This window comes from Lachnospiraceae bacterium JLR.KK008 (assembly GCA_037015955.1).
In the GTDB taxonomy this organism is placed as follows: Bacteria; Bacillota; Clostridia; order Lachnospirales; family Lachnospiraceae; genus VSOB01.
The window spans coordinates 117,501-232,843 of sequence record CP143548.1; the positions used below are offsets into that span (position 1 = coordinate 117,501).

98 protein-coding genes, 3 tRNA genes and 1 rRNA gene (2 of these 102 cut by a window edge) are annotated in these 115,343 nt (G+C 47.8%); 86 read left to right on the forward strand and 16 right to left on the reverse strand.

What is annotated here, in order from left to right; all coding sequences use genetic code 11:
- The 11 genes from V1224_00605 to rpsR all read left to right on the forward strand — a co-directional run.
- A 23S ribosomal RNA gene (locus V1224_00605) occupies nt 1-2,526 on the forward strand (it extends 357 nt beyond the left edge of the window).
- Between the two features lie 128 nt (nt 2,527-2,654).
- Nucleotides 2,655-2,726 (forward strand) — tRNA-Asn (locus V1224_00610).
- Nucleotides 2,727-2,783: 57 nt separating this feature from the next.
- Nucleotides 2,784-2,855: transfer RNA gene (locus V1224_00615), tRNA-Glu, on the forward strand.
- Between the two features lie 12 nt (nt 2,856-2,867).
- Nucleotides 2,868-2,938 (forward strand) — tRNA-Cys (locus tag V1224_00620).
- Nucleotides 2,939-3,134: 196 nt separating this feature from the next.
- Nucleotides 3,135-4,457 carry a PD-(D/E)XK nuclease family transposase gene (locus V1224_00625; protein ID WWR15992.1) on the forward strand — a complete coding sequence of 441 codons (1,323 nt, stop codon included), beginning with the start codon at nt 3,135-3,137 and terminating at the stop codon, nt 4,455-4,457.
- Between the two features lie 28 nt (nt 4,458-4,485).
- A complete protein-coding gene (locus V1224_00630; GenBank protein WWR15993.1) occupies nt 4,486-5,358 on the forward strand; it encodes an aldo/keto reductase in 873 nt (290 codons plus the stop codon).
- 58 nt (nt 5,359-5,416) lie between these two features.
- Nucleotides 5,417-6,139, forward strand: coding sequence for an NAD-dependent protein deacylase (locus V1224_00635; protein WWR15994.1), 723 nt, complete (start codon nt 5,417-5,419; stop codon nt 6,137-6,139).
- 20 nt (nt 6,140-6,159) lie between these two features.
- Nucleotides 6,160-6,342, forward strand: a complete 183-nt coding sequence (locus V1224_00640; GenBank protein ID WWR15995.1) for a DUF951 domain-containing protein — start codon at nt 6,160-6,162, stop codon at nt 6,340-6,342.
- 97 nt (nt 6,343-6,439) lie between these two features.
- A complete protein-coding gene (gene rpsF / locus V1224_00645; protein ID WWR15996.1) occupies nt 6,440-6,730 on the forward strand; it encodes a 30S ribosomal protein S6 in 291 nt (96 codons plus the stop codon).
- Nucleotides 6,731-6,747: 17 nt separating this feature from the next.
- Nucleotides 6,748-7,197, forward strand: coding sequence for a single-stranded DNA-binding protein (locus tag V1224_00650; protein ID WWR15997.1), 450 nt, complete (start codon nt 6,748-6,750; stop codon nt 7,195-7,197).
- Between the two features lie 29 nt (nt 7,198-7,226).
- Nucleotides 7,227-7,490, forward strand: a complete 264-nt coding sequence (gene rpsR, locus V1224_00655; protein WWR15998.1) for a 30S ribosomal protein S18 — start codon at nt 7,227-7,229, stop codon at nt 7,488-7,490.
- Nucleotides 7,491-7,525: 35 nt separating this feature from the next.
- On the opposite strand, the gene V1224_00660 is transcribed toward rpsR, so the two are convergent.
- From V1224_00660 to murC, 4 genes are all read right to left on the reverse strand, one after another.
- Nucleotides 7,526-8,710, reverse strand: a complete 1,185-nt coding sequence (locus V1224_00660) for a ribose-phosphate pyrophosphokinase (GenBank protein WWR15999.1) — start codon at nt 8,708-8,710, stop codon at nt 7,526-7,528.
- An 8-nt stretch (nt 8,711-8,718) separates the two neighbouring features.
- Entirely contained in the window at nt 8,719-9,690 is a 972-nt protein-coding gene (locus V1224_00665) for an ATP-binding protein (protein ID WWR16000.1), read from the reverse strand.
- A 22-nt stretch (nt 9,691-9,712) separates the two neighbouring features.
- Nucleotides 9,713-10,768 (reverse strand): DnaD domain protein, encoded by a 1,056-nt coding sequence (locus V1224_00670; GenBank protein ID WWR16001.1) that lies wholly within the window; start codon nt 10,766-10,768, stop codon nt 9,713-9,715.
- 285 nt (nt 10,769-11,053) lie between these two features.
- Entirely contained in the window at nt 11,054-12,433 is a 1,380-nt protein-coding gene (murC, locus tag V1224_00675) for a UDP-N-acetylmuramate--L-alanine ligase (protein WWR16002.1), read from the reverse strand.
- Nucleotides 12,434-12,792: 359 nt separating this feature from the next.
- Here murC and V1224_00680 point away from each other — a divergent pair, with 359 nt between their 5' ends.
- The 8 genes from V1224_00680 to spoVT all read left to right on the forward strand — a co-directional run bounded on the left by V1224_00680 (nt 12,793) and on the right by spoVT (nt 23,585).
- Entirely contained in the window at nt 12,793-14,067 is a 1,275-nt protein-coding gene (locus tag V1224_00680) for a glucose-1-phosphate adenylyltransferase (GenBank protein ID WWR16003.1), read from the forward strand.
- Nucleotides 14,064-15,182 carry a glucose-1-phosphate adenylyltransferase subunit GlgD gene (gene glgD / locus V1224_00685; protein ID WWR16004.1) on the forward strand — a complete coding sequence of 373 codons (1,119 nt, stop codon included), beginning with the start codon at nt 14,064-14,066 and terminating at the stop codon, nt 15,180-15,182. The genes V1224_00680 and glgD overlap by 4 nt, the downstream gene beginning before the upstream one ends.
- Before the next feature lie 24 nt (nt 15,183-15,206).
- On the forward strand, nt 15,207-15,482 hold the full coding sequence (spoVG, locus tag V1224_00690) for a septation regulator SpoVG (protein ID WWR16005.1): 276 nt from the start codon (nt 15,207-15,209) through the stop codon (nt 15,480-15,482).
- 145 nt (nt 15,483-15,627) lie between these two features.
- A complete protein-coding gene (pth, locus tag V1224_00695; GenBank protein WWR16006.1) occupies nt 15,628-16,203 on the forward strand; it encodes an aminoacyl-tRNA hydrolase in 576 nt (191 codons plus the stop codon).
- Nucleotides 16,200-19,757 (forward strand): transcription-repair coupling factor, encoded by a 3,558-nt coding sequence (gene mfd / locus V1224_00700; GenBank protein WWR16007.1) that lies wholly within the window; start codon nt 16,200-16,202, stop codon nt 19,755-19,757. The genes pth and mfd overlap by 4 nt, the downstream gene beginning before the upstream one ends.
- A 121-nt stretch (nt 19,758-19,878) precedes the next feature.
- Nucleotides 19,879-21,972: an EAL domain-containing protein gene (locus V1224_00705; protein ID WWR16008.1), complete on the forward strand. Its 2,094-nt coding sequence runs from the start codon at nt 19,879-19,881 to the stop codon at nt 21,970-21,972.
- A 223-nt stretch (nt 21,973-22,195) separates the two neighbouring features.
- On the forward strand, nt 22,196-22,858 hold the full coding sequence (locus V1224_00710; GenBank protein WWR16009.1) for a ribulose-phosphate 3-epimerase: 663 nt from the start codon (nt 22,196-22,198) through the stop codon (nt 22,856-22,858).
- Nucleotides 22,859-23,039: 181 nt separating this feature from the next.
- Entirely contained in the window at nt 23,040-23,585 is a 546-nt protein-coding gene (gene spoVT, locus V1224_00715) for a stage V sporulation protein T (protein ID WWR16010.1), read from the forward strand.
- Between the two features lie 108 nt (nt 23,586-23,693).
- On the opposite strand, the gene V1224_00720 is transcribed toward spoVT, so the two are convergent.
- On the reverse strand, nt 23,694-25,145 hold the full coding sequence (locus V1224_00720; GenBank protein ID WWR16011.1) for a nicotinate phosphoribosyltransferase: 1,452 nt from the start codon (nt 25,143-25,145) through the stop codon (nt 23,694-23,696).
- Between the two features lie 108 nt (nt 25,146-25,253).
- The gene (locus V1224_00725; GenBank protein WWR16012.1) at nt 25,254-26,270 is read right to left on the reverse strand and encodes a LacI family DNA-binding transcriptional regulator; all 1,017 of its coding nucleotides are present in this window, start codon (nt 26,268-26,270) and stop codon (nt 25,254-25,256) included.
- A 298-nt stretch (nt 26,271-26,568) separates the two neighbouring features.
- Between V1224_00725 and V1224_00730 the strand changes: the two genes are divergently transcribed.
- From V1224_00730 to rbsD, 6 genes are all read left to right on the forward strand, one after another.
- Nucleotides 26,569-27,663 carry a BMP family ABC transporter substrate-binding protein gene (locus tag V1224_00730; protein ID WWR16013.1) on the forward strand — a complete coding sequence of 365 codons (1,095 nt, stop codon included), beginning with the start codon at nt 26,569-26,571 and terminating at the stop codon, nt 27,661-27,663.
- Nucleotides 27,664-27,758: 95 nt separating this feature from the next.
- Nucleotides 27,759-29,318 (forward strand): ABC transporter ATP-binding protein, encoded by a 1,560-nt coding sequence (locus V1224_00735; GenBank protein ID WWR16014.1) that lies wholly within the window; start codon nt 27,759-27,761, stop codon nt 29,316-29,318.
- On the forward strand, nt 29,302-30,417 hold the full coding sequence (locus V1224_00740) for an ABC transporter permease (GenBank protein ID WWR16015.1): 1,116 nt from the start codon (nt 29,302-29,304) through the stop codon (nt 30,415-30,417). The genes V1224_00735 and V1224_00740 overlap by 17 nt, the downstream gene beginning before the upstream one ends.
- Nucleotides 30,418-30,433: 16 nt before the next feature.
- Entirely contained in the window at nt 30,434-31,363 is a 930-nt protein-coding gene (locus V1224_00745) for an ABC transporter permease (GenBank protein ID WWR16016.1), read from the forward strand.
- A 99-nt stretch (nt 31,364-31,462) separates the two neighbouring features.
- On the forward strand, nt 31,463-34,114 hold the full coding sequence (locus V1224_00750) for a glycoside hydrolase family 3 C-terminal domain-containing protein (GenBank protein ID WWR16017.1): 2,652 nt from the start codon (nt 31,463-31,465) through the stop codon (nt 34,112-34,114).
- 5 nt (nt 34,115-34,119) lie between these two features.
- Nucleotides 34,120-34,518 (forward strand): D-ribose pyranase, encoded by a 399-nt coding sequence (gene rbsD, locus V1224_00755; GenBank protein ID WWR16018.1) that lies wholly within the window; start codon nt 34,120-34,122, stop codon nt 34,516-34,518.
- Between the two features lie 82 nt (nt 34,519-34,600).
- Here rbsD and V1224_00760 read toward each other — a convergent pair whose 3' ends face one another.
- Entirely contained in the window at nt 34,601-34,924 is a 324-nt protein-coding gene (locus tag V1224_00760; protein WWR16019.1) for a helix-turn-helix transcriptional regulator, read from the reverse strand.
- 189 nt (nt 34,925-35,113) lie between these two features.
- On the opposite strand from V1224_00760, the gene V1224_00765 reads away from it, so the two are divergent.
- From V1224_00765 to V1224_00905, 29 genes are all read left to right on the forward strand, one after another.
- The gene (locus V1224_00765; GenBank protein ID WWR16020.1) at nt 35,114-36,145 is read left to right on the forward strand and encodes a glycosyltransferase family 2 protein; all 1,032 of its coding nucleotides are present in this window, start codon (nt 35,114-35,116) and stop codon (nt 36,143-36,145) included.
- Entirely contained in the window at nt 36,142-37,068 is a 927-nt protein-coding gene (locus tag V1224_00770; protein WWR16021.1) for a glycosyltransferase, read from the forward strand. Before V1224_00765 ends, V1224_00770 begins: the two co-directional genes overlap by 4 nt.
- A gap of 7 nt (nt 37,069-37,075) precedes the next feature.
- A complete protein-coding gene (locus tag V1224_00775) occupies nt 37,076-38,137 on the forward strand; it encodes a glycosyltransferase (GenBank protein WWR16022.1) in 1,062 nt (353 codons plus the stop codon).
- Complete coding sequence (gene wecB, locus V1224_00780) at nt 38,134-39,267, forward strand: UDP-N-acetylglucosamine 2-epimerase (non-hydrolyzing) (GenBank protein ID WWR16023.1); 1,134 nt, start codon at nt 38,134-38,136, stop codon at nt 39,265-39,267. The genes V1224_00775 and wecB overlap by 4 nt, the downstream gene beginning before the upstream one ends.
- Entirely contained in the window at nt 39,257-40,588 is a 1,332-nt protein-coding gene (locus V1224_00785) for an ABC transporter permease (protein WWR16024.1), read from the forward strand. The genes wecB and V1224_00785 overlap by 11 nt, the downstream gene beginning before the upstream one ends.
- A 1-nt stretch (nt 40,589) precedes the next feature.
- A complete protein-coding gene (locus tag V1224_00790) occupies nt 40,590-41,336 on the forward strand; it encodes an ABC transporter ATP-binding protein (GenBank protein WWR16025.1) in 747 nt (248 codons plus the stop codon).
- Between the two features lie 15 nt (nt 41,337-41,351).
- Entirely contained in the window at nt 41,352-41,999 is a 648-nt protein-coding gene (locus tag V1224_00795; protein ID WWR16026.1) for an SIS domain-containing protein, read from the forward strand.
- 32 nt (nt 42,000-42,031) lie between these two features.
- A complete protein-coding gene (locus V1224_00800) occupies nt 42,032-42,976 on the forward strand; it encodes an NAD(P)-dependent oxidoreductase (GenBank protein ID WWR16027.1) in 945 nt (314 codons plus the stop codon).
- A 17-nt stretch (nt 42,977-42,993) separates the two neighbouring features.
- Complete coding sequence (locus V1224_00805) at nt 42,994-45,084, forward strand: hypothetical protein (GenBank protein WWR16028.1); 2,091 nt, start codon at nt 42,994-42,996, stop codon at nt 45,082-45,084.
- The gene (locus tag V1224_00810) at nt 45,081-46,175 is read left to right on the forward strand and encodes a glycosyltransferase (protein WWR16029.1); all 1,095 of its coding nucleotides are present in this window, start codon (nt 45,081-45,083) and stop codon (nt 46,173-46,175) included. The genes V1224_00805 and V1224_00810 overlap by 4 nt, the downstream gene beginning before the upstream one ends.
- A 10-nt stretch (nt 46,176-46,185) precedes the next feature.
- A complete protein-coding gene (locus V1224_00815; GenBank protein WWR16030.1) occupies nt 46,186-47,808 on the forward strand; it encodes a polysaccharide pyruvyl transferase family protein in 1,623 nt (540 codons plus the stop codon).
- Nucleotides 47,805-48,749: an NAD-dependent epimerase/dehydratase family protein gene (locus V1224_00820; GenBank protein WWR16031.1), complete on the forward strand. Its 945-nt coding sequence runs from the start codon at nt 47,805-47,807 to the stop codon at nt 48,747-48,749. The genes V1224_00815 and V1224_00820 overlap by 4 nt, the downstream gene beginning before the upstream one ends.
- 19 nt (nt 48,750-48,768) lie before the next feature.
- Complete coding sequence (locus tag V1224_00825; GenBank protein ID WWR16032.1) at nt 48,769-49,545, forward strand: NAD(P)-dependent oxidoreductase; 777 nt, start codon at nt 48,769-48,771, stop codon at nt 49,543-49,545.
- Nucleotides 49,546-49,566: 21 nt separating this feature from the next.
- The gene (locus tag V1224_00830; GenBank protein ID WWR16033.1) at nt 49,567-50,577 is read left to right on the forward strand and encodes a kinase; all 1,011 of its coding nucleotides are present in this window, start codon (nt 49,567-49,569) and stop codon (nt 50,575-50,577) included.
- Nucleotides 50,578-50,625: 48 nt separating this feature from the next.
- The gene (locus V1224_00835) at nt 50,626-51,900 is read left to right on the forward strand and encodes an HAD-IIIA family hydrolase (GenBank protein ID WWR16034.1); all 1,275 of its coding nucleotides are present in this window, start codon (nt 50,626-50,628) and stop codon (nt 51,898-51,900) included.
- Nucleotides 51,897-52,217, forward strand: coding sequence for a hypothetical protein (locus tag V1224_00840; protein WWR16035.1), 321 nt, complete (start codon nt 51,897-51,899; stop codon nt 52,215-52,217). Before V1224_00835 ends, V1224_00840 begins: the two co-directional genes overlap by 4 nt.
- A complete protein-coding gene (locus tag V1224_00845) occupies nt 52,163-53,083 on the forward strand; it encodes an FkbM family methyltransferase (GenBank protein ID WWR16036.1) in 921 nt (306 codons plus the stop codon). The genes V1224_00840 and V1224_00845 overlap by 55 nt, the downstream gene beginning before the upstream one ends.
- Nucleotides 53,084-53,113: 30 nt before the next feature.
- Nucleotides 53,114-53,326: a hypothetical protein gene (locus V1224_00850; protein WWR16037.1), complete on the forward strand. Its 213-nt coding sequence runs from the start codon at nt 53,114-53,116 to the stop codon at nt 53,324-53,326.
- Between the two features lie 14 nt (nt 53,327-53,340).
- Nucleotides 53,341-54,585 carry an SPASM domain-containing protein gene (locus V1224_00855; GenBank protein ID WWR16038.1) on the forward strand — a complete coding sequence of 415 codons (1,245 nt, stop codon included), beginning with the start codon at nt 53,341-53,343 and terminating at the stop codon, nt 54,583-54,585.
- Nucleotides 54,575-55,978 carry a radical SAM protein gene (locus tag V1224_00860; protein WWR16039.1) on the forward strand — a complete coding sequence of 468 codons (1,404 nt, stop codon included), beginning with the start codon at nt 54,575-54,577 and terminating at the stop codon, nt 55,976-55,978. The genes V1224_00855 and V1224_00860 overlap by 11 nt, the downstream gene beginning before the upstream one ends.
- 50 nt (nt 55,979-56,028) lie before the next feature.
- Nucleotides 56,029-57,420, forward strand: coding sequence for a radical SAM/SPASM domain-containing protein (locus V1224_00865; protein WWR16040.1), 1,392 nt, complete (start codon nt 56,029-56,031; stop codon nt 57,418-57,420).
- Entirely contained in the window at nt 57,408-58,304 is an 897-nt protein-coding gene (locus V1224_00870; GenBank protein WWR16041.1) for a UbiA prenyltransferase family protein, read from the forward strand. The genes V1224_00865 and V1224_00870 overlap by 13 nt, the downstream gene beginning before the upstream one ends.
- 52 nt (nt 58,305-58,356) lie before the next feature.
- Nucleotides 58,357-59,433, forward strand: a complete 1,077-nt coding sequence (locus V1224_00875; protein ID WWR16042.1) for an acyltransferase — start codon at nt 58,357-58,359, stop codon at nt 59,431-59,433.
- A gap of 145 nt (nt 59,434-59,578) precedes the next feature.
- The gene (locus V1224_00880) at nt 59,579-61,120 is read left to right on the forward strand and encodes a hypothetical protein (protein WWR16043.1); all 1,542 of its coding nucleotides are present in this window, start codon (nt 59,579-59,581) and stop codon (nt 61,118-61,120) included.
- A 17-nt stretch (nt 61,121-61,137) separates the two neighbouring features.
- The gene (locus V1224_00885) at nt 61,138-61,728 is read left to right on the forward strand and encodes a methyltransferase domain-containing protein (protein WWR16044.1); all 591 of its coding nucleotides are present in this window, start codon (nt 61,138-61,140) and stop codon (nt 61,726-61,728) included.
- A 37-nt stretch (nt 61,729-61,765) separates the two neighbouring features.
- Nucleotides 61,766-63,226, forward strand: a complete 1,461-nt coding sequence (locus V1224_00890; GenBank protein WWR16045.1) for an NAD(P)/FAD-dependent oxidoreductase — start codon at nt 61,766-61,768, stop codon at nt 63,224-63,226.
- Entirely contained in the window at nt 63,223-64,611 is a 1,389-nt protein-coding gene (locus V1224_00895; GenBank protein ID WWR16046.1) for an FAD-dependent oxidoreductase, read from the forward strand. Before V1224_00890 ends, V1224_00895 begins: the two co-directional genes overlap by 4 nt.
- Nucleotides 64,608-65,969: a Helicase associated domain protein gene (locus V1224_00900; GenBank protein ID WWR16047.1), complete on the forward strand. Its 1,362-nt coding sequence runs from the start codon at nt 64,608-64,610 to the stop codon at nt 65,967-65,969. Before V1224_00895 ends, V1224_00900 begins: the two co-directional genes overlap by 4 nt.
- A gap of 18 nt (nt 65,970-65,987) precedes the next feature.
- On the forward strand, nt 65,988-66,353 hold the full coding sequence (locus V1224_00905) for a helix-turn-helix transcriptional regulator (protein WWR16048.1): 366 nt from the start codon (nt 65,988-65,990) through the stop codon (nt 66,351-66,353).
- 70 nt (nt 66,354-66,423) lie between these two features.
- Here the strand turns inward: V1224_00905 and V1224_00910 are convergent, their stop codons facing one another.
- A complete protein-coding gene (locus V1224_00910) occupies nt 66,424-67,377 on the reverse strand; it encodes a hypothetical protein (protein ID WWR16049.1) in 954 nt (317 codons plus the stop codon).
- An 861-nt stretch (nt 67,378-68,238) separates the two neighbouring features.
- Here V1224_00910 and ileS point away from each other — a divergent pair.
- The 12 genes from ileS to murF all read left to right on the forward strand — a co-directional run bounded on the left by ileS (nt 68,239) and on the right by murF (nt 86,032).
- The gene (gene ileS / locus V1224_00915; GenBank protein WWR16050.1) at nt 68,239-71,397 is read left to right on the forward strand and encodes an isoleucine--tRNA ligase; all 3,159 of its coding nucleotides are present in this window, start codon (nt 68,239-68,241) and stop codon (nt 71,395-71,397) included.
- A gap of 34 nt (nt 71,398-71,431) precedes the next feature.
- Complete coding sequence (locus tag V1224_00920) at nt 71,432-72,376, forward strand: bile acid:sodium symporter family protein (protein ID WWR16051.1); 945 nt, start codon at nt 71,432-71,434, stop codon at nt 72,374-72,376.
- A 52-nt stretch (nt 72,377-72,428) separates the two neighbouring features.
- Nucleotides 72,429-74,897, forward strand: a complete 2,469-nt coding sequence (locus V1224_00925; protein ID WWR16052.1) for a glycogen/starch/alpha-glucan phosphorylase — start codon at nt 72,429-72,431, stop codon at nt 74,895-74,897.
- 20 nt (nt 74,898-74,917) lie between these two features.
- Entirely contained in the window at nt 74,918-77,221 is a 2,304-nt protein-coding gene (locus V1224_00930) for a hydratase (protein ID WWR16053.1), read from the forward strand.
- Nucleotides 77,222-77,471: 250 nt separating this feature from the next.
- A complete protein-coding gene (locus V1224_00935; protein ID WWR16054.1) occupies nt 77,472-78,482 on the forward strand; it encodes a hypothetical protein in 1,011 nt (336 codons plus the stop codon).
- Between the two features lie 110 nt (nt 78,483-78,592).
- Complete coding sequence (locus V1224_00940) at nt 78,593-79,552, forward strand: SpoIID/LytB domain-containing protein (protein WWR16055.1); 960 nt, start codon at nt 78,593-78,595, stop codon at nt 79,550-79,552.
- A 65-nt stretch (nt 79,553-79,617) separates the two neighbouring features.
- Entirely contained in the window at nt 79,618-80,469 is an 852-nt protein-coding gene (locus tag V1224_00945; protein ID WWR16056.1) for a peptidoglycan DD-metalloendopeptidase family protein, read from the forward strand.
- 59 nt (nt 80,470-80,528) lie between these two features.
- A complete protein-coding gene (locus V1224_00950; protein ID WWR17395.1) occupies nt 80,529-80,801 on the forward strand; it encodes a GIY-YIG nuclease family protein in 273 nt (90 codons plus the stop codon).
- Nucleotides 80,802-80,883: 82 nt separating this feature from the next.
- Nucleotides 80,884-82,056: an amidohydrolase gene (locus V1224_00955; protein WWR17396.1), complete on the forward strand. Its 1,173-nt coding sequence runs from the start codon at nt 80,884-80,886 to the stop codon at nt 82,054-82,056.
- A gap of 58 nt (nt 82,057-82,114) precedes the next feature.
- Nucleotides 82,115-83,509, forward strand: coding sequence for a glycoside hydrolase family 9 protein (locus V1224_00960; protein ID WWR16057.1), 1,395 nt, complete (start codon nt 82,115-82,117; stop codon nt 83,507-83,509).
- Nucleotides 83,510-83,561: 52 nt separating this feature from the next.
- The gene (locus V1224_00965; GenBank protein WWR16058.1) at nt 83,562-84,590 is read left to right on the forward strand and encodes a D-alanine--D-alanine ligase; all 1,029 of its coding nucleotides are present in this window, start codon (nt 83,562-83,564) and stop codon (nt 84,588-84,590) included.
- Nucleotides 84,591-84,637: 47 nt separating this feature from the next.
- Nucleotides 84,638-86,032, forward strand: a complete 1,395-nt coding sequence (murF, locus tag V1224_00970; protein WWR16059.1) for a UDP-N-acetylmuramoyl-tripeptide--D-alanyl-D-alanine ligase — start codon at nt 84,638-84,640, stop codon at nt 86,030-86,032.
- A gap of 3 nt (nt 86,033-86,035) precedes the next feature.
- On the opposite strand, the gene V1224_00975 is transcribed toward murF, so the two are convergent.
- Nucleotides 86,036-86,770, reverse strand: a complete 735-nt coding sequence (locus V1224_00975) for a 1-acylglycerol-3-phosphate O-acyltransferase (GenBank protein WWR16060.1) — start codon at nt 86,768-86,770, stop codon at nt 86,036-86,038.
- 222 nt (nt 86,771-86,992) lie between these two features.
- On the opposite strand from V1224_00975, the gene V1224_00980 reads away from it, so the two are divergent.
- From V1224_00980 to V1224_01000, 5 genes are all read left to right on the forward strand, one after another.
- Nucleotides 86,993-87,391, forward strand: coding sequence for a protease complex subunit PrcB family protein (locus V1224_00980; protein WWR16061.1), 399 nt, complete (start codon nt 86,993-86,995; stop codon nt 87,389-87,391).
- 46 nt (nt 87,392-87,437) lie between these two features.
- Nucleotides 87,438-88,736, forward strand: coding sequence for a dihydroorotase (locus tag V1224_00985; GenBank protein WWR16062.1), 1,299 nt, complete (start codon nt 87,438-87,440; stop codon nt 88,734-88,736).
- A gap of 44 nt (nt 88,737-88,780) precedes the next feature.
- A complete protein-coding gene (locus V1224_00990; GenBank protein WWR17397.1) occupies nt 88,781-89,554 on the forward strand; it encodes a dihydroorotate dehydrogenase electron transfer subunit in 774 nt (257 codons plus the stop codon).
- A gap of 1 nt (nt 89,555) precedes the next feature.
- On the forward strand, nt 89,556-90,458 hold the full coding sequence (locus tag V1224_00995; GenBank protein ID WWR16063.1) for a dihydroorotate dehydrogenase: 903 nt from the start codon (nt 89,556-89,558) through the stop codon (nt 90,456-90,458).
- 100 nt (nt 90,459-90,558) lie between these two features.
- Nucleotides 90,559-92,100, forward strand: a complete 1,542-nt coding sequence (locus V1224_01000) for an SPOCS domain-containing protein (protein ID WWR16064.1) — start codon at nt 90,559-90,561, stop codon at nt 92,098-92,100.
- Between the two features lie 73 nt (nt 92,101-92,173).
- Here V1224_01000 and V1224_01005 read toward each other — a convergent pair whose 3' ends face one another.
- Complete coding sequence (locus V1224_01005) at nt 92,174-92,824, reverse strand: hypothetical protein (GenBank protein ID WWR16065.1); 651 nt, start codon at nt 92,822-92,824, stop codon at nt 92,174-92,176.
- A 276-nt stretch (nt 92,825-93,100) separates the two neighbouring features.
- Between V1224_01005 and ispE the strand changes: the two genes are divergently transcribed.
- The 5 genes from ispE to V1224_01030 are packed head-to-tail and all read left to right on the forward strand — an operon-like array spanning nt 93,101 to nt 96,422.
- Nucleotides 93,101-94,030: a 4-(cytidine 5'-diphospho)-2-C-methyl-D-erythritol kinase gene (ispE, locus tag V1224_01010; protein WWR16066.1), complete on the forward strand. Its 930-nt coding sequence runs from the start codon at nt 93,101-93,103 to the stop codon at nt 94,028-94,030.
- On the forward strand, nt 94,027-94,740 hold the full coding sequence (locus tag V1224_01015; protein ID WWR16067.1) for a GntR family transcriptional regulator: 714 nt from the start codon (nt 94,027-94,029) through the stop codon (nt 94,738-94,740). Before ispE ends, V1224_01015 begins: the two co-directional genes overlap by 4 nt.
- 60 nt (nt 94,741-94,800) lie before the next feature.
- Entirely contained in the window at nt 94,801-95,100 is a 300-nt protein-coding gene (locus V1224_01020; protein WWR16068.1) for a hypothetical protein, read from the forward strand.
- A gap of 28 nt (nt 95,101-95,128) precedes the next feature.
- Complete coding sequence (murI, locus tag V1224_01025) at nt 95,129-95,947, forward strand: glutamate racemase (GenBank protein WWR16069.1); 819 nt, start codon at nt 95,129-95,131, stop codon at nt 95,945-95,947.
- 10 nt (nt 95,948-95,957) lie between these two features.
- A complete protein-coding gene (locus V1224_01030) occupies nt 95,958-96,422 on the forward strand; it encodes a DUF1934 domain-containing protein (protein WWR16070.1) in 465 nt (154 codons plus the stop codon).
- Nucleotides 96,423-96,527: 105 nt separating this feature from the next.
- Here the strand turns inward: V1224_01030 and V1224_01035 are convergent, their stop codons facing one another.
- Nucleotides 96,528-97,004 carry a hypothetical protein gene (locus V1224_01035; protein ID WWR16071.1) on the reverse strand — a complete coding sequence of 159 codons (477 nt, stop codon included), beginning with the start codon at nt 97,002-97,004 and terminating at the stop codon, nt 96,528-96,530.
- Nucleotides 97,005-97,141: 137 nt separating this feature from the next.
- Between V1224_01035 and cls the strand changes: the two genes are divergently transcribed.
- From cls to V1224_01065, 6 genes are all read left to right on the forward strand, one after another.
- The gene (gene cls, locus V1224_01040; GenBank protein WWR16072.1) at nt 97,142-98,620 is read left to right on the forward strand and encodes a cardiolipin synthase; all 1,479 of its coding nucleotides are present in this window, start codon (nt 97,142-97,144) and stop codon (nt 98,618-98,620) included.
- Between the two features lie 59 nt (nt 98,621-98,679).
- Nucleotides 98,680-99,699, forward strand: a complete 1,020-nt coding sequence (gene tig, locus V1224_01045; protein WWR16073.1) for a trigger factor — start codon at nt 98,680-98,682, stop codon at nt 99,697-99,699.
- A gap of 24 nt (nt 99,700-99,723) precedes the next feature.
- Complete coding sequence (gene asnS / locus V1224_01050) at nt 99,724-101,115, forward strand: asparagine--tRNA ligase (protein WWR16074.1); 1,392 nt, start codon at nt 99,724-99,726, stop codon at nt 101,113-101,115.
- A gap of 52 nt (nt 101,116-101,167) precedes the next feature.
- The gene (locus V1224_01055) at nt 101,168-102,397 is read left to right on the forward strand and encodes an NlpC/P60 family protein (GenBank protein WWR16075.1); all 1,230 of its coding nucleotides are present in this window, start codon (nt 101,168-101,170) and stop codon (nt 102,395-102,397) included.
- A gap of 95 nt (nt 102,398-102,492) precedes the next feature.
- The gene (locus V1224_01060) at nt 102,493-103,785 is read left to right on the forward strand and encodes a diguanylate cyclase (protein WWR16076.1); all 1,293 of its coding nucleotides are present in this window, start codon (nt 102,493-102,495) and stop codon (nt 103,783-103,785) included.
- Complete coding sequence (locus V1224_01065) at nt 103,760-105,181, forward strand: deoxyguanosinetriphosphate triphosphohydrolase (protein WWR16077.1); 1,422 nt, start codon at nt 103,760-103,762, stop codon at nt 105,179-105,181. The genes V1224_01060 and V1224_01065 overlap by 26 nt, the downstream gene beginning before the upstream one ends.
- 92 nt (nt 105,182-105,273) lie before the next feature.
- Here V1224_01065 and V1224_01070 read toward each other — a convergent pair whose 3' ends face one another.
- The 3 genes from V1224_01070 to V1224_01080 form a co-directional block, all read right to left on the reverse strand.
- Complete coding sequence (locus V1224_01070; GenBank protein WWR16078.1) at nt 105,274-106,743, reverse strand: TrkH family potassium uptake protein; 1,470 nt, start codon at nt 106,741-106,743, stop codon at nt 105,274-105,276.
- Nucleotides 106,744-106,754: 11 nt separating this feature from the next.
- Nucleotides 106,755-108,146 (reverse strand): Trk system potassium transporter TrkA, encoded by a 1,392-nt coding sequence (gene trkA / locus V1224_01075; protein WWR16079.1) that lies wholly within the window; start codon nt 108,144-108,146, stop codon nt 106,755-106,757.
- Nucleotides 108,147-108,518: 372 nt separating this feature from the next.
- Complete coding sequence (locus V1224_01080) at nt 108,519-109,838, reverse strand: IS30 family transposase (protein WWR16080.1); 1,320 nt, start codon at nt 109,836-109,838, stop codon at nt 108,519-108,521.
- 290 nt (nt 109,839-110,128) lie between these two features.
- Here V1224_01080 and V1224_01085 point away from each other — a divergent pair, with 290 nt between their 5' ends.
- From V1224_01085 to guaA, 3 genes are all read left to right on the forward strand, one after another.
- Complete coding sequence (locus tag V1224_01085) at nt 110,129-110,767, forward strand: hypothetical protein (protein WWR16081.1); 639 nt, start codon at nt 110,129-110,131, stop codon at nt 110,765-110,767.
- Between the two features lie 92 nt (nt 110,768-110,859).
- Entirely contained in the window at nt 110,860-111,114 is a 255-nt protein-coding gene (gene spoIIID, locus V1224_01090; protein ID WWR16082.1) for a sporulation transcriptional regulator SpoIIID, read from the forward strand.
- A 243-nt stretch (nt 111,115-111,357) separates the two neighbouring features.
- Complete coding sequence (gene guaA / locus V1224_01095; GenBank protein ID WWR16083.1) at nt 111,358-112,902, forward strand: glutamine-hydrolyzing GMP synthase; 1,545 nt, start codon at nt 111,358-111,360, stop codon at nt 112,900-112,902.
- 385 nt (nt 112,903-113,287) lie between these two features.
- Here guaA and V1224_01100 read toward each other — a convergent pair whose 3' ends face one another.
- Nucleotides 113,288-114,607, reverse strand: coding sequence for an IS30 family transposase (locus V1224_01100; GenBank protein WWR16084.1), 1,320 nt, complete (start codon nt 114,605-114,607; stop codon nt 113,288-113,290).
- Between the two features lie 231 nt (nt 114,608-114,838).
- Here V1224_01100 and V1224_01105 point away from each other — a divergent pair, with 231 nt between their 5' ends.
- Nucleotides 114,839-115,003 (forward strand): putative holin-like toxin, encoded by a 165-nt coding sequence (locus V1224_01105; protein WWR16085.1) that lies wholly within the window; start codon nt 114,839-114,841, stop codon nt 115,001-115,003.
- A gap of 167 nt (nt 115,004-115,170) precedes the next feature.
- Here the strand turns inward: V1224_01105 and V1224_01110 are convergent, their stop codons facing one another.
- Nucleotides 115,171-115,343, reverse strand: the 3' end of a protein-coding gene (locus V1224_01110) for a hypothetical protein (GenBank protein WWR16086.1). The gene runs 295 nt beyond the window's last position; 173 of the gene's 468 nt are visible here — the last part of the coding sequence; the start codon falls outside the window, past its right edge — the gene reads right to left on this strand; it ends in the stop codon at nt 115,171-115,173.

Below are 115,343 nucleotides of genomic sequence, written 5' to 3' on the forward strand. Positions count from 1 at the left end.
GGTGAGAGCCCCGTAGGCGAAATACAAGTCAGGAAAGCAGGATCCAGAGTACTGCGAGACACGAGAAACCTTGCAGGAAGAAGCGGGGACCACCCCGTAAGGCTAAATACTCCTTAGTGACCGATAGAGGATAGTACTGTGAAGGAAAGGTGAAAAGGACCCCGGGAGGGGAGTGAAAGAGAACCTGAAAGCCTGTGTTTACAAGCTGTGGAACTACTATGAGAGAAGTAGGACCGCGTACTTTTTGTAGAACGGTCCGGCGAGTTGCGGCATCTGGCAAGGTTAAGCGCGAAAAGCGCGGAGCCGAAGGGAAACCAAGTCTTAAAAGGGCGGTAAAGTCAGATGATGCAGACCCGAAACCGGGTGATCTATCCATGTCCAGGCTGAAGGTGCCGTAAGAGGTAGTGGAGGGCCGAACCCACATCCGTTGAAAAGGGTGGGGATGAGGTGTGGATAGGGGAGAAATTCCAATCGAACCCGGAGATAGCTGGTTCTCCTCGAAATAGCTTTAGGGCTAGCCTCGTCTTAGTCTGCCGGAGGTAGAGCACTGAATTTCCTAGGGGGCGTCAAAGCTTACCGAAGAATATCAAACTGCGAATGCCGGAGAGATGATGGACGGGAGTCAGACTGCACGAGATAAGTTGGGTAGTCAAAAGGGAAAGAGCCCAGACCACCGGCTAAGGTCCCAAAGTGCGTGTTAAGTGGAAAAGGATGTGGGATTTCAAAGACAGCTAGGATGTTGGCTCAGAAGCAGCCATACATTGAAAGAGTGCGTAATAGCTCACTAGCCGAGAGGTCCTGCGCCGAAAATGTCCGGGGCTGAAACACGCCACCGAAGCTGTGGAACCGCAAGGTTGGTAGAGGAGCATTCCTGAAGGCGGCGAAGCTGTACCGAAAGGAGCAGTGGAGTGACAGGAAGAGAGAATGCCGGAATGAGTAGCGAGATGGAGGTGGGAATCCTCCAGGCCGAATATCTAAGGTTTCCAGGGTAAAGCTGATCTGCCCTGGGTAAGTCGGGACCTAAGGAGAGGTCGAGAGACGTATCCGATGGACAACAGGTAGAGATTCCTGTACTGCTGTGAGACAGAACATGTGGGGACGCATGTGGAAAGTAGAAGCCGGGAATGGGAAGCCCGGTGCAAGCGCAGGAGGCGCATGGGAGGCAAAACCCCCATGCAAGCTAGAGGCGTTAAGCGGAGCGAAAGAAAGTAGCGAAGGATATGAGCCATGTGCCAAGAAAAGCTGCTATGGCTCTCACAGTACCCGTACCGTAAACCGACACAGGTGGATGAGGAGAGAATCCTAAGGCCGGCGGGAGAAGCATTGTTAAGGAACTCGGCAAAATGACCCCGTAACTTCGGGAGAAGGGGTGCCACAGTGATGTGGCCGCAGAGAATAGGCTCAAGCAACTGTTTAGCAAAAACACAGGTCTATGCGAAACCGAAAGGTGAGGTATATGGGCTGACGCCTGCCCGGTGCTGGAAGGTTAAGAGGAGAAGTCAGGCAACGAAGCTTTGAATTTAAGCCCCAGTAAACGGCGGCCGTAACTATAACGGTCCTAAGGTAGCGAAATTCCTTGTCGGGTAAGTTCCGACCCGCACGAAAGGCGTAATGATTTGAGCGCTGTCTCAACAATGCACCCGGTGAAATTGAAGTGCCAGTGAAGATGCTGGCTACCTGCGCCAGGACGGAAAGACCCCATGGAGCTTTACTCCAGCTTGATACTGGGATTCGATGCTGTATGTACAGGATAGGTGGGAGGCTAAGAAGTGATGACGCCAGTTGTCACGGAGCCGATGTTGGGATACCACCCTTGCAGCATTGGGTTTCTAACCTGCGCCAGTGAGCCTGGCGGGGGACAATGTCTGGCGGGGAGTTTGACTGGGGCGGTCGCCTCCGAAAGGGTATCGGAGGCGCTCAAAGGTTCCCTCAGAATGGTCGGAAACCATTCGCAGAGTGCAAAGGCAGAAGGGAGCTTGACTGTGACACCGACGGGTGGAGCAGGTACGAAAGTAGGACTTAGTGATCCGGTGGTATAAAGTGGGATTGCCATCGCTCAACGGATAAAAGCTACCCTGGGGATAACAGGCTTATCACTCCCAAGAGTTCACATCGACGGAGTGGTTTGGCACCTCGATGTCGGCTCATCGCATCCTGGGGCTGTAGCAGGTCCCAAGGGTTGGGCTGTTCGCCCATTAAAGCGGTACGCGAGCTGGGTTCAGAACGTCGTGAGACAGTTCGGTCCCTATCCGGCGCAGGCGTAGGATATTTGAGAGGAGCTGTCCTTAGTACGAGAGGACCGGGATGGACGGACCGCTGGTGTACCTGTTGGGGACCAACCCCATGGCAGGGTAGCCAAGTCCGGCAGGGATAAACGCTGAAGGCATCTAAGCGTGAAGCCCCCCTCAAGATGAGATATCCCACGAAAGGTAAGACCCCTTAGAGAGAATGAGGTAGATAGGACGCAGGTGGGAGTGCAGCAATGCATGAAGCAGAGCGTTACTAATCGGTCGAGGGCTTAACCAAGGGAAGAAAGAAAAGGGATAGGAAGATGTTGTAAGTGATGATTTCAATGTTCGGTTTTCAGGGCATGGCCGTAAGGCGTTAAGAGGGAAGAAGTATAAGAAAGAGAATGCCTTGAAAGAGGAAGATAATCCTCGATAGCTCAATGGTAGAGCACTCGGCTGTTAACCGAGTTGTTGTAGGTTCGAGCCCTACTCGGGGAGTTGAGGAAATGGTATAGTTCCTGAATAGAATAGCACGGGAAGAGACATCCCAAAGATGGCTCCGTGGTCAAGCGGTTAAGACATCGCCCTTTCACGGCGGTAACACGGGTTCGATTCCCGTCGGAGTCATTTTACTTTTGTGGCGCCATAGCCAAGTGGTAAGGCAAAGGTCTGCAACACCTCTATCACCAGTTCAAATCTGGTTGGCGCCTTAGAAACCCTGAGTTTTTTCAGGGTTTTTTTATTTTTCTCTTGTATCTGTTATACGAGTATGCTATTCTTAATATAGTAAGATCTCTGTCTTACAATATATACCATTTAGGTAGTCTATTAGCCGTAAGGCTTCTTATCCCATTTCGGGAAAGATTCACACATCGGACAAAATCATATCTAAGGAGGTCATTATCTATGACAAATAATTTACAGCAGTATTTTCCCATGATTCGTACAAAAGAAGACATTCTTTCAGAGGTCAATAGTAACAGAAAGTTAATGAATCGTTTTTACAGTTGGACAAGAGAACAAAGAAAGGAATTTCTTGATTTTTGTACAGGAGCAAAAGGAGTAAAGGTTTTATATGATTCCTTTAGTAAAGAAGTATTGAATCCTGAAAATACGCCGGAAAGATTAGAAGATTTTTTATCTCTTTTAATAAAGCGATCTGTCAAAATTTTGTATACACTTCCAAACGACTCTACACGCATTGCTGATGAAAGTTCTCTTATAATTACGGATATTGTAGTAGAGTTGGAGGATGGCAGTATTGCCAACGTTGAGGTGCAGAAAATAGGTTATAAGTTTCCGGGAGAGAGAAGTGCGTGTTATTCTGCAGACATGCTGCTGAGACAATATAAACGGGTACGGGATACGAGAAAAAGAAATTTTAGCTATGAAGACATCAAGTCTATCTATACAATCGTAATATTTGAACGGTGTGATGCATCATTTCGAGAATATCCGAATACTTACATTCACTATTTTGAACAGTGTTCTGACAGTGGACTGAAATTAGAACTACTACAAAAATACATTTTTATTCCTCTTGACATCTTTAAAAAGAATCGGCACAATAAACCTATAGAAAACAGGTTGGAGGCATGGTTGGCATTTTTTAGCGAGGACGATCCCAAACGTATTGCAGAATTAATTGCTGCATTTCCGGAATTTAAGTTCATGTATGAAGATATTTATCGAATATGCCAGAATATGGAGGAAGTTATGGGGATTTTTTCAGAGGAACTTCGAATACTGGACAGAAATACAGTCCAGCTTATGATAGATGAAATGCAGGATGAGCTTGATTCAAAAAGGTTGGAATATGCTTTGCAAAAAGATGAAATACAGTCTTTAAATGCAAAACTTCAGCATCAGGAAAATGAAAAGATGGAGTTGAGTGCAGAAATAAACAGCCGAAGGGAAGAAGTCAATGTATTGAATATGGAGCTGTCGGAGCGCAGAGGCGAAGTAGAAGCATTGAACGGGGAGCTGTCGGAGCGCAGAGGCGAAGTAGAAGCGTTGAACGAGGAATTGTCAGAGCGTAGGGAAAAGGTGGAGACTTTGAGTACGGAGCTGGCGGTGGGTAAGGAAAAAATCAACGCTTTGAATACAGAGCTGGAGCGAATTAATATTTTGAACAGAAAACTTGTGGAGGAAAATCGCATCGATGATATAGTGAAAGCATCCACTAATGAAGCATTTCGCATGCAATTACTAAAAGAATTTGGAATTTAGTATGTTAAAATCAGGAAAGGAAATTATAATGAAATCAATTAGCGATTGCTATACACTCTCTAACGGATTACAGATACCCTGTATGGGGTTTGGTACATATAATGAAAAAGATGGAGATAATTTGGAAATTAACCGTATTGCCATTCAAACAGGGTACCGGTATTTTGATACGGCATCTTTATACGAGACGGAAAGAGTACTTGGGCAGGCAGTGAAAGAAAGTGGGATTCCCAGAGAACAATTTTTTATCGTATCTAAGCTGTGGATCGATGAGAGAGGGTATCAGGAAGCGAAAAGTGCTTTAGAACGGACGTTAAGCAGGCTTCAGATGGATTATCTGGACTTGTATCTGATCCACTGGCCAAGAGGGGCAGAGGGGGATACGGACTGGAAGGAAAAGGATTTGGAGACATGGCGTGCACTGGAAGAGCTATATGAGGAGGGAAAAATAAAGGGATTGGGGCTTAGCAATTTTCTACCTCATCATCTGTCAAATATATTGGATCACTGTAAAATAAAGCCTTTGGTCGATCAGCTGGAGATTCATCCTGGATATACGCAGGAAGCTGCCGTCAGATATTGTCAGGAAAATGATATATTAGTGCAGGCGTGGAGTCCATTGGGAAGAAGCGCAATGTTGGAAAATCCGGTCTTAAAGTTGTTTGCAGATAAGTATCAAAAGTCAGTGGCACAGATTTGTCTGCGTTTTCTGTTGCAAAAGGGGATTGTTCCACTTGTAAAATCTTCGACTGCGGAGCGGATGAGACAGAATCAGGATATTTTCACTTTTGAGATCACAGAGGAAGACATGTCAGTTATAAATAATATGCCGCAGAATGCCTGGCTGGGAGAACATCCAGATTTTGCAATCCCGAAAAGGAAAAGCAATTTCTTGCAGTAAAGGACGGAGGCGCTGAGACAGGAAAAGTATCTCGCTGTTAGTTTGAGGAGGGCAGAGCATGTCAGAAAATGTTTTGGAAAAGTTCAAAAAAATCATCGCTGATACGGACAATATTGTATTTTTCGGGGGAGCCGGCGTTTCAACGGAAAGCGGTATTCCGGATTTCAGAAGTGTAGACGGTCTATACAATCAAAAATATGATTATCCGCCGGAAACGATTTTAAGCCATACATTTTACAGAAATCATACGGAAGAGTTTTACCGCTTTTACCGGGATAAAATGCTGTGTTTGTCTGCGAAACCGAATGCGGCGCATTTAAGACTGGCTCAATGGGAAAAAGAAGGAAAACTGAAGGCGGTTGTGACCCAAAACATTGACGGTCTGCATCAGGCGGCCGGGAGTAAAAAAGTATTGGAACTTCATGGCAGTGTACATCGAAACTACTGTGAAACATGTCATAGTTTTTATGATGCCGAATATATGTTACATTCTGAAGGGGTGCCGAAATGCAAGTGCGGCGGTAGAATAAAGCCTGATGTTGTATTATATGAAGAAGGCCTGGACAATGAGACAATCTCAGAGTCAGTATCGTGTATAAGCAAAGCTGATGTACTGATCATAGGAGGAACGTCGCTTGCAGTGTATCCGGCGGCAGGGTTGATTGATTATTATCGGGGAGATAAACTTGTCCTGATTAACAAGACGGCAACGCCAAAAGATGGGATGGCAGATCTGGTCATTCAGGGAAGTATAGGAGAGATTTTTTCTCAGGTTCAATAATCAAAGGGAAAGCAGTGTCTATGAATTATCAGGTAGGAGATATTGTAACATTAAAGAAGCAGCATCCTTGTGGTTCGAGGGAATGGGAAGTGTTGAGAGTTGGGGCTGATTTCAGACTGAAATGCAAGGGTTGTGGACATCAGATCATGATTGCCAGAAAACTGGTAGAAAAAAATACGAAGGAAATCAGTAGGAAGGCTTGAAAATACTGGCTTTATATGGTATTATTTTAAATTGTGATACATTTATTCCTTGCTCCTTCTATCAGAAGGGGCCAGAGACCAGAAGGAGGTAACAAGCATGAACAAGTATGAATTAGCCGTTGTTGTCAGCGCGAAGGTCGAAGACGATGAGAGAGCAGCCGTAGTGGACAAGTGTAAAGGGCTTATCGAGAGATTCGGTGGGACGATTACAAATGTAGACGAGTGGGGCAAGAAGAGATTGGCTTACGAGATTCAGAAAATGAAAGAAGCATTCTACTATTTCATTCAATTTGACGCTGAATCGACTGTTCCGGCAGAGATCGAATCCCGTGTCCGCATTATGGACAATGTGATCAGATATTTATGCGTTAGACAAGACGAGGCATAATAGAAAGTAGGGACTATATGAACAGAGTAATTCTTATGGGTAGACTGACAAGAGATCCTGAGATCAGATATTCTCAAGGCGAAAACGCCACTGCAGTTGCCAGATATACCTTGGCTGTAGATCGTCGTTTTAACAGAAACGGGGATGAGAACAATGCGGATTTTATCGGCTGTGTTGCATTTGGCAGGCAGGCGGAGTTTGCGGAACGATATTTGCGCAAAGGGATTAAAATGCTTGTATCCGGAAGGATTCAGACAGGCAGTTATACCAATAAGGACGGCGTGAAAGTATATACGACTGACGTAGTAATAGAAGATCAGGAATTTGCCGAGAGTAAAAATGCAAGTTCCGGGAATGAAGGCGGTTACAGCGTTCCAAATAGCAGACCGGAGCAGCCGGCTTCTGTGGTGGGAGATGGTTTTATGAATATTCCTGACGGAATAGATGAAGAGCTGCCTTTTAACTGAAAATTATAGTTTAACAGGAGGTATGCACGATGGCTTTTAATAAAGCGGATAAAGCGGATGGACCGATGAAACGAAGAGGCGGAATGCGCAGGAGAAAAAAAGTATGTGTATTCTGTGGGAAAGACAATGTGATCGATTACAAAGATACAAATAAATTGAAGAGATATGTATCTGAAAGAGGAAAGATTCTTCCGCGTCGTATCACTGGCAACTGTGCAAAACATCAGAGAGCTCTTACTGTAGCGATTAAGAGAGCAAGACATATCGCGCTGATGCCTTATGTTGCAGAATAACTAAAAAATTATGATGTACAAAGTAAAACCGGCGATTAAAGTTCGCCGGTTTTATATTTTGAAACAACACGCTGAATACGTTCATTGGGATTCAAAAGATCGCTGATAGAAGTATCGTGATTTAAGGTATCAATGAGGTAAGCAATATATTTACTCATATCACAGTTAATGTACCATTCACGCTCAAGAAGTTCCGGAGCCTGATAGATTAGATTGGTTGTCAGTACCCGGTCAATCAACCCATCTTTATATGCCTGATCAAATCTGCCTGCTCCTCCTGTAAACAGACCAAAAGAAGCACAAATAAAAATTTTCCGCGCTTTTCTTTCTTTTAGAGCAGCAGCCACTTCCAACACACTCTCTCCGGAAGAGATCATATCGTCTATAATGATCATATCTTTTCCCTCTACGCTGGTACCAAGAAATTCATGTGCGACGATGGGATTGCGTCCGTTGATGATCTTTGTATAATCTCTTCTTTTGTAAAACATACCCATATCGAGACCAAGTACATTGGCAATATAGATGGCACGGCTCATTCCGCCCTCATCAGGGCTGATAACCATCATATGACTTGCGTCGATATGCAGCCCTTTCTCGTTGCGGAGGAGGCCTTTGATAAACTGATACGCAGGCTGTACGGTTTCAAAACCATGCAGCGGAATTGCGTTCTGCACACGGGCATCATGAGCGTCAAACGTAATAATATTGTCTACCCCCATGGCGACAAGTTCCTGTAGAGCGATCGCGCAGTCGAGAGATTCCCGGGCTTTTTTGCGGTGCTGCCTGCTCTCATATAGAAAGGGCATAATTACGGTAATCCTTCTTGCTTTACCTCCCACAGCAGAGATAATACGTTTGAGATCCTGATAATGATCATCGGGAGACATGTGGTTTTCATGCCCACAGAGAGAGTAAGTCAGACTGTAGTTGCATACATCGACGAGAATATAAAGATCTGTACCACGTACAGATTCCAGGATAACCCCTTTTGCCTCGCCGGAACCAAAACGGGGAACTTTGGCATTCAGCAGATAAGAGTCACGTTGATAACCGGCAAAAGCCAAGCTGTCTTTGTGTTCACTTTCCCGTTCTGTTCTCCATTTTACAAGATAGTAGTCGATTTTCTGTCCGAGGTTTCGACATCCTTCCAGTGGGATCACACCGAGGGAACCTACCGGAATGGTTTCCAGGTTTCTTTTTTCTTCGCGAGCTTGCATGTAAAACCTCACTTTCTGTTCATCATCGTTTTGCGGTACATTCGGATATCAGGACCGGTGACTTTATACATATCATAGTTGCTTGTTATCCGGGAAAAAATGCGTTCCGAATATTTATTTCTTAAATCTTCCAGAGAAAGATTTGTGGAGATCAATGTAGATTTTCTGCGCAGATGCCTCTCGTTAAGACAGGAAAATAACTGGGAAACGACATAAGCATTTGTATATTCGGTCCCGAGATCATCAATTATGAGTAAGTCACAATGGTAGAGATCCTGACTGATATGATAGAGGCTCTCCCGGGCCCTGCCGGCAAAAGAGTTACCAGACAGCGTATCGATCAGCCCGCTGGCACTGAAATAGAGAACAAGATAGCCTGCCTCAATCAATTCTTTTGCAATACAGTTACTAAGAAAGGATTTTCCGGCGCCTACGGAACCATAGAAAAACAAATTGCGGTAGGCAGAGGAAAAATTACAAATAAATTTGTTGCTGGCAGAGACTGTCTGCCGGAAACGTTCCAGATCTTCTTTCTCATAATAATCATAAGACAGCACAGAGAAATTTTCTTTTTCGAGAGTTTCTTTAATATTTGACTGCTCGTACAAAAGGGATACGATTTTTTGCTTCAGACAGTTGCATTTCTGCCCCTCGATATATCCGGTATCTTTGCAGAGAGTACATTCGTATTCGGGATCAAGATAGGTTTCCGGATAACCGGCATTGCGCAGCAACATATGCTTTTTTTGGGAAAGCGTTTGTAGCTTATGCTTCAGATCAGCCAAGGCGTGATCGTCACCGTCAAGGAGTTTCTTTGCCTGAGCAACAGAAACAGAGGAAATAGAATGCTCTACTTCCTCGTATTCAGGAATATTTTCATAAATCTCCGTCAGTTTTTGAAGTCTTTTACGCTGAGAACGATTCTGCTTTTCCTCAAACTCGCGGAAAATAGAATCATACTGCTGATTTGTCAGAGGCACGTAATATCTCCTTCGCGTAGCATCAGTTGCTTAGAAGTTCCCTTTCAAGCGCGTCAAAGTCATATTCGCGCTGAGGAAACTGATTAAACTGGTTATTTGCAGTAGTGGTACGGATCTGCGCCGGTTTACTCTTTTGGTAAGCAGCATCTGCGGCATGAATGTCTTCCAAATTATGTACATGAGAACGGCTCCAGCTCGTAAGAATGCTGTCGGCATACTCGAAGCGGTGCTTGTCCGTGGCCATGACAGTTCTTTCACAGGCAACCTCAATCACCGAGAGCGTGAACCCCAGCTCTTTTGTCCAATGTGTAATATAAGACACTTCTTTTGGTGTGGGGGTACCTGTCTTGCCCAGGGCTTTCATAACGGTATACACGGTCTTATCATATTTTCTGGCAAGCGATTTGGCCTGTTTGGGAGTTGTAATATGATCTTGCGACCAACTCAGAGCGACTTTCTCAATATAACGGAAATCCCGTTTGTCTCTTCCCACGCAATACTGAATGAGGTAGTCGATCAGGTCAGAGGAAAATCCAAGTTTGTCATAGATAAAGAGGATTGTCTTCATTTCTGTGGGAGTCAAGGGTTTGCCAATATATTGTTCTACAATAAAAAGTAACTGCTCGGTTTCTTCATTGCTGCGGAATGCCTTCAAATCGTCCAGAGAATAGGATGGCTTTTCCGGAACAACCTCCTGTGGAATTTGCTTTGCCGAGGGGAGAGGTACAATGTCTGCGGACTGCGTCGGTCTGACGGTCACGGCAGGCTGTTCCTGGCGGTGCTCCTGTAAGGCAAGAATACGAATCGAAGTAAGACTTTTTGCCGCATCGTATTCGAGCGCGATCAGCCCCTTTTTTTCCCAGTATTTCAGAGCACGCAAAATATCTTTCTCCGTATGGTTGAAGCGATCAGCCATATCAGATATATCGGTCATCTCATTGGACTGGAAGGTGCGAAGCAAATACAGGTACACTTTAAGCTGCGCGTCGTTAGCTTCCGCCATATATTGGTCAATAAAACAGTTAGAAACCGCCGTAAACATGGCAGCATTTTCCTGGCAAATTGTTAATTTCCCCATATTATCCCCTGACTTGTATGTATTATTCAAAGCAAGGAAATTATACCACAGCAGCTTTAAAAATGAAACAGTAAATTTTCCGGGAAGCCTTGTAAACACAGGGTTTTTAGGGATTGTGGACAATGTGGATAATGTGGATTTCTGTCACGCATAAACAGGCGGAACAGCTGCATATAATTGGAAAAGCCAGTAAAAACCGGGCCAGATAAAAGATGGAGTAAAATAAAAATATCCACATCTGGCAGACCTATCAATGGCCGCCTGAAATGTGGATATTGTGGACAACTAGTCTCCCAATAAATTTTCGCCGACTTTTACGATGTCTCCGGCTCCCATAGTTATCAACAGATCACCGTTGATACATTTTTCCAATAAAAAGTTTTCAATCTCATCAAAGGAAGGGAAATAAAAGCAATCTTTCCCGGATTTTTGGATTTCTTCCTGGAGAGTGCGGGAACTGATTCCGAGGGTATCTGTCTCTCTTGCAGCGTAAATATCTGCCAGAACAATCTTATCTGCCAGAGAAAGTGCTTGGGCAAATTCGGGCAGGAATGCCTTGGTGCGAGTATATGTGTGAGGCTGGAATACGCACCACAATGTCTTATGCGGATAGTTTGCAGCAGCACGAAGAGTTGCCGAGATCTCCGTCGGATGATGTGCATAATCATCAATAATGGTTACGCCGCCGATCTCTCCTTTATATTCAAAACGCCTGTCGGTGCCGTGGAATTGAGCCAGAGCAGCCAGAGCAGTCTGACGTGGCAAAGAAAGGGCATCTGACAGAGCGATCGCAGCCAGGGCGTTAAGCACGTTATGTTCCCCGGGAACATTCAGGCTGACAGTTTCAGGCTGCCCTGACTTATGATGAAGCGTAAAGGAAGGCAGACCGGTCTCTCCGAAAGTGAGATCACGGTAGAAATAATCGTTTGCCGGATCGCTGCCGTATGTAACGATACGGCATTTGAGATCCTTTGTGATCGAGTCTAATGCCTCAATCTCTCCGTTGACGATCAGGAGACCATCCTCGGGGATCAGAGAGGCAAATTTATGAAAGGATTCCCGAATCTCATGAATATCCTTAAAGAAATCCATGTGGTCTTCTTCAACATTCAGAATAATGCCGATCTTAGGGTAAAAACTTAAAAAGCTATTGGTGTATTCGCAGGCTTCCGTAACAAAGTAACCGGATTTCCCAACACGAATATTGCCGCCTAAAGACTGCAGAATGCCGCCGACAGACAAGGTCGGATCTGCCTCGGCTTTTAAAAGTATTTCTGCGATCATCGAAGTCGTTGTCGTTTTGCCATGGGTCCCACTGACGGCAACAGGCGTTTCGTAATTACGCATAATCTGTCCGAGAAGCTGGGCTCTTGTGAGAGAGGGCAGTCCTTTCTGAGCGATCGCCAGAAACTCTGGATTGCCCGTGTGAATAGCGGCGGTGTATACGACAAGATCAATATCATCGGTCAGGTTAGAAGCACTCTGTGTGTAAAAGACAGAGACTCCTCTGCTCTCCAGCATTTCGGTAAGTGGGGAGCGGCGTACATCTGAACCGGAAATGATAAACCCCGCTTCCAGCAGAATTTCTGCCAGGCCGCTCATGCTGATGCCGCCGATGCCAATGAAATGTATGTGAATAGGATTCGCAAAATCAATCTGATACATAATGTTTCCTCGTCTTGTTCATTTTTTTGATGGCTGATCTACATATATTATTATACGCACATGGGGGAAAAAAACAAATGCTAAATTATGATTTTTTGTGATTCTCCTGATAGATATATATAAAAATCACATAAAAATAAATTTGTGGAAATTGATTGCACAGGGAAGAAAAACTGAGGATAAAATGAGAAAAAGTATATAAATATTAAACAGAAACAAGAAAAGATTGTAAGATTTACACATAAATAAGGGCTGAAAATAGAAATAAATTGTAAAAACAATTCACTTTTTCATAAATCTATGTTATATTATTAATAAACCTAAGAAACGAAAACGAAGGAGTTATAAGGAGTGACAACATGTATAGGAAAGAAATGATTGCTATGCTTCTGGCAGGTGGTCAGGGCAGCAGACTGGGCGTACTTACAGCTAAAGTGGCAAAACCGGCAGTGGCATTTGGAGGTAAGTATAGGATTATTGACTTTCCTCTCAGCAACTGTATCAATTCTGGTGTGGATACGGTAGGCGTATTGACCCAGTACCAGCCACTTCGCCTGAACTCTCATATTGGAATCGGTATCCCATGGGATTTGGATCGAAATATTGGAGGCGTTACCATTCTTCCTCCCTATGAAAAAAGCAAAAACAGTGAATGGTATACTGGTACGGCAAATGCGATCTATCAGAACATTGAATATATGGAAAGCTATCATCCGGACTATGTGCTCATTCTCTCTGGGGATCATATCTATAAAATGGATTATGAAGTCATGCTGGATTTCCATAAAGCAAATGGTGCAGAAGTTACGATCGCTGCCATGCCTGTTCCGATTGAAGAGGCAAAACGGTTCGGAATTGTGATCACGGATGAGAACAGAAAAATCCAGGACTTTGAGGAAAAGCCGGAACATCCGAGAAGTAATCTGGCTTCGATGGGTATCTATATTTTTAACTGGAGTACTTTGAAAGAAGCTCTGATTACAATGGCTGAACAGCCGGCACTTGACTTTGGCAAGCATGTGATTCCCTATTGCCATAAAAAAGGTGCGCCACTTTATGCCTATGAATTTAATGGCTATTGGAAGGATGTAGGGACTCTCCATTCTTACTGGGAAGCCAACATGGGTTTGATCGATATTATTCCGGAGTTCAATCTTTATGAGGAGTATTGGAAGATTTACACGAGCAGTGAGATCTTGCCACCTCAGTACATAGCTTCCGACAGTGTAGTCGAAAGGAGTATCATCGGGGAAGGAACAACCATTTTAGGTAAAGTCTATAATTCGGTGGTTGGCTGCGGCGTTATGATCGGGGAAGGAACGGTGGTCAGAGACTCGATCATTATGAATCGCACGGAAATCGGGAATGGCTGCGAACTGAACAAAGCGATCATTGCGGAAGATGTTGTCATTGGCAGTAATGTAAAACTTGGCGTTGGTGAAGAAACTGAGAATGAATCAGATCCTCATATTTACAATCATGGGATTGTGACGATCGGTGAAAAGAGCCTGATACCGGATCATGTTTCGGTTGGAAAGAATTCTGTGATCTTTGGCAAGACCAGTCGGGAAGATTTTCCGGATGATTATCTGGCAAGTGGAAAAACATTGATTAAGGCAGGTGATGAGGCATGAGAGCAATAGGAATTGTGTTGGCGGGTGGCAATAACCACCGAATGAAAGAATTGTCGCAGAAAAGAGCAGTTGCAGCAATGCCTATTGCAGGAAGTTACAGAAGCATTGATTTTGCATTGAGCAATATGTCCCATTCACACATCCAGAAAGTTGCGGTGTTGACTCAATATAATGCAAGGAGCTTAAACGATCATCTCAGCTCTTCCAAATGGTGGGATTTTGGGAGAAAGCAGGGAGGGGTATTTGTATTCACCCCAGTAGTGACAGCAGATCACAGCTCCTGGTATAGAGGGACCGCAGATGCGATGTACCAGAACATGGATTATCTTAAGAGCAGTCATGAACCGTATGTGATTATAGCAAGCGGCGATTGTATTTATAAGATGGATTACAATAAAGTTCTGGAATACCATATCAAAAAGAAAGCCGACATCACGGTTGTCTGCAAGGACATGGAAGAAGGGACGGAGCTGGAGCGTTACGGAACAATTCGTATGAACGAGGAGAGCCGGATCGAGGAATTTGATGAAAAACCGATTGTGGCAAGGTCCAAAACAGTTTCCTGCGGTATTTATATTATCAGAAGACGCCAGTTAATCGAGCTGCTTGAAAAGTGCGCGGAAGAGGACAGATATGATTTCGTCAGAGATATTCTTGTCCGTTATAAAAATATGAAGCGAATCTATGGCTACAAAATAAAGACTTACTGGAAAAATATTGCTTCCGTGGCAGATTACTTTAACGCAAATATGGATTTTTTAAAGCCGGATGTGCGTAACCATTTTTTCAGGGAATATCCTGATGTATATTCAAAAGTTGATGATTTACCACCAGCTAAGTACAATGTTGGTTCCAATGTGAGAAACAGCCTGATTTCGAGCGGTTGTATCATAAACGGAACGATTGAGAATTCGGTTGTATTTAAGAGTGCATTCATCGGAAATAATTGCACGATCAAAAATTCTATTGTATTAAATGACGTTTATATTGGAGATAACACTTATATTGAAAACTGCATCGTAGAGAGCCGTGATACGATTCCGGCCAACTCCTGCTATAAAGGCGAAGATGGAATAAAGATCGTAATCGAAAAAAATATGAGGTACAAGTTCTAGTATCGTGTTAGGGGGTCGAGATGCATGAAGATAACAGACGTACGAGTTCGTAAAATAACGAAAGAAGGTAAAATGAAAGCAGTCGTATCTATTACGATCGACAATGAATTCGTAGTTCATGACATCAAGGTGATTGAAGGTGAGAAAGGGCTTTTCATTGCAATGCCAAGCAAGAAAGCCACGGATGGGGAATATCGGGATATTGCACATCCTATCAATTCAGAGACTAGAGAAGGCATACAAAGGATTATTTTAGAGAGTTACGAGAAAGCGTTGTTGGAACCTGACAGCATGGAATAAGTAGACGGAAAACGCAAGGGAAAGGAGTTGTCAAATGACAGCTCCTTTGTTATGATAAAGAAAATTCCTGTTTCACAGACTACGCGCGGCGAATCCTGCGGACAGGATTCTTTTTTATGTGATAAAGGTGGAAAAGGAGAGCACAATGGTTATCATTGCGGGCCTGGGGAATCCGGGACAGAAATACAAGGACACGAGACATAATACGGGATTTTCGGTCATAGATGTAATAGCAGAAAAACATGGAATTGCTGTTTTGGAAAAGAAACACAAGGCGATGATAGGAAAAGGCTATATAGACGGACAAAAGGTCATACTGGCGAAGCCACAGACTTACATGAACTTGAGCGGAGAAAGTCTGCGGGAGCTTGTAGACTATTATAAAGTAAACGAGACAGAGCAAATGATCGTCATCTATGATGACATCAGTATGGATGTGGGCCAGCTTCGGATCAGAAAGAAGGGAAGCGCCGGCGGACACAATGGGATCAAAAATATTATTTCTCATATGGGGCATGATACATTTCTGCGGATCAAGGTAGGCGTCGGTGAGAAACCGAAGGAATATGATCTGGTAGATTATGTGCTCGGACATTTTTCGGAGGAAGAGAAAAGGAAAATAGCAGCCAGTGCACAGTTGGCTGATGAAGCGGTGCGCCTTATGGTGCGGGGTGATACAGAGGGCGCTATGAACAGATATAATAAAAAACAAGAGGTATGAGCGTGAGGACACTGAAAAAACCCTTTGAGGAAATGGGGGAATTTCCGGAAATACAGAAATTATTACAGAAAGCAGGAAAGACGATCAGCGTCAATGGCTGCGTGGATTCTCAGAAGATCCATATGGCCTATGGACTCGGTGAGGGGTTTCGAAATAAACTGGTTGTCACCTACAGTGACTTGAGAGCCAGAGAAATTTACGAGGATTATACCTTTTATGACAGAAATGCAGTTGTCTATCCGGCGAAAGATCTGATTTTCTATCAGGCCGATGTGCATGGAAACAGGCTGACAATGGAGCGGATGAAAGTGCTGCGCAGGATTTTGGAAGGAGCTCCTGTCACAGTGATCACGACATTTGACAGTCTGATGGCTTATCAGGTGCCGATCGAAACTTTGAAAACAGGGATTGTGCGTATCCAGAAAGGACGGGAGCTGCCTGAAAAAGAGCTGTCAGCATTGCTTGTGGCTGCCGGTTATGAAAAGGTTTATCAGGTGGAGGCACAGGGACAGTTTGCGATCCGAGGCGGAATTATCGATATTTTTGATCTGACAGAGGAAAACCCGTATCGAATTGAACTGTGGGGAGATGAAGTGGATTCTGTGCGCAGTTTCGATATTCGCAGTCAGCGGTCAATAGAAAATCTGGAGAGTGTGTCCGTCTATCCGGCGACAGAGATCGTACTGTCTGATGACAGTATAGAGCGGGGAGTTGCTGCGATTGAGAAGGAAGGGGCAGAAACTGAGGCAAGACTTCGGAGACAGATGCAGACGGAAGAGGCACACCGCATCAAAGGGCAGGTCGCAGAATTAAGAGAACAGATGCTCGAATCTCGTTCGCTGGTAAATCTGGAGAGTTATATTCGGTATTTTTATGAGCAACCCGTTTCATTTCTTGACTTTTTTCAGGAAGACAATACGCTGCTCATTCTGGATGAGCCTGCCAGACTGAAAGAACATGGAGATGCAGTAGAACTGGAATTTCGGGAGAGTATGATGCACCGTGCGCAAAAAGGCTACGTATTGCCGGGGCAGATGGATCTGCTGCTCTCCGTAGAACAGACAACTGCCAGACTGAAAAAATATCATGTGGCAATGCTCTCGTCTATTCATCAGAAAGATACACTGCTTCCCTGCGACAGCAGATTTGCGGTGACGGCGAAGTCAATCGCTTCTTACAATAATAGTTTTGAGATGCTGGTCAGTGACCTGCGGCGTTACAAAAAAAACGGTTACCGGGTACTTTTATTGTCCGGTTCCCGGACACGGGCAAGGCGGCTTGCAAGCGACCTGGCGGATCATGACCTGGCGGCATTTTACAGTGAAGACCCGGAAAGAGAGTTGGCGGAAGGGGAGATCATGACTTGCTTTGGGCATGTGCTCAGAGGGTTTGAGTACCCTCTGTTAAAGTATGTCATTTTATCTGAGAGTGATATTTTCGGGGGAGAGAAAAAGAAAAAAAAGAAAAAGCAGCGTAAGTATGAAGGACAGAAGATTCATGATTTTACAGAACTGAAAGTCGGCGATTACGTTGTTCATGAGAGCCATGGTCTCGGCATCTATCGGGGAATTGAAAAGGTTGAAATAGAAAAAGTCGTCAAAGATTATATGAAAATCGAATATCGGGACGGAGGGAATCTTTATATTTTAGCCACTGGCTTTGATGTCATACAAAAGTATGCCAGCGCAGATGCCAAAAAGCCGAAACTGAACAAGCTGGGCACGCAGGAATGGAGCCGCACGAGAAGTAAAGTAAAAAGTGCGGTGGGGGAAGTCGCCAAAGATCTTGTCGATCTGTATGCAGCCAGACAGCAAAAGAGTGGATTCTGTTTTGACAGGGATACTGTGTGGCAGAGAGAATTTGAGGAATCCTTTCCCTTCGAAGAAACGGAAGACCAGCTCACAGCCATTGAAGCGACGAAGGCGGATATGGAGAGCAACAAGATCATGGACCGTCTTGTCTGCGGCGATGTCGGATACGGCAAGACGGAGATTGCAATCCGGGCGGCGTTTAAGGCGGTGCAAAGCGGGAAGCAGACGGTATTTCTTGTGCCAACGACGATCCTGGCGCAGCAGCATTACAATACGTTTATGCAGAGAATGAAAGATTTTCCTGTGAGGGTCGATCTGATGTCGAGATTTCGCACACCGGCGCAGCAGAAACAGACGATCGAAGACCTGAAAAAGGGGCTTGTAGATATTGTGATCGGAACCCACAGAGTGCTGTCCGCCGATGTTGGATTTAAGGACCTGGGACTGCTCATCATCGATGAGGAGCAGCGCTTTGGCGTGACACATAAAGAAAAAATCAAGACAATGAAGGAAAATGTCGATGTACTGACACTGACAGCAACACCGATACCACGAACGCTTCATATGAGCCTGGCGGGAATCCGGGACATGAGCGTACTGGAGGAGGCTCCGGGGGAGCGGGTGCCGATCCAGACTTATGTGATGGAATATAATGATGAGATGGTGAGGGAAGCCATTGTCAGAGAGCTTTCAAGGGGTGGACAAGTATATTACGTATATAACAGAGTCAATACGATAGCAGATACCGCAGCTGCCATCAGCCGTCTTGTGCCGGAGGCGACGGTGGGATTTGCGCACGGCCAGATGAAGGAACGGGAGCTGGAACGGATCATGTATGATTTCATAGACGGAGAAATCGATGTCCTTGTCTCCACAACGATTATCGAGACCGGGCTTGACATTTCCAATGTGAACACGATGATTATACATGACTCAGATAACATGGGCTTGTCGCAGCTGTATCAGCTTCGGGGAAGAGTAGGCCGCTCTAACAGAACTGCCTATGCGTTTTTGATGTACAAAAAGGATAAATTGCTGAAGGAAGTGGCGGAAAAGAGACTTCAGGCAATCCGGGAGTTTACGGATCTGGGGAGCGGTTTTAAAATTGCCATGCGCGATCTGGAAATACGGGGCGCCGGCAATCTTCTCGGCAGGCGTCAGCATGGGCATATGGAGGCGGTCGGCTATGACTTATATTGCAAAATGCTCAACGAGGCAGTGAAACATTTAAAGGGAGAAGAGGAAAAGGTTGATTTTTCCACGACGGTCGATCTGGATGTGGACGCTTATATTCCGCCCTCCTATATTATGAATGAAGTACAGAAACTGGATATTTATAAAAGAATTGCAAGTATCGAGGATCAGGCGGAATGTGAGGACATGAGGGAGGAACTGGTAGACAGATTCGGGGAAAGTCCGAAATCAGTGGAAAATCTGCTGCGTATTGCGCTGATTCGCAAGCAGGCTCATACTCTGTATCTGTCTGACGTACAGGGAAAAAATGAACTGTTAACGTTTAAATTTATTCAGAACGCACCTGTGAGGATTGAAAACCTGCCTCAAATATTGGAGCATTATCAAGGAAAAATGACGTTTTGCCCCAAAGGAGATCCATATTTGCAGTATCGTTATAAAAAATGTGGTTTGGTAGAGAAGGATGGGGAAATGCTTTTGAAACTGACTGAAGACTTGCTGGAGCAGATGCGAGGCTTTCTGCTGGCAGGGAAGGAAGACGAAAAATAGGACATGACCGGAAAAGGATGGACAAATATTACAAAATCGGTTGAAAGGAAGTCCATATTGTACTAAAATAGATACATAGTAACGAATCATTTAAGAGGGCGGTTGTATTGAAAAGGTGCGTATGGATAAACTAAGGGCAATTTTGGTCGTTTCGTCTGATCCGGAGGACGGCAACGTAGTCAGAGAAATTTGGAAAAAAGAAAAAGAATGTGAAATTTTAGAAGTGTCGAATGGTGCGCAGGCGCAGCAGATATTGGATGAGAGGAAAAACATTGAAGTCATTTATCTCAATATCATACCGACAGAAACTACCGGATTGGATTTCTTGAACCATGTGAAGAGAGATGGGAAGTATGCCCATATACCGGTTGTAGTCGGCACGCAGTCTGGCAATGACGGGGTCACAGAGCAGGCTTTGCAACTCGGCGTGGAAGATTTTGTTTTGAAGCCGTACAACAGAGAGGTTCTGTATCACAGGATCAGCAGTGTCATTGAGCGGAGTCTGTATGATAAGGACCCTCTGACAAAGTTGTATTCGGCAGTTACCTTTAACAATCAGACGAAACACATTCTGCTGCAAAACAGTGATATTCCGTATGTGATATTGTACTTTAACATTAAAGGATTTACACTTGTCAATGACTTTTACGGAAGTGAGAAGGGAGAGGCGATTCTCCTGGAATTCTCCCGCATTTTACAAGAAGGCGTGAAGCAAAAAGGCATCTGCGGAAGAGTGATTGCCGATCAGTTTGTCTGCTGTATTCCCAGTGTCAGAGGCACTGAGGAAATTCATTTTTATGAGTACGTACAGGACAGAACGGAAAAGCTTCGTAAAAAATATCATTTCAGTCTGGAATGTGGGATTTATAAAGTCGATAATACGGATATTCCTGTATCCATCATGTGTGACCGTGCGAGATTTTCGCTGACAGATATTAAAGAAAATCTCGGCCAGAATTATGCCTATTACAGCGCGGCAACTGCCAAACGCTGCCGGGATGAACAGCGTATCATTGCGGATATGGAACAGGCGCTGCATGAAAGGCAGTTTTTTGTCATGCTTCAGCCCATTTATGATGCGGCTACGGAACAGCCGATCAGTGCAGAAGCACTTGTGCGCTGGAAGCATCCGGAGCTGGGGATTATCCGCCCGGACGTTTTTATTCCGCTGTTTGAGAAAAACGGATTTATCCGCCAGCTCGATCTGTATGTGTGGGAAGAAGTGTGCAGTATGCTGGCGAGAATGCAGAAGAAAGTGGAACATGTATGCCCGGTGTCTGTCAATGTGTCCCGGATTGATCTGTATGATCCTGGCGTAGGCAAGGCCATTGAGCAGCTTCTGGATAAATATGAACTGCCGAAGGATAAGCTGCGACTGGAAATCACCGAGAGTGCCTATACGGAAAAACCACAGGAGATCATCACCCTTGTCACAGGGCTCAGGCAGCGGGGCTTTGAGCTTTTAATGGATGACTTTGGCAGCGGCTATTCTTCGCTTAATATGTTGAAAGAGATGCCGATTGATACATTGAAAATTGATATGCAGTTTATGGAGGAGTTATCTTCTTCTCCAAGGGCAGGCAATATTCTGATCAGTATCGTTCGTATGGCCAAGCTACTGAATATCAGTACAGTGGCGGAAGGCGTCGAGACGAGAGAACAGCTTGAGTTTTTAAAGAATGTCGGATGCGACAGAATACAGGGCTATTATTTTGCAAAACCGCTGACCATGGAAGAATACGAAGAGCTGATGCTGAAGGAGCTTCCTCCGGTCAGTGAGACGAATAAATACAAAAAGGGTGTCTTGTTGGTAGATGACGTGAAAATGTTCCGAAGATCTTTACAGGATGCGCTGGGAAATTCTTATCGGTATTTTGAAGCGGCCAACGGGAAAGAAGCTCTGAAAATTCTGTATGAATCCGTGAGTAAGATCAGTATGGTCATCACTGACATTTTCATGCCGGAGATGGACGGTTTTGAGCTGATACAGGAGTTGCAGAGTAATTCCATCTTTTCACATATTCCGATCATTGTTGTCACGTCGAGTGAAGAACGGAAAAATGAAATCAGAGCATTGGAGTATGGCGCCGTAGATGTGGTCACGAAGCCGTATGATCCTGTCATCGTAAGCCAGCGTGTCAAAAATGTGATGAAACTGTCAGAGACAGAATGGCTGCAGATGGAGATCAGACTGATGAACGGAAGTAAGATATAAGGATTGTGGTCAACCAAAATCTTTTTTAAAACACGCTCCCCCCTTCTGTCAGATAAAACATCTGATGAAAGGGGGATTCTTTCGTGTGTATATCCTGGACTGCGGAAATTTGTCTTAACAGATGTGACAACTTTGTGTATAATAGAACAATACCAGCGGTGGACAAAGGGACACTGAGGGCAGATAAACAGGATTGAGGAAAGATAAGAGGAGATAGTGACATATGCAGTTTGATCTGATGGCATCCATGATGAGTGCCGATATTGGAAATCTGGAAAAAGAAGTAAAGGCGTTAGAGGAAGGCGGAATCGATTCCTTTCATATTGATATTATGGACGGACGCTATGTTCCTAATTTTGCCATGTCGCTCAATGACATGACCTATATAGCCAAAGCGGCAAAAAGCCCGATTGATGTTCACCTGATGATCGAGCATCCGAATAATCATATTGGTCTGTTTTTGAGAAATCTGAGACCGGGCGACACGGTCTATATCCACCCGGAAGCGGAATATCATCCTTCGACAACGCTTCAATATATCATCAACGCTGGCATGATACCGGGCATAGCGGTCAATCCGGGCACGAGCGTGGAGACGGTAATGGAAATGCTGCGCATTGTGAAAAAGGTGTTGGTGATGTCCGTCAATCCGGGAAACGCCGGACAGATGTATCTGCCCTATGTGGGTAAGAAGATCACGAGACTGCTTTCCATAAAGGAAGACATGGATTTTGAAATTTACTGGGATGGCGCATGCAGCGCGGAGATGATAAAAAAATACGCACCAAAAGGCGTCAAAGGTTTTGTGCTTGGCACGACACTGCTCTTTGGGAAAGATAAGCCTTATGGAGAGACATTGGAGGCAATCCGGGAGCTGCGGTTCTGAAAATGCTTTTTACAGCCATTGTTTTAAGGAAACGATCTGATAGAGGGATCTTTTTCAAAATCTCCTGGTCTTTTCGAGGAACTTTTCCAAAAACACGACAGGTATAAAAAACCTCCATTTACAAATAATAGTATCACGAAATCATGTGAAAGAAAGAGACAGACAATGGAGGAAAAGGAATATGAAAGCAACGGGAATTGTTCGTAGAATAGATGATCTGGGCCGCATTGTAATACCGAAAGAAATCAGAAGGACGCTTCGCATCAGGGAGAGCGATCCCCTGGAAATATTTACCGACAGAGAAGGAGAGATCATTCTCAAAAAGTATTCCCCGATCGGTGAAATGAATACATTCGCAAAACAATACGCGGAAAGCCTGGCACAGGTATCAGGACATACGGCGATCATTGCCGACAGAGATCAGTTCATTGCAGCCTCGGGCGGATATAAAAATGCAATCGGAAAATCAATCAGCAAGGAGCTGGAAGAAAAGCTGGACAAGCGGGAATCGGTATTGTCTTCAAGAGGTGAGCGCAGCTTTGTGCAGATTTTTGATGAAAACGACGGAGAATATGTGCATGAGGCGATCGGCGTTATTATCTGCGAGGGCGATGTGATTGGGGCGGTAATCCTGATCGATGATGACAACAAGAGCAAAATGGGTGAAGTGGAGAAGAAACTGATTCTGTCTGCGGCGGCGTTTCTCGGCAGACAGATGCAGGCGTAGAAAAACAAAAATTGACATACTTAAATCCGGCCGGAGAATCCAGCCGGATTTTTGTTGTGATCTGTCGCAGACAAAAGATTCCACGGACATCTCTCTGTTTCTTCCCTGTTACTGGCTCATTTTAGCCAGCAGTTCGATCTTCATATCATACAGATTCCGGGAGAGATCCACGTATACTTTATGCGGATTGACAAGCCGTCTTGTCTCATCCCAGAGCGTATTCAGTTCCTGCTGACAATACTCACGGATTTTCATTGTCTTAGGGGTATCGTAGACGCAGGTTCCTTTGAGGAATACAGGGGTCATAATCTCGCGCAGTGTATAAGTCCCGGGCGCCAGCTTTGTCTTTTTCCATGGTTCATGAGGGTCAAAGAGGAGCAGAGAATCTTCTTCGGAATAAGTCTCGTCCACAAGGCAGATGAGATCAGCCTTGATCTTGCCGCTGTCTTTCTCATAGACACGGTAAACGGTCTTATTGCCGGGATTGGTTACTTTTTCCGTATTTTCAGACAATTTTATCTTAGGAATAAAGGTGCCATCCTCCTTCATCACTGCCGCCAGCTTGTACACACCGCCGAAAGAAGGGCAGTCTTTGGAAGTGATAAGATTGGTGCCGACTCCCCAGGAAGTGATGGCGGCTCCCTGTACTTTCAGGCTGTCAATAAGAAATTCATCCAGATCGTTGGAGGCGGAGATTACAGCGTCAGGGAAACCTGCTTCGTCGAGCATTTTTCTCGCTTTTTTAGAGAGATAAGCAAGATCTCCGCTGTCGAGACGAATTCCATAATAGGAGAGGGTGATACCGCGATCGCGCATTTCCTGAAAAACACGGATCGCGTTGGGCACCCCGGATTTTAATGTGTCGTACGTATCGACGAGGAGGATGCAGGCGGAAGGGTACATCTCCGCATACGTTTTGAACGCGGTATATTCATCGGGAAAACTCATGATCCAGCTATGGGCATGCGTGCCTTTGACCGGAATATCAAACAACTGTCCGGCGAGGACATTGCTTGTCCCGGTACAGCCGCCGATAACAGCCGCTCTTGCGCCATAGATACCGGCGTCGGGACCCTGTGCCCGCCGGAGTCCGAACTCCATAATACCGTCGCCTCTGGCCGCATAGCAGACACGGGACGCTTTAGTGGCGATCAGACATTGATGGTTCAATATGGTAAGGATTGCTGTTTCTACAAGCTGAGCCTCCATAATGGGCGCGATGACTTTGATCAGTGGTTCCCTGGGAAAGATAACAGTGCCTTCCGCGATGGCATACACATCACCGCTGAAGTGAAAGGTTTCCAGATATTCCAGAAAGTCTCTGTCGAATATGCCGAGACTGGAGAGATAATCAATATCCTGTTTGGAAAAATGCAGGTTCTTGATGTAGTTTATGACCTGTTCCAGGCCTGCGCAGACAGCGTATCCGCTGTCCAACGGGTTGGTACGGTAAAATACGTCAAAAATCACGGTCTCATTTTGATCTTTGTGCCGAAAATATCCCTGCATCATCGTCAATTCATAGAGATCGGTCATCAGGGTCAGGTTTTGTCTGTCCATTATATGCCTCCTCAATCTTGGTCCGTTGTCTAAGTGCCAAACTTTGGATAAATTATAGAAGAAGATGGAAGAGAAGTCAATAATTCAGGCAGAGTCTTCCTGTGTCTGTTATGTCAGAGGCGCCGTGCTGGCCCGCACTCTCAACATTGGCTGGAGAGTCACGCATTCTTTTGATTCCTGTGGGCCTTTGATAGAGCTGAGCATTCCTTTTACGGCGTGTTCCGCAATCAGGGCTACCGGCTGGGCGACAGTCGTCAGCGGCGGCTGGATGATGTCAGACATGGAGATGTCATCCACGCCGATGACGGAAAGATCCTGCGGGATACGGAGATTGTAATTGCGGCATTCTTTATAAATACCGTAGGCGACCATATCATTAAAGGCAAAAATGGCGGTGACGTTCTGCCCAAGCAGACATGGGAGCGCTTTGGTGCCGCATTCGATTGACAGAGAATCACAGTAGAGAAGGCTTTCTTCCACAGGGATTTGATATTCCGCCAGTGCTTCCTTGTAACCTTCGTATCGGGCGGCGTTGATATTAAGGCTGATAGAACCGGCGGCACAGCCGATCCTCGTATGTCCGAGTTCCAGAAGGTGCCTGCAGGCAATGTAGCCAATCTGTTTCTGATCTACTTCTACGGAAAAATGATGGGGCTTTCTGGTAATACGGTCTGCATAGACGACAGGGATGTCAATATTCTCCAGAAGACGCTGACACATAGCGGTCTGCTCTTTATCCTCAAAGTCCATCTGTGTGAGAATGATTCCGTCGACTCGTCTGTCACAGAAAATATGAATGTATTGCCGGGTAATCTCAGGGTTACCGTTTGTATTTCCGATGATGACATTGACGCCTTCCTGCCGGAGTCTTGTCTCAATATGATTGGCCAGCGTGGCAAAGAAAGGGTTGGAGGAGTCTGGGAGAATAAGACCGACCATATTGGTGGTGCGGGTGACAAGGCTGACCGCCAGCTGGTTGGGATAATAGTTTAATTCTTTTACTGCGCGGAGCACTTTTTCTTTTGTTCCCTGTGAGATCGGAAATGGTTTGTTATTTAAGATAAATGAGACAGTTGACGGAGATACACCGGCTGCCTTTGCTACATCTTTGATTGTTGTACGCATAAAAGATCCTTTCCAAAATTAAAACGATATAATAAATTGTACAATAATTTGGAAACATCGTCAATTCATATGTTGATTGATATGTTAAAAGTGACTAGGAAAGAAAAAAATAATTGACATCAATAGTGCAATATGATAGTATGGTTACAAGAAATGACTGTAAATAACAATAAATTGCAAGTCATTTTTAATTTTACCGGACATTAAAACGTTTTAATAGATGTAAACACAAAATGGCCGGCAAAGCATTACACAAAGGAACGGGCAGGGTTGCCGACAGAAAGGAGAGGTTTTGGTTATGAAAAAGAAGTGGTACAGGCTGATCAGTGTGATGATACTGGGGGTAATGCTTTTCACTACGGCGTGCGGCAGTGAAACGGGTGGAGAAGAGCAGCAGGCAGCAGCGGAAGGGGAAAAGACGAAGATTGTTCTGCTGTTAAACGGATATTTGGGAGATCTTGCATGGTATGACTGCTCGGCAGCAGGTATCAATGCCATTCAGGAAAAGTATCCGGATGAGGTGGAGACAAAGATTATAGAGATGACGACAGATCAGGCTAAATATGATGCGATCATCGCGGACACATTGAGCGAGGACTGGGATATTATTGTAGCAGGTTCCTGGACAATGATGGAGTACATTGAGCAGGCGGCGGAGGATTATCCGGAGAAAGAGTTCTGGTTCTTTGATGAGCCGATTGAGGGAATTGATAATGTATACAGCATTTCATACAATGCGAACGAAGGCGCTTTCCTGGCAGGTATGGCAGCCGCTTATGTATCGGAAAATGGTGTGATCGGTTTTATCGGCGGTGAGGATTCGACAGTTGTAAACGACACCCTGGTAGGCTATCTGGAAGGTGCAGCCTATGTAAATCCCGATATTAAGGCGATCGTTTCTTATACGGGCAACTGGGACGACTCTGCAAAGGGAAAAGAGCTGGCACTGGTACAGTACAATGCAGGCGCGGATGTTGTATGTCATCTGGCATCCAATGCGGGCGTAGGTATCTTTGAGGCAGCCAAGGAAGCAGGCAAGATTGCCATCGGTTCCGACACGGATCAGTCTTTGCTCTTTGCGGAAAGTGATCCGGAAAAAGCGCAGACCATTATGACAAGTTCTCTGAAACGTGTGGATATTTCTCTTGTTCATGCTTATGAACTTTATAAAGAAGGAAACGTACCTTATGGTACTTGTGAGCGTGTTGGTCTGGACAAAGATTGTGTTGGCATTATTGACAATGATATTTACAAAAGTTATGTGAGCGACGAGGCCGCAAAGGCAATCGAGCAGGCAAAACAGGACATTATTGACGGAAAGATCACAGTATCTTCCGCTTACGGAATGAGCACGGATGAGCTCAATGCATTCAAGGAACAGTTTGTTGACTGATAGTATACGGAGGCTGTGAATGATAATGGGGCTGCCACTCTGACAGATAAAGGTCTGTACAGACGGCAGCCTTATGAGAAAGGCATGGAAAACAGATGAGTGAAATACTGAGAGTAGAGCATGTGGTAAAGGTATATGGCAATGGAGTCATGGCGAATAAGGATATTAACTTTACTGCGGAAAAAGGAGAAATTCACGCCATCTGCGGCGAGAACGGCGCAGGAAAATCCACGTTGATGAAAATGCTTTATGGGATGGAACAACCCAGCGAAGGAAGCATTTATGTCAAAGGGGAAAAAGTGGAGCTGACATCTTCGTCAAAAGCCATCGAAAAAGGAATCGGTATGGTGCATCAGCACTTCATGCTTGTTCCGTCCCTAACCGTAGCGGAAAATGTGGTGCTTGGCGTAGAACCGAAAAAGGGACTGAGATTCCATAAGGAAGAAGCCATTCGTGTGACGGAGGAGATTGCCAAGAAATATAATCTGCCTGTTCCGGCACAGGAGAAGGTGGAAAACATTTCGGTCGGGCTGAAACAGCGGGTAGAGATCATAAAGGCGCTGCTTAAGGGAGCGGAAATTCTCATATTGGATGAGCCGACTACCGTGTTGACGCCGCAGGAGACAGAGGAGCTTTTCCGGCAACTGAAAAATCTGAAAAAGGAAGGCCATACGATTCTGTTTATTTCTCATAAATTATATGAAGTGAAAGCGCTTTGCGATAAGGTAACGATCATGCGCAGCGGCAGGATGATCGGGACAAGCAACGTGTCGGAGGTGACGGAAGCGGACATTTCCCGGATGATGGTAGGCCGGGACGTAGTGGAAGTGATCGAGAAAGAAAAAGCACATCCGGGAGAAACGGTTCTCTCCGTAAAGGGTCTCGTGAGCAAAAATGCCATCGGAAAGAAGACGCTCGACGGTGTGAGCCTGAATGTGAGAAGGGGAGAGATTCTCGGACTGGCAGGCGTAGAGGGGAACGGTCAGCATGACCTGCTGGAGGCCATTGCCGGGATGGCGGAAATACTGGACGGAAAAATTGAGATGGACGGAAAAGACATCACCGGACAGTCTATCAGAGAAATTAGAAATGCGGGTATTTCCCATATTCCGGAAGACCGTATGATTACCGGGACGGCGAAGAATATGAGCATTCGGGAAAATATACTGGCCGGAAGACACCGGGATGAGGACTATACGGGGAAACTGTTATTTAAGCAGGATAAGATCACGGCGAATGCAGACGGACTTATATCGGAATATCTTGTAAAGTGCAGCAATCAGCGACAGGAAATCGGTATGCTGTCCGGTGGAAATATACAGAAGGTAGTTGTGGCAAGGGAATTTTCCTGTGATCCGCAGCTCATACTGGTGGATCAGCCCACACGGGGCATTGACATTGGTGCGGCGGAATTTATCAGAAAAAGACTGATACAGCTAAGGGATGAGGGGAAGGCAGTACTGATCAACTCTGCCGATCTGAATGAGGTACTGGGGCTTTCCGACAGTCTGGCAGTCTTTTGTAATGGTAAAATAGCCGGTTATTTCGAAGATGCCGGCGAACTGACGGAAGAAGAACTCGGCCTGTATATGCTGGGTGTCAAAAAACAGGATTCGGAAGAGATAGAAAGGAAATTTAATGGGCACGGAAAATAAAAAGGAGAAAACAAAAGGCAGCGGGCACATGACGCAGGAGGCGCTGAATAAGAGGTTTTCCGTTCTGAGGACCACATTGGCGATCGGCGTAGGTATTCTGCTTTCTATTATCATTATTGTATTTGTCAGCGACGATCCTCTGCTTTCCATAAAATATCTGACAATAGGACCGCTGCTGAATCTGAATAATTTTTACAGTCTGGTCACAATGTGGATACCGCTTGTGATTACAGGACTGGCAGTCTGTATTATGTTTAATGCGAATCAGTTTAACCTGTTTGCGGAGGGCGCCTTCTTCTTCGGGGGCGTGATAGCCACGGCAACAGCATTGTCGCTGAATCTGCCTCCGGTCATTCATCCCATCGTCTGTATACTCGTAGCGGCGGTGGTCAGCGGACTGATCGGCATGATTCCTGCACTGATGAGATATAAGCTGGGTGCATCGGAAATGGTGGCCTCTCTTTTGCTGAATTATGCCTGTCTGCAGCTGGGTATGTTCATTATCAGCTACTTTTACAGAGATCCCGATGCGGGCAGCGTTGTATCGGAGAAGCTGCCAGACAGCGCGAAACTGGGAGAACTCATTCGAAGGAGTAACATCCATGCAGGACTTTTTGTCGCTGTATTTTTGACGATAGTGGTCTATTATTTTCTCTTCCATACCCGCTGGGGGTTTGAAATCAGACTGACGGGACAGAACGGAAACTTCGCAAGGTATGCGGGTGTGAATATCGGATTTGTCATCGTATTCTCTCAGATACTGGGCGGCGCTCTGGCGGGCGGTGCGGGAGCAATGGAGGTGCTGGGTACTTATAACAGATTCTCCTGGACATCGCTTACAAACCATGGCTGGGATGGGGTAACGCTGACGATACTGGCAGGTAAAAATCCGAAATACATTCCTCTGGCAGCGCTATTTCTGGCATATCTGCGCAAAGGCGCCGATCTGATGTCCATGAAGACGGATATGCAGACGGACTTCGTATCTGTCATTCAGGCCGTGATTCTGATCTTCCTGCTGGCAGAACAGTTCCTTGCAGGATACAGACAGAAGAAGACATATGAGCTCAGCAAAAAGCTGGAAGAATGCGAAGCATGAAAGGGAGGGTGTAACGTTGGATAATATATTGGATTTAATCTTTAGTGTTTCCTTTGTTTTTTCGGTCCTGCGGCTGACGACTCCTATCTTGTTTGCGGCTTTGAGCTCTGTCATTTCAGAGCGGGCAGGCATCGGAAACATTACAATGGAAGGGACGATGCTGATCTCCGGATTTACGGGCGTGGTAGTCTCCGCCTGGACGGGGAGCGCCTGGATCGGATTCCTGGCGGCTGTGGCAGCAGGGGCTCTGATAGGATGGCTGTTGTCCTATATCATCTTTAAGCTGGTAGTGAATGATATATTGGCAGGAACTGCCATCAATCTGATTGGAAGCGGCGGAACGGTGTTCTTCCTGTTTGCGCTGACCGGGGTGCGGGGCATTTCCACATCTCTGAGCAGTAAGGTCATGCCGACGATAGAGATTCCGGTCATTGGAAATATTCCTGTTCTGGGCGAGATTCTGTCGGGCCATAATCTGCTTACCTATCTGTCCTTTGTGGCGGTATTTGTCATATGGTATCTGCTCTTTAAGACGACGACGGGACTTCGGATCAGAGCCGTTGGCGAGAATCCGGGCGCCGCGCAGTCCGTCGGCATCAATGTATATAAGACAAAGACGATTGCTCTCGTTATCGCAGGCGTTCTGTCGGGGATGGGCGGCGCTTATATGTCTATGGGTTATGTGTCCTGGTTTGTCAAAGATATTACGGCAGGGCGCGGATGGATTGGCATTGCGGCGGCAGCTATGAGCGGACAGCATCCAGTGCTTGCCATGGGGGCATCCATATTATTCGGGATTGCGGACGCAGTGGCAAATACATTGCAGACGATCAATCTGCCTTCGCAGCTTGTTCTGATGATCCCTTATGTGGTGACACTTGTGGCAATGAGCCTGTATGCTTATTTTGATCTGAAGCGGAAGAAGGCAAGTCGGGGAGCGGCTTAAACGGTAACCGGAAATAAATTGTGGATACTGTTTGGAAAGGAACGATGATAACATATGGATAGATGGAACAACAAAAGGGTGCTGGAGATAATAGCCAAAATGGACATAGAGGAAAAGCTGCTCTGTGTCCATGGACAGCTCTGGGATCCATACCGGGCAAATCAGGCCGGGTTTGTGAGAGGGAATGAGCGACTGGGCATTCCCGATGTCTTTATCGCAGACGGAGAGAGCGGAGTGAATATCAGTTTCCGGACGACGGCGTTTCCCTCGAAGGTCTGTCTGGCTTCTACTTTTGACAGGGAGTCGGCATTCCGCTATGGGCAGGCGCTTGGCAGAGAGGCGAAGGCGGCGGGCATTCATCTCCTGCTCACGCCGCGGGTGAATATTGCCAGGGACCCGGTGTCGCTCCAGGGAGTAAGCAACGGAGGCAACTATCAGACGTATGGCGAGGACCCGATCTTAAACGGAGAGCTTGGCGCACAGGAGGCGCTTGGCATCCAGGATAAACATCAGGCGCTTGCCAATCTGAAGCAGATGTACGGGTCCAGCAATGGGACGGCGCAGGGAGCCGGGAACTGTCTGATCGACGAACAGACAAAGAACGAGCTTTACATACGGCCGTATGAGATCGTATTAAAAGCAGGCGTTGCCAGTGCGATGACAAACTACAATCAGGTGAATGGAACGTGGACTTATGACGACGCCTGGATGGTAGAGGAATGCGCGCGCAAACGGTGGGGGTTCCAGGGATTTGTCTTTGACGACTGGTATTGTCTGTATGATCCGAATGCGATCCGGCATGGAGTAACACTGGAGATGCCGGGCGATGATTATTATAATGAAGGAAGCGAGCAGTCCTGCTATGGGAAGAAACTGCTGGCAGCCATTGAAGATGAGAATCAGCCGATGACAGAAGAAGATCTGGACAGGGCAGTCTACTATTATCTGGATACGCTGGATCGTTTCGGCATGTTGGATGAGCAGCAGAGAATCCCGGGTAATATCGATGAGGAGACAAAAAAGCAGAGCAGCATTGTCTGCCGCGAAGTGGCGGGAAAGGGCGCCGTACTGCTGAAAAACGAAGGAGGTATTCTGCCTGTCGATCCTGCGGGGAAAAAAGTGGCGGTGATCGGTCCGGGCGGCGCCGGTCAGGTAATGGCAACGTTTAAGGAATCACCGTATGGGTTCCCGGACAGAAAGAACAGTGTATACAATATTTTAAGAGAAACGTACGGAGATACCGTCTCCTATGCGGCCGGTATCGACCTGGATGGAGAAGTAATTCCGTCTGCATGTCTGTATCCGGAGAAGGATGCAAGAGAGAACGGGCTGAAACGTTATGTCGAAAGATTTACGTATGAAACGCTCAGCAACGGTGATCTGGAGAGCTTCCCGCTCAGTGATAACTATGAACTGGACCGTGAGGTCAACCACTGTGGACAGACTGCGCTTCCCGCTCTGGCACGGGAGCAGCGGAGAGGATTTTTCAAAGAGACACCGAAGGAATATTATATGTGGCATGGGTGGCTCTGCCCCAGGGAGAGCGGCATATACAGGCTGAGTCTCCAGAGCAGATTCCCGGACGTAGATGCGTTCGAAAAGAATCATGTGGAAAACGGTGATCTGTCGATTGCCACATCAGGCAACCTGTATATCAGAAAGTCTTCCGATGCGGATCATATGGTGCGGATTGGGATCGGCACACGGATTTCTGCCAACGGGATTGCCGATCCGTTCTCGGAAGTGCTGCCATGTAAAGACGGCTGGAACAATGCCGGCGGATATACGTATCTGGAAGCCGGTGAAAAGTATGAGATCTATTTCAATCATACTTGCGTTTACCTGGAGCCACTGGAAGTGCGTCTGGCATGGACGACGCCCTCAATGGCGGAGGCATCGCTGAAGGAAGCGGAAAAGGCGGCTGCGGAGGCCGATGTTGCCCTTGTCTTTGCCTATCACCAGAGCGTCAACGAGACGATGCGGCTGGAGGCAGGACAGGACACACTGATCAGACGGGTTGCGGAGAACAATCAGAATACGGTCGCTATATTAAATACCGGCGATCCGGTGGAGATGCCATGGAGAGATCAGGTAAAAGGCATTCTGGAACTGTGGTTTTCGGGACAGGAGGGGGCGCTTGCCGCCTGTGACGTGCTCACCGGAGCGGTAAATCCGGCAGGCAGACTGCCAGTTACTTTCCCGAAAAAACTGGAAGATCTGGCCGCCAGAGATCCGGAGCATCCGGAGCGCTATGCGGCGCCGGGCAGAATCAGTGAAAAGGACGCCGTCCATCCCAATACGGCAGATTTCACGGAAGGACTGTTAAATGGTTATCGCTGGTTTGACGAGACGGGAAAAGAGCCGTTGTATCCGTTCGGATTCGGGCTTAGCTATACGGAATTTGTCTATTCGGATCTGCAGATCGAGCGCTGGGAAAACGGCTGGAGAGTGAGCTGTATGATCGAGAATACGGGAACTCGTGACGGCGAGGAAGTGGCGCAGGTGTATCTGGGAAGACCGCGGCAGATACCGGAAGGGGTTCAGACAGTGCCCAAAACGCTGGTTGATTTTAAGCGAACACCGGTAAAAGCAGGAGAGAAGAAGAAAGTCACCTTTATGGTAGAGGAAGCGTATGCGCAGTATTTTGATGTGGAGACCAGGGAATATCGTTCGTTTGAGGGCGGCAGGGAGATCATGATCGGCGCTTCCTCAAAGGACATCCGTTTAAAGGGACTGGTGGAAGGAGTATAAGAAGAATGAAAAAGACAGGAATGATCCATGGAGAGCTGATCAAGAGAATCGCACTTTTGGGGCACAAAGACCTGTTTATGATCGGGGATGCCGGGATGCCCATTCCTCCGGGCGTAGAACTGATCGATCTGGCGTTGTGCAAAGGGGTACCGACCTTTCTTCAAGTGCTTGATGCGGTACTGGCGGAGAGCACGGTAGAACATTATTATCTGGCGGAGGAGATCAAAGATGCCAATGGAGAAATCTTCCGCTACATGCAGAGTGCGATGCCGGGAATCAGCTATGAGATGATGCCGCACGATGATCTGAAAGTGTTTTCAAAGCAGTGCAAGTTTGCCATCCGCACAGGAGAGTTTTCACCATATCCGAATGTGATCTTGCGGGCAGGAGTGGCATTTTCATAAGAGATATATTTGATCATAAAAAGCAGGAAAAGGGAAGCAGACAGGCTTCCCTTTTTTGCCGCGCGAAAAAGAAACTTTTTCTTTACCCATTTTCCAGCAATGCTTCCATTAAGGCAATGACGATCTTTAATTGTTTGATGTCGCATTTCCCGAGCAGCAGCGTCGCATTCCGAAATAGTTCCTGCTGTCTGTCCATTTCCGGCATCAGCAGACTGTCAAGAGAGATATGCAGTATTTCGACGAGATCAAACAAAACCGGCAGGGAAGGTTTGCGATGTTCACTTTCGATATGTTTGAGATGTGTCGGGGTGATACCCACCCGTTCTGCCAGTTCTTCCTGTGACATCTGATGGTCCATTCTCGCTTTGCGGATTGCATTTCCCAAAATACCTTTTTCCATGCTCATTTTGATAACTCCTTCTGTTAATAGCATAAATGTAAAAAATATGTTGAAAATTAGCTTAAAGAGAATTATAATGGAGCTTAAAGAGAACTTTTGGGTAGCGAAAAGAGCAAATACGCGAAAAAACGGAGCTATGAGATACTGATTCCATGTAGTTAGTATGTGCCGGAGCAGTAATCGTTATGTGAAAGCATGAAAGAAGAACAGGAAATGAAAATGGAAAAGCTGGTAAGTGTGATCGTTCCGATGTACAACGAAGAACTGCGGATTGGAAGATGTATCCGGAGTATCCTCTGTCAGACTTATGACAGGATAGAGCTGCTTCTGATCAATGACGGGTCCACTGACCGCACCGAAGAGATATGCAAGGCGATTACGGACCCGAGAGTTTTTTATTATTCCATATCCAACAGGGGCGCGGCGCAGGCCAGAAATTATGGTCTGCAGAAAGCGACGGGCGAATATGTGCTGTTTGTGGACGGGGATGATTATATTGACAGAGAGATGATCCGTACGCTTGCGACGGCAATGGAACGCTCGGGGGCCGATCTGGCGAAGTGCAGGTATGCCGCCATTTATGCAGGAGATAAGGTGTCATACAGCAGTGACCTGTCGGAGGTGGTTGTCTATGATTTGCGGCAGGCATTGAATGAAATGAACTACAGCCGTACGATTACTCCCTCGGTCTGGGATGCGCTGTTTAAAAGAGCTGTACTGGAGGGCGTCAGCTTTCCGTCTGATGTGAGGATCGGCGAGGATTATACATTTCTTGTAAGCGTGCTGATGAGGGCGGAGCGGGTCGTCGTTGTCCCGGATATCCTATATTATTATGTTCAAAACGGGGACAGTGTGACTCACCGGGGATATACGGAGGACAGTGAACGGATATTGGAAAATTATATTGATGTCTATCACGCGATCAGCTGCAAATACCCGGATCTGGAACAGGGAGCGTTCGCTTATCTGCTCCTGCAGGAAATGGCGATTATCGTATCGATGATAATGTCAGAACAATATGACAGCCGCATGATTCGGAAAATACAATGGAATGTGCGAAGCGGACTGAAAAAATATATTGCGGATGGTCAGGTGCCGCTGTATTTAAAATGCTGTGCAATACTGATCGCGGCATGGCCGGGGCTGTTTATTCTTATTTATAAGATCGTGTTTAAGCAGGCGAGGGATATGCAGGTCATAAAAAGGGCAAAGGAGACTTGTGCATGACAGAACGGTTCGTATATGTAATTCTGCATTATGGCGCGTATGAAGAGACAGTGAAAGCCATCGACAGCGTCCAGGGACTGTCTGTGGAAAAGAGCAAAAAAGAAAACAGGATAGAAAAAAACGGAATAGAGAAAAACAACAGTCAAATTGTGGTGGTCGATAACGCGTCGCCCGACGGAAGCGGAAAAAGACTCGTGGAGCGGTATGGGGGCACGCAGGATGTACATATACTTCTTAATCATGTAAATGAGGGATTTGCCCGGGGGAATAATTTCGGATACGACTTTGCCAGGCGGGAGCTTGCCGGAGAGTTCATTGTAGTTATGAATAATGATGTGGAGATCTTACAGGGAAATTTTGAGCAAATAGTAAGACAGATTTACAGGGAATCTCCCTTTCATGTGTTGGGGCCCGACATCGTTACCGCTGACGGGGAGCGGAGAAATCCTCACAGAAAGAAACCGTTCACCATTGCTGACATCAACAGGATTATCCGCAATCGGACGATCATTCTCTGGTATCTGAAAATAAAACAGGCGTTCAGAATTGAGAATAAAATCCACTGGCTCGAAGACTGGGACAGGCGGCGGGTGTGCAGGGAGCGCAGTGATCTGCAGGCGCAGAGAGAGAGCCGCCAGAGCGGCGTTGTCCTGCACGGAAGTTTCCTCGTATTCTCGCCCGCTTTTGTCATGCGGGAGGAACGCGCTTTCTGCCCGGATACTTTTATGTATATGGAAGAAGAGATTCTGTCTTATCTCTGTAACGGGAAAGGGTATGAGATGTTATATACGCCGGAAATACAAGTGCTACATAAAGAAGAAGTTTCCACGGCGCAGAGCAGAAATGCGTTTCAGAAATATCTGTTTTATACGCAGCATCTGCGTGAGTCGGCCCGCGTTATGAAAGGGGTATTGTCAGGGTGATTGCGTTATGAAGCCAAAGATGCTCTATATCATGTGTGTGTCATGGCACTGGATCTATCAAAGGCCCCATATACTGGCGGAACAGTTGTCTCATGGCTATGAAGTAACGGTCGTCTACCCGTTTGTATTGTCGGAGACCGGTAAAAAAGCTGCGGACACAGAGCAGATCAGATTTCGCAGACTGTTCCACACTCCTTTCCGGGAGAGAAACCGGCTTGGAGAGTGGCTGTTTGTGACAGGTAACCGGCTGCTGACGCTGCGGGATGTTCGGAAATTTGATTATCTGTTTTTCGACCATCCGGTATATGCCAGGTTTATCCCGGAGGATTATCAGGGCAAAGTGATCTATGACTGTATGGACAATCATGAGGCGATGTGCGGGTATGCCAGCTACGCGCGCAATGTAAGACGGCTGGAATCCTTTCTGGCAAAACGGTGCGATCTGCTTCTGGCGACATCGGAGACGCTGAAGACAAAGATGGACAGGCTTGCGGGTGGGCCGAAATGCGTACTGAGCAGGAACGGTACGGATGCGGCTGTTTATCCGCTGAAAATACCGGAGATCAGAGAACATTATACAATCGGCTACATCGGGACGGTCTCAGCCTGGTTTGACTTCGCGCTTCTGACATCGACAGGCAGAGAACTTTCGTCCGTAACATACCGGCTGATCGGCCCGGCGGACAGAATTGTCAAAAGCGACAATCTGATCTATGAAGGCAGTGTGCCACATGATGCTCTTTATGACCGGATCAGAGACTGCGATTGTCTGATTATGCCGTTTCAGCTCAATGAAATCACGCTGGCAGTCGACCCGGTAAAATTATATGAATACATTGCGTTTGGCAAATGTGTGATCAGTATTTATTATCCGGAGATTGAGCGATTCAGAGATTTTGTATATTTTTATCAAAGTGCAGAGGAGTTTGTTGGTCTTGTGCGGAGTCTGTCCCGGGAAGGGTTTCCGGTCAAATATTCGGAGACGCAGAGGGAGGCATTTCTGTCCCGGAACACATGGGAGCACAGAGCGAGGGAGCTGATGATCAACATAGACGAGATACAGGTATGAAGAGAAAAAAAGTAATGAGTGTTTTTGGGACAAGGCCGGAGGCGGTCAAAATGTGCCCACTCGTAAAGGAACTGGAAAAAAGCGGGGATTTAGAGAGCGTAGTCTGTCTGACAGGCCAGCATCGGGAGATGCTGCAGCAGGTCATTGATGTTTTCGGCATCCGCGTCAAGTACAATCTGGATATTATGCGCCCGTCGCAGACATTGACGGGGATTACCGTGGAAGTGCTGCAGAAAATAGAAGGGGTACTGAAAGAGGAAAAACCGGACATCGTTCTCGTTCATGGCGACACGACGACTTCCTTTGCAGTGGCACTGGCGGCATTTTATCAGCAGATACCGGTAGGGCATGTGGAGGCGGGACTTCGGACCTGGTGTAAATATTCTCCCTTTCCCGAGGAGATGAACCGGGAACTGACCGGGCGCATTGCCACACTTCATTTTGCACCGACAGAAAACAATCGCAGAAATCTGAAGCTGGAAGGCGTCTTTGCGGATGTCCATGTGACTGGCAACACAGTGCTGGATGCATTCCGGACAACGGTGAGAGAAGATTACCGGTTTAAAGACCGAAGCATCGCCGCGCTTGATCTGTCGGGAAAACGTTGTCTTCTTATGACGGCTCACAGAAGGGAAAATCTCGGGGAGCCTCTGCGGAACATCTGCCGGGCCGTAAAACGGATTGTGCAGACGTTTCCGGACGTGACCGTCGTCTATCCGGTCCATATGAATCCGGCGGTGAGAAGTGTTGCCTGGGACGTATTGGGTGATACGGAAAGAGTCTGTCTGACGGAGCCGCTGGATGTGGAGGACATGCACAACCTGATGTCGAGAAGTTATCTGGTGATGACGGATTCGGGCGGGCTGCAGGAGGAGGCTCCGGCCTGCGGTGTCCCGGTGCTCGTACTGCGGACCGAGACGGAGAGACCAGAGGCAGTGGAAGCCGGAACAGTGAGAGTCGTCGGTGTGGAAGAAGAGAGCATCTATACGAACGCAGCCGAACTGCTGACGGATGAAAAAGCATACGCTGCGATGGCAAAGGCGGTCAATCCGTATGGGGATGGTCATGCAAGCGAGAGGATCACGGGAATATTGTGTGACCGAAAGGATTTCCTTGTTTATGAACAGTAGAGTTTTCAAAGCGGTAAGGATAAGTAAGTATGTATTGCCTGCCCTGTGGCTGGCGGCGATTCTGGGAGTGGCACTGACAAAGCTGCCGCCCTGCACAGTCAGGGCGTATGTGATCACAGACCAGGGGACATTCTCTCAGGGGCAGCAGAGTGCTGAGGATGAGGGTCATATTGCCTTGTATGTGGGAGAGGGCGACGTCATTGTCAAAAGCATCCGTTTTTATGGGGAAGTCCCGGGATTAAAACTCAAGGCCATCTCGGGGAGCCAGCTCTGGCAACATGTTGACACGGAACGGACACCGGGAGTGGAATACAGAGACGGCGGGCTTTTCATCAAAAGTGTCAGCAATGATGCGGCCGTCAGGATCGTCATGAATGAGGCTTATGAACAGACAGTCACAGGCCTGTCCCATTCCCGGATACCGGACAGACTGCTGGCAGCTCTGTCTCTCACGGCGGCAGCAGGGTTTTTGCTCTATCTGTGTGCGGCGGCAGAAGACAAGCTGAAAACCCGCTACGGGCATGGCGCCTGGTATGAGATGAAACGGTTTTGGAAAGACATTGTCAAATATAAGGAATATATCATCTATGCGGCAAAATCGGATCTGAATGCCGAAGTTTCCAACTCGTATCTGAACAGACTGTGGTGGCTGCTGGAGCCGTTTATGAATATGCTCATTTATGCGCTGATCTTTGGGAAAATGTTTGGATCGTCGATCGAAAACTATACGAGTTTTTTGTTTGCCAGTCTTCTGCTATGGAATTATTTCAACAGAGTGACGAACGCCAGTGTACAGTTGGTGCGCATCTACAGAGGGGTTGTGGCCAATATTTATATCCCCAAGTTCGTGTTGCTTTTGTCGGTAATGGTTTTGAATCTGTACAAGCTGGTGTTTTCTATGATTGTATTGGTGCCGATGCTTCTGCTCAGCCGTGTGCAGTTTGGTCTGTGTACGCTGCTTGTCATACCGGCGGTGCTGGTACTGATTCTGTTGTCATTTGGGATCGGAATGCTGCTCATTCATTTCGGGGTATATATGGATGATCTCAGTTATGTGGTGACGATCCTTTTGAATATGCTCTGCTTTCTGTCCGGTATTTTTTATGATGTCATCGAGACGATACCGGAGCCGTTCAACCGGTTTCTGATGGTGGCCAATCCGGTGGCGGCAGTTATCGATACGATGCGGAACGCGCTTCTCTATCATACGGCTTCCAATGTGCTCACGCTTGTTTGCTGGGGAGTCTTCGGCCTTGTGCTGTCGATGATCGGGGTGCACACGGTATACAAATATGAAAACGGATACATAAAGGTAATTTGAGATGGGAGCGGAAGGGAAAGACATCGCACTCGATGTGCGGCATATCAGCATTGATTATAGAACGTTTGATAACACCTCTGTCATGCAGCTGTTTCGGAAGAAGAAGGGAAAGAAAGACGCGGCAGGGACGTTCCGGGCAGTAAACGATGTCTCTTTTTATGTAGAGAAAAGTAAGATTCTGGGAATTGTGGGCAGCAACGGCGCCGGTAAGACAACGCTGTTGCGCTCGGTGGCAGGTATCTTTCATCCGGATGAGGGAATGATCGACACCAAAGGCAACCGTGTCTCGCTGATGGCGATCGGTGTCGGTTTTAACAATCTGAATACGGGACGGGAGAATATTTTCAAGTCAGGGATGCTGCTTGGATGCAGTAAAAAATATATCGAACAATATCTGGATCAGATCATCGAGTTTTCAGAGCTGGGGAAGTTTATCGACAGACCGGTGCGGACCTATTCGAGCGGGATGTACAGTAAGCTGTCGTTTGCCATTACTGCGATTCTGGATGCGGATATTTTGCTTGTCGATGAAGTGCTCAGCGTGGGGGATGAACATTTCCGGAAAAAGAGTTATCAGAAGATGGAAGAGCTGATTCTGAGCGATCACACGGTTCTGATCGTCTCTCACGACATTGAGACATTGAGAAAGTTTTGCGATGACGTCCTGTGGCTGGAGCATGGAAACATGATCAAAATCGGTCCGGCGGCAGAAATTCTTGACGAATACAAAGCGTTTATGAGTGATTAGAACAGGGAGATAAGAATGAATGTGGGAGCGGCGGCGGAACTGGGACGGCTATTGGCAGATTATCCCGGACTGCAGGTGATAAAAGAACAGATCAGGCAGGCATTTGTAATGCTGAGGAAGTGTGTCGTAAATGACGGCGTGATCTATTGCTGCGGGAACGGCGGCAGCGCCGCAGACTGTGAACACATTGTTGGAGAGCTGATGAAAGGGTATAAACTTCAGCGGGAGCTGCCTGCGGAGAAAAGACAGTCTTTTGCAGATCACTACGGAGAGCGCGGAGCTGCGATCGCCGGCTGTCTGCAGAGCGCCATCCGGGCACAGTCACTTGTCAGTCAGGCTTCCCTGATGAGCGCATATAACAATGACATCAACTGCGAATATGTATTTGCCCAGCAGATCTATGGCTATGGAAGGGAAAAAGATGTTCTCTGGGCGCTCAGCACGTCAGGGAATTCGGCCAATGTCGTCAATGCAGCGATTACGGCCAGGGAAAAAAAGATTGCCGTGCTGGCAATGACCGGAGCAGAGGGAGGAGAGCTTGCCGATATTGCGGATGTCTGTCTGAAGGTTCCTTACAGAGAGACAGACCGGACACAGGAATGCCATCTCGCGGTCTATCATTGCCTCTGTGCGATGCTGGAAAAACAGTTTTTTGAGAACTGATCTTATAAAAAAGGAAAGACAAGGAGGACAATATGTTAAAAGGAACAAAAGTAGTTGTAACAGGAGGCGCAGGTTATATCGGGTCGGTGCTTGTGCCGATGCTTCTGGAGGAGGGGTGTCAGGTCACAGTCGTGGACAATTTTTATTATAAGCAGGTGACATTGCTGGATTGCTGCATGAATCCTGATTTTCGTGTGATCAAAGGGGATGTGCGAAATGAAGCGCTGATGACAAAAGTCATTGAAGGCGCCGATTATATCATTCCGCTCGCAGCCATGGTAGGGTTTCCGCTCTGCAAGGCTGACGAGACGGCGGCGCAGACAATCAATCAGGACGCCGTGGAGATGCTGATCCGAATCCGCAAACCGGAGCAAAGGCTGATCTATCCCTGTACGAACAGTGGATATGGTACGGGCAGTGGGGATAAATTCTGTACGGAGGACTCCCCGCTGAATCCGATTTCCCTGTATGGGACGACAAAAGTAAATGCGGAGCGGGCGGTATTGGAGGCGGGAAACTCTCTGACATTCCGGTTTGCCACCGTATTTGGCGCCTCTATGAGGATGAGGACAGACCTTCTTGTCAATGATTTTGTATACCGGGCGGTATTTGACCGTGCCAACGTGATCTTCGAAGGTAATTTCAAGCGCAACTATATCCATATCAGAGATGCGGCGGGCGCCTTCCTTCATGCGATGGAGCATTTTGAAGAGATGAAGGGAAAGCCTTATAACTGTGGCCTTTCATCGGCCAATCTCTCAAAACTGGAATTGTGTGCAAAGATTCAGGAGCATATTCCGTCCTTTGTCTATATGGAGGCGCCCATCGGTGAGGATCCGGACAAGAGAGACTATATCGTGTCAAACGAAAGGCTGGAGGCGACGGGCTGGAAACCCAGGTATTCTCTTGATGACGGGATCGAGGAATTGATGAAAGTATATACGATTATCAAAAACAATACGTATTCAAATGTGTAAGGTTCAGAGGAGCTCATATGTCAAAATTTATCTTGATCGACCAGTCAATAGAGGGAAAGGGAGGGCACTATCTCGAATATGCGATGAATGTCCTCCATGCTGCCCGCCAGGAAGGGTATGAGATCTGTCTGGCTACGAACAGGAAGTTTACCGGGTCGTTTGACTGTGAGGTATTACCGGTCTATACGTACAATATCTGGGGTAAAAAGAGAAGGCGGGCAGGAATTTTTCATAAGCTGGCGGGCAAAATGGCAGTCATTGCCTGCCGTATCAGGGATGCGGCCGCGGCAAGGACGGTTATCGGAAAATATTCTCTTTTTGGGCAGACAGTACAGATGGCCATACAGGGGAATTTTGGAGAAATAATGGAAATGACCTCTGAAAAGAATGTGCTGCTTTTGCTTCCTTTGCTATTGCCTGCAATCCTGATCGGGATTCCGGCGGCAGTCTTATTCTTTCTTTACCGGTCCTTTTTGGCGGTGTTTTATCTGGCTGCACAGCTTCGCGTCGTCCGCCTTGCGGGGAGCCTTGGAAAAGAGAGGATGGAAGGGCTGTGTCAGTCCTGGAACAAAGCACTGTCTCGTCTGAAAGGGGGCGGCGTTTCAAGAGGCAGATGGAAAAAAGATTTTGGCAGGTCTACGAAAAAGGTGCTGCGATATTTTCAGGCCGGGCCGGGCGACATCGTTTTTATTCCCACCTTGTCCGAGACAGAGCTGATGGGGGTAGCAGAGCTCATAAAAAAGCACGAGAGAGCCTGTGGGCCTTCCTGGCATATGGTGTTTCGGAGAAATCTGTTTGCCGGTAGAGAGCCGGTGTACCGGGTGACAGACAAAGACGTCTTAACATTTCGTAAGATCCTTTACCGGTTTGTCTCTCTGGTCGACGGCCGGGCGGCGACTTACTTTTATACGGACACGGAACGTCTGAGCGCCCAGTACAATGAACTGAATATCACAGAGTTCTCCACACTGCCGATCCCGATCAACCCGGCGCTGCAGGTCCCACAGAGGAAACAAGTGCAGGCGCCGGTCAATATTGTCTATCTTGGGGATGCAAGGAGAGAAAAGGGATACCAGTTTCTCGACGGAATCGTCCGCGATCTGTGGAAAGACTATGCGTTAAAAGGAAAAGTCAGGTTCGAGTTTCAGTCGAATTTCAGCTTTTCGGACAGGAAAAACAATTTTGACCTCGTATATGGCAGACAACATATGCAGCTATTTTGCAGCGCGGCAGTGAAACTGCATATGGATGCGCTGGACTCCGACGCATATGGCAGACTTGTGAGAGAGGGAGACATTGGGCTGCTCTTATATGACAGAGACAACTATTATGCCAGAAGTTCCGGGGCATATATCGAATGCGTTTGCTGTGAGATGCCGGTGATCGTGCCCGGGGCATCGTGGATGGCGATTGATCTGGATGAAGCAAATTATGAATATCGGGAGCAGGTGCGCTCGCAGATGCAGGAACTGATGTGCCTGCAGTCGGCATGGATGAACGAGGCGGAATACATACGGTATGGAAGAGGAGGCCTGGCAGAGGCGGCGGAGTGTATGCGTATCGTCCCTGCTTCCTCGCCGGAATCGGAAGGTACGCTGGCATTTTCCAGTTACGACAACCGGGCAATCTGTATGGCAGTCGTACCGGAGGATTGTCAGTATCTGTTTCTTTCTTATGAGATGTGCGAATATGGCCGTCAGGGGAATTATGCACGGACCAGGGTCACGGTCTTTGATGAGTATGGGATGGAGTGCGGCGGTATCCAGAGCGACGACTGCAGCACGGACCAGGTGATCTCGATTATGCTTCCACTGGCACAGGAGGCGGCTTATATTACGGTTGAAATGTGGAACGCCTTTTATGAGGAGCCGATCTTTCTTGTTTCCCCGTCAATCGGTTTTTATCGTCAGGCGGCGGACCGCGGGCTCCCGCTGGGGACATTCGGGCTGACATATTCGAGAGAAGAGGATGTTGGAGAGTTGCTTCGCAATATCGTCGATCATTATGACCTTTATAAAGAGGAGGCGATCGTCAGGGCAAAGCAATACAACGAAAAACATACGGCGCGAAGGCTCGTTCGGCAGATAAGTGAAAGGAAAGCAGTATGAATCAGTTGATCATCGGTATTTCGGATGTGAGTCTGGGATATGGCTCCATACAGATTCCGCTGTTTATGAAATTTCTGAAAGGAAAAAAGCAGGGATATGAGGCACGGGTGCTGGAAGTCGATCAGCCGGAGAAAACTTATGTCCGCGACAGGTATCCGGAGTTTGACATCGAGAGGATTATGACGGCGACGCCCTGCTATACGAAAGCGGGCCGGATCGAGTATATACGCAGATGTGCCGGGACGGTCAACCGGTTACAACCGGAAATACTGGTTCTCTTCTGCTCGTTTACCCTGCCGGTCCTGTTCAAGCTGAAATACCGGCCACAAATGGTGATCTATTATAACATCGAGATGGCGAGCGCTTATGGAAGAGACGATTGTGTCTTAAATTCGCTGTTGTCAGGGAAAGTCGATCTGCTCATTTATCCCGAATCGAACCGGGCGATGCTTGATATAAAAAAGTTTGGCCTGCAGCAGATTCCTGCTGTGGAAGTTTTCAACTGTACGGACAGGCAGACACAGGGCAGAGGCCATGTCCATATGGAAGAGAAAAACGGAAAAATCCTCTATTCCGGCACACTCGATCAGGAAAATACCAATGCGCATTATTTGCTGGACAAAGAGTTGAATCAGCACAGAATTGATATTTTTGGCAATGTGACAGGAAAAGGGAGCGGAAAGCTGCGGAGGGAACTGCTCTGTCTGAATGCCAATGTGCGCTACAGGGGCTATATCGCCAACGAGGCTCTGCGAGAAATTCGCAGATACTATGCGTTCAGCATTGTCATGTGGAATCCGGTCAATGAAAATCAATATTTTGCTGCCCCAAATAAATTTTTTGAGTCAATCATGGATGGGGTCATCCCGATTGCCGCGCCGCATCCGCAGTGCCGTGAGATCATAAAAAACTATGACTGCGGGATTCTGATGCGGGACTGGAGTCAGGACGCTTTCCGTGAGGCGCTGCGGACTGCGCAGAGAATATACGGGACAGAACGGTATGCGGAAATGATGCGGAACTGTCGCAGAGCGGTAAGGCAGGAGCTGTCCTGGGAGAAGCAGATGACAAAGCTGGAGCAGTGGATATAGGTGTCGGATAATGAAATATATCAGTATATTTGGCTATTATGGATTTGAAAATACGGGCGATGACGCAGTACTGCGTTCTCTGCTGGACGACCTGTGTCAGTCAGAGGAAACACTGTATATTGTCGTTTTCTCTGACGATCCGCAGAAAACGGAAGCGCTGTATGCGGATGCAGGGATACATGCCTGCAGGTGGGACGATCACGCCTGTCTGAATATGGCGGTCAGCCAGAGCGATCTGCTTTTGATCGGCGGCGGTGGTCTGTATAACTGCTATCTTGATTATCCGGCGGAGCTGTTGTTGAAAGGAAATCACAGGTATTTCAGTGTAGTTACATTCGGCCTGCCTTTTCTGGCCCGCATCTGGGGAACGCCGTGTGCGGTAATCGGCTGCGGCGCCAGCGAAGTTTTGTCGGAGGAAGCCAGAGAGCATATCGGCGTAAGTCTGACCCTTCTCTCAGAGATTACGGTCCGCGACGAGGGAACGAAGGCCATTCTCTCGGCCTTCAGGCGAAAGGGGGGGGAAGTATCGGAGCTTTCGGAAATACCAAAGATCCGGGTCACAGCCGACCCCGTATTCCGGCTGGACGACAGCAATGCGGTATTCTGTGAGGCGGAACAGGCGTATCTGGACAGTGTCTGCGCGGAAAAAGGAAAAGAGCGGTTTGTGATCGGCGTGTCACTGCGAAACTGGCTTTCAGACAATGAAAGCGCCTTGCAGGCAGTGGCAGAGGCTATTCAGATGGTCGCAGGGGAACATAAATGTCTGGTCTTGTTCCTTGCCTTTGATAACGGACAGTCTGTGGATCATCTGAGCAGTGACAGCACCGTGGCTCTGCGGCTTCAGGAGCTTCTTGCCCCGGACCCGGCTGTCCAATTCAGCTATTGGCCGGCGTATCTGCGCCCGTATTTTGCGTCGCGGCTGATCTCGCAGTGTGACGTGATGATTGCCATGCGGCTTCATCCGGTCGTTATGTCCATCAAAAACCGGATTCCGGTGATCGGGCTGATGTACGACCAGAAAGTGCGCAGCATCATGCGTGAATGTGGTCTGGAAGAATATTGCCTGGATCTCGGTACCGTGACGGGAGAACAGATCATACGGCTGTTGAAGCGGTCTGTATGTGAGAAACGTGTCAAAGAGGCGGGGGCAGTCATGCGGGAACGGGCGCAGGACAATATCCGCATGGTTCACCGGCTTTTGGAAAGTGTTCCCCGATGGGAAAGCGCAGAAACCGACATCATCGGACATCAGTTACGACAATATTTTCGCAGTGACATCAGGGCACAGTTTGAGAGAGAGAAGGCCGACACGCTTGCATCAGGGGATTATGAAAGTGTCCGGCGCATGTGCCGTCTCATTCATCCGGAGCGGTGGGATGCGCAGCTTTCTTATGAACTTGCATTTTCTCTTCATCAGCTTGGGGAGACAGAGGAAGCGCTTCGGTATTATGCAGCAGCGCTGCATGGCGGATTCAGTGAGTACTGGGTCAGATATAACAGAAGTCAGCTATACGATGAGATGGGCGAGACGGAGCTGGCAACACAGGACATTCGCAGAGCTTATGAGATTGATCCGACGAGTGACTGTAAATGTGTGTTGGCGAAGATAACAGGGAGGCGTAGAAAGAGATGAAAATTGTTGTAACCGGTTCCACCGGATTTTTAGGCAGTCATTTGATGCCGATCTTACATGATACATACGGAAAGGAAAATGTAAAGGGGCTCAGTTCCAGGGATTATGACCTGATGGACTTTTCGCAGGCCAGACAGATGTTTGAGGATTTGCAGCCGGAAGTTCTTATCCATCTGGCCGCATATTCCGGCGGTATCGGGGCCAACAGGAAGTACCCGGGTGACTTTTATTTTATCAATACGATACTGACTGCGAACTGTTTTGAACTGGCGGCCAGATATGGAGTAAAAAAGATGATCTATCCGATGGGTGGCTGCTCGTATCCGTCTACCGCCAGCTCACCGATTGGTGAAGAGCAGATGTGGCAGGGCTATCCTCAGAGGGAGAGCGCCGGCTATTCCTCGGCGAAAAAGATGGGGATCGTGGCCAGTCACAGTTACCGGACACAATATGGGCTGAACTCTGTCGTGCTCATTCCCGGAAATATGTATGGGCCTTTTGATAATTTCCGCAATGAGGAGTCACATGTCGTTCCTGGTATGCTCCGGCGCTATTTTGAGGCAAAGCGGGACAAGATTCCGAAAGTAACAATGTGGGGAACAGGCGCGCCGGTGCGCGATTTTGTTTATGCGGGAGATGTGGCGGCCCTGATTCCCTGGTTCATAGAAAATTTCAATGAGACCGGTCCGGTCAATCTCTCTTCCGGGACGACGACTTCCATGAAAGAGTTGGCGGAGATTATCAGGGAGATGACGGGCTACGAGGGAGAGATTGAATGGGATACGGACAAACCAGACGGACAGATGATCAAGATTTTTGATGTGGCAAAGCTGAAGAGTCTGGGACTGTCCTGTCCGACCCCCTTAAAGGAAGGGTTACGGCTTACAGCGCAGTGGCTTGAGAAAAACTATGATACCAAAGGGGATCGGATCAGACTTTAAAGGGAAAGAGGATAGACGAATGATCTATATTATTGGCGGTAATGGATTTGTCGGTTCCGGTATTGTACGGAATTGCCAGAAAAAAGGATTGGCATATGCGGTTGTCACACGGGAAAACTGTGAAGCCCTTGCGAAAAAGCCGTGCCATATTCTGATCAATGCCAATGGCAATTCCAAAAAATATATGGCAGACAGAGATCCGGACTGGGAATTTGAGGCGTCGGTGACATCCGTTCACCGCTACCTGACGATGTTTTCCTACGATAAATACATTCAGCTATCAAGCTGCGATGTCTATCCAGACTGTTCAGACCAGTTCGGGACAGTGGAAGATGCGCCGTTATCGCCATCGAGGCAAAGCACCTATGGATTTCACAAATATATGGCGGAGCAGTGTGTCATGCACTTTGCCAAAGACTGGCTGATTTTCCGTATGGGAGGATTTGTCGGACCCGGACTGAAAAAAAACGCCATATATGATCTGCTCCATGGGCCGCAGTTATGGCTGTCGGAGGACAGCCGGTTACAGTTTATCTCCACCGATGCAGCGGGAGACATGATCTTACGGCTTGCGTTGTCAGATCTGTCTCATGAGATCCTGAATCTGTGCGGAGAAGGGACTGTGCGCATCGGGGATGTGAAAGAACGGGTGGGCAGCACTGTCTCTGTGAATCCGGAGGCAAAAACCGTGCTGTACGAGGTGAACATAGACAAACTTTCGGCGCTGGAAGCAGTTCAGCGTACAGAAACGGCAGTATTTGACTTTGTCGACGGGATGACGAAGCACACCAGATAAAAAGGAAGAGAAAAGATTGCTATGGTAATAACGCAGACACCTTTTCGGATGTCGTTTTTCGGAGGGGGCACGGATTTTGAAGAGTTTTACAGGGAATATGGGGGCGCTGTGATCTCCACGACATTTGATAAATATTGTTATGTGAATGTCAGACATCTGCCTCGGTTTTTTGATTATAAGACGGAGCTGTCTTATTCAAGGATCGAGAAGGTCAACAGTGTGGACGAGATCGAACATCCGGCGATCCGGGAGGCGATGCGCTTTCTGGATATGTGTGAACTGCGTCTGACTTATGAGGCGGATCTGCCTGCCCGATCGGGCCTTGGGACGAGCAGTTCCTTTGCGGTCGGTATGCTGAACGCATTCTATGCACTGAAAGGCAAGTACATTGACAAAAAGCAGCTGGCGGATCAGGCGATCTATCTGGAGCGGGTACTCTGCCGGGAGGCCGGAGGCCTTCAGGATCAGATCGCGGCGGCCTACGGAGGGCTGAACCGTATCAATTTTAATGCGGGCGGTTACAGTGTCAATCCCATAATTATGTCGCCGCAGCGCAAAAGGGAGTTGAATGAAAATCTGATGCTGTACTTTACCGGTTTCTCCAGATTCTCTTCTGATATTCAGAAAGAGACGAAACGCGCCCTGTATGATAAGAAAAGTATTTTACTGGAGATGCTCCGGCTTGTCGATGAGGCTCAGGATTTGTTATCCGGAAAGTCGGACCTGAAAGAATTTGGCCGGATGCTCGATTACACATGGAAGTTAAAGAGCAGCATCGCTTCCGCGATCTCCACAAGACAGGTGGACATCCTGTATGATCGGGCGATGAAGGCCGGAGCCACGGGTGGGAAGCTGCTCGGCGCCGGCGGCGGCGGATTCCTGCTTCTCTATGTGGAGAAAGACAGGCAAAAAAGAGTGAGACAGGCCCTTGAAGATCTGCTTTACATTCCGTTTCAATTTGAGGAGGACGGCGCGCGCGTCATCTATTATGTGGCGGAGAATTTTGTACTGGAGTCAGAGGTGGTAAAGTAGGATGCCCTTTTTGACATCAAATCAACGGGAAGCCAGAGGTAGTATGGTATGAAAATAGTAGTGATGGCAGGGGGGAAAGGGACACGGATCGCTTCTCTGCGGGATGATATTCCCAAGCCGATGATTCCGGTCTGTGGGAAACCGGTGCTGGAGCATCTGGTCGATACGGTAAAACGGCAAGGGTATGAGGAATTGTTTTTCGTCGTCGGACATCTGGGCAAGGTGATCGAAGAACATTTCGGAGACGGAAGCGAATTTGGCGTGTCTATCCGTTACATAAGGGAAAAGACGCCGCTGGGGACGGCGGGTGCGCTGTATTATCTGAAAGAGCAGATCAGGGAAGACTTTCTCCTGCTCAACGGGGACATTATTTTTGATATAGATATTGGGAGAATGCTGCGCTATCACAGGCAAAAGAAAGCGGCGGCGACAATCTTCGTCCATCCGAACGACCATCCGTATGACAGCGGTATCGTGGAGGCGGACCGGAAAGGGAAGGTAGCCCGCTGGCTGACGAAAGAAGAGCGGCGCGATGTGTACCACAATCGCGTCAACGCAGGGATTCATGTGCTGTCGCCGGAGATTTTTTCGCTCTTTGAGCGGGCGGAGAAAAAAGATCTTGACCGGGATGTTTTAAAGCGCCTGATTCCGGGCGGAAAGTTGTTTGCCTATTCTTCTTCCGAATATGTCAAAGACATGGGAACGCCGCAGCGGCTTGCGCAGGCGCAGAGAGATATTTCGAGCGGGCTTGTGGCGAAGAGAAATCTCTCGCAAAGGCAAACGGCCGTTTTTCTCGATCGGGACGGGACAGTCAACAGATACAAAGGGTTTATCAGAGACGCCGCAGACATTGAACTGTGCGCCGGAGCCGCCAAAGCCATCCGGAGGATCAACGAGAGCGGTTATCTGGCACTCATCGTCTCCAATCAGCCGGTCATAGCCAGAGGGGAAGCGGACTTTGCAGATGTCGACAAAATGATGTACAAGATCGAAACACTGCTTGGAGAGCAGGGGGCCTATCTCGATGACTTTTACTATTGTCCCCACCATCCTCACGGGGGCTTTCCGGGGGAGCGGGCGGAATTGAAAGGGCCTTGTACCTGCCGCAAGCCGGAACCGGGCCTGCTGCTTCAGGCGGCGCAGGAGTATCATATCGATTTAGCTGCGTCCTTCATGATCGGGGACAGTATGTCCGATGTGGAGGCGGGAACGCGCGCAGGCTGCACCAGCTATCTTCTGAAAGGCAGAGAGGATTATGGTTATGACTTTGAGGATCTGTTGCAGTGCGTCAATCAAATAACAGGAGAGAGGACAGGAGAATGAATCAATCAGATCGATATTCGAATATCAACGGAATCCAATTACAGGTTCCCGCATTTTTAGAAGGGGTGATACCAGTTTCACCTTGCCAGGATAAATTTCACTATGAGCCGTTTGCCTTTCTGGGGGGGGTGGTATGTCTGAAACCGGGGGATACGGTCTTTGACATAGGAGTAGCCTGGGGCGTGATGACAAGTATGTTTGCCAGTATGGTCAGTGCAGACGGGGCCGGGGAAAGGTGCACTCATTTGAAGCCAATCCCGGAATGCGGAAGTATACGGATGCTTTGCTCGAAGCCAATCATTTCGAACAGATTGTGAAATGGAACAATCATCTGATCTGTGACAGTTCCGGCAGCTCTTCCCCATTTTATGTGGTGGACGGTTATATGGCAGTCGCTTCTTCCGCCAACTCCTGTGTAAAGGCGAAGGGAGCAAAGGAAGTACAGGTGTCCACACTGGCGATTGACGATTACTGTAAAAGGAATGCGGTCTGCCCGGATTATATTAAGATTGACATTGAAGGCGCGGAGTATGTGGCAGTTATGGGCATGAAAGAGCTTATCGAGGACAGGCATCCGACATTTCAGATCGAAACACATGGAATGGAGATCAATGACATCGGCGGAGATCTTCTGTCACTGCTGCGGTTTCTGGAACAGTCCGGTTATGAGTTGTTTGATCTGGAACAGGGAACGATGACAACGGCGGAAAAACATGCGGCTGCATATGCGCAAAAGACAGGGCAGTTATTGGCAAGAACGGAGTTTACAGAGGAGACGCTGGCGGCACTGGAAAGAGAAGGACAGAGGCTGCGGGAGGAGCTGGCATGGGAGCAGGAGCGGAGAGAACTGATCGCTGCGGTCAGAAAAATGCTCGATGAGAATGATATGAAAGGCGCAAAGAGGGCGCTGGCAGATCATGTCCATCAGGATGACTGCCTGGCGGAGGAGCATTATCTGTATGCCTTTGCCGTCCAGAAAGAAGATGTGTGGGAAGCGGTGGAGCAGTATAGCAAAGCGCTGGAAAAAGGGTTCTCTGAGTTCTGGGTCAGATATAACAGAGCGGTGGCTCTGATCGCGGCGAAGCGAACGGAAGAAGCAAAAGACGATCTGCGCATAGCCCATCAGATCGATCAAAATCATGAGGGCGTTTTATTTTATATGCGGGAGCTGCATATGGAATAGATCAGGACAGACAGCCGGAGAGGAGACTGGATGAACTTTAAGCGATTCTATCAAAAGTGTGTAAAGAAAGAAGAGGCGGATATGGTGTTATTCCTTCTCGTCTCGCAGATGTGTAATATCCGCTGTAAATTCTGCTATCAGAAGTCATTTGACCGACAGCGGCTTTCAGATGAGGTTTTATACGAGAGACTGAAGCCACTTTATCCCCGTGTAAGGTTCTTACCGATAGTGGGGGGGAAGTAACGGTCGTCCCGGGGATGAAAGAATATGTGCGGTGGATCAAGGAGAACTATCCGCATATTGACATTGTAATTGGGACCAATGGAGTGGCGTTTGATGAGGACTGGCTGGCGCTGACAGAAAAGTATCACCTGCTCATCAACTACAGCCTGAATGCAGTGAAGCAGGAGACGTATGATCAGATTCTTGTCTCCGGCGATGCCAAAGAGATTTTTGGAAAAATCAACGATCACTTTCACGCGTTGCTTGAGATTCATAATCGTTCTGAGAGGCCGGTTGTCAATGAGGTGAGCATGGTCGTGACGGAAGATACCGCGTCCGATGTGGAGGCATTTATCATCAAGGCGTTGGCTGCAGGAGTGAATCCGATGATCCGTTTCAATGTGGAGAAGGAAATTGAGATGTCGCCGCAGTTTATGGAGGCGGACAGAGTGGCGATCAAGCTGAAGTATTTTTGTGAAGATTATATCACCGTCACACCCTGGCATAATCCGAACTATGAGACGCAGGATGCACTGATCGGGGAGATGAGAAAAGATCCTGTTCTGAGAGAGGAAAAAGAAACATTTTTGCTGACACATGCGAAGAAGAAATCTTCCGGGCCTGCCGTCACTTATATTGATTATATGCCGGAGGGTGCCTCCTGCTGTCCGGTTATTGACAGAGGGCTGTCGGTAGGATTCGACGGAACGGTTGTCCCCTGCTATAATCTGCCCAATTATGTTTTGGGGAATATCTATTATGACACAGTGGAGGAGATTTTGACAGGAGAGCGGCTGCGGACGATCCGGCAGGAGATTCATTGCGGAGATTATCAGTATTGCTTTGACAGGTGTCCGCTCAATCAAAATCCTGACAGCGGCTATAAAAACAGAGAAGTAAAGTTTCACCCTCTGTATGAGCGGTATTTTGCGGAAGGCAATTACGCCGGCGCGCTGAAAGAATATGAAAAAATATGGGACACGCCGCTTTGCAACGCCAGACAGAAATATGAGATGGCCTATTGTCTGCATGTGACCGGAACCGATTACATAAGAGCAGAGCGGCTCTATGCGCAGGCATTCACAGAAGGGTTTGACGAGTTTTGGGTGAAATATAATCGCTGCGATCTCTATATCCGCATGGAAAGGATTGAAGCGGCCAGAAACGACATTCACGACGCTTGTAAGCTCGCACCGGATCATGCCGGTGCAAGAGAACTGTTTCAGAGGTTGTCAGAGCAGACAGAGGAAACACAAGAGGGAGGACGTTATGAGCGATAATAACAGAAAATATTACGGCCAGATTTCACTGTCGTTGATGTGTAATCTAAGGCATAAGTTCTGTTTCCAGACAGCATTTTCCACGAGCCGGCTTAGGGATGACATCTTGTATGAAAAGCTGCTCCCTCTGTATCCGCAGATTGGGGCATTACGCATATTGGGGGGGGAACCGACCGTAATTCCAGGAATCAGAGAATACCTGTTATTTCTGAGAAAAAACAATCCACAGATGGAGATCGAGATCATCACAAACGGGGTACTTCTTGATGAAAGCTGGGTTGACTTTCTGATCGAAAATAAAATCAGTATGCAGATGAGTGTCAATGGTATCTCGCCGGACACATTCCGAAAGATCATGCTGACCGGGAACCCGGAAAAACTGCGGAAACATATTTATAAAAATCTTGCATATGCGGTTGAGCAGCAAAGACGCCATGAGGATGTCGTGCTCATCAACTGTATCAGTATGGTCGTCAACGATGACACGAAGGACGATCTCGACGACTTTATGTGCTATGCACTGGAAAATGGTCTGAATGTAACGCTGCAGTTTCCCAATTCCAACAGTATGGAGATCACGGAGGAATACGAAAAGATCGCAGAGAAAATATTGCTGATTCAATATTACTGTGCTGACTTTATTCAGGTAGTGGCTTACAGCATACCGGATTTTGTGAAAGAACGGGTATCCGGGGAGATCGGAAGGGGAATCCATGCGCAGGATAAGGCAAGTTTTCTGGAAAAAGCAGAAAAACGAAAATCGCTGTCAACTATGAAAATGTTTCTCTATTGTCATGGGTTTGACTATCAGGGCTGCTGTGAAATGCCGACTTACGGGTTTTGCATTCAGGCAGATGGGTCGGTCTATCCGTGCAATAATACGATGAGTTATCCGTTGGGTAATCTGTATTTCGACAATCTGGATGAGATCATGAGCGGCAGCAAACGCCGGACCCTGCAGAAGCAATTACATGAGAACAATTATCAATACTGCTATTCCAGATGCAATCATAATCCATACCCGGAAACCTCGGATGACAGATCGTGTATCGCCTATGAATTCCCCTATAAGAAAGCCTTTCTCGCGGGCGATTATGGCGCAGCATTACAACTGTATGAAGCGGTTAAAGATACGAGTCTTTATGGAAGCGCAGAGATGTATGAACATGCCTATTGCCTGCATGTGACTAATACGGACCTGGAACAGGCGGTCACTTTATATTCAAAGGCGTTGAAAGCCGGCTTTGATGCGTTCTGGGTCAGGTATAACCGGGCGGATGCCTGTCTGCGAATGGGGAAAGAGCAGGAAGCCAGAGAAGACATTCGGGCGGCCTATGCGCTGAATCCGCAGCATAAAGGGATTCAGGAGATGTATGAAAAGATGATCGGTTAAAGAGCAGAACTGCCCGCACGGGGAGAGCTGTTTAAGAAAGAGAGGAAACAATGGAATTGTATTATAATCTTGGAATCAGTGTGGGGCTGGCCTGTAATATGCGCCATAATTTTTGTTACCAGTCGTCGTTTCACCATGCGCGTATTTCGGATGAAATATTGTATGACAAGCTGGCGGACTTTTATGGCAGATCAAACTATATCTCAGTGCTGGGCGGTGAACTTACAGTTATAGAGGGGATGAAAGAATATCTGAGATATTTGCGGAGCAGGAATGACAGAGCAATCATCAGCATTGTGACGAACGGCAGCCGGTTCGACGAAGAATGGCTGCGACTGTGTATTGACCACAGAATCAGTGTCAATTTCTCCCTCGATGCCAGTTCGGAAGAGGCATATGGAAAGCTGATGGCTTCCGGCAGCAATCCTTATAAGAGTGTGAAAGCAAATTATGACAGGGCGTTACAGGCATATCATGAGGAGGGATTTTTACTGAATTGTATCTCGATGGTCGTGACAGACGACAGCGTGGACGATATGATTCCTTTCGTAAAAGGCGCGGTGAGCGACGGGGTGAACTGCCAGATACTCTTTACGAACAATGCCTGTGTAGAGACAACCGACAGGGTGAGGGAAGCGGTATACCGGGCTGTCAAACTGAAGAAGTTCTGTGAAGACTATATTGACATACGGGTGCTGAATCTGAGCGATGACTACACGGTCAACAGCCTGTTTAATATGGCTGATCTGGCTGTAAGTCCGTTACTGGAACAAGAAAAGCAGGAGTTTTTGTCGGAAATCGAACCGAAACGAAAGCAGCGTGCCTATGACGAATGGAGCTATTTTGGCGTCAACGATGCACTGTCAATGTGCACATTGCCGTGGAACGGAATTTATGTGATGCATAATGGTGATGTCATGCCCTGTTGCTGTATGAGTCATTACATATGCGGAAACCTGTATCAGCAGAGTATGGAGGAGATCCTGGACTCCGAATATTTCCATAAAATCAGGGAGGCTGTTGAAAAACAGGATTATTCCTATTGCTGGTCAAGATGCAGACTGACGATGCGGCCGGCCAATCTGTGTATTGCCGGAGGGTTCTGGGAAGATGCACAGAAATTATTTGAGTGCGGAAATTATGCAGGGTATGTAGACTGGGCGGAGAGTCTGTCCGCACCGGATCGGTTAGATGCGAAGATGACTTACTGGCTGGCATTTGCCTGCCATATGCAGAATTATCTGGAAAAGGCTGTTTCGTATTATACGAGCGCGCTGGAGAAAGGGTTTGATCCTTTTTGGGTAAAGTACAACCGGGCTGATGTTTATCTGAGATTGGGGGGGGTATTTCTCGATCAGGCCAGAGAAGACATCCGGGCGGCCTATGCGCTGAATCCGCAGCATGAAGGGATTCAGGAGATGTATGAAACATGGATAGAATGATAATAAGGAGCGGTATGAAACAATATCTGAAATTAATGCGTGTCAGCCATTATATCAAAAACAGTATAATTTTTATCCCGCTTGTTTTCTCGGGGAATTTATTTCACAGAGAGCTGTCGGCAATCAGTGTGTATGGATTTTTCATATTCTGTTTCCTCTCTTCCGTGATCTATATCATGAATGATTTGAGTGATGTGGAAAGGGACCGTCAGCATCCAACGAAACGAAGCAGACCGATCGCCAGTGGAGCCATAAGTGAGAGGCGTGCGGTGATTGTGGCAGTGATGCTGATTACACTGGCAGCTTTGGGACAAATGATTTTGCTTAGTAATCAAAAGGTTCCGCTGATCAGCGGTATGTTGCTGCTGTTTTATTTTCTGCTCAACCTGTTTTACAGTAGGGGGGGGAAAAACGTAGCGATACTTGATATTGTAATTCTGGCAATGGGATATATGATCCGGGTCTTTTATGGGGCCTGTATCATTGAAGTAAAAGTCTCCGTATGGTTGTACCTGACAGTGCTTACAGGCAGCTTTTATTTGGGTCTGGGAAAGAGGAGGAATGAGATTACCCGGTTAAAGAGCGGGAGCACGAGGGCAGTTTTGAAATGTTATACCTATGATTTTCTGGATAAATGTATGTATCTGTGTATTGCGCTGGCGGTAAATTTTTATGCGTTATGGTCGATTCAGACAGATCATAAAGGCATGATCTGGACGGTGCCGCTGGTGATCATTATGATCATGAAATACAGCCTGCAGATTGAAAAGAAAGAATCTGAAGGCAATCCGGTTGACGTTATGATCCATGATAAGGTGATGTGCGGACTTGGCGTTTTTTACACAGCCGCAGTTGTGGCGATCATTTATTTTGGCGGTACATAGAAAAAGCACCTGACAAAAACTGCGAAGGAATGCAATCTATTAAGGAGACAACATGGTAAAAATTAAGAAAAGTAACAGAAACAATTATATCGACGAGCTCAGAGGAATTGCTGCCATCGGCATTGTTGCGATTCATACGGCATTCTGGTCGGGGTCCTACTATACGCCATTATGGTTTCAATCGCTGACATTGTTGCTGGATGTTCCCTTTTTCTTCTTTCTTTCCGGGTGGGCATCAAGTCATCATGTGGGAAATATCTATCAGACAATACGTGGGCTGGGACGAATATGGCTGAAATGGGTATTTTTTATTATCGTTTGGGCCGGTGTATGTATTCCAATCGGGGGGGGTATTACGAATATCCGGGAATTTGCATCTACGGTGATATTTAATGTTACTTTTCAAACCTTTCCCGTTGCGGCAGGCTCTATGTGGTTTATGCCTTACTATATGATCGTACTTGTCTTGAATCAGTTCCTGCTTTTTCTGACAGGCAGACTGGCCGAGAATAAAGACCGGGCGCTTCTCAGTTATACAGGTTTCTTATTCTTATTGATCGTATTGCAAAACTTAGGCAGCCGATTTGTTTTGGTGATTGATGCCTCTCTTCTTTTTTACAGTTTTTTCTGGTCGGCAGGTGTAGCTTATGAGAGACTGGAAACAAAAATTACGCGGAAAGGATTAATAGCGGGAATGTGCCTGATCGTTGTCGGAATTATACTGAGTGCCCGTATTTTAGACATGCCGGTCAGTCCGATGCAGGATAACAAGTTCCCGCCAAACCTTACATACCTGCTGGCTTCTTTCATCGTGATTCTTATTGCATTGTTTATGAAGAAGGATCACCGAAAACAGGTTTCTTTGCTGGTGCACATCGGGAGAAATGCAATCTGGTATTTTTTTGCACAGGGTGTTGGCAGTTCGCTGCTATATCCGGTTTTAAATTATATCAACATAGAATGGTGGCCACCCAAATGGCTGGTCTGTTTTCTCATAAACCTCCTGATTACAACAGTCATCGCGGAGTTGCTGCGGGTTGTTTACGGTGTGATTCAGACAATGTGTGAGAAGTTACAGAAAAAGCTGAAATGGGAAAGGGGAATGGCATATGAGGTCAAAGATCAGTGAGCACACCTATCAAATATCGCAGCTGATTTTATATTTATTTTTATGTAATCTTGTCTTCGTCTCCGGGCTACTGTTCTTTCATGTAACGGTCAACAGATTATCTTTTATACTGTCGGTTGTTTTGGCTTTCCTGATGTGGAAAAGGGTGAACAGAGAATCAGATTCGCATGACAGTGTTTATATTCTTCTGGAATTTGTCATCTTGCTCATCGTGTGTATGATGATCGCAGGATCGGTTTATTCCAATGACTGCGATGGAAACGCCTATCACAAGATGGCAGTGGGACTTTTGAAAAACGGTTGGAATCCGATAGCGGAATCGGCAGACATATTTGGGGCAAGATACTTTGGCGCTGATCAGATACCGACAAGCGGTATCTGGATTGACCACTACGCAAAGGCCTCATGGATATTTGCATCCGGCATCTATTCTCTGACCGGGAATATCGAATGCGGAAAGGTATACAACATTTTATCGGCGATCGCCGGCTGCGGGATTTTATATCATTATCTACAGATAAAATTTGCAGGTAGAACATGCGGCAATGTAATCATCGCCTTTCTTACAATGTTTAATCCAATACTCATAGCGCAGGTATTTACATACTATATTGACGGGTATCTGTGCATTATGCTCTTTATTCTGATTGTGGGACTCTTTATGTCTCTTGAGGATGATCGGGAACTGAGAAGAAAAGGATGGCTGCTCATAGTTCCCGCTATGATTGTTCTGGGAAATATCAAGTTTACGGGATTGTTGTATGGAGGCATATACTGCGTTTTATTTTACGGACTTTCAATCTATAAACATTTTAACAGCGACTCGGTGAATACCCATAGAAAACACTTTCTTCGATATGGGCTGATAGCGGTTGTCACAGTCTTTTTTGTCGGCTATCCGACATATGTTCAAAATTTTTTGGAACATGGGAATCCTGTATATCCACTGGCGGGTGACGGAAATACGATGTCCATGATGATCTATAATGCGCCTGCGGGATTTGAGGGAAGATCAAATGTATTTAAACTGTTTTATTCTCTTTTCAGCAAGATGGAAAATGTCAGCTACGACCTGAGCAGGCCGCTGCCGGAGTTGAAACTTCCGTTTACGATGACCTATCTGGAGTATCTGCAATTAAATGGCTGCGACACAAGGATCGAAGGATTCGGATTTTTATTCAGCGGTATTCTCATTATATCCGTTCTTTTACTGGTATACTTTTTCAGGAAAGCATGGAAGGAAAGGAAGAAATGGCTGCTTGTCTGCCTGGGGGCGAATGTACTGTTGATCGTACTTTTGCTGCTGGTCATTTCCGAGAGCTGGTGGGCCAGATACTCGCCATACTTTTATTTGCTGGTCGTCTTTGCGATGGTACTGTGCCAACGTGATCAACAACGCGGTATCAAAGTCTGGTTTGCTGTATTGGCCTGTCTTCTTTTCCTGAACAATATGTTGTTTTTAAGGCTGGCATCTTTTTATGAAAGAAGTTCTTATTCCATTACGCAGACATTCAGGGAGCTGGAAGGAAAAGAGATTTATTTGCTGAGAGAAAACAGTCTCACCGGATTGTATTTTAACTTAAAAGATTATGAGATTCATTATCATCTCGTAGAGGAAACTGACAGTGAACTGGAAAAAAAGATGTACTACGATTATCTGACATATGAGGAGATTGATTCGCCGTAGAAGGAGGAGATACATAGATGGGATTTGAGAGGAATCTTGGCAGGCTGAGAGAAACCGGGAGAAAACTGGTTTTGCCTGTAGAGAGGATCAAGTGGGTGATCACAGAGGAGTTATGGAATCAGAAAAAGGAGATTGACACGGTCATCGACGTTGGAGCAGGAACTTTGTACTGGAGTAAATGGCTGTCACAGTATGCAAAAAAAACATATGCGGTTGACATTGTATACGAAAAGAGCCGGCTGATCAAGAATGGAAAGATTGTCCTTTGCAATGACATCAGGGAAACGATGGAGTCGGTGAAAAATGCCAATACGTTAGTCTGGGCCTGTGATGTGCTTCATCATTTAGATAAGGATATATCCGAAGAAATCATACGGCAGAGCATGGAGAACTATCATTTCATTGTGATCAAGGATATTAATGCCTGTCATAAACTTGGGAATTTTCTCAATCGTCTTCATGACAGAATATTGAATGGAGAAAAGATCAGAGACATCGATCCCTATGAATTGTTGCAGTTGTTGCAGAAGCACGGATTTAAAACAAGGTTTTTTGAAATGAGAAAACTCTGGTATCCGCATTTTATGATCGTGGCGGAGAGACAGTAAAAATCTGACAGCAGGAAAGGTAACGGAAAACATACTTATGAACACCATGGACTATGACATCGTTATCATCGGTGCCGGAGCGGTAGGCTGTGCCTGTGCACGGGAGCTGGCGAGGTACCGTCTGAACATTGCGGTTCTGGAGAAGGAGCCGGATGTGGCGTGTGGGACAAGCGGAAGAAATTCGGCTGTCGTACATGCGGGCTTTAATAATAAACCGGGATCATTGATGGCACGGTTTTGTGTGGAGGGAAACCAGGGATTTGAAACACTGTGCCGTGAGCTGGACGTACCCTATCGGAAGACCGGGAAATATCTGACAGCGTTCACTGAAGAGGATGTGGATACTCTGCAGGGACTGCTGGAGCAGGGAGAGGCAAACGGCTGTGAAGGACTTGCACTGATTCCCGGAGAAGAAATGCGCCGGGAGGAACCGCTGGTAGGCGGCATGATGGCGCTGCATTCTCCGAACACGGCGATTATCAATCCGTTCTTATACACGGTCGCTCTGGCGGAAAATGCCAAGGCCAACGGTGTGGATTTCTTCTTTGACAGGGAGCTGATACAGGTGCAGAGACGTGGCGCCGGATTTTTGCTTATGACAAAGGACGGCAGTGTTTATCGCACATCTTTTGTCATCAACTGTGCGGGCGTACACAGCGCGACTGTGGCCGCCCTGTTCGGGATTGTCTCATACCATATTTATCCATGCCGCGGAGAATATTTCATTTTGGATCAGGAGGCGCTGAAGTATGTACATACGCCGGTATATCCTGCTCCGCGGAAAGGAGCAGGCGGACTTGGCGTACATCTGACGCCTACGATTGACGGCAATATTATTATTGGTCCCAGTGCGGAATACATTGACGGGGAGGACGATTTTGCCACGACGAAACAGGTTATGGACCGGTTGCTGCAGGAGGCCGGGCAGTTTCTCCCGCAGATGACAGAGAGGCTTGTGATCGGCAGCTATGCAGGACTGCGGGCCAAGCAGGCGCCGCCGCAGGAAGGCGGCTTCCGGGACTTTGTAATCAAAGAGGAAGAGCGTTGCAAAGGGCTCATAGATCTGATTGGCATTGAATCTCCGGGACTGACGGCGTCCGTGCCGATCGCCAGATATGTTGCCAGACTGTTACAGGGTCGTATGGAACTTGCGGAGAAGAGTGACTTTAATCCGGTTCATAAAGGGATCCAGCGGTTTCGGGAACTGCCTTTGACAGAACGGGAAAGGCTCGTGAGAGCGGACAGAGAATATGGGGAAATCATATGTCGGTGCGAGACTGTTACGAAAAAGGAGATCAGACTGGCGATCGAAAATCCTCTGGGGACGGTTACGCTGTCCGGGATCAAAAATCGGACGAGGTGTATGACCGGCAGATGTCAGGGCGGATATTGTATGGCCAGGATTGCAGATATATTGATCAATGAGTATGGATTCGCGCCGGAAGACATCAGGCTTCGGGAGACTGGCACGGAATTGTTTTGTGGAAGGGTAAAATGAACACATTCGGAAAAATGGAAAATATAAAGCTGGCTGTGGTGGGAGCGGAACCGGGCGGGCTGGCCGCCGCTGTCAGCGCCAGAAGAAGCGGTATCGATGATGTTGTCGTCTTTGAGAGAGAACAAAGTCCGGGAGGGATTTTGAATCAGTGCATACATGACGGATTCGGACTTCTGCGCTACGGAGAGGCGCTGACCGGGCCGGAATATGCGGACCGGCTGTTGCAGGAGGCCAGAACGCTGGGGATAGAGATCAAAACCGGCTGTATGGTATTGCAGATGGATCGTCACAAAAGGATCACCGTCTGTTCCCCGGAAGGGTTATCGGTCATTCGCACGGAGGCAGTGATCTTTGCCACAGGCTGCAGAGAGCGGACGCGAGGGAACATGATGATACCGGGGACGAGACCGGCCGGTATTTATACGGCAGGCGTGGCACAGAATCTGATTAACCGGAGGAACCTCATGCCGGGTAGAAAGATTATCATTCTCGGTTCGGGGGACATCGGACTGATTATGGCCAGGCGATTGGTGCTCGAAGGAGCAGAGGTGACCGCTGTCTTTGAAATACGGTCTGTTGCAGGCGGTCTGGAAAGAAATGTCAGACAATGTCTGTTCGACTATCAGATCCCTCTGTATCTGAACCATACGGTGACGCAGATCAACGGGAAAAAACGGATCGAAAGTGTGAACGTTGCCAGAGTAAATGAGGCGGGCAGCATAATTCCGGGGACGGAAACGGTCTTTCCCTGCGATACGCTGATCTTATCTGTGGGGCTGATTCCGGAAAATGAAATTGTCAAAGACGCAGGGATCGCAATCGATGAGACGACGAAAGGGGCCAGTGTGGACGAGTGTCTGCAGACAGAGATACAGGGCGTGTTTGTCTGTGGAAACGCCAGAAAAGTGTCGGACCTGGCGGACATCGTATCGGCAGAAGGGGAAGCTGCCGGAAGAAATGCCGCCCGGTCGATCAGAAACGAAACACTGGAAACATACAGTGCTCCGGTTTCGCACACATTGCCCAAAGGAGTTCCGCAGGCAGGGATTCTCACCTGTATTGTCTGTCCGCGGGGATGCCATCTGACAACGTCTTGGGACAGGGAGGGTGAAGTGCTGGTCTCAGGAAATCAATGTCCCAGAGGACTGGCATATGCCAGAGAAGAGCTGACCTGCCCGAAAAGGATATTAACGACGACAGTGAAGACGGCGGACGGCGGTCTGCTTTCTGTAAAGACAAAGAACGGAGTTGAAAAGTCGGCTCTGGCAACATGGTCGGAAAAACTGTGGCATATGACATTGCCTGCCCGTACCTATCAATGCGGAGACATCATAGTGATAGACGGATGTGAATTTCTGGCGGGAGTGGATACGAGATCACGGTGACTGAAAGGATGCCGCCGAAAGGGCAGGATGATTGTCATGCGAATTCGCAGGAAAATAAGGAACGGATCAGATATGGCGGAAACCGGTTGAGGCTTGTGTATATGGAACATACGGAGAGAAAAGGGAACAAGAGACGTAAAAGAAGAACGTTCGACGAATGGCTTACGGATGCCAGGACATACCGGAAAAGGTATGGTGATCTCCTGGTACCGTGTGACTATGTAACAGCAGAGGGGAACCGACTGGGCAGATGGATCGAACGCAAACGGGGACAGTACAATGGTGTGAAATCGATTCACGGTCAGCTGTATGCCGATGAGATAGCGGCTTTGGAAGCGATCGGTATGGTGTGGAAACTGGAACACCGGTTTCCGTGGGAAGAGTGGATCTGTCAGGCGGATCAATATTATCATACATACGGACATCTGAATGTTCCGAAAGAATATGCCATTGGGCCCTATCGCCTCGGATATTGGCTCATAGAGCAGCGTCAGAAGTACGCTTCCGGGCAATTATCATCCATGCAGATCAGAGAGCTGGAAAAATTTCAAATGCGCTGGGAGATGTCGCGGCCGCGCAGCTGGAATGAATGGTATGAGATCGCCCGAATTTATTATGAGAGACATGGGGATCTCAGAGTTCCGGCGAATTATACGACGAAAGAAGGCATCCGGCTGGGCAGATGGATTTGCAGCCAAAGGGACTGTTATCATGAACGGCCCGGTAAGCGCAGACTGACATCAGCGGAGATCGAAAAGCTGGATGGTATCGGTATGGTCTGGAGCATTGCGCAGGAACAGGATCTTTACTGGCAGCGTATGCTGGAATGTGCAAAAGCGTATGTGGCGGAACATCACCGGCTGCCGCCACGGATCTCGGAAAAAGTGATGACGGCGGATGGAAACGATCTGACGAACTGGGTGCGGGCGCAGCAAGACCGATACCGACAGGGACTTTTAAAAGAAGAAAGAGTGGCGGCGCTGAAAGCGGCAGGCATTGTCGGACGCAGAGAAGGGAAAGAGAGCAGAAGGTCTGATGACGGAAGCAATATGGGGGAGAGAATCCGTACCCTGCGCGTTCTTCTGAAATTGTCGCCGGAAAAAGTGGCGGAAGATCTGCACATCAGCGAGAAGGATTATATGGAGGCGGAGACCGGAAAGAAGGATATGCCCCTCGGTATGGCGATGCGCATTGCCTCGTACTATCGTCTGTCACTGGTCTATCTCGCGCAGGGCAGGTGGACAGCCTCAAAATCAGTCCACACCCAGGAGAGCGCTGCTATCCTGTCGATGCTCAGACGCAGCGAGACCAAAAAGCGGGAACATGCCATAAAGATGTTAGAAGAATATCTGACATAGAGTGTGTGGGAAAAACTTATGGAGTATACGGCAGAATTTATTTATGATAAATCAGAAACGGGGAGGCGCATTCGCAGCCTGCGTGAGCAGAAAAAGATAACCTGTGAGGAAATGGCGCAAAAGCTGGGTAGAACAGAAAAAGAATTCAGAGACGTCGAGCGGGGATTATGCAGCATCTCTCTGCATACGGCGCTGGAGATTGCGGCTTTCTTTGATCTGACATTGGACGAGCTGATTGAAGGAGACAGCCATGAAGCTGATACACAGATACAGCCGACGGGTGAGGAAGAAAAGATCCTGTCCCTTCTGGCACGCAGTGATCCGCGACAGCGCACAGAGGCGCTGAAACTGGTACAGGAATACTTACTGGATGGAATAGAATAACAATAAAGAGAAGATCAAAAATTTGATAAGAAATGGAAAATATGGAACAAAAACGATGCGTCTTATAAAATTACTGTTTTGTTAATTGCTTCACTTCCTCCACAGACAATCCGGTTCCGTCAGCGATTTCTTCCAGAGAGAGCTTCCCCATTTGGAGCAGACGCTTTGCCGTCTTAATACCTGCGGTATAGATGCCCTGCTGCAGGCCTTTTTGTATGCCTTGCTGTATGCCCTGTTGCAAGCCTTGTTGTGTTGCGGTTTGACGAGCCTCTTCCATTTCGTTTTCCAGACTTTCCAGATAAGAACGCATGATTTCTTCTTCCTCATACAATACCATCATAATATCCACTACCTCCTTTTCCCTGCTTTCCAGATATTCTTTTAACACATTTCTGTCTTTACAGATGCGAATCGTTTCTGAAATGGCCTTTTGTGTTCTGCCATATAGGGCGATCTGAGCGTTGCATACTTGTGTAAAACTGACATATTGGTTGATGATGTCTCCTTTCTTTCCGTCATAGATCATTTTTACTTTTACTTCAAGACAACATTCCTGCCCGTGGAAAAACTCTTCTGTCAGTGATACTTGTGAGGGCCTTTCTTTTCTGCTGCCTGTGTAGATGACATAGATTTCCGGCAACGGCAGTTGTACTTTTTTACCCTTATACAGGTTCTGCTTTGTCCGCTTCAGATAATCATGACAGGTTTGCGACAGATACAGGAATGCTCTGACTATGATATTCACCGTCCATGTGGATTGTGCTTCCACTAAGAGTATCAGGCGATTGCCGACCATAAAACCAAGATCATTGTACAAACTGTCTGTCAGAATATTGCGGATCGTAACGTCTGTCAAATCTTCTCCGGTAACATCAGTATCTTCCGGATGGAGCGCTTTATACAGTTGAATCAGATATTTTTTATCCTGAAACAAATTTGTGAAGACGCTGTCCTTGATCGTCCGTTTTATAATTCTTGTCTGTTTGTTTTTTAAAGATTGGCTCTGGTTTTCTGCCAATCGCATCACCTGCCTTTTTTGAGGATTTATTCGGATTACTATAATCTTATCATACTATAAAAAAACAGACTGATCAATGAAATTACGGCAGGGAATATGATGAACGCATAGCGGAACAGCAAAAATTTCCCATATATTCTTCTTGACATCCTCAAAAGCACAGTTTTATAATATTTACGAGAAAAAGACGATGACGAAGACAGTAGATTTTTTTCGAACGCAGCAGAGAGCCGGGGATGGTGGGAGCCTGGCGCCAGTAGGAAATGATTGAAGATCACTTCTGAGTTTCGGGGTTGAAATGTATTTGTATTGCAGAGGCAGAGTAAACGCAGACGGTGTTCCTCCGTTATGGGAAGCCATATGGACCGGATTTCCAGAGCCAGCTGTGACTGGCGTATTTCTTATGGAAAACGGGAGTATGTGTAACAGGTGGTAGCACGGAGAATTTATCCTTGTCCTTTTACGGGCAGGGATTTTTTGTTGTACAGGATTCAGAGGGCGAAGGCGCTATAAAAAATGTGTAAGGACAAATTGCACAAAATATTCTCTCACATCAGGCTTTGTCATATGGATTTTCTAAAATATTCCGACAAAATTATGATAGCGGACGAAACCGCCCGATATTCGCCATCCGGGCTCAGATCGGGCTTTTTAGGACATCCATGTCCTGAAATTTCTGCCTGTCTTACGGAATATTAAGAAAATCTCATATTCCTTCGCAATGGTTGCTTCGCGAACATTTTGTGCGATTTGCCCACAAAGATTTAGCAAAGCGCCTTCGCCCTCTGAATCCTGTATAACAAAAAGAAAAACGTGCGGTTCGCGGAGAGGAACCAATTCAAAGTATATTTTCAGGAGGTAAAACAAATGTACCAAAAGGTATCTACAGACCTGAATTTCGTGGACAGGGAAAAAGAAGTCGGGAAATTCTGGCGGGAACATGATATTTTCAGGAAGAGTATGGAGAGCAGGAAGCAGGGGGAAACGTATACGTTCTACGACGGGCCGCCGACTGCCAACGGAAAGCCCCACATCGGACATGTGCTGACCAGAGTCATCAAAGATATGATTCCTCGTTACAGGACGATGAAAGGGTATATGGTTCCGAGAAAGGCGGGCTGGGATACACACGGACTTCCGGTGGAGCTGGAAGTGGAGAAGCTCCTTGGACTGGACGGCAAGGAGCAGATTGAAGAGTATGGGCTCGATCCGTTTATTTCCAAATGTAAGGAGAGCGTGTGGAAATATAAGGGTATGTGGGAAGACTTTTCCGGCACGGTAGGATTCTGGGCGGATATGGACGATCCATATGTCACTTATCATGACGATTATATCGAATCCGAGTGGTGGGCGTTGAAGGAAATCTGGGATAAGGGACTGCTCTACAAAGGGTTCAAGATTGTGCCGTATTGTCCGCGGTGCGGGACGCCGCTATCCTCTCATGAGGTAGCGCAGGGCTATAAGGCAGTAAAGGAACGGTCTGCGATTGTGCGCTTTAAAGTCAGGGATGAGGAGGCTTATTTCCTGGCATGGACGACAACGCCATGGACACTGCCCTCCAATCTGGCGCTCTGTGTCAATCCCGGGGAAACTTATGTCAAAGTAAAGGCGGCCGACGGCTATGTCTATTATATGGCACAGGCGCTTCTGGACCGGGTGCTTGGTAAACTGGGGGATGAAGCAGCCGATAAGGCGGCCTGTGAAGTGCTGGAGACTTATACCGGAAAAGATCTGGAATACAAAGAATATGAACCGCTGTTTGCCTGCGCGGGTGAAGGTGCGGCAAAACAGCATAAAAAGGCGCATTATGTGACTTGTGACACATATGTCACAATGACGGACGGTACCGGTATCGTTCATATCGCTCCTGCCTTTGGTGAGGACGATGCGCAGGTGGGCAGGAAATATGATCTTCCGTTTGTACAGTTTGTGGACGGCAAAGGCAATATGACGGCAGAGACGCCTTATGCGGGGAAATTCGTGAAGGATGCCGATCTGGATATTTTAAAAGATCTGGAAAAAGAAGGAAAGCTGTTTGACGCGCCGAAGTTCGAGCATGACTATCCATTCTGCTGGCGTTGTGACACACCGCTGATTTATTATGCGCGGGAGTCATGGTTTATCAAGATGACGGCAGTGAAAGATGACCTGATCCGCAATAATAATACGATCAACTGGATTCCGGAATCGATCGGCAAAGGGCGGTTTGGAGACTGGCTGGAAAATATTCAGGACTGGGGAATTTCCAGAAACCGATACTGGGGGACGCCGCTGAATGTGTGGGAATGTTCCTGCGGCCATATGCACGCGATCGGCAGCAGGCAGGAACTGGAACAGATGAGCGGCAACCCTGAGGCAAAAACGGTAGAGCTTCACAGGCCGTATATCGATGCGATTACGATCAAGTGTCCGCAGTGCGGTGGTGAAATGCACCGTGTGCCGGAAGTGATCGACTGCTGGTTTGACTCCGGGGCGATGCCGTTTGCCCAGCACCATTATCCGTTTGAAAATAAAGATTTATTTGAGCAGCAGTTTCCGGCACAGTTTATTTCCGAGGCGGTCGACCAGACAAGAGGGTGGTTCTATTCTCTGCTGGCGGAATCGACGTTACTGTTTAACCGGGCGCCCTATGAGAACGTGATCGTACTGGGACATGTACAGGATGAGAACGGAAAGAAACTGTCCAAATCCAAAGGCAATGCCATTGATCCCTTTGAGGCCTTGTCCCAATACGGCGCCGATGCGATCCGCTGGTATTTTTATATCAATTCTGCGCCGTGGCTGCCGAACCGCTTCTATGGCAAGGCCGTGATGGAAGGACAGCGTAAATTTATGGGCACGTTGTGGAATACGTATGCCTTTTTCGTGCTCTATGCGAATATCGACGGGTTTGACGCCACGAAATATGAACTGGAATATGATAAATTGTCTGTCATGGATAAATGGCTGTTGTCGAAGCTGAACACACTCATCCAGGACGTTGACGCCGATCTGGGCAATTACCGTATTCCGGAGGCGGCAAGAGCATTGCAGGATTTCGTGGACGAGATGAGCAACTGGTATGTAAGGCGGGGCAGAGAACGTTTCTGGGCCAAAGGGATGGAACAGGATAAAATCAATGCCTATATGACGTTGTATACGGCTCTTGTGACTGTTTCCAAGGCTGCGGCGCCGATGGTTCCGTTTATGACTGAACAGATCTACCAGAATCTGGTGAGAAGCATTGACAAAGAGGCACCGGAGAGCATTCATCTGTGTGATTTCCCGGCTGCGGATAAAGCTGTGATCGACACGAAACTGGAGGAGGATATGGAAGCGGTGCTCGCCACAGTCGTTCTCGGACGTGCGGCGAGAAATACGGCCAATATCAAGAACCGTCAGCCGATTGGCATGATGTACGTGAAAGCGGAGAATGAACTCTCTGATTTTTATAAAGAGATCATCGAAGATGAGTTGAATGTCAAAGAAGTCGTCTATTCACAGGATGTGAGAAACTTCACCTCCTACACATTCAAGCCGCAGCTGAAAACGCTGGGACGGCGGTTTGGCAAACAGATCAATGCGCTCAAAGAGCTGCTGGCAACGATCGACGGCAATCAGGCGATGGACGAAATCAATGAGAAGGGTACGCTGACGGTCACACTGGACGGCAAAGAAGAGGTGTTAGACAAAGAGGATCTTCTGATCGATGCTGCGCAGGTGGAGGGCTTTGTATCCGAGAGTTATGGCGGCATTACAGTTGTACTTGATACGAATCTGTCCGAAGCGCTGATCGAGGAAGGGTTTGTCTATGAAATTATCAGTAAGATCCAGACAATGCGCAAAGAAGCCGGATTTGAAGTGATGGACCATATTACCGTATCTGTGCGGGGCAACGAACGGATCGCGGCGATCGTGGACAAAAATGTGGCAGGCATCAGCGCGAAGGTACTGGCGGATGCGATCGCTTATGGCGGCGAGTCAGCCATTGAGAAAGAGTGGAACATCAACGGCGAGACGGTCATGATCGGTGTGGAGAAGCGATAAAGCGGGTATACAGTATGAGAAAGGGAGAATGATTATGAAAGTACTGGGGAAGACCAGTAATCTTGTGGGAAAGTATATGGCGGTTATTGTGCTGGCAATCGCCGCATTGGCACTATTTGTGCCTTCATCCTTAAACTGGATCAAAACGAGCTGGGTGAATCCGCTGTTGATGATCGTTATGTTTGGTATGGGGCTGACGCTGAAGCTGTCGGATTTTGCAGTCGTATTTAAGAGACCGAAAGATATATTGATCGGCTGTGTCGCACAGTTTACGATCATGCCGCTTCTGGCATTTCTGCTCGGGAAAGCATTTGGCCTGGAAGCCGGACTTCTTGCAGGCGTTATTCTGGTAGGGACCTGTCCGGGCGGTACGTCCTCCAATGTGATGACCTTTTTATCAAAAGGTGACGTGGCGTTATCCGTCGGTATGACAAGCGTCAACACACTGCTGGCGCCGTTTGTTACGCCGGCAATTACCTATCTGCTGCTGAAGACTACCGTTTCCGTTGATATTCTCAGTATGTTTCTGTCTATCATCAAAGTCGTCATCATTCCGATTGGACTGGGCTTTGTAATCAACAAATTTTTCGGGAAGGCCACGCAGAAATGTGTGGAAGTGCTGCCGCTGATTTCAGTCACGGCGATCGTGATGATTGTGGCGGCTGTCGTATCTGCCAACTCAGAGAAGATTCTGACAACAGGGGCGATTGTGTTTGTCGTTGTCATTTTGCATAATCTGCTCGGATATGGCTGCGGCTTTGTACTTGGCCGCATTCTGAAGACGACGCCGGAGAAGACGAAGGCATTGTCGATCGAGATCGGGATGCAGAATTCCGGTCTGGCGACAAGCCTTGCAGGCAGCTCTTTCCCGGATCTGACGATGGCGACCGTGCCAGGGGCGATTTTTTCCGTATGGCACAATATTTCCGGTGCGATACTTGCAAATATTTATGCGAACTGGCATAATGAAAAAGATTGAAGAAAACTGTTATCGTTTGACCTGAGGCAAACAGAACGAAGAGGAGAGCAACATGGTTAAGAAACAAGTAAAGAAACTTAAATTTGACAAAGAACTGTTTAAACGCAGCGTGCTGTATAATGTAAAGACTCTGTATCGTAAAACGCTGGAGGAAGCCAATCCTCAGCAGATCTTTCAGGCCGTTTCCTATGCGATCAAAGATGCGATCGTCGATCATTGGATGGACAGCCAGAAAGCGTATGAAAAACAGGATGTGAAGATTGTATATTACATGTCTATGGAATTCCTCATGGGAAGAGCGCTCGGCAATAATATGATCAACCTGCAGGCATATGATGAGGCGGCGGAGGCGCTGAAAGAACTGGGCGTTGACATCAATCTCGTGGAAGATCAGGAACCGGATCCAGCGCTCGGTAATGGTGGTCTGGGCCGTCTGGCGGCATGTTTCCTTGACTCTCTCGCCACGCTCGGCTATGCGGCGTATGGCTGTGGTATCCGTTACCGTTACGGGATGTTCAAGCAGGAGATCAGAGACGGTTATCAGGTTGAAGTGCCGGATAACTGGCTTGTGGACGGTAATCCTTTTGAGCTGCGCCGTCCTGAGTATGCAAAAGAAGTCAAGTTTGGCGGATATGTGAATGTCCGCACGGATGAGACAGGCAGACAGCATTTTGTGCAGGAAGGGTATCAGTCCGTACGGGCGATTCCTTATGATCTGCCGATCATCGGATATGGCAATGGCAATGTCAATACGCTGCGTATCTGGGACGCAGAGCCGATCGAGTGTTTCCGTCTGGACTCCTTTGATAAGGGTGACTATCATCAGGCCGTCGAGCAGGAGAATCTGGCAAGAAACATAGTGGAAGTATTGTATCCGAATGACAATCACTATGCCGGGAAGGAGCTGCGGCTGAAACAGCAGTATTTCTTTATTTCCGCTTCCGTGCAGGAAGCCGTGGCAAAATATATGAGAAGTCATACCGACATTCGCAAATTTTATGAGAAAGCGACCTTCCAGCTTAACGATACCCATCCAACGGTTGCGGTTGCCGAGCTGATGCGTGTGCTGATGGATGAATATTATCTGACCTGGGATGAAGCATGGGCAGTGACGACAAAGACATGTGCCTACACGAATCATACGATTATGGCGGAGGCTTTGGAGAAATGGCCGATCGAGCTGTTCTCAAGACTGCTTCCCCGTATTTACCAGATCATCGAGGAGATCAACCGCAGATTTATTGAAGAGATCCGCCGGAAATATCCGGGCAATGCAGATAAGGTTGCCAAGATGGCGATCATCTACGACGGACAGGTGAAGATGGCACATCTTGCTATCGCAGCCGGATATTCGGTCAACGGTGTGGCGAGACTGCATACGGAAATTCTGAAGAAACAGGAATTAAAGGATTTTTATGAGATGATGCCGGAGAAATTTAATAATAAGACAAACGGTATCACGCAGAGACGGTTCCTGCTGCATGGGAATCCGCTGCTTGCTAAATGGGTGACGGAAAAGATCGGAAACGAATGGATCACCAACCTTCCGGCGATCCATAAACTGGCACTCTATGCGGATGATAAAAAGGTGCAGCATGAGTTTATGAATGTCAAATACCGCAATAAGATTCGTCTTGCTTCCTATATTAAGGAGCATAACGGTGTTGATGTGGACCCTCGTTCTATTTTTGACGTTCAGGTCAAGAGACTTCATGAATATAAGAGACAGCTCCTGAATATTCTGCATGTCATGTATCTGTACAATCAGATCAAGGATAATCCGGAGATGGAATTCTATCCGCGTACCTTTATCTTTGGCGCCAAGGCGGCCGCAGGCTACAAGATCGCAAAACTGACGATCAAGCTGATCAGCGCCGTGGCGGATGTGGTTAATAATGATCCGGATATTCAGGGTAAGCTGAAAGTCGTATTTATCGAAAACTATCGCGTATCGAATGCGGAGTGGATTTTTGCCGCAGCGGATGTCTCCGAGCAGATCTCCACGGCCAGCAAAGAGGCCTCCGGAACCGGTAATATGAAGTTTATGCTCAACGGAGCGCTGACACTTGGTACGATGGACGGCGCCAATGTAGAGATCGTGGAAGAGGTCGGGGAAGAAAATGCGTTTATTTTCGGGCTCAGTTCCGATGAAGTGATCCAGTACGAGAACTTTGGCGGATATGATCCGATGGAGATCTTTAACAATGATCCGGATATTCGCAGAGTGTTGATGCAGCTCATCAATGGTACCTTTGCCCATGACAATCCGGAGTTGTTCCGGGATCTGTATAATTCTCTGTTAAATACGCGGAGCACTTCCAAGGCAGACACATATTTCATCTTGAAAGATTTCCGTGCGTATGCAGAGGCACAGAAAAAGGTGGAAGATGCTTATCGTGATGAAGCGGGCTGGGCGCGGAGCGCGATCCTCAATGTGGCATGTTCCGGCAAGTTTACGTCCGACCGTACGATCCAGCAGTATGTGGATGAGATGTGGCACCTGGATAAGGTCGTCTTATAAATAGGAGGAGACAAAAAGTTATGGTACGTTTATCCGAAGGCGGAGCCTGGCTGATCCGCGGAGAGCAGATCGTGGAAGACTCTGCCCGGGCGGAAGATGAAATCAGAAGCCTGACAGGGAAAAGCATGACAAAAGAAGAAGCGGCAAAACAATCGATAGCCTATGGGATTCTTGCCGATCACAATACGTCCGGCAATATGGATCAGCTGAAGATCAAATTTGACAAGCTGACTTCCCATGACATTACGTTTGTAGGTATTATCCAGACTGCGAGAGCGTCAGGGCTGGAGCGGTTTCCGATGCCTTATGTACTGACAAACTGTCACAATTCGCTCTGCGCGGTCGGCGGTACGATCAATGAGGACGATCATATGTTTGGCCTGTCCTGTGCGAGGAAATATGGCGGTGTCTATGTGCCGCCGCATCAGGCGGTCATTCATCAGTATGCGAGAGAGATGCTGGCGGCAGGCGGGAAAATGATACTCGGCTCCGACAGCCATACGCGTTATGGCGCGCTCGGTACGATGGCAATGGGGGAAGGCGGCCCGGAGCTTGTCAAACAGCTCCTTGGGCAGACGTATGACATCAATCTGCCGCAAGTCGTGGGCGTCTGTCTGACCGGCGAACCGAGACCGGGAGTAGGTCCCCAGGATGTGGCGCTGGCTATTATCGGGGCAGTGTTCGGGAATGGTTATGTCAACAATAAAGTGATGGAATTTGTCGGGCCGGGAGTGGAAAAGCTGAGTGCTGATTTCCGCATCGGCATCGATGTGATGACGACGGAGACGACCTGTCTGTCCTCAATCTGGAAGACCGACGAGACGATCCGGCAGTTTTATGAGATACATGGCAGAAGTGAAGATTATGTCAGACTGGAGCCGGGAGAGATTGCATACTATGACGGCCTGGTGACGGTAGAGCTGGACAAGGTGGAACCGATGATCGCAATGCCGTTTCATCCGAGCAATACGTACACGATCGATGAGGTCAACCGGAATTTAGGAGATGTGATCGCAGATGTGGAGAAGCGTGCACTCGTCAGTCTGGATGGGGCGGTGGAATATTCCCTGAAAGAGAAAGTATGGGACGGAAAATTCCATGTCGATCAGGGGATCATTGCCGGCTGCGCCGGCGGCGGCTTTGAAAATATCTGCGCTGCTGCGGACATCCTCAAAAATGTGAGTATCGGCTCAGGCGGATTCACACTCAGTGTCTATCCGGCGTCGATGCCGATCTATATGGAGCTGATCAAAAACGGCTGTGCGGCGACGCTGCTGGAGACGGGAGCTGTGCTGAAAACTGCTTTTTGCGGGCCGTGCTTTGGCGCCGGAGATACGCCGGCAAACAACGCGTTCAGCATCCGCCATTCCACACGTAACTTCCCGAACCGGGAAGGTTCCAAGCTGCAAAACGGTCAGATCTCTTCGGTGGCACTGATGGATGCGAGATCGATCGCGGCGACGGCTGCCAACAAAGGGGTGCTTACGCCGGCGACAGAGTTTGACGGGACGTGGAACCACTATCAATACTATTTTGATTCAAAAATATATGCAAACAGAGTATTTGACTCAAAAGGAGAAGCGGATGCGTCCGTGGAGATACAGCTTGGGCCGAATATTAAGGACTGGCCGGAGATGACGGCGCTTCCGGAAGATCTGATCTTAAAGGTCGTCTCGGAGATTCATGATCCGGTGACAACAACCGATGAATTGATTCCTTCCGGGGAGACTTCCTCCTATCGTTCAAATCCGCTGGGGTTGGCAGAGTTTACACTCTCCAGAAAAGACCCGCGGTATGTGGGGCGGGCCAAGGAGATTCAGAGAGCACAGAGGGCGGTGGAACTGGGAGAAGATCCGATGGAGCAGACAAAGGAACTGCGCCCGGTACTGGAAGCAATCGCTGCTGCGTTCCCGGAGAAGACCTTTGCAGAGTTTGCTCCACAGGAGATCGGTTTTGGCTCTACAATCTTTGCGGTCAAGCCAGGAGATGGCTCCGCAAGAGAGCAGGCAGCTTCCTGCCAGAAAGTGCTCGGTGGCTGGGCCAACATTGCCAACGAGTATGCCACGAAGCGCTATCGCTCAAATCTGATCAACTGGGGAATGCTTCCTTTTCTGATCGATCAGGGAGAACTTCCGTTTCATAATCTGGATTATCTGTTCCTTCCGGGAATCAGGACGGCAGTGGAACAGGCGGAGTGTGAGATCAGAGCATATGTGGTGAGAGACGGTCAGCTGACTCCATTCACCCTTCGTCTCGGAGAAATGACAGGGGAAGAGCGGCAGATCATTTTGAAAGGCTGCCTCATTAATTACAACAGAATCTAAAGTTTTCGTCTGCGGTGTCGATATATAAAGCACAAGAGAGGCGCAGGGCCGACGCTTCTTCAGAAAATATAAGATGCTGATAGACCATGGATGGTATTTGATAAGGGACAGGAGGTCCTTTGTCAGATACCATTTTTTTCGCAGGAGGACAGGGAGGGAAGCCACGGAATCGGGACATCAGGGAATGGGGGTAAGATTGCGCATTAGTTCCAGCACAATAGGAATGGAATCCGCGAGGAGGTATACTTCTGTGAGAAGAAAAACCTCTGCTTTTACTAGCCAGACATATACTGGCGGCCTGGAAAAAAGGGAAGGAAGCCTGAATTTCCGCGGCATGTTATTAGGAGACGGTGCAGAAGAGAAAAAGACCGGCAAGGGAATGAGCGAGGAGGAGCAGATGTCTCTGCGAAACAGATTCCGCTCTACCGGTATTACGAAGATTTCCAACAGAAATGAACTGGAGGCGCTTGACAGGATCAGGCAGCAGTGTATCCAGTTTTTGATGGGGCTTTTCTCAGGGAGTCAGAACAGACGTCCTGCCGGTATGCCGGACAGTGGAGATCTCTCCATGCCGACAGTTTCGACGACCAAATTATCATACTCTTTCAAAGAGACCTATATGGAGGAAGAGGCGACATCCTTCCAGACAACGGGCAAGGTGGTGACTGCGGACGGCAGAGAGATCACTTTTAATCTGGATATGGAGATGAGCCGCAGCTTTCAGTATACGTATGAACAGAGCTATGAGATGATGTACCGGAATGTGAGTATGTGCGATCCGCTTGTGATCAATCTGGACAGCAATATCGCTTCGGTATCCGATCAGAAGTTCCTGTTTGACATTGACGGCGATGGCATTTTAGATCGCGTTTCCCAGTTGAATGCGGGGAGCGGTTATCTGGCATTGGACAAAAACGGCGACGGAAAGATCAATGACGGCAATGAATTATTCGGGCCTCAGTCTGGCAATGGGTTTGAAGATCTGGCGCAATACGACAGCGACGGCAACGGCTGGATTGATGAGAATGACGAGATATGGAGCAAGCTGCTGATCTGGACGAAAGACGAGAACGGAAAAGACCAGCTCTATCATATTTCCGATAAGGGGATCGGTGCGATCTGTCTGAAAAACCAGTCTACAAATTTTTCACTGAATTCTCTGCGGGATAACCAGACAAACGGCGTCATTCGCAGTACAGGTATTTTTCTGTATGAAAACGGCGGAGTAGGCACGGTGCAGCATGTAGATATGGCAAAATAAATATATAATAATATGTAATAGCAAACAAAAAACTAAAACTAAGAGAAATGAATAAAAATCTCCGGAAATCTCATATAATAGGACAGAAAGCTGTTTGACTGAGGATTTTCATGAGACGAATTCGCAGAAACAAAAAAAGAACTGTATCCGATTCTGCAAAATCATCGGCAGCAGTTCTTTTTTTTGTGGGACTGACCGTCTGTTATCTGTTTTTTCATGGCAGATTTTCTGCTGATGGCATCAAATCGAGTGAAAGTAATCATACGATCGTCAGAGAAAGCGCGGCGGGGCGGGAAAAGATTCCGCTGGGAGAATATCTGATCGGCGCTTTGGCGGTCAGCGTACCGGACGATTTCGCACCGGAAGCGTGCAAGGCGCAGGCGGTGATCCTGCGAACCAATGTAGAGTGGATGTCGGGGGAAGAGGGCAGCAGTGAGATTTCATATGAGACATTATGTCAGGCAAGTCTGACAAGGGAAGAAATGAATGAGAAATGGGGAGACGATTACGAAAAACAGTATGGGAGGCTGAAAGCCGCGGTCGAGGCCACAGAGGGACAGACGCTCTGTTATCACGGAGCGCCGGTGGAGCTGCCTTTTTTTCCGGTCAGTGCCGGACAGACGAGAGATGCGGACGAGATTTCCGGAACAAAGAATTTTCCATATTTAAAGACTGTCGCCTGTGGACAGGATGTGTTCGCAGCAGATTACCGGCAGGAAACGATCGTCAGCGAGAAGGAATATCAACGACTGTTGCAACAACTCTTTGAGACCGGGGAAGAGATCGTATGGCAGGAGGTCGCACTGGAAACAGACAGTGCGGGATATGTGAAACAGGCTGTCTGGAACGGGAAAACAGTTTCAGGAGAAACATTTCGTGAAGCGCTGTCACTTGCCTCTGCCTGTTTTACGATTGAGGAGAAAGAAAAGGAGCTGCATATTATCACAAAAGGGGTAGGACACGGCCTTGGCATGAGCCTTTATACGGCAGGCCAGATGGCGGCGGAAGGAAAGGATTATCAGGAAATATTGCAATATTTTTTTGCCGAATGTGAAATTGTAAAAAACTGAATAAAGCGACCGGAAGTGGTAAGACTAGGGATGAGGTGATAAGCATGAGAAGACATCGTTCCACGATGAGAAAAGAAAGAATTATTATGTTAGTTTCTTCGGTATTTGTCCTGACTGCTCTGACTATGACCGGTTTTTATGTGAAAGAAAAGAATGAGGCAGAAAAAGACGGTTATATCGTTGACATGAGCACTTTGGAGAAAAAGACGGAGGATAAGACAAAAGAGATTGCCCAGTCGGTGGAGGAAGAAGCACAGGCCGACACGGCGAAAGGCGATGATCTGGACTATGATCCGAATTTCCAGGAGGCCTCTTCCGGTGATGTAGAGAATACATGGAGCGCTGAAAAAGAGGATGAGAAAAAAGAGAGCGAAAGTCCGGAGGCAGAGAGCGCAAACAGAGATATTGCCAGAGAGGCCATGGAGGATACGGAGCTGACAGACAATGTGGCAGCGGAGGACGCTATGGAGACCGCATCTATGGAAGCGACAAGGGCGCTGTCTTTCCATGAAAAGGACAACCTTGGCTGGCCGGTAGCGGGTAACGTACTGATCAATTACAGTATGGATAAGACCGTTTATTTCCCGACGCTGCAGCAGTATAAATACAGCCCTGCCATTATCATTGCGGCATCAGAGGGAGAAAACATTACGGCTTCCGCTGATGGAAAAGTGCTCTCTGTGTTTGAGGATGCGGAGATCGGGCGCGGAGTGACGGTAGACATCGGCAATGGATATGAGTTGACCTACGGACAGTTAGAGGATATTATAGTATTGCAGGGGGATGTCGTGAGCGCCGGGGATGTGCTCGGTGTGGTAGCGGCTCCAACGAAATATTATAGTGTGGAAGGCCCCAACGTATATTTCAAACTGACAAAGGATGGAGTGCCGGTCAATCCGCTCAACAGTCTGGAATAGAAACATCTGACAGAAAAAGAGACTGCAATCAACAGATTGTGTGCACAAAGGATAAAGAGATGGCTTGTTATACCTATATCGTAGAATGCAGTGATGGAAGTCTGTATACAGGATGGACAAATGATCTGGATAAACGGGTTCGCGCCCACAATGCGAAAAAGGGAGCGAAATACACAAAGAGCCGCACCCCGGTCAGACTTGTCTATTATGAGACATTTGCCACCAGGCAGGAGGCTATGAGAAGAGAATACGAAGTCAAGCAATACACGAGGAAAGAAAAAGAGGATCTGCTGCGCAAAGTGGATCTTCGTGATGGCAATAAAACAGAATAATATGAAAAAAAAGAAGCATACTACTTCACTGACAGAAAGAGGTGATAGTATGCTTTTTATTGCGAACGGAACTTTATACCCGATGGCCGGAACGATGCCGGAAAGGTTGGAGCGAGGATGTATCGCCATAGAGAACGGGAAGATCCGCAGAGTCGGGCAGGACTTTACGTATGAAAGTATCTGCGAGGAGGATCAGAGGACGAAAGAGGAACGGAAAACAGACATCTATATTGACGCGGCTGGGTGCTGGGTCATGCCCGGTATCATCGAGGCACACTGCCATATGGGAATCACAGAGGAGAAAAAGGGGATGGAAGGGGATGACTGTAATGAGACGGTAGATCCGCTCACGCCACAGCTTCGGGCTGTCGATGCGATCAACAGCATGGATGCCGCGTTTGACGATGCCGTGCGCGCAGGCATTACTTCGGCAATGATCGGACCGGGCAGTGCGAACGTTGTCGGCGGACAGTTTGCTTTCGTAAAGACAAAGGGCAGGCGGATCGATGATCTGATCGTAAAGGCGCCTGCGGCAATGAAGATTGCATTCGGGGAAAATCCCAAGGTCAATTACAGCGGACAGGGGAAGTCTCCGTCCACCCGGATGGCCGTTGCCGCCATGCTGCGGGAAGAGCTGACAAAGGCAGCCGCCTACCGGAAGAAAAGAGCGGAAGGGGAGGAGGCTGGGTTTGAGCGGGATTTTCACTATGAGGCATGGCTGCCTGTGCTGGAAGGAAAGATTCCGCTGAAAGCTCATGTGCACAGAGTGGATGATATTTTTACAGCTATCCGCATCGCCAGGGAATTTGGCCTTTCGATGACACTTGATCACTGCAGTGAAGGACATCTGATTGCTGAGGAGATCAAAGAATCCGGGTTTTCGGCGATTGTCGGTCCTGATCTGGCCAGCCGCAGCAAAATCGAAGTCCAGAATATGGCGTTTAAGACGGCAGGAATCCTGAGCGCTGCCGGTGTCAAAGTAGCGATCACCACAGATCATCCGGTCTCGATCATCGCCTCGCTTCCGATCTGTGCGGGACTGGCAGTCAAGGCCGGACTGCCCATGATGGAAGGGCTGCGGGCTATCACGAGCAATGCGGCGGAGATCGTTGGTGTATCCGACCGCGTCGGCAGTCTGGAGGAAGGAAAAGACGCAGATATTGCAGTGTTTGACGGGAATCCGATGGAAGTGTTTACGAACACAATGATGACAGTGATCGACGGCAGGATCGTGTACAGGAAGGAAGGGTTTTAGCCTTAGGAAGTGATTTTGTGGTCTTTACCAAATGTAGTAAAAATAGTATACTATAACAATGAAACGAAGAAGAATTGTTTGGATAGCAAGGAGAATAACGGCGCTTTGTCTGTGTCTCGTTCTGACCGGTTGCAGCGGAGGCGGTGCGGATTATGCGCTGGGAACAACGGAATATGGGTTTGGGCCGCAAGGCGGGGAGGCAGAAGTGTCCTATGAAGTGCCGGCGGCCAGACCAAATGTGCTGACGGATTGCTTTGGCTATGAACCCGGAAGCGAAAAAACGGTGATCTTTCATGGGAAGGAGCTGCCGGACACCTTTACACTGCGGGATGCAAAGACACGTGAGGTCGTATACACCGGTAAGGTAAAGAAAAAGAGCACCGACGGGGATACTCTCGGAGAATTTGACAGTTATGGCGAGTTCTCTGATTTCAGAAAACCGGGCGATTATTATATTCAGGTAGACAGATACGGGGAGTCGTATCCGTTTATTATCCATGACAATCTGTATTATTCTCTCTATCTGCGGGCCTTTGAGAAATTGCATGGTATGAGGAGCACAGAAACCGGTGGCGGCGGATGGCAGATGCAGGAAACCGGGGCGGAAAAAGAGATCAGTGCCTGTCTCAGTATCTGCCAGCTTCTGTTTTCTTATGAGATGTTTCCCGAAGTATATACGGATGATACTGACATTTCGGAGAGCGGCAATGGGATACCGGATGTTCTGGATGAATGCCGCTATGAGGTGGAGTGGCTGATCGATCAGGCTGCGCAGGAGGAAGAGACTGATGGCATCGTATGCGGATACCGGGCCGCGACTCTGGCGAAGTATGCCTATCTGACAAAAAGTTTTGACACAGCCTTTGCGGGTGAATGCCTGAAGGCGGCGGAGACTGCCTGGAAGAATGCGAATAAAGATCTGTCGGTGTCCGACGGCCTGATCGCTTTTGCGGCGGCTGAGCTGTACCGGGTGACAGGCGGCAGGCAATACCTGGGACTGGCAGAAGAATACTTGGGGAACAGTGTTGCAAAGGAAGAGAAGTTATCCGATCCGGAATTTTTCGGAGGGGTCACTTATATGAATACAAAGAGTAAAGTGGATGTGGAACTTTGCGATGCGATTATCAGAAAGATCATGGAGGAAGCAGAAGAGATCGCGGAAGTGTCAAAGCAGAATAGTCTTCTTGTCTATGGAGAAACGGAACGGGTGGACAGAAGAGAGATTCTGCAGCAAATGATGCGTATCTGTATTGTCAATCATGTGATTACCAATCATGAATATAATATTGTGATCGAGAATCATTTTCACTATCTGATGGGCCGTAATCCGGACAGCGTCTGCCATGTATCATACTGGGAGGGGCAGGAGATGCAGACCGATGATATAATGAAGAACCCGGTCGAAAATACGGCGTTTCTTTTTATGATGAGTGAACTGCTCAGTAATGGATAAGAGAGACGGCTGTGATGATAAAAGTGTAGCAGGAATATCAGGAGGAAATCAGATGAAAATAGTCGTGTTGGCCGGGGGGATCAGCCCGGAGAGAGATGTGTCGTTATGTTCCGGGAAAATGATCTATCAGGCTCTCTGCCGCCGGGGACATCAGGCTCTGCTGCTTGATGTCTATCTTGGGTATGAAGGAGACCTGACAGATATATTTGAAATGAGCAGGGAATTGACGGCAGAAACCGGAACAATTAATGATAAAAATCCGGATCTTGATCAGATCAGGGCGATGCGGCCGGACGGAGAAAAGAATTTTTTCGGGCCGCATGTGATTGCTCTCTGCCAGCAGGCAGATATTGTGTTCCTGGCGCTTCACGGGGAAAATGGAGAGAATGGCAAAATCCAGGCGGCGTTTGATCTCATGGGCATCAAATATACGGGTGCCGATTATGTGAGCAGTGCGCTTGCCATGAATAAGACGTTGGCCAAAGAGCTGTTTTTCCAAAATGGAATTCCGACTCCGCAGGGATTTGCGCTGAAGCAGGGCGAGGAAGAAAAAGAAGCAGTCACATTTCCCTGTGTGGTAAAGGTATGCAGCGGGGGTTCCAGTGTTGGCGTCTATCTGTGCGGGAATGAACAGGAATATCAGGCGGCAAAAAAAGAAGCCTATACATATGAGCGTGAGATCTTAGTGGAACAGTATATCAGGGGCCGGGAGTTTTCGGTGGGCGTCATCGAGGGAAAGGCGCTGCCAGTCATTGAGATCGCGCCGCTACAGGGTTTTTATGATTATAAAAACAAATATCAGCCGGGCAGTACGATCGAGACTTGCCCTGCCGAGATACCGGCAGAGACAGAGGAGAAGATGGGCCGGGCGGCGGAGGCTGTATTCCGGGCGCTGCGGCTGAAGGCGTATGCCCGCGTGGATTTTATGATGAATGAAAAAGGCGAGATCTTCTGCCTGGAGGCAAATACATTGCCCGGTATGACACCGACATCTCTCTTGCCGCAGGAGGCACAGGCGGCGGGGATGGACTTTGAAAGTTTGTGTGAGCATCTGATCGAAGTGTCGCTCAGAAAGCAATAACATTGTGTCTGATCAGTGAGAATGGAATGGGAACAGGGGAGTGCAGGATGGAGAATATGACACTGGAGCGTATCGCGAAGGCGTGCGGCGGTATTTATAAGGGAAAGGAAGAAGACAGACAGAGGGAAGTGGAAGGCGTAGTACTTGATTCGCGTCTGGTGGAAAAAGACTATTGTTTTATCGCCACAAAAGGAGAACGGGTGGACGGACACAGTTTTATTGCTGATGTCTTTGAGAAAGGGGCTGCCTGTGTCATCTGTGAATCGCTCCCGGACGGAATCGAGGGAAATTTTATTCAGGTTGCGGATTCCTTTCAGGCGCTGAAAGAGGTGGCGGAGTATTATCGGAGTACATTGCACATCCCCGTAGTCGGGATCACCGGCAGTGTGGGGAAAACGAGTACGAAAGAGCTGATAGCCAGTGTGCTGGCGCAAAAATACTGCGTACTGAAGACGGAAGGCAACTATAACAATGAAATAGGGGTGCCGCTGACACTTCTGCGCATTCGCAGGGAACACGAGATCGCCGTGCTGGAGATGGGCATCAATCATTTCGGAGAAATGCGCCGACTGAGTAAAATGGCAAAACCTGACACTTGTGTCATAACGAATATCGGAGAGTGTCACCTTGAATTTTTGAAATCCCGGCAGGGGATTTTACAGGCAAAATCCGAAATTTTTGAGTATGCCAGTGAAGAGAGCACGGTATATGTCAACGGAGATGATGATATGCTGCGGACGATCGAGCGGGTGAAACATAAAAGGCCGGTGCGGTTCGGTCTGGGGCATCAGAATGATTATTATGCGGAAGTGACGGAGGATCACGGGCTGTCAGGCTGTGATGTGATGATCTGCAGAGACGGCGGCCGCTTTTTGGCAGAGATCCCATTGCCCGGGGAACATATGATACGGAATGCACTGGCTGCAACAGCGATCGGGGAACAGTATGGGCTGACGGAGGCAGAGATTGCCGCCGGGATCGCCGCGGTAACGCCAGTAGGCGGCCGCAGTAATATCGTCACATACGGGAGTCTGACGCTGATTGATGACTGCTACAATGCCAATCCGGTATCCATGCGGGCGGCGCTCGATATGCTCAGCCGTGTGAGCGGCAAGACGATCGCTGTCCTGGGCGACATGGGAGAGCTTGGTGAGAATGAAGCACAGTATCACCGGGAAATCGGAGCCTATGCGGTGGAAAAAAAGATCACCGGTCTGATCTGTGTCGGCAGGCTGGCGCGTTATCTGTATCAGGGAGCCTGTAAAGCAAAAGAGAGGACAATGAATAATACATTCGTCCTCTACTTCGAGACATTGGAAGCGCTGCTTTGCAAACTGGAAAACGAAAATCTGTTTTCCTATCATATCACAGCGCTTGTCAAGGCGTCACACAGTATGCAGTTTTCCAGAATTATAAAGATGCTGGATCAAAAGAAAAGCTGAAGATCAGATCATGGCCTTATTCTTGAAATTCATATTTAAAATGAGCTTTCTCACGTAGGCGCCCAGGAATTTCCGATCTTCTTTGGAAAGTGTGTCCAGGAGAATCGGTTCTCCGAACTCAATGATCACATGCGCTTTTCTCATAAAAGGCAGGTGATCTTCCCAGACAGCAGCGGAGTTTGTAATACTGATCGGGATAATCGGACATTTTGCCTTTTCCGCGATGCGGAAACTTCCTTCATGGAACGGCAAAACCTGATCCGGCTCCGTGCCCCGGGTTCCCTCGGGAAAAATACAGATCGAAGTGCCGGACTTGATCTCGTTGATCCCTTTTACGATCGATTTCATACCTTCCTTGATGTTTTTACGGTCAAGAAAGAGGCAGTGGATATTGCTCATCCATGTGGAGAGCAGAGGAATTTTGCCCATCTCAACCTTTGCCACATAGCCGGTGGGCCGGGGAAAGCAAAGATAAGTAAGTACAATGTCGAAGTAGCTCCTGTGGTTGCTGACATAGAGAAAAGAGCCTTCTTCCGGAATATGTTCGAGACCGATGTAATCCACCTGGACACCGGCGAGAGATGTGCACGTGGAAAATGCCCATTGGACGATCTTCTGACAGCTTCTGTCTTTTAATTTCGGATTGTATTTTCCAATCACCCATTCAATGATAAGCAGTGGGATACTGAAGATTAAAAAGAGAACCACGAAACCTGCCGTCATAAGAAAACGAAACATGTAAAAAAACCTCCTCAGGCGGAATAAACCGCGTTTTGCGTACCTTTTTATTATATCCAAGTGGGCAGTAATGTGCAACGGATTCCAGATTTTAAATATACATACTGATAATTTTGTATATTTATTTCATTCATGGAAAGGCACTGTCTCTGACATAAAGATAACGCAAATTCCATATATTGGATAGAAAAAACAGACAGAAGTGGAAATATGGACCGAAAAATGATACAGACGGCACTGGTTGTACTGATGACGATTTTGCTCATGGGATGCGGCGAGGAGCAGGGCAGAACAAAAAAGCTGCAGGATCTGAAGTTTACGGTAGTGCCGGAGCAGGAACTTCCGGAAGAACTGCAAACGATTGTGGAGGGCAAAAAAGAGGAGAGCTTTAAGCTGACCTTTATGGATGAGAACAGCATGTACATCTGTGTCGGCTATGGCAAGCAGCCGACAGGCGGTTACAGTATTTCGGTGACAGAGCTTTATGAGACGGAGAATGCCATTTATATCCACACGAATCTGCTTGGGCCGTCGGCGGAGGAAGCGAAGGAAAAGAGTCCGTCTTATCCCTACATCGTCGTGAAGCTGGAGAAGCTGGATAAAACGGTTGTATTTGAGTAAACTTTCAATACATAACATGCAGAGGAAAGACAAAGGAGAGCGGGAAATGCTTCTGATAAAAAACGGACATTTACTGGACCCACGGTCCGGACAGGACGCGCAGAAAGATATTCTGATCGAGGGAAGGAAAGTCGTGCGCATCGGCAGCGCGCAGGAATGGAAGGAACTTTTGCATATGCCGGAGCTTGAGCAGTACGATGCTGCGGGAGCTATTGTGGCGCCGGGACTGATCGATGTACATGTGCATTTCCGTGATCCCGGCTATACGTATAAAGAAGACATTCTGAGCGGGAGCCGGGCAGCGGCCAGAGGCGGCTTTACGACGGTCGTACTGATGGCCAATACGGACCCGGTTGTGGATAATGCGCAGACACTTTCCTATGTTCTGGAAAAGGGCAGCCGTACGGGAATCCATGTGGAGAGCTGCTGCGCGGTCACAAAGGGGATGAAGGGAAAAGAACTGACAAATATGTCAGAATTATTGCAGGCCGGGGCTGCCGGATTTACAGATGACGGGAAAGCGATCGTAGACCATGCCATGGCCCGGCAGGCGATGGAGGAGGCAGCGGTCCTGGGCGCTGTTCTCAGCTTTCACGAAGAAAATCCCTGTTTCATCTCGGAGAATGGCATCAATGCCGGGCGGGCAGCGGATCATTACGGCATCGGCGGCTCGGGCAGGGCAGCGGAGATCGATATGGTAGAACGGGATATTGCGCTGGCGCGGCGGACCGGCGCTGTCATCAATATCCAGCACATCAGTTCCAAAGAGGCGGTTGCGCTTGTGCGCCGGGCAAAGGCGGATGGCATTTCCGTTCACGCGGAGGCGACGCCGCATCATTTTACGCTGACGGAGGAGGATGTCATCCGCTATGGTACGCTTGCAAAAATGAATCCTCCGCTCAGGCAGGAGACGGACAGACTGGCGATTATCGAGGGGCTTCGGGACGGAACGATTGATCTGATTGCCACCGATCATGCGCCTCACAGCAGACAGGAGAAGGAGAGAGCGATCACAGAAGCGCCAAGCGGGATCATCGGGCTGGAGACCGCATTGTCTCTTGGAATTACAACGCTGGTGAAGGACGGCTGTCTGACAATGATGGAGCTGCTGGAAAAGATGACATGGAATCCGGCGAAACTGTATGGGTTCGACCGGGGATATGTGTCTGAAGGCGGACCGGCTGATTTTGTAATCTTCGATCCGGAGCGCTGTCACGCGATAGAGAAATTCGCGTCCAAATCGTGCAATTCTCCGTTTACAGGCAGACAGGTCAGCGGAAAAGTCAAAGCGACGATCTGCGATGGAAATTTCGTCTATCGAGAGGAACAGGATGAGCAGAAATAAAACGAGCATCAACAAATGAGCGGAGACAGAAAGGAAGATCTATGATGCAAAAGAAGAAGGAATGGGGCACAGTCCTCTCTCAGAAAGAGATGGCGCCGGATATTTTTGATATGTGGATCAGGACAAGTCTGGCGGTTTCTGCCAGACCAGGACAGTTTATTGCCGTCTATCCGCAGGCGGAGAGTACGCTTCTGCCGAGGCCGATCAGTATATGCGAGACCGATCGGGAAGGGGAACGGCTGCGTATCGTGTACCGGATTGCAGGCAAGGGGACAAGAGAGTTTGCTTCTTACCGGCAGGGGGATACCATTGCTGTTATGGGACCGCTTGGCAACGGGTTTTTGCTTGAGGCGGCAGAAGGAAGGCGAACCTTTCTCATCGGCGGCGGGATCGGGATTCCCCCGATGTTACAGCTTGCGAAAGAGCTGACGGGAGAGAAAACAGTGATCGCCGGGTACCGGGACAGGCATCTGTTTTTAAAAGAAGATTTTGAACAATATGGGACCTTTTATGCTGCTACGGAAGATGGCAGTGAGGGGACGAAAGGAAATGTGATGGACGCCATCGCTGCGCAGGGACTTACGGCGGATGTGATCTATGCCTGCGGACCGATGCCAATGCTGCGGGCTGTAAAAGCGTATGCGCAGGATGTCGGGATCAGGGCTTATCTTTCACTGGAAGAGCGCATGGCGTGCGGCGTTGGCGCCTGCCTCGGCTGCGTATGCAAAACAACGAAGAAGGACGGGCATTCTCATGTGAACAATGCAAGAATCTGTACGGATGGACCGGTGTTCGAAGCGGGAGAGGTGGATATTTGAAATGAATACGGAAGTAACGATTGCAGGCATAACATTTAAAAATCCGGTGATGACAGCCTCCGGAACCTTTGGCTCCGGTATGGAATATGGGGAATTTATAGATTTGAACCGGCTGGGCGCTGTCGTGACAAAAGGCGTGGCCTCCACGCCGTGGCCGGGTAACCCCACGCCCCGTATCGCGGAAGTATACGGAGGTATGCTCAATGCCATTGGCTTACAGAATCCGGGTGTAGCAGTTTTTATCGAACGGGATCTTGCATTTCTGGAACAGTTTAATACGAGAGTGATCGTCAATGTGTGCGGGAAGACCGTGGAGGAGTATCTGGATGTCGTGGAGAAACTCGGAGATACAAAGACGGACATGCTGGAGATCAATGTCTCCTGTCCGAATGTCAGGGAAGGCGCCATTGCCTTCGGACAAAGCGCAGACGCGCTGTATGATATTACCTCACAGATCAGGAAAAAGGCCCGCCAGCCTGTGATTATGAAGCTGAGTCCCAATGTGACCGATATTACGGAGATGGCCAGGGCTGCGGAGGCGGCCGGGGCCGATGCGCTTTCGCTCATCAACACGATTACCGGAATGAAGATCGATATTCATAAAAGAAAGTTTGTGTTAGCCAACAAGACAGGCGGGATGTCCGGTCCTGCTATCAAACCGGTCGCAGTGCGGATGGTATACCAGTGTGCCAAGGCGGTGAAGATACCGATTATCGGCATGGGAGGAATTGCGAGCGGTGAAGATGCGGTGGAATTTCTGATGGCCGGAGCGACGGCGGTCAGTGTGGGGGCGATGAATTTTATCAATCCCTGTGCCTGCACGGAAGTGATTGACGGCATTGAGGCATATATGCGCCGATATGGCATAGAAGATGTCCATGAGCTCATCGGCTGCGTGAACTAAGCGGCTGAATTAAAATATGGAGCTTTGTCTTGCGAGCTTCAGGAATAAAGGACCTTCCTGTTTCATACCTTAGTGTAAGGAGACGCAGGGAGGTATTTTTATGGAATTGGTGAAAAAAAATATACATATGGATCGTATAAAGTGTAAGGCAGCAACACAGATCACATTGGAGGATGACAGAAACGTGCCGGATCAGAAGCCGGACATGGAGCGGATCATTTTGCAGAAAGGGGAAGTGAAGACTGACGAAATCAAAACATCGGAAGACCATGTCAATGTGAAAGGGAAAGTCGAATTTCATATCCTGTATGTGACGGCGGATGGGGCGGTAAGCCGGATCGACGGTCAGCTTCCGTTTGAGGAACAGGTGTACATGGACGGTGTGCAGAATGGGGACAATGTAGAGATACGGTCCAAACTGGAAGACTTGAGTATCGATATGGTTAATTCCAGAAAGCTGAGTATGCGTGCGCTGCTTTCCCTAGATCTTTGTGTGGAAGAGCTGTATGATGAAGAAATGGCAGTGGAATTATATCATGAGGAACCGATTGAGACGAAGAAACATCTGCTGACGATCGCAGAGATCGCCATTCAGAAAAAAGATATTCTGCGGTTTAAGGAAGAGATCGAGATGCCGCAGAGTTTTCCCAATATTTTTGAGATTATTTGGGAGGAAGTGCGCATTTCAGGTATGAATTTTGAAGCGCAGCAGGAACAGATCACGGCACAGGGTGAGATACAGGTCTTTCTCCTCTATGAGGGAGAAGGGGAGGATCGTCCGCTGAAATGCTTTGAAAAAACGATACCGTTCAAAGAGACAATAGAGTGTCAGGGAAGCAGTGAACTGATGATACCGGATATTTCCTGGCAGATCAGCCACAGTGAGATCGAAGTGAGAGCGGATTTTGACGGGGAGGAACGTGTGGCTTGTCTTGATCTGGTTCTTGATCTGGACATCAAGCTGTATGAGGAAGAGCAGATCGAAGCGCTCAGCGATGTGTACGGCGTATCGAAAGATGTGCAGGCGATCAAGAAACAGAGCAGTCTCAGCCGTCTGCTGCTGCGCACTTCCGGGAAGACAAAAGTGACAGAGCAGGTGAAACTTCCGGCCGGTATCCCGGACATTGCAGAAATCTGCCACAGCAGAGGGGAGGCTGTGATAGAGACTATGGAATTGACGCCGGAGGGCGTGGAGCTGGCGGGAACGCTGACGGTAGAAGTATTGTATCTGGCAGGTGAGGGAAAAGGCCTGGCTTCTTTCCAGACTGAGCTGCCTTTCCAGTATGAACTTCCGGCGGCTGGCCTCAGTGATGCCTGCAGCTATGACGTAATGCCGACGCTGGAGCAGTTTGCGGTGTCCGGACTCAGCAGCGGGGAGCTGGATATTAAAGCTGTGATTGGGTTTGGTCTGCTTGGTTTCTGCAGTATGGAGGAGGAAACGATCACCGACATTTCCATCGAGGAGCCGGACATGGAAGTGATGAAAGATCTTCCGGGTATTGTCGTCTATGTTGCCAGAGAAGGAGATGATCTCTGGAATCTTGGCAAGAAATACTATGTGCCTCTGGAACAGATACGAGAGATGAATCATTTAAGTACTGATGTGCTGAAAGCGGGGGAGAAAGTGCTGATCGTGAGATAGAAAAGGAAACCGGAAAGGTAAAAGAACGGGGAGCGGATTTGCCGCTCCCCTGTTTTGTATCAATGACTTTCAATTATGCCTGTGACTGTGTCACGTCCTGTACAGCGTCTGTCTTCTTGGACTCTTCGCTCCATTTGTCGAATTTCTCCATGACAGCATCATAAGTCTTGGAAGAAATACCCGGAAGATCTTTGCCCCAGGCACCGGTTGCCTGTTTAAAGCCTTTGATAAAAGCCTCTTTCATCTCTTCCATCTTATCAGGATCACCACCGGAGAGTGCTTTTGCAAAGTCAAGAATGCGGTCGGATGTCTGGTTGACTCCCCAGTATCCGTCTTCCGCGATGTCAGCCTGTGCCTGTGCTTTTGTTGCAGCGTCTACCGTAAAGTTGCCGCCGGCCAGGAATTTCCACATGCTGTCCTTGTCATTTGCGATACCGAACGTATTGCCCTGCTTTGTGAACAGCTTTTCCACCAGACTCTGCATCTGGTTGATTCTTGCTTCTGCATCTGCTTTTAATTTGGCAACAAGCGCCGTATTCGGTTTGTATGTCTTTTGTGCAGACTCCGTCTTTGTGGTATCTGTCTTATCATAGACAACACCTGTTGTGTCATTTTTTACGGCAGATCCATCTGTCTTCTGATCAGAAACCGTATTCTTAGCGCTTGTATTCGTATAAGCGCTGTAATCTACGCTATTTCCTGATGTAACTCCATTTACACTCATGTCTTAACCTCCTTGTCTGTGTTGATACGCTTTGTATCATATTTTCTGTGTACGACTTCTATTTTTTATATCGGCAAGATGGAATTGATTTTTTATAGCGGGATACATATTTTTCCTGCCTCTTTCTGGCAGGGGATCATAAAGGGGAGTGTCTTCTTTCCGGTGTTTATGAAGAAGGATCGCCGGAAGGGGTTTGACAAGCAATCATGTATTGACTATAATAGAGTACGGTTTTATGTATACAAAGTACAAACAAAAGACAGGAAAATATGACAGATGGAAACACTGATCTTAAAAGCAATGGCAAAAGTGAATCTGGGACTTGATGTTGTCCGCCGTATGGAAAATGGGTATCATCAGGTAAAAATGATCATGCAGACGATCAATCTGTTTGATGAGCTGACGTTTGAGCGGGCGCAGGAAGGAATTACCCTGCGTGTAGACGATGAAACGCTTCCGGCAGATGAAAATAATCTGATTTGGAAGGCGGCATCACTCATATCACAGGTTCATCCTTTTCCGGGGGGAGTCACGATCTCCCTGAAAAAGAGAATCCCTGTTGCGGCGGGGATGGCCGGCGGCAGCACGGATGCTGCGGCCGTATTCCATGGATTGAATGCACTGTTTGCGCTTGGCATGGATATTGAAGAGATGAAGCGGCTGGGAGTTCAGATCGGGGCTGATGTGCCGTATTGTATTGTCGGCGGGACGATGCTCTCCGAGGGGATTGGAGAAGTGCTGACGCCGCTGCCGCAGGTGCCGGAGGCGTTTCTTGTGATTGCCAAACCGGAGATTGCGGTATCCACAAAATATGTATATGAAAACCTGCATGTGGAGACAATCACACATCATCCGGACATTGACGGAGTGAGACTGGCAGTCGAAAACAGCGATCTGGGCGGCATGTGCCGCCGTATGGAGAATATACTGGAAACAGTGACAGAAAAGAAATATCCGGTCATTTCGAAAATCAAACATCTGTTAAAAGAAAGCGGCGCGATGACAGCGCTGATGAGTGGCAGCGGTCCGACTGTGTTTGGTGTTTTTGAGACGAAAGCGGCAGCGGATAACGCCCGTGAGGCAGTCGCGGCGAGCGGGCTGGCGAAGCAGCTCTTTGTGACGACATTCTCGGACTGTGCCTGTGTGGAAGTAAGCAGGCGCGGGGAAGGGAAAGATACTGTAGTTTCAACGAGGGCGCAGAAATGAAAGAAGATAATTTACAGGTGAATATGAATGAGTTTCTTCCTCTGAGAGACGTCGTGTTCAATACACTTCGAAAAGGGATATTGACGGGAGAGTTGAAACCGGGGGAGCGCCTGATGGAGATCCATCTGGCAAAACGTCTCGGTGTCAGCCGTACACCGATCCGGGAGGCAATCCGCAAACTGGAACTGGAAGGGTTGGTGACAATGATTCCGCGCAGGGGCGCGCAGGTTGCCAACATCACGGAAAAAAATCTCAAAGATGTGTTGGAAGTACGACAGGCGCTGGAAGGACTGGCAATCGCACTCGCCTGTGAGAGAATCACAGAGGAGACAAAAGCGGAATTGGAAAAACGGTTGAATCAGGTGGAGACTGCCATGAAGACAAAGGATACGAGTGAGATTGCCAGCGCTGATGTGGCATTTCATGATATGCTCGTGGAGGCTTCCGGGAATGCCAGACTGAGACAGCTTGTCAACAATCTGGGCGAACAGATGTACCGTTACCGCTTTGAATATATCAAAGATGTGAGCAAGCATTCTCAGATCATACAGGAACACAGAAGTATGTTTGACAGTATCATGGAAAAGGATGCGAAAAAAGCGGCGCAAGCCGTGAGACTGCATATCAGCAATCAGGAAGAAGCGATCATGAGGAAGATTAAAAATGAACAGGGGTCTGGCAGCGGTAATGTGGAATCGGCTCACAGCTGAATAAAAGACAGCGAAATGGCAATGCTTTCCAATAGGAAGATGGAAAAGGAGAGCATGACCATGACGAAATGTATAAAAAAATGCGGTATTCATATATATATAGGACAGATAGCGCTGTTGGCCGTTTTATCTGCGGGATGGTGGGGACTTTTGTATCCGGACCTCAGCATGACGGAAACTGTTTTTCAGGCAGTGGAGGAAGAACCGGGGAGCGGTGACAGTGTGATGCCGGATGAAAAAGAGTCTGGCAGGCCGGTATCCCGGGCGGAAGGATTCTTTGCGGTCCTGGGAGCGGAAGCAGGCGAAGTTGAGGTCAGGAGCAGATTTCTGGATACCGTTTCAGAGATCTTTCAGCAATAACATGTTTCAGAGATAAGAGGAAGAGAAAATGGATCATAGCGCACCAGTCGGGGTATTTGACTCGGGAATCGGAGGGCTTACGGTAGTACGTGAGATCATGCGTCAGATTCCCAATGAGAAGATCGTCTATTTCGGAGATACGGCGCGGGTGCCGTATGGGACGAAGTCGCGGGAGACGGTTACGAGATATTCCCGGCAGATCGTCCGTTTTTTGGAAAAACAGGATGTCAAGGCGATCGTGGTGGCCTGCAACACAGCCAGTGCATATGCCCTCGATCAGATCGAAAAGGAAATTGACATACCGATCATCGGAGTCGTGAAGCCAGGGGCGAAGGTGGCGGCCGACACGACGCGCAATGGCAAGATCGGGGTAATCGGCACGGAGGCGACGATAAGCAGCGGCATCTATTCCCAGTACATAAAAGAAATTGATTCCGGCGTGGAAGTGATGGCAAAGGCCTGTCCGCTTTTTGTCTCGCTGGTGGAGGAAGGGCTGCTGAACGATCCGGTGACGGATGAGATTGCCATGCGGTATCTGAGCGGGTTGGTGGACAGCGGCATTGATACGTTGATCCTTGGCTGTACGCATTATCCGCTGATCCGTTCCACGATCGGCAAAGTGATGGGGGATGAAGTGACGCTGGTCAACCCTGCGTACGAGACGGCAAGAGAATTACGAGTGTTATTGGAACGTCACCGGATGCTGAACGAGCATAGTCCCGGACTTGGTACGAACCGTTACCAGTTTTTTGTCAGTGATGCGGCGGATAAATTTATGCGCTTTGCCAATTCTATTATCAAATATGGGATTCTGTCAGCAAAAACGATTCATATAGAAGAATATTAGGGGTGGGGATATGACAAAAGATGTACTGCTTTCTATCAAGGGGCTGCAGTTTGAAGGTGCAAATGACATCAGTGATCTGGAGACAATTACGGCTGCGGAATATTTTAAGAAAAATAACAACCATTATGTTATATATGAGGAGGCAACGGAAGGCTTCCGCGATACGACGAAAAATATCATCAAATGGAACAGTGAAACGCTCGATCTGACAAAACGGGGACTGATCAATGTTCATATGATTTTTGAAGAAAAGAAGAAGAATATGACAGATTACCGCACGCCGTTTGGCAGTATTCTGATCGGCATCGATACGCGGCAGATTCAGGTGAAAGAGCGGGAGAAGGAGATCGATGTCAGTGTCGATTATGCGCTGGAAATCAACTACGAACATCTGGCTGACTGTAAGATTTCCGTGAATGTGCGGGCCAAGGAAGACCGGGGCATATCTGCCGGGCAGCAGAATGAAACAATCTGAGCCGTGAATAGAAAAATTGAATAGTATAAACGAAATGCAGATATAACAGAATCGGATTGATAATCCCGAATTTGTTATATCTGCATTTAATAATAACATACTTTATTATTTAACTGGTTTAGCGCCGGCTTTCTCCTGGGCCTTTTCCAGTGCCCGCTTGAAAAAGCCTTTCTTTTTCGGCTCCTCCTGAACCGGCTTTCCGTGCAGTCCTCTCACACTTACGATGTAAATACCGCTGACCATCGCTTTCACTTCTTTTTTTACCGGAACGGAATCAAAAATCTTTTCATCGCACACAAGAGACATCATCTGCGGTCCGACTTTGGCTTTTACAATCGGGAGCTTGGAGCGACGCAGATATTTGGGCGTCTGATCAATGACAAAGGAGGGAAGCCCCGAATCCTTGATGGGCATTCGCTTTTTGTCTATGATGAGCATCGTGACCGCCTGCTTGTTGGCCTCGATCTGCGCCTGCTGTTCGCTCTGTCTTTTCTGTGCTTTCTTCCCTAAAAAATAAAGGACGATAATAGCAATAATAAGGACTGCTAATATACATAATAATACAATAGTTCCTGTACTCACGGCATACCTCCTAGGTCTTAATACCTACACATTTTACCATTTTTCCGTACAGAAAGCAAGAACAACAGCGTTTGTCCGGCATTCATTGCAATATCAGGAGCAGTCATGCTATACTTAATCTGATTCGGAGGTTAGTTATGGAGATGTTTTGGAAAACGGCATGGAATATGATGTCCTTTTTATTTCAGCATCTTTTGATCATAAATTGTATCTTGTCGATTGTGATTATTTTTTTTCAGCGCAAAAATCCCACCTCTGTCTGGACGTGGCTGTTGCTCTTATATTTTATACCGGTGGCAGGGTTTATCTTTTATCTGCTGATCGGTGGGGATATGCACAAGAGTAAGATGTTTCGCACAAAAGAAGTGGAGGACCATATTCATGAGGCAATCTGTCGGCAGGAGGCAAGCATTCAGACAAAGATGCTTCAGGAGGAGTCTCCGCATTTAAAGAAATATTCGGACCTGATCTATTATAATCTGCAAAGCGCAGGGGTGATGCTGACAGATAACAATCGGATCAGGGCGTATACGGATGGCAGGGAAAAGTTTGCTGCACTGCTGGAAGATTTGAAACAAGCCAGGGAATTTATCCATATTCAGTATTATATTATCAAGGATGACGTGCTGTTTCAGCGGATCAAGGAAGTGCTGATGCAGAAAGCCCGGGAAGGGGTAGAGGTGCGCATTCTCTGCGATGGCATGGGCGGGCGGACTGTCTCTCCGAAATGCTGGCAGGAGCTGCATTCGTGCGGCATTCACACGGCTATCTTTTTCCCGGCGTTGCTGCGCAGGCTTCATCTGCGTATCAACTATCGCAATCACAGAAAGATCGTCGTCATCGACGGAGCGGTCGGCTATGTGGGAGGATTTAATATCGGCAAAGAATATATCGGACTGGATGACAGATTTGGCTACTGGCGGGATACGCATCTGCGTATCGAGGGAGCGGCAGCGGCAGGTCTGGCACTGCGATTTATTCTGGACTGGAATTATGCGGCGAGAGAAAATCTGTTTGACGGGGATGGCGCGGGGAAATATCTGCGGGAACCGGAGGAAACAGTGGGCAGCAGTCAGGTACAGATTATCTCCAGCGGCCCTGATTCCAAGCTGCAAAATATCAGGAACAACTATCTGCGTCTGATCAGTAAGGCGGAGAAAAGTATTTATATCCAGACACCTTATTTCATACCGGACGATGCGGTCTTTCATGCTCTGATCATGGCGGCTTATTCCGGTGTGGAGGTCAATATTATGATCCCCTGCAAGCCGGATCATCCGTTCGTATACTGGGCCACGTATTCTTACATCGGGGATATGGTAATGGCGGGAGCAAACTGTTATACTTATAACAACGGGTTTCTTCATGCCAAAGGACTGATCGTGGACGACCAGGTATACTGCTATGGTACGGCGAATATGGACATCCGCAGTTTCCGGCTGAACTTTGAAGTGAACGCGGTCGTATATGACGAGAAGGAAGCGGAAAAAATGGTAGATTCTTTTCACAATGATATGCAGGTATGCACGAAGATCACAAGGGACCTGTATGTGTCCCGCCGTTTGGACATCCGGTTCCGGGAACAGGTGTGCAGACTGTTGTCTCCGTTATTGTAAATATTGTAAAAAAGCAGGTTTTGTGATAAAATTATAAGCTATGGAAAAGAAGGAGAAAGATGATGAAAAAACGAATGGGACTGCTTGTATGTCTGCTCTTTACAGCGGCATTTCTTGGCGGATGTGGTGGAAAATATACGACACTGGCGGAGCTCAATACTGATAAATATGTGACGCTTGGTGAATATAAAGGATTGGAAATATCGGTGCCTGTCATGGAGGTGACAGACGATTATATCGATAATTATATCGGCTTTATTCTGAGCAGCCAGTCACAGTGGGAGGTTGTATCGGAAGACCGGCCGGCGAAGATGGGCGATATGGTGAATATTGATTATGTGGGAAAGATCGACGGAGAAGCCTTTGCCGGCGGCACGGATCAGGGATATGATCTGCAGCTTGGCTCGGGTGCATTTATTCCGGGGTTTGAGGAGGGACTGGTAGGAGCCGTAAAAGGTGAGACGAGAGATGTCACGCTGACATTCCCGGACCCTTATTTGAACAACCCGGACATGTCGGGCGCGGAGGCAGTCTTCACGGTAACGATCAATGAGATGAAAGAGAAACGGATGCCGGAGCTGACGGATGATTTTGTTGTTTCCCTTGGGCTGGAGGAATGCAGTACGGTAGAGGAATATCGTGAATATGTGCGTACTCTGGGAGAGCAATATGCGCTGGAGACTTATGATAAAAACGTCGAGGAGTCTCTGATCGGCCAGGCGATGGCAGGCTGTACGTTTCAGGAGCCGCCGAAAGCGATGGTGGATGAATATTATGACACGATTGTCAAAAACTTTTCGCTGACAGCCGCATCAGGCGGTCTCAGCCTTGAGCAGTTGTTCACCAGCTATGGTATTACCATGGAACAGTTTGAAGAGGAAGAGCGGGTGCGGGCGGCAGAAGAATGCCGCAGAGACATTATGCTTCAGGCGATTGCCAACAAGGAAAACATCACAGTCAGTCAGGAAGAGATCGACGCGGCTGATGTGGACAGTACCGGGAGCGGTAACGGCAGAGATGCTGTCATGCGCAGTAAAGTAGTGGCTTTTCTGAGGGAAAATGCGGCCATCACCGAATAATAAAGAGATAAAGGGAGAAAAATTATGGATTTGGTAAGTGTAAAACAGTTGTACAGCGAGAAGGATTCCTTCATCGGCAAAAAAATCACCGTGGGCGGCTGGGTCAGAAGCATCCGGGATTCCAAAACGTTTGGTTTTATCGTACTGCATGATGGCACTTTTTTTGAAACGCTGCAGATCGTATACGGTGATAAGCTGGATAATTTTGATAAAATATGCAGGCTGAATGTCGGCAGCGCACTGATCGTTACCGGTACGCTTGTGGAGACGCCGCAGGCGAAACAGCCTTTTGAGATTCAGGCGGATCTCGTTGAGATCGAGGGAGAGTCAACGGCGGACTATCCTTTGCAGAAAAAAAGGCACAGTCTCGAATATCTGCGGACAATCACGCATCTGCGTCCCCGCACCAACACCTTTCAGGCGGTATTTCGGGTTCGTTCGCTGATCGCTTATGCGATTCATCAGTTCTTTCATGAGAGAGGATTTGTCTACGTGCACACACCACTGATTACCGGAAGCGACTGCGAAGGCGCAGGGGAGATGTTCCGTGTGACGACGCTGGATATGGAAGATCTGCCGAGAACGGAAGACGGCAGTGTGGATTACAGCAGGGATTTTTTTGGTAAGGAGACGAACCTCACGGTCAGCGGTCAGCTGAATGTGGAGACATTTGCCATGGCGTTTAAAAATGTGTATACATTCGGGCCGACGTTCCGGGCGGAAAACTCCAATACGACCCGCCATGCGGCCGAGTTTTGGATGATCGAGCCAGAGATGGCCTTTGCCGATCTGCAGGATGATATGGCGCTGGCGGAGAGCATGATCAAATATATTATCCGTTATGTGCTGGAAAATGCGCCGGAGGAGATGAACTTTTTTAATCAGTTTGTGGACAAAGGACTGTTGGAGCGGCTGCAGCATGTGATGAATTCCGATTTTGGCCACGTGACTTATACGGAGGCTATCAAAATTCTTGAGGAGCATAACGACGAGTTTGAATACAAAGTATTCTGGGGATGTGATCTGCAGACAGAGCATGAGCGTTTCCTGACGGAAAAAGAGTTTAAGCGGCCGGTCTTTGTCACAGACTATCCAAAGGAAATAAAGGCTTTTTATATGAAGAGCAATGACGACGGCAAGACGGTAGCGGCTATGGACTGCCTTGTGCCGGGCATCGGAGAGATCATCGGAGGCAGCCAGAGAGAAGACAATATAGAGATTCTGGAAAAGCGCATGGATGAGCTGGGACTGAAACGAGAAGACTATGGCTTTTATATGGATCTGCGCAAATATGGCAGTGCGAGACATGCCGGGTTTGGTCTTGGATTTGAAAGATGCGTCATGTATCTGACAGGAATGGGCAATATCCGTGATGTTGTACCTTTCCCGAGAACAGTTAAAAACTGTGAACTGTAGTCCCGGATGCTTCACGTGACCGGATGAGGCCGGAAGGCAGGGGAGGAAACACATGAAGAAAAGAATGCTGTGCATGTTTCTGACGGTCGTGATCGCTTTGTCACAAGTGATACCTGTGCAGGCGGCCACGATAGCGGAGCTGAAGCAGCAGCTGGAACAGACGCAAAAGCAGTTGAATGCCATCAATGGGCAGGCATCCGGACTGGAAGGGCAAATGGATGCAGTGGAGGAAGAGATCAGTGCGCTGGATGGTACGCTCGTGGAACTGATGAGCAGTATCAGCCTTCTGGAAGAAGAGATCGAGGAAAAAAAGGAACAGATCGAGCTGGCTCAAAAAGATCTCGATGCGGCTACTGTCAGAGAGCAGGAACAGTACGAGTCTATGAAAAAGCGTATAAAGTTCATGTATGAAAGGGGTAACAGTACGTATGCCCAGCTCCTGTTTGAAGCCAGAAGTATCAGTGACATGATGAATAAGGCGGAATACATAGAAAAACTGTATGAATATGACAGAAAGTTATTGGTGGAATATCAGGAGACGAGACAGGAAGTCGCAGATCTGAAGGAAAGACTGGAGGAAGAAAAGTCAGACTTGGAAGCAGAAGAGTTTGAGCTGAAAGAAGAGGAGGAGGCCCTGGAAGCGGCTCTGGAGAAAAAGAGAGCGGAGGCAGAGAACTTTGAAGTGCAGATCGCTCAGATACGCCAGTCTGCGGCTGCTTATAAGGCGCTGATCAAGCAGCAGACTTCCCAGATCAAACAACTGGAAGCGGAGGAAGCAGCGAGACGGGCGAAGGAAGAGGCGGAGCGAAAGGCGAGAGAAGAAGCGGAGAAAAAGAAAAAGGGCGACAGCGGCAAAAACAGTTCCGATAAGACTCCGTCCAAACCATCGGGAACAGCCAGTGCAGACGTCGTTGCCATGATCAACAGCGCATCGGGAGGCGCCAAGGGAAAGGAAATCGCGGCTTTTGCCTGCAAATTTATTGGTAATCCTTATGTCCCGGGAGGCACGAGTCTGACGAATGGCGCAGACTGCTCCGGATTTACACAGGCGGTATACAGGGAGTTCGGGATCTCAATCCCGCGCAATTCCACGTCACAGAGAAGTTATGGTACGGGGGTATCCTATGCGGAGGCGCAGCCCGGAGATCTTATCTGTTACGCGGGGCATGTGGGGATGTATATCGGCAATGGTTACATCGTTCATGCGAGTACACAGAAGACAGGTATCAAAATTACGCCTGCCACTTATAAAGAAATTCTGTCAGTACGGAGAATTGTATAATATATAATATTTTTACAATGATATGGAAACAGAAGGGATTGGGGAGATAAATGCACTACATAAGGAATAAATTCTGTGGCAGTCTATATGGCGCAATGTTTCGAATAACGATCATCCCGATGGCGGTTCTCGGCATTGTTGTTTCTATTTTTTGCGTCAATCAATATATCCGTGCGATTCGCCGGGAAGTGAAATTGGAGTTGGAAAATGTCTGCAATCTGACTCTGGCAGCCATGGATGAATTTTATCCCGGAGATTTCAGATTGGAGGAAGAAGATCAAAGTATTTTATATAAGGGAGAAAAGCTGCTGACCAACGATTATCAGATTCTTGACAGGATCAAGCAGGAGACTGGTGTGGAGTTGACGTTCTTTTACTTTGATACAAGAATGCTGACTACGATCATAGATAAGAATGGTACGCGCAACATTGGCACCAAGTGCCGGGATGATGTTCTGCAGGACGTGTACAGGGACGGCATGTCTCAGTTTTATGAAAGTGTAGAGATTATGGGAGAGGACTATTTTTCATACTATGAGCCAGTCTATAATTCGGACGGCGAATGTGTGGGAATGGTGTTTGCGGGTAAATTGTCAAAACATATCGCAGAGACAGTTTGGAATTTTATTATGCTGGATGTGCTGGTGATTCTGGCAACGCTGGTTGCTGTCGGGTATCTGTGTTTTCGCTGGACAGACAGAATGGTCTCACATATACGGATTATTCAGGGATTTCTGGCAGAGATGTCGGAAGGAAAGCTGTCGGAGGAGATGGACCCGAGCATCATGAAACGGAATGATGAATTTGGAAAAATGGGCAGCTCCATCGTACAAATGCAGCACTCGATCAGAAATCTGGTGGAGAGAGATGCACTGACAGGACTGTATAACCGGCGATTCGGAATCGCCAAGCTGGGTGAAACGCAAAAGAGTGCAAGAGTGGATGGTATGCCGTTTACGGTGGCACTTGGCGACATTGACTATTTTAAAAAGATTAATGATACATACGGGCATGAGTGTGGCGATCTCGTACTCAAAAGAATGGCGTCTCTGCTGATCAGCCATATCAAAGGGAAGGGATTTGTCGTCCGCTGGGGAGGCGAGGAGTTTCTTCTTGTATACACAAAGATGAACAAGACGGAATCACTCAAATGCTTGGAAGAGCTCATGCAGGAGATCAGAGCGTTGAGTATCCCCTATGGAGATTCGGTCGTGCGTCTGACGATGTCGTTCGGTGTGACAGAGGGAGACGTGAACCAGAAGGAAAATGTATTTATCAAAGTGGCAGATGATAAGCTGTATTATGGAAAACGAAACGGCAGAGATCAGGTAGTGAGCCAACTACCGAAGGAAGGGGAAGGGCATGGAGTGGCGGACGCTTCTGTGTGACGACAGAATCCGCAGCTACCGGGGAAAAGGCTCGGACGATCTGCGGACAGAGTTTGAAAAAGATTATCACAGGATCATACAGAGTGCATCTTTTCGAAGGCTTCAGGACAAGACGCAGGTGTTTCCTCTGGACAGAGGTGACTTTGTGAGAACGAGACTGACCCATTCTCTGGAAGTGTCATCCTATGGCAGATCACTGGGACAAAATATTGCACGGAATATCATTCAGGTGAGAAAGGACGAAAGCTTTCAGCCGGCGTATGCGGCGGACATCTGCGACATTCTGCAGTGTGCCGGGCTGTTGCATGATATTGGCAATCCGCCGTTCGGACATTTCGGAGAGACGGTGATCAGAGACTGGTTTGTTGAAAATTTGCAGAAGATCACCTATCATGATAAAAAATTGACGGAATTGCTGACACCGCAGATGCAGTATGACTTTTATTCCTTTGAGGGTAATACACAGGCGCTCCGCCTTGTGACAAAGCTGCACTATCTGGTGGACGAGCATGGCATGAATCTGACGAAAGCGCTGCTGGGAACGATTCTTAAATATCCTGTCTCTTCGCTGCAGATCGATAAAGACAGTGGTGACATCAGGACGAAAAAGATGGGATATTTTTATGCTGACAGGGAAATATTCGAGGATGTACAGTGCTCTCTCGGCACGGATGGGAGAAGGCATCCACTTGCCTTTATTTTGGAGGCGGCGGATGATATTGCCTACCTGACAGCGGACATAGAAGACGCATTCAAAAAAGGCTGTATTTCTTTTTATGATCTGGCAAGAGAGCTGGAGATTGCCGGGGAAGGACTGCCGGATGAGATGGCGGCAGCATATCGCGGGATTGTGCAGCGTCTGGAAGGAAGGTATCAGAGGGCTTTGGAGCGGCAGGAAGATTCTCCGGAAACATATGCGGTACAGAACTGGATCGTGCAGGTACAGGGACATTTGATCAGCAATGCGACGATGGGTTTCACAGAAAATTACGAAGCGATCATGGCTGGAGAGTATAAGCGGGCTTTGCTGACAGGGACAGCAGGAGAATTGATGGCACATACACTGGGTGATATTGCTTATCGCTATGCTTTCGTGTCAAAACCGATCGTAAAGCTTGAGATCGCGGCAGAAAAAATACTCAGGTTCCTGTTGGATGAATTCGTCCATGCAGTTCTCTATTATGACACGGGTGTAAAGATGATGGCAGTACAGGAAAAACTCATGTCGCTGATCTCGGAAAATTATCTGACGATTTATAAAAGATATGCAGTAGGCAGATCCGAGCAGGAAAAGCTGTATCTGCGTCTGATGCTGGTGACAGACTATATCTGCGGTATGACCGACAGCTATGCGAAACGGCTGTATCAGGAACTCAGTGGTCAGTGGCAGGGGTAAGGATAAGGCCAGGAAGATAATAATAAAAAGAGTCCGCGTAAGCGGGCTCTTTTGCAGTCTCCGGGTATTAAGCGGCGTTCCTCGTGCTGTTTTCATCCTTTGCGGCAGACAAACTTCTGGGTAAACAGATCTTTCCAGATGGCAGGATGAAATAAGATCAGCAGAGGAAACAGTTCCAGGCGTCCGGCCAGCATGTCAAACATGAGTACATATTTGGAAAAGGGGTGAAAGAGCCCGAAGTTTTGCGTGGGGCCCACCATTTCCAGACCGGGTCCAATGTTGTTGATCGTCGCGGCCACGGCGGTAAAATTAGTGATCAGGTCTTTTCCCTCAAAAGAAATTGCCAGCACAGAGGCGGAAAAAACGATCATAAATGTAATAAAATATACATTGGTAGAGCGCATGACTTCATGCTCGATCGGCTTTCCCTCCATTTTAATCTTTTTAATGCTCTTTGGATGGATGTAGGAAGTCAGCTCTTTGCCGAGCGTCTTAACAAGGATGACAAAACGCGATACTTTGATGCCGCCCCCGGTGCTGCCCGCACATGCTCCGATGAACATCAACAGGACAAGCACGTTTTTGCTGGCTTGGGACCAGAGATCAAAATCGGCAGTGGAAAATCCGGTCGTCGTGATGATGGACGCAACCTGGAAGGAGGCGTGAGTCAACGCTTCAAAGACACTTCCATAAACCGAGAGAATTTCAAAAAAGATGATGGCGATCGCAGCGGCGACAATACCGAAATAGTAGCGCACTTCTTCCACACAAAACGCTTTTTTGAAATTGTGAAAGAGCATGATGTAATAAGCGTTGAAGTTGACACCAAACAAAATCATAAAAATAGTAGTGACCCACTGAATGTAAGGGGAGTATCCCATCATACTGTTATTCTTAATGCCAAAACCGCCTGTTCCGGCTGTGCCCAGCGTAGTCGTCAAGGCGTCAAAAACTGGCATATGTCCGGCCACAAGCAGGACAAATTCCAGTATGCTCATACCGAAATAAATGATATATAAAATTCTGGCGGTGTATCGTATTTTGGGGACGAGCTTTCCGACGGAGGGGCCGGGGCTCTCCGCGCGCATCAGGTTGATGTGGGAACCTCCGCTTAATGGGATGATGGCCAGCAGGAAGACAAGCACTCCCATGCCGCCGATCCAGTGCGTAAAGCTGCGCCAGAACAGAGCCGTATAGGAGAGCACCTCCACATCGCTCAGAATACTCGCTCCGGTCGTTGTAAAACCGGAGATCGTCTCGAAGAGAGCGTCCGTCAGAGACGGAATCTCACCGGACAGCCAGAAAGGCAGAGCGCCGAAAAAGCTGAGGAAAACCCAGCTCAGGGAAGTAGCGACACAGCCTTCTTTTAAGTAAAAGACAAAGTTCTGCGGCTTTCGTCTTGTCATCAGAAGGCCGAGCAGGGCGCAGGCTGCTGCAATACCCAGGTAATACAGGCCGACAGATTCCTGATAGATCACTGCGGTCAGGCAGGGAAGGAGCAGGAGAACGGCCTCCACTTTTAAAACACTTCCTAATATATAGCGAATAATTGAACTGTTCATGCCGGCCTCCGTTATCGTAAAATATCCTGAATATCGTTGAAGCCGGTATGAGTCGTTACAATCATTACGGTATCTCCGACTTCGATCGAGTCATGGCCGCTGGGAATGATGATTTCACCATGGCGGTTGATAAAGGAGATGAGCAGTTCCTTCTTTAAAGAGAGGTCTTTCAGAGGAATACCGGTCACATTTGACTTCTCATAGACACGAAATTCGATTGCTTCCACTCTGTGATCGAACATGTGATAAAGTGTTTCGATATTGCTGTCCATGGAATCTTTTTTGGCGCGGACATAGGCAATGATCGCCTCCGAAGTAATATATCTGGGATAGATGACACTGTCCAGATCCAGCGTGTTGATGACATTTCGGAAAGTGCTCTGATTAATCTTCGTAATGACTTTGGCATTGGAAACTTGTCTTGCATGGAGCGTCAACATAATATTCTCTTCGTCAATGCCGGTCAGAGGCACGAAAGACTCCACATATTCAATACCTTCCTCTTTTAACAGCTCTTCGTCGGTCCCATTGCCGTTGATAATAATCGCTTTTGGAAGAAGAATACTCAACTCTTCGCAGCGTGCCCTGCTGCTCTCAATAATCTTGGTGGAAATATTCATGTGCAGAAGCTGCTTTGCCAGATAATAGGCCGCCTTGCCTCCGCCGATGATCATACAGTCCTTGACCTGATTGGTCTTAAAGCCAATGTGATTCAAAAATGATTTCGCCATCATTCTGGATGCGACAAAGGAAACGATGTCCCCGGCCTCCACGCGAAAGTTACCGGATGGGATATAGACTTCACCACCCCGTTCCACGGCGCAGATCAGAATATTTTCCGTAATATCGGTACCAAGCAGGCCGATCGTCATCCCGGCCAGTTTGTTTCCTTCCGGAACTTTAAATTTGATCATCTCTGCCTGACCGTGAGCAAAAGTGTTGACTTCCAGCGCCGTGGGCATATAAAGGATGCGTGCGACTTCCCGTGCGGCCTCCAGCTCCGGATTGATGATCAGGGCAAGTCCCAGTTTTTCACGCAGATAAACGACCTCACGGCTGTAGTCAGGATTGCGGACTCTGGCGATAGCAGCACAGTTGCCGACACGCTTGGCGACTGTGCAACAGAGCAGATTCAGTTCGTCAGAATCTGTCACCGCAATGATCAAGTCTGCATTTTCTATGCCCGCTTCCATCTGCAGGCTGTAGCTGGCTCCGTTTCCTGCGAGCCCCATAACGTCGTACAGATTGCTTACAGCCTGTATTTTTTCCATGTTTTTATCAATGATCGTAATGTCATGACCCTCACGGGAAAGCTGTTCGACCAGCGTCACACCGACCTTTCCACAGCCTACGATGATGATGCGCAGACCTTTCGGTGCATTTTTCTGTTTCTTTCTGAACATAACTGCCTCCTGAGAATGCTTTTATCTCTGTCAAAACTAAATTATAACATTATCCTATTAAAAAATCACTTATTTTTTAGAATAGATGTGATAAACGTTGGGTAGTCACGTGTGAGTGGCTGACTTGAAAAAGTAAATTCCAGTGCAGGACTAAATTCCACCCTATTTTAATAGTTGGCGATTTTATCAAATTTTTTTAGGCAAATTGATAGGAATTCGTTTATAATAGAAGCAACTTCCTGCAAAATAATCGAATGGATGACATGACAAACAGACCGCTGGAAATGCAGTGTGCAAGACTGAATTCCACCAGCCGAACATATGAAATGTGAAAAGTCTATTTCCTGTCTGACAGCAGATTTTTTGTGGTGGTTAGTGGTTAAAGCGTATCAGCTTAGGCGTCAGGTTGACTTCATCGGGAGGAATCGGTCTAAGCTGAAGTGCTTTTAAAGTGCGGGCCCCATAAGTCCATAATGCTGCTTCATAAGGAGTGCGCCCGCCAAGGCTTTCCCGCGGCATGGAGTTGATGTGGTTTACGATCAGGTTCACATCCCACTGGGTCAGGAATTCAAAACTGGTGCCTTTTGGGAGAACCATCCGGAGCAGGGTGTGTGCGTTTTCAACACCGCCTTTTTGTCCGCTTCGCATAGGGTCACAGTAGAAGACGCTGGAGCATTTTTCTCCGTATATGTCGGTTTCCAGAGAGTCTGGGTCACCGAATTCCGAACCCCGGTCTGTAAGGACGGTATGGAACAGAAGATGGAAATCGGTATCCAGACGGTTTTTAAGCCGGTCAAAGACTATGCGGACAGCGCCGGTTGTGCATCGGTTCATCAGGAAGGCAAGAAACAGCTTTTCCTTGCGCAGATAGAAAGTGAGCAGTACTTTTTTAGAGTCTCTCGAAGAATGTACGGTATCCATTTCAGCGGCCCTCTCTCTATAGTCCGGGTCGAGCAGGAGAAAATCACTGTACATGCGGCCTGAAAACACTTCACGGTTGGTAATCTGTGTTTTGTGGCACTTGCGGGGCCGGAACTTCGTCTTGCGTTTCAGGTCGATATTCCTGGCTGTAAAGAGTCCCTTATCGATGTAGGTGTAGACGGAACGGACGGACATATCCAGCTCCGGATGGTTTGCCACGATCTGATAAGGGGACTGTCCTTGATAGACCAGATGGGAAACCAGCTTGTCTTTCTTTGCCAGTTCGGTCTTTGTCATGTTTAAGCCGCTTCGGGAAGAGCTTAGGGTCTCAGTGTATTTACGGTGTGCAAAACGGGCATCGTACACATATTTGTGGGCGATGGTACATTTATGGAGCGCCTTGTCGCAGCCATTGCAGACATAAGGGGCCTTGTCCAGACGGCCGCATCGTTCCCGGGCAAAATCTCTGCATGTCTGGTTACAGGATGGACAGGAGGTGCACTTGATCCCACAAAGGATGATCTTGCCACAGACATTTGTTTTTCGACAGTGATATCTGTGGATGCAGAAGTTATGGGCATTGTAGAAGGTGCCCTTGTGATACCAGTCGCTGAGCCGGTGCTTTTTGACCTCTTTAGAAATGGTAGAGGGATCTTTGCAGAGGAAGCGTGCAATGTCTTTAAAGGATGTTGCAGAGGAAAGGGCTTTTTCAATGTAAAGCCGATCCTGCAAGGAGAGATGTTTTTGATTGCCAGGTATAAGATTGCTCATGATTTCTCCTTCTACTGCTGTCAGAAAGCAGAGGAATCATATCATAAGCGTATGAAGAAGTAAACTCTACTTATGCAGAGGTAAATGCTACTGTAGTTTGAGAAGGTGGAATTTAAGATTTCATTTCAGATCACGTGTGAGTGGGAAAGAACCCGGTTGACAAAAAGCAGGGGAAAAAGATAAAATAAATAAAATATTGTCCAGGACAGGACATGGAATAGCTTTCAAATACGATTGAGGTGTCTCTTTATGGTCTGCGCTTGCAGCCAGGGGGAAGAAAGGGAGAAAAGATGAGGGAAAACTGGAAGAAAATTGCCGCGCTTACAGCCGCTGTGGCAATGGTTTCAGGCGCAGCGATGACTGTGCAGGCACAGCCGGCAACAATAGGCGAGGTAACATTTGATGCGGAATATTATGCGGCACACAATCCGGATGTTGTGGCAGTTTTTGGAAGTGATGCGAATACTTTATTTCAGCATTACATAGCATTCGGTCAGGCAGAAGGCAGACTGCCATTTGAAATGGCGGAAGAAACTACGCCGGATACGACTTCTGAAGAGGAACGGATTCGCAGTGCAATGAATGCAATGAAAGCGTCTTATCCCGAAGGAAAAAAGTGGAATAACGACGATTATTATGCCTGGAAAGGCGGGATCTACAGTGGAGGATTTGGATGTGCAGGATTTGCATTCCTACTCAGCGATGCGGCTTTTGGAGATTCACAGGCCAGAGTTCATGGTGATACAGCTGCCGTGCGGGTAGGCGACATCGTCCGACTGGACGGGGATACCCATTCAGTCATCATTCTGGAAGTAACCCCGGACAGTGTGATCGTAGCGGAGGGCAATTTTAATAATTCCATACACTGGGGAAGAAAAATCTCCCGCAGTGAACTTGCGAACGCTTCCTATATTCTGACAAGATATTGACGGAAGGTTTTTCTGCCTGAGCCGGCAAGCAAGTCATAGGGACAGTTTCCCCTGCATACATTGTAAAAACAATGTGTTCAGGGGGATTTCCTTTGAAAGATTATATCGAGGAGAGGGCAGTTGGCATCGCCAGATATATTATCGAAAACAATGCCACTGTTCGCCAGACCGCCAAACAGTTTGGGATCAGCAAAAGTACGGTACATAAAGACGTAACGGAACGGCTTATGCAGATTAATCCATCCCTTGCAAAAGAAGCAAGAAAAGTGCTGGATGTGAATAAATCGGAACGGCATATCAGAGGCGGCCTGGCAACGAGAGAGAAATATCTGCATATACAGAAATAAAAAATCCGGTGAGACTTTTGATCATATGCAGAACAGAATTAAATCAAAAGAGATGATGACGTTTCAACCATGAGAAGGGGTGGAACGTCATTTTTTTATGTCAGGATCGTCGAAGTGTAAAAAGCATCATGCAGATGCCATATCTTTTGTCAGAAGATCCCCGGCACTGTGAATGAAAATGCTTGTAAAGAGAGAAAAGCCACCGTATAATGAAAGAATCAATACGACAGGAGGAAGAAAGCAATGGATCAGGAGAAGGTGATTGTCATTGATTTTGGCGGTCAGTATAACCAACTTGTTGCCAGACGTGTTCGTGAGTGCAATGTGTACTGTGAGATCTATTCTTATAAGACCGATCTGGAACAGATCAAAGCGATGAATCCGAAAGGCATCATTTTAACAGGAGGTCCTAACAGTTGTTACGAGAAGGATGCCCCTGCTTATCAAAAGGGGCTGTTTGAACTCGGGATTCCGGTACTCGGCCTGTGTTATGGGGCGCAGTTAATGATGTTCGTGCTGGGCGGCAGAGTAGAGAAAGCTCCGGTACGTGAATATGGGAAAACAGAAGTTGTGACTGAGCATTCTTCCCCGCTGTTTGAAAATGTTTCATCGCCGACGGTTTGCTGGATGAGTCATTTTGATTATATTTCTCAGGTTGCTCCTGGCTTTACCGTGACAGCACATACGGCGGACTGCCCGGTGGCAGCGGCGGAAGACAGAAGCAGAAATTTATATGCCATTCAATTCCATCCGGAGGTGCTTCATACAAAAGAAGGCACAAAAATGCTGAACAATTTTGTCAAAAATGTATGCGGATGTGCCGGTACATGGAGAATGGATTCTTTTGTGGAAAACTCTATTGCTGAAATAAAGGAAAAGGTTGGAACGGGCAAGGTGCTGTGTGCACTGTCGGGCGGGGTTGACTCGTCTGTGGCGGCTGTCATGCTTGCCAGAGCGATCGGCAGTCAGCTTACCTGTGTGTTCGTGGATCATGGTCTTCTGCGGAAAAAAGAAGGTGACGAGGTGGAGGCGGTGTTTGGTCCGCAGGGACCTTATCAGTTGAATTTTATCCGAGTCAATGCGCAGGATCGCTTTTATGAAAAACTGGCCGGAGTGACGGAGCCTGAGAAAAAACGAAAGATCATAGGAGAAGAATTTATCCGCGTCTTTGAGGAAGAGGCAAAGAAGATCGGTGCGGTGGATTTCCTCGTACAGGGAACGATCTATCCCGATGTGGTGGAGAGCGGTCTGGGCGGTGAGTCCGCTGTGATCAAGTCGCATCACAACGTAGGAGGATTGCCGGACTGCGTGGATTTCAGAGAGATCATTGAGCCGCTGCGCAGTCTGTTCAAAGATGAGGTCCGAAAAGCCGGACTGGAGCTTGGCATTCCGGAGTATCTTGTGTACAGGCAGCCTTTCCCGGGACCGGGGCTCGGCATCCGTATTATCGGGGAGGTGACGGCAGAGAAAGTGAAGATCGTACAGGATGCAGATGCGATCTACCGGGAAGAGATCGCGAAAGCCGGACTGGACCGGACGATCGGACAGTGTTTTGCAGCACTGACCAATATGCGTTCCGTGGGCGTGATGGGAGATGAGAGAACGTATGACTATGCCGTAGCGCTCCGGGCCGTGAACACGATCGACTTTATGACCGCAGAGAGCGCAGAGATACCATGGGAAGTTCTTCAGACTGTGATGAGCAGGATCATCAATGAAGTCCGGGGAGTAAACCGGGTATTCTATGATCTGACGAGCAAACCACCGGGGACGATTGAGTTCGAGTAACAGATAAAATCCCGGAAATGCTGATAAAATGGGCGTTTCCGGGATTGCTTTATGCTGTTTGGCTCTAAAATGGCTCTAATTATTTGAGGAATACTGGATTTGGGGCGGGTATCGTGATACCTGCAAACAAAGCTGACTTGAAAAAGTAAATTCCAGTGCAGGACTAAATTCCACCCTATTTTAATAGTTGGCGATTTTATCAAATTTTTTTAGGCAAATTGATAGGAATTCGTTTATAATAGAAGCAACTTCCTGCAAAATAATCGAATGGATGACATGACAAACAGACCGCTGGAAATGCAGTGTGCAAGACTGAATTCCACCAGCCGAACATATGAAATGTGAAAAGTCTATTTCCTGTCTGACAGCAGATTTTTTGTGGTGGTTAGTGGTTAAAGCGTATCAGCTTAGGCGTCAGGTTGACTTCATCGGGAGGAATCGGTCTAAGCTGAAGTGCTTTTAAAGTGCGGGCCCCATAAGTCCATAATGCTGCTTCATAAGGAGTGCGCCCGCCAAGGCTTTCCCGCGGCATGGAGTTGATGTGGTTTACGATCAGGTTCACATCCCACTGGGTCAGGAATTCAAAACTGGTGCCTTTTGGGAGAACCATCCGGAGCAGGGTGTGTGCGTTTTCAACACCGCCTTTTTGTCCGCTTCGCATAGGGTCACAGTAGAAGACGCTGGAGCATTTTTCTCCGTATATGTCGGTTTCCAGAGAGTCTGGGTCACCGAATTCCGAACCCCGGTCTGTAAGGACGGTATGGAACAGAAGATGGAAATCGGTATCCAGACGGTTTTTAAGCCGGTCAAAGACTATGCGGACAGCGCCGGTTGTGCATCGGTTCATCAGGAAGGCAAGAAACAGCTTTTCCTTGCGCAGATAGAAAGTGAGCAGTACTTTTTTAGAGTCTCTCGAAGAATGTACGGTATCCATTTCAGCGGCCCTCTCTCTATAGTCCGGGTCGAGCAGGAGAAAATCACTGTACATGCGGCCTGAAAACACTTCACGGTTGGTAATCTGTGTTTTGTGGCACTTGCGGGGCCGGAACTTCGTCTTGCGTTTCAGGTCGATATTCCTGGCTGTAAAGAGTCCCTTATCGATGTAGGTGTAGACGGAACGGACGGACATATCCAGCTCCGGATGGTTTGCCACGATCTGATAAGGGGACTGTCCTTGATAGACCAGATGGGAAACCAGCTTGTCTTTCTTTGCCAGTTCGGTCTTTGTCATGTTTAAGCCGCTTCGGGAAGAGCTTAGGGTCTCAGTGTATTTACGGTGTGCAAAACGGGCATCGTACACATATTTGTGGGCGATGGTACATTTATGGAGCGCCTTGTCGCAGCCATTGCAGACATAAGGGGCCTTGTCCAGACGGCCGCATCGTTCCCGGGCAAAATCTCTGCATGTCTGGTTACAGGATGGACAGGAGGTGCACTTGATCCCACAAAGGATGATCTTGCCACAGACATTTGTTTTTCGACAGTGATATCTGTGGATGCAGAAGTTATGGGCATTGTAGAAGGTGCCCTTGTGATACCAGTCGCTGAGCCGGTGCTTTTTGACCTCTTTAGAAATGGTAGAGGGATCTTTGCAGAGGAAGCGTGCAATGTCTTTAAAGGATGTTGCAGAGGAAAGGGCTTTTTCAATGTAAAGCCGATCCTGCAAGGAGAGATGTTTTTGATTGCCAGGTATAAGATTGCTCATGATTTCTCCTTCTACTGCTGTCAGAAAGCAGAGGAATCATATCATAAGCGTATGAAGAAGTAAACTCTACTTATGCAGAGGTAAATGCTACTGTAGTTTGAGAAGGTGGAATTTAAGATTTCATTTCAGGACCTGCAAACAAATTTAAAGAACTAATTGCCATTCATATATCTTCGTGTTACAATACATCTACGGAAAGTACCCATGACAGGGTGGTAGCCTCCCGAGTTTATGAAAACCGGCGTGCCGGAATACATAGGAAGGGAGGTGGCGCCGATGACAGCTTTTGAAATCATTTCGATTTTCATTGGAATATTAGCATTGCTGATGTCCTTTGGTAGCTTAATTGTTGCGTTGCTTGCCTTTCTCGATAAGAGAAACAACAAGCGAAAATAAAAATGCCTATCCTGTCTGATCCACAGGATAGGCGGTGTCCGTAAGGACAATCATTAACCTAAACTCGGAGCATCCACTTTGGAGTGGGTGCTTTCCCTTTGTATTGTTATAATACCATTGAATGTGAAATGTTTCAAGGGATTTCTTCTAAAATCTGTAGATATTGTTCAGTAAATTTTGATTTCCCCCTCATAATTATCGGCTCTTTCCAATAGAGGACCGGTTGTACCCATTGTAAAAGCTATATCACTGCTTCGGATAGACAATAGTTCCATTCCAATCTTTAGATTAAGGAAGACCAATATTTGCTGATTAAGCTGAATTATACCATTTTCTGAAA

What these genes read in the sequence shown, in the direction of transcription:
- V1224_01060 (WWR16076.1), top strand. Translation starts at nt 102,493, where the DNA reads ATGTTTCGAATAACGATCATCCCGATGGCGGTTCTCGGCATTGTTGTT.
- pth (WWR16006.1), top strand. Translation starts at nt 15,628, where the DNA reads ATGGTTATCATTGCGGGCCTGGGGAATCCGGGACAGAAATACAAGGAC.
- murF (WWR16059.1), top strand. Translation starts at nt 84,638, where the DNA reads ATGGAGAATATGACACTGGAGCGTATCGCGAAGGCGTGCGGCGGTATT.
- V1224_00800 (WWR16027.1), top strand. Translation starts at nt 42,032, where the DNA reads ATGTTAAAAGGAACAAAAGTAGTTGTAACAGGAGGCGCAGGTTATATC.
- V1224_00945 (WWR16056.1), top strand. Translation starts at nt 79,618, where the DNA reads ATGAGAAAAGAAAGAATTATTATGTTAGTTTCTTCGGTATTTGTCCTG.
- V1224_00765 (WWR16020.1), top strand. Translation starts at nt 35,114, where the DNA reads ATGAAAGAAGAACAGGAAATGAAAATGGAAAAGCTGGTAAGTGTGATC.
- V1224_01030 (WWR16070.1), top strand. Translation starts at nt 95,958, where the DNA reads ATGACAAAAGATGTACTGCTTTCTATCAAGGGGCTGCAGTTTGAAGGT.
- murC (WWR16002.1), bottom strand. Translation starts at nt 12,433, where the DNA reads ATGTATCAGATTGATTTTGCGAATCCTATTCACATACATTTCATTGGC.
- rpsR (WWR15998.1), top strand. Translation starts at nt 7,227, where the DNA reads ATGGCTTTTAATAAAGCGGATAAAGCGGATGGACCGATGAAACGAAGA.
- V1224_00905 (WWR16048.1), top strand. Translation starts at nt 65,988, where the DNA reads ATGGAGTATACGGCAGAATTTATTTATGATAAATCAGAAACGGGGAGG.
- V1224_01105 (WWR16085.1), top strand. Translation starts at nt 114,839, where the DNA reads ATGAAAACCGGCGTGCCGGAATACATAGGAAGGGAGGTGGCGCCGATG.
- V1224_00830 (WWR16033.1), top strand. Translation starts at nt 49,567, where the DNA reads ATGGTAATAACGCAGACACCTTTTCGGATGTCGTTTTTCGGAGGGGGC.
- guaA (WWR16083.1), top strand. Translation starts at nt 111,358, where the DNA reads ATGGATCAGGAGAAGGTGATTGTCATTGATTTTGGCGGTCAGTATAAC.
- V1224_01005 (WWR16065.1), bottom strand. Translation starts at nt 92,824, where the DNA reads ATGAGTGTAAATGGAGTTACATCAGGAAATAGCGTAGATTACAGCGCT.
- ileS (WWR16050.1), top strand. Translation starts at nt 68,239, where the DNA reads ATGTACCAAAAGGTATCTACAGACCTGAATTTCGTGGACAGGGAAAAA.
- V1224_00810 (WWR16029.1), top strand. Translation starts at nt 45,081, where the DNA reads ATGAATCAGTTGATCATCGGTATTTCGGATGTGAGTCTGGGATATGGC.
- murI (WWR16069.1), top strand. Translation starts at nt 95,129, where the DNA reads ATGGATCATAGCGCACCAGTCGGGGTATTTGACTCGGGAATCGGAGGG.
- V1224_00910 (WWR16049.1), bottom strand. Translation starts at nt 67,377, where the DNA reads ATGCGATTGGCAGAAAACCAGAGCCAATCTTTAAAAAACAAACAGACA.
- cls (WWR16072.1), top strand. Translation starts at nt 97,142, where the DNA reads ATGGAGATGTTTTGGAAAACGGCATGGAATATGATGTCCTTTTTATTT.
- V1224_00925 (WWR16052.1), top strand. Translation starts at nt 72,429, where the DNA reads ATGGTTAAGAAACAAGTAAAGAAACTTAAATTTGACAAAGAACTGTTT.
- V1224_00885 (WWR16044.1), top strand. Translation starts at nt 61,138, where the DNA reads ATGGGATTTGAGAGGAATCTTGGCAGGCTGAGAGAAACCGGGAGAAAA.
- V1224_00865 (WWR16040.1), top strand. Translation starts at nt 56,029, where the DNA reads ATGGAATTGTATTATAATCTTGGAATCAGTGTGGGGCTGGCCTGTAAT.
- V1224_00770 (WWR16021.1), top strand. Translation starts at nt 36,142, where the DNA reads ATGACAGAACGGTTCGTATATGTAATTCTGCATTATGGCGCGTATGAA.
- V1224_00760 (WWR16019.1), bottom strand. Translation starts at nt 34,924, where the DNA reads ATGAGCATGGAAAAAGGTATTTTGGGAAATGCAATCCGCAAAGCGAGA.
- V1224_00670 (WWR16001.1), bottom strand. Translation starts at nt 10,768, where the DNA reads ATGGGGAAATTAACAATTTGCCAGGAAAATGCTGCCATGTTTACGGCG.
- V1224_00955 (WWR17396.1), top strand. Translation starts at nt 80,884, where the DNA reads ATGGCCGGAACGATGCCGGAAAGGTTGGAGCGAGGATGTATCGCCATA.
- V1224_00630 (WWR15993.1), top strand. Translation starts at nt 4,486, where the DNA reads ATGAAATCAATTAGCGATTGCTATACACTCTCTAACGGATTACAGATA.
- spoVG (WWR16005.1), top strand. Translation starts at nt 15,207, where the DNA reads ATGAAGATAACAGACGTACGAGTTCGTAAAATAACGAAAGAAGGTAAA.
- V1224_00775 (WWR16022.1), top strand. Translation starts at nt 37,076, where the DNA reads ATGAAGCCAAAGATGCTCTATATCATGTGTGTGTCATGGCACTGGATC.
- V1224_00710 (WWR16009.1), top strand. Translation starts at nt 22,196, where the DNA reads ATGCAGTTTGATCTGATGGCATCCATGATGAGTGCCGATATTGGAAAT.
- V1224_00875 (WWR16042.1), top strand. Translation starts at nt 58,357, where the DNA reads ATGGTAAAAATTAAGAAAAGTAACAGAAACAATTATATCGACGAGCTC.
- spoVT (WWR16010.1), top strand. Translation starts at nt 23,040, where the DNA reads ATGAAAGCAACGGGAATTGTTCGTAGAATAGATGATCTGGGCCGCATT.
- V1224_00890 (WWR16045.1), top strand. Translation starts at nt 61,766, where the DNA reads ATGAACACCATGGACTATGACATCGTTATCATCGGTGCCGGAGCGGTA.
- V1224_00960 (WWR16057.1), top strand. Translation starts at nt 82,115, where the DNA reads ATGAAACGAAGAAGAATTGTTTGGATAGCAAGGAGAATAACGGCGCTT.
- V1224_00640 (WWR15995.1), top strand. Translation starts at nt 6,160, where the DNA reads ATGAATTATCAGGTAGGAGATATTGTAACATTAAAGAAGCAGCATCCT.
- V1224_01015 (WWR16067.1), top strand. Translation starts at nt 94,027, where the DNA reads ATGAAAGAAGATAATTTACAGGTGAATATGAATGAGTTTCTTCCTCTG.
- V1224_00990 (WWR17397.1), top strand. Translation starts at nt 88,781, where the DNA reads ATGCAAAAGAAGAAGGAATGGGGCACAGTCCTCTCTCAGAAAGAGATG.
- V1224_00820 (WWR16031.1), top strand. Translation starts at nt 47,805, where the DNA reads ATGAAAATTGTTGTAACCGGTTCCACCGGATTTTTAGGCAGTCATTTG.
- wecB (WWR16023.1), top strand. Translation starts at nt 38,134, where the DNA reads ATGAAGAGAAAAAAAGTAATGAGTGTTTTTGGGACAAGGCCGGAGGCG.
- V1224_00815 (WWR16030.1), top strand. Translation starts at nt 46,186, where the DNA reads ATGAAATATATCAGTATATTTGGCTATTATGGATTTGAAAATACGGGC.
- V1224_00805 (WWR16028.1), top strand. Translation starts at nt 42,994, where the DNA reads ATGTCAAAATTTATCTTGATCGACCAGTCAATAGAGGGAAAGGGAGGG.
- V1224_00940 (WWR16055.1), top strand. Translation starts at nt 78,593, where the DNA reads ATGAGACGAATTCGCAGAAACAAAAAAAGAACTGTATCCGATTCTGCA.
- V1224_00920 (WWR16051.1), top strand. Translation starts at nt 71,432, where the DNA reads ATGAAAGTACTGGGGAAGACCAGTAATCTTGTGGGAAAGTATATGGCG.
- V1224_00680 (WWR16003.1), top strand. Translation starts at nt 12,793, where the DNA reads ATGTATAGGAAAGAAATGATTGCTATGCTTCTGGCAGGTGGTCAGGGC.
- V1224_00950 (WWR17395.1), top strand. Translation starts at nt 80,529, where the DNA reads ATGGCTTGTTATACCTATATCGTAGAATGCAGTGATGGAAGTCTGTAT.
- V1224_00965 (WWR16058.1), top strand. Translation starts at nt 83,562, where the DNA reads ATGAAAATAGTCGTGTTGGCCGGGGGGATCAGCCCGGAGAGAGATGTG.
- rpsF (WWR15996.1), top strand. Translation starts at nt 6,440, where the DNA reads ATGAACAAGTATGAATTAGCCGTTGTTGTCAGCGCGAAGGTCGAAGAC.
- ispE (WWR16066.1), top strand. Translation starts at nt 93,101, where the DNA reads ATGGAAACACTGATCTTAAAAGCAATGGCAAAAGTGAATCTGGGACTT.
- V1224_01085 (WWR16081.1), top strand. Translation starts at nt 110,129, where the DNA reads ATGAGGGAAAACTGGAAGAAAATTGCCGCGCTTACAGCCGCTGTGGCA.
- V1224_01100 (WWR16084.1), bottom strand. Translation starts at nt 114,607, where the DNA reads ATGAGCAATCTTATACCTGGCAATCAAAAACATCTCTCCTTGCAGGAT.
- V1224_00860 (WWR16039.1), top strand. Translation starts at nt 54,575, where the DNA reads ATGAGCGATAATAACAGAAAATATTACGGCCAGATTTCACTGTCGTTG.
- V1224_00650 (WWR15997.1), top strand. Translation starts at nt 6,748, where the DNA reads ATGAACAGAGTAATTCTTATGGGTAGACTGACAAGAGATCCTGAGATC.
- V1224_00740 (WWR16015.1), top strand. Translation starts at nt 29,302, where the DNA reads ATGGGCACGGAAAATAAAAAGGAGAAAACAAAAGGCAGCGGGCACATG.
- V1224_00825 (WWR16032.1), top strand. Translation starts at nt 48,769, where the DNA reads ATGATCTATATTATTGGCGGTAATGGATTTGTCGGTTCCGGTATTGTA.
- V1224_01020 (WWR16068.1), top strand. Translation starts at nt 94,801, where the DNA reads ATGACGAAATGTATAAAAAAATGCGGTATTCATATATATATAGGACAG.
- V1224_00980 (WWR16061.1), top strand. Translation starts at nt 86,993, where the DNA reads ATGATACAGACGGCACTGGTTGTACTGATGACGATTTTGCTCATGGGA.
- V1224_00660 (WWR15999.1), bottom strand. Translation starts at nt 8,710, where the DNA reads ATGCAAGCTCGCGAAGAAAAAAGAAACCTGGAAACCATTCCGGTAGGT.
- V1224_00895 (WWR16046.1), top strand. Translation starts at nt 63,223, where the DNA reads ATGAACACATTCGGAAAAATGGAAAATATAAAGCTGGCTGTGGTGGGA.
- V1224_00835 (WWR16034.1), top strand. Translation starts at nt 50,626, where the DNA reads ATGAAAATAGTAGTGATGGCAGGGGGGAAAGGGACACGGATCGCTTCT.
- V1224_00870 (WWR16041.1), top strand. Translation starts at nt 57,408, where the DNA reads ATGGATAGAATGATAATAAGGAGCGGTATGAAACAATATCTGAAATTA.
- V1224_01070 (WWR16078.1), bottom strand. Translation starts at nt 106,743, where the DNA reads ATGAACAGTTCAATTATTCGCTATATATTAGGAAGTGTTTTAAAAGTG.
- glgD (WWR16004.1), top strand. Translation starts at nt 14,064, where the DNA reads ATGAGAGCAATAGGAATTGTGTTGGCGGGTGGCAATAACCACCGAATG.
- V1224_00635 (WWR15994.1), top strand. Translation starts at nt 5,417, where the DNA reads ATGTCAGAAAATGTTTTGGAAAAGTTCAAAAAAATCATCGCTGATACG.
- V1224_00790 (WWR16025.1), top strand. Translation starts at nt 40,590, where the DNA reads ATGGGAGCGGAAGGGAAAGACATCGCACTCGATGTGCGGCATATCAGC.
- V1224_01055 (WWR16075.1), top strand. Translation starts at nt 101,168, where the DNA reads ATGAAGAAAAGAATGCTGTGCATGTTTCTGACGGTCGTGATCGCTTTG.
- V1224_00855 (WWR16038.1), top strand. Translation starts at nt 53,341, where the DNA reads ATGAAAGAATATGTGCGGTGGATCAAGGAGAACTATCCGCATATTGAC.
- V1224_00845 (WWR16036.1), top strand. Translation starts at nt 52,163, where the DNA reads ATGCGGAAGTATACGGATGCTTTGCTCGAAGCCAATCATTTCGAACAG.
- asnS (WWR16074.1), top strand. Translation starts at nt 99,724, where the DNA reads ATGGATTTGGTAAGTGTAAAACAGTTGTACAGCGAGAAGGATTCCTTC.
- V1224_00975 (WWR16060.1), bottom strand. Translation starts at nt 86,770, where the DNA reads ATGTTTCGTTTTCTTATGACGGCAGGTTTCGTGGTTCTCTTTTTAATC.
- trkA (WWR16079.1), bottom strand. Translation starts at nt 108,146, where the DNA reads ATGTTCAGAAAGAAACAGAAAAATGCACCGAAAGGTCTGCGCATCATC.
- V1224_00735 (WWR16014.1), top strand. Translation starts at nt 27,759, where the DNA reads ATGAGTGAAATACTGAGAGTAGAGCATGTGGTAAAGGTATATGGCAAT.
- V1224_00785 (WWR16024.1), top strand. Translation starts at nt 39,257, where the DNA reads ATGAACAGTAGAGTTTTCAAAGCGGTAAGGATAAGTAAGTATGTATTG.
- V1224_00930 (WWR16053.1), top strand. Translation starts at nt 74,918, where the DNA reads ATGGTACGTTTATCCGAAGGCGGAGCCTGGCTGATCCGCGGAGAGCAG.
- V1224_00750 (WWR16017.1), top strand. Translation starts at nt 31,463, where the DNA reads ATGGACATAGAGGAAAAGCTGCTCTGTGTCCATGGACAGCTCTGGGAT.
- V1224_01065 (WWR16077.1), top strand. Translation starts at nt 103,760, where the DNA reads ATGGAGTGGCGGACGCTTCTGTGTGACGACAGAATCCGCAGCTACCGG.
- V1224_00850 (WWR16037.1), top strand. Translation starts at nt 53,114, where the DNA reads ATGAACTTTAAGCGATTCTATCAAAAGTGTGTAAAGAAAGAAGAGGCG.
- V1224_00995 (WWR16063.1), top strand. Translation starts at nt 89,556, where the DNA reads ATGAATACGGAAGTAACGATTGCAGGCATAACATTTAAAAATCCGGTG.
- V1224_01000 (WWR16064.1), top strand. Translation starts at nt 90,559, where the DNA reads ATGGAATTGGTGAAAAAAAATATACATATGGATCGTATAAAGTGTAAG.
- tig (WWR16073.1), top strand. Translation starts at nt 98,680, where the DNA reads ATGATGAAAAAACGAATGGGACTGCTTGTATGTCTGCTCTTTACAGCG.
- V1224_00730 (WWR16013.1), top strand. Translation starts at nt 26,569, where the DNA reads ATGAAAAAGAAGTGGTACAGGCTGATCAGTGTGATGATACTGGGGGTA.
- rbsD (WWR16018.1), top strand. Translation starts at nt 34,120, where the DNA reads ATGAAAAAGACAGGAATGATCCATGGAGAGCTGATCAAGAGAATCGCA.
- V1224_00705 (WWR16008.1), top strand. Translation starts at nt 19,879, where the DNA reads ATGGATAAACTAAGGGCAATTTTGGTCGTTTCGTCTGATCCGGAGGAC.
- V1224_00725 (WWR16012.1), bottom strand. Translation starts at nt 26,270, where the DNA reads ATGCGTACAACAATCAAAGATGTAGCAAAGGCAGCCGGTGTATCTCCG.
- V1224_00795 (WWR16026.1), top strand. Translation starts at nt 41,352, where the DNA reads ATGAATGTGGGAGCGGCGGCGGAACTGGGACGGCTATTGGCAGATTAT.
- V1224_00625 (WWR15992.1), top strand. Translation starts at nt 3,135, where the DNA reads ATGACAAATAATTTACAGCAGTATTTTCCCATGATTCGTACAAAAGAA.
- V1224_01080 (WWR16080.1), bottom strand. Translation starts at nt 109,838, where the DNA reads ATGAGCAATCTTATACCTGGCAATCAAAAACATCTCTCCTTGCAGGAT.
- mfd (WWR16007.1), top strand. Translation starts at nt 16,200, where the DNA reads ATGAGCGTGAGGACACTGAAAAAACCCTTTGAGGAAATGGGGGAATTT.
- V1224_00985 (WWR16062.1), top strand. Translation starts at nt 87,438, where the DNA reads ATGCTTCTGATAAAAAACGGACATTTACTGGACCCACGGTCCGGACAG.
- V1224_00720 (WWR16011.1), bottom strand. Translation starts at nt 25,145, where the DNA reads ATGGACAGACAAAACCTGACCCTGATGACCGATCTCTATGAATTGACG.
- V1224_00840 (WWR16035.1), top strand. Translation starts at nt 51,897, where the DNA reads ATGAATCAATCAGATCGATATTCGAATATCAACGGAATCCAATTACAG.